This window comes from Janthinobacterium sp. SUN120, assembly GCF_030397735.1.
Classification (GTDB): Bacteria; Pseudomonadota; Gammaproteobacteria; order Burkholderiales; family Burkholderiaceae_D; genus Janthinobacterium; species Janthinobacterium kumbetense.
In genome coordinates, this window is record NZ_JAPUBW010000005.1 from 112,567 (window position 1) to 221,702 (window position 109,136).

Sequence of the window (109,136 nt, forward strand, 5' to 3'; positions counted from 1 at the left end):
CTGCCGTTCGCGGAAAAACTCTTCATACGTCATCATCGGCTCGCCGGGATGGGTCACTTCCCGGTGCGCCACGTAGGTGTCGTACTCGGGCAAGCCGCACATCAGCCGCATGCTTTGCCCCAGATACCGTCCAGCCTTGATGATTTCGTCGATCATCATTGCACCGTGGGCATGGCCTGGAACGGCGTTTCCTTGGTGCTTGGGCGGCTGTCGGCGCGCGCCTTCAGAATCGTGCGGATGCCGAAGAACAGCACGCTGACGACGACGATGACGAAGAAGGCGGCCAGGCCGGCGTCCAGGTAATCGTTGAAGATGATCTGTTGCATCTGCGCCACCGACTTGGCCGGCGCCAGCAGGGTGCCTTCATCCAGGGCCGCCGAGTATTTCCTGGCGTGCGCGAGGAAGCCGACGCGCGGGTTGGCGTCGAAGATCTTTTGCCAGCCCGCCGTCAGGGTGCACAGCAGCAGCCAGATGGTCGGCGTGATCGTCACCCACGCATACTGGCCACGTTTCATCTTGAACAGTACGCAGGTGCCGAGGATCAGCGCGATGGCCGCCAGCATCTGGTTGGCGATGCCGAACAGCGGCCACAGGGTGTTGATGCCGCCCAATGGATCGACCACGCCCTGGTACAGGAAGTAGCCCCAGGCCGCCACGCACAGGCCCGTGGCCAGCAGGTTGGCGATGACGTTTTCCGTCTTTTTCAAGCTTGGGACGAAGCTGCCCAGCAAGTCTTGCAGCATGAAGCGGCCGGCACGCGTGCCCGCATCGACGGCCGTCAGGATGAACAGCGCTTCGAACAGGATGGCGAAGTGGTACCAGAAGGCCATCATGGCCTTGCCGCCGATGGCGCCGGAGAGGATCTGCGCCATGCCGACGGCCAGGGTCGGTGCGCCGCCGGCGCGCGAGATGATGCTGTGCTCGCCAACGTCCTTGGCCGTCTGCGTCAGCATGTCCGGCGTGACATAGAAGCCCCACTGCGAGATCGCCTGTGCGGCGGACTCTGCCGTGGTGCCGATCAGGGCGGCCGGGCTGTTCATGGCGAAATAGATGCCTGGCTCGATGGTCGAGGCGGCCACCAGGGCCATGATGGCGACGAACGATTCCATCAGCATGGCGCCATAGCCGATGAAGCGGGCGTGGCTTTCGTTTTCAATCATCTTCGGCGTGGTGCCCGAGGAAATCAGGGCGTGGAAGCCGGACACGGCGCCGCAGGCGATGGTGATGAACAGGAAGGGGAACAGATTGCCCGACCAGACGGGGCCGGAGCCGTCGATGAACTTGGTCATGGCCGGCATTTTCAGGTAAGGCGCGACGACGATGATGCCGATGGCCAGGCCCAGGATGGTGCCGATTTTCAGGAAAGTCGACAGGTAGTCGCGCGGCGCCAGCAGCAGCCACACGGGCAGCACGGAAGCGATGAAGCCGTAGCCGATCAGCATCCACGTCAGTTCCGTGCCCGTGAACGTGAACATCGGACCCAGCACCGCGTGTTCCTGCACGTACTGGCCGCCGATGATGGCCAGCATCAGCAGCACGAAGCCGATGATGGAGATTTCTCCGATGCGGCCCACGCGGATGAAGCGCGAATACACGCCCATGAACAGGGCGATGGGAATCGTCGCCATCACGGTGAAGCTGCCCCATGGGGAGCCCGTCAGCGCCTTGACGACGATCAAGGCCAGCACGGCCAGGATGATGACCATGATCATGAAGCAGCCCAGCAAGGCGATCATGCCGGGGATTTCACCCAGTTCAGCCTTGATCAGGTCGCCCAGGGAGCGGCCGTCGCGGCGCATGGAAATGAACAGCACGATGAAATCCTGCACGGCGCCCGCAAACACCACGCCCGCCAAGATCCACAGCATGCCGGGCAGATAGCCCATCTGCGCGGCCAGCACGGGGCCGACCAGAGGGCCGGCGCCGGCGATCGCCGCGAAATGGTGGCCGAACAGCACATATTTATTCGTCGGCACGTGGTCCAGGCCATCGTTGTGCTTGAAGGCGGGCGTCATGCGGCGGGCATCGAGGCCCAGCACCTTGTCGGCGATGAACAAGCTGTAGAAACGGTAGGCGATCAGGTAGACGCAGACGGCGGCGATGACGATCCAGATTGCGCTGATCGGTTCGCCGCGTTGCAGGGCGACGACGCCCAGGGACCCGGCGCCTGCCAGCGCAAGCGCTGCCCAGCCGAGCTGTTTGAAAATGCGGTTCATGCTTCCTCCAGAGATTGACGGGCGCTGTGCCGTGCGATGATGTGTGCTGCCGAGCCTGGTCGTTGCCAGTTTGGTATGAATTGGTGTATCTGCAGCTTATGGCGAGTATTCAGGAATCGTATAATTGCCGCAAGCGCACGACTACGCAGTAACGCTCAGTATTACTACGCAGACCGATCGCGTCGCCGCGACGTAAAATCACGCATTCCCACCAGCATCGACGCCGCCGGAGCGCCAGGCCATGAAACTCAGACAGAAAGTCATCTTCCTGGCCCTCACGCCGCTGATCCTCGCCCTGTGCGCCATCGCATTTGCCGTGCGGCACCAGGCCATCACCCTGGCCGAGCAGCAGCGCGCCACCATCCAGCAGGCGTACCTGGCCAGCAAGGAAGCCGAACTCAAGCATTACGTGACCCTGGCCAGCCATTCCATCGCTTCCCTGTACCAGTCGGGGCGCAAGGATGCCGCCACGCAAGAGGAAGCCAAGCGCATCCTGTCCGCCCTCAGCTATGGCGACGATGGCTATTTCTTCATCTATGATTTGCAGGGCAAGTCGCTGATGCATCCGCGCCAGCCCGAACTGGTGGGGCAGAATCTGTGGCAGTTGCGCGACGCCGAGGGTAATCTGACCATCCAGCGCCTGATGCAGCGGGCGAAGGGCGGCGGCGGTTTCGAGCGCTACAACTGGATCAAGCCGTCGAGCAACAAGTCCGCGCCCAAGCTCGGCTATGTGATCCTGATGCCGGAATGGGGCTGGATGATGGGCACGGGCATCTATATGGATGACGTGGACCAGGCGCTGGCCAAGGTCGACGCCCAGCAGTCGCGCAATATCCGCTCGACCATGGAATTGATCGCCGCCATCGCCATCCTCGGTTCCCTGCTGGTGGCCGCCTGCGGCCTGGTGCTGAACTTGCGCGAATTGCGCGTGGCCGACGCCAAGCTGAAAGTGCTGGCGCAGCGCGTGGTCGAGTCGCAGGAAGAGGAGCGGGCGCGGTTGTCGCGCGACTTGCATGACGGCATCAGCCAGTGGCTGGTGTCCATCAAACTGCAGATCGAGGCGGGCATCGCGCGCCTGGCAGGCAATGCCGAACAGAAAGACAAGGCGCCCGCCACCTTCGAGCGGGCTGCCGAGCAGCTGAACAAGGTGCTGGGCGAGGTGCGGCGCATTTCGCACAACCTGCGCCCGGCCATTCTCGACGACCTGGGCCTGGCCGCCGCGCTCGACCACCTGGTGCATGAATTTAACGACAGCAGCAGCGCGCAAGCCAGTTTCACGGCCAGCCCGGCGGCGGCGGGCGAGGGCTTGCCCGACATGGTCAATACCGTGTTGTTCCGCATCGCCCAGGAAGCGCTGACCAATTGCGAGCGCCATGCGCACGCCAGCGGCGTGGAAGTGAGCCTGCACGAGGCGGGCAAGGCGGTGGAACTGCGCATCCAGGATAATGGCGGCGGCTTCGATTTCGACGGCATCGCCCTGCATCCGCAGCGCGGTATCGGCCTGCGCAACATGACGGAACGCATGGAAGCCATCGGCGGCAGCCTGCACATCACCTCGTCTCCGGCCGGCACCCTGGTGCTGGCGCGGCTCGGCCTTCCATCCACACACTAAATAGATACGCAACCATGACCGAGAAGATCAACATCCTGCTGGTGGACGACCACCCCCTCGTGCGCGACGGCTTGCGCGCGCGCCTGGAAGCGGTGGCGCATTTCGACGTGGTGGCCGAGGCGGGCGGCGCAGACGAGGCGTTGAGCCAGGCGCGCGCACACCAGGTGGATCTCGTGTTGATGGATATTAATATGCGCGGCACGAATGGCATCGAAGCGACGGCGCTGTTCAAGCAGGCGTTTCCGCAGATTGCCGTGCTGATCCTGTCCATGCACGACAAGCTCGAATATGTGTCGCAAGCGATCGCCGCCGGCGCGCGCGGCTATGTGCTCAAAGATGCCCCTGGGAAAGATATCGTCTTCGCCATCGAGACGGTGATGTCCGGCGGCATTTATTACAGCGCGGCCCTGGCGCGGCAACTGTCTCGCCCGCAAGTGCACGATTCCTTCCTCACCACGCGCGAGCAGCAAGTGCTGCAGCATATCGCGGCGGGCCAGTCGAACAAGCAGATCGCCCGCGACCTCGACCTGAGCGTGCGCACGGTGGAGACGCACCGGCTGAACATCAAGCGCAAGCTCGGTATCGAAGGGCAGGCCGAATTGATCAAATATGCGGTCGAGCACGCGCATGGCGGCAGCGCCTGAGCAGGCGTGCGCGGCGCCGTGGTTTTGTCAAACCCGCATGACAGGCGGGTCTCCCGGTGGAATGTTTTTTTTGAATATTTATTGCCAAAATTAAACTGTTTCGTGGGTGAGATTCGGATAGAATGATTCTCGCTGTCGAAATGGCATCCCTGTCGGGCCAGGGTTGCCAATGCTGGTCAGTTTATTTACTATGGCGCCCTACCCACACTGAGATACCGATGTCAGCGTCTGAATCAAACCTGTTTCCGTTGGTGGGATTACAAGCAGTTGCCAATGCTCATAACGAGTGGGTCGCTGTCACCTTGCATGTACCGCAGGCCTCGACGGCGCCGCTGCTGGCAGCGCTGGCCGCCGCCGATGCGTATGCCTTCCTGGCGCCGCTCGATTGCATCATTCCCCTGGCCGACCCGCATGACGTGGACGAGGCCGTGCTGGCGCAACTGGCGCCGCAACGCACCATCTTCCGTTTGCCGGCCCATCTTGCCGGCGACAAGCACATCCAGAAAAAATGCCAGCAATGGCGCGACGCCGGCTATCGCCTCATTCTCGATGGCGCCGAAGCCGGTCCCGTGACGGCGGCGCAAGTCGACGCGCGCGCGCTGAGCTTTGACGCGTCCGGCGCCCGTCCGGCCCTGCACCAGTTGCTGCCCCTGGCGGGACCGCACCTGGCCTACAACATCGCCGACGCGGGGCAGTTTGCCGCCTTGCAAGAACTCGGCGTCAGCTGGTTTGCCGGCGATTACGCCCTGCACCATGCGCGCCAGCAAAGCGAGCCGGAAGACGCCACGTCGCGGCGCCGTTTGCTGGCGCTGCTGGGCTTGCTGGCCCGCGATGCCGATGCGCACGAGCTGGAAGTGCCGCTCAAGCAAGATCCATCGCTCAGCTATCATTTATTAAAACTGGTCAATTCAGCCGCCTTCGGTTTCACGGCGCCGATTACCAGCTTCAGCCAGGCCATCACGTTGCTGGGCCGGCGCCAGCTGCAGCGCTGGCTGCAACTGCTGCTGTATGCGCGGCAACAGGACGATGGCAAGATCCACGCGCTGCTGCCGCTGGCGGCCGTGCGCGCGGCGCAGATGGAAGCGCTGTGCCAGCTGCGCGGCGGCGACCGCGACGCTCAAGACCTGGCCTTCATGGCTGGCGTGTTCTCGCTGCTCGACGTCCTGCTGGGCATGCCGATGGAAGAAATCATCGCCACCCTGAACCTGGCGCCGGAAGTGAGCGTCGCCTTGCTCGAACGCAATGGCGAGCTGGGCACCTTGCTGGCGCTGGTCGAAAGCGCCACGCCGCCGCCCGAGGGCTTGCGCCGCGCCGGCATCGATGGAGAAACCTATTGGCGCAGCCTGCTGCAGGCCTACCAATGGGCCATCCAGGTCAGCCGGAACCTCTAGCATGACCCTGTTTCCGGTGTCGGATTTCCTCGGTGACAGCGCCGCCCTGTGCGACGCCGTCGTGCGTTTGCGCGGCCCCGCGCTGGTTGCTGAGCTGGGCCGCATCGCCAGCGCCGTGATGGCCAGCCCGCACGGCCAGTTCCTGCCCGCGGCCAGCCTTGACGCCGCTGCGCCGCCCGCGCCGTTTCCCCGCGATACGCCCGCCTTGCTGCAGGAAATCAGTTTTGATGGCCACTGTTTCGGCCATTACAGCGTGGCCGGACGCAGCCTGTACAGCGAGGCCGACCGCCGCCACCTGGCCAGCCTGGCATCCTTGACGGCGGGCGTCTTGCAAGTGCATTCGCTGGCGCAACGTTCCACGCACGCCTACGCGCAAGTCGAAGCCTTGCTGGCGCAGCAGACGCAAATCCTCGACCAGTTGCACGAATCCGTGCTGACGATGGACTTGACGGGCTACATCACCAGCTGGAACAAGGGCGCCGAGCGCCTGTTCGGCTACACCTCGGTGGAAGCCGTGGGGCGCAACATCCTGTTCCTGTACGACGATGAAGACACGGGTTTCCACGACGCCTTCCTGGAGCAGGGAGGACGCCTGATGGAGGTGCGCCGCCGAAAGAAGTCAGGCGAGATCTTCTGGGCCAGCCTGTCCTTGTCGCCGCTGCAAGACCTGGACGACAAGCCCATCGGACTCATCGCCTACCTGACGGACATCACGGAGCGCAAGCTGGCCGAAGAGCGCTTGCACCACCTGGCGTATTATGACCCGTTGACCAGCCTGCCTAACCGCACCTTGCTGGCCAAGCTGGTCGACCAGGCCCTTTCCGTGGCGCAGCGCAGCAAGATGCTCGGCTGCGTGCTGTTCATCGACCTGAACCGTTTTAAACTGATCAACGACACCCTGGGCCGGCGCATCGGCGACGAACTGCTGCGGCAAGTCTCGCTGCGTTTCCGCCATGCCTTGCGCGACCAGGACCTGGTGGCGCGCCTGGGCGGCGACGAGTTTGCCGTCGGCCTGTTCGACATCGGCCAGCATTTCGAGGCCAGCATGGTGGCGCAAAAGCTGCTGGGCTCGCTGGTGGAACCGTTCCTGATCGAAGGCCACGACCTGCGCGTGGGCGCCAGCATCGGCATCAGCGTGTATCCGCAGGACGGGCAGGACGCGGAAACCCTGCTGCGCCTGGCCGATATCGCCATGTACCGCGCCAAGCAGGACAGCGGCGGAGAAGGGGAAAGCGTGGCTTTCTACAGCCAGGACATGAACCTGGGCATGCAGGCGCGCATGCGCCTGGAAACAGGCTTGCGCCAGGCTTTGTCCGAGCAGCAACTGTTGCTGCACTACCAGCCGAAATACGCGCTGGGCAGCGGCCGCATCATCGGCGCCGAAGCCCTGGTGCGCTGGCACCACCCGCAGCACGGCATGATCCCGCCGGCCGAATTCATCCCCCTGGCCGAATCGACGGGCCTGGTCGTGCAAGTGGGCGAATGGGTGCTGGAAGCGGCCTGCGCCCAGGCGCAGGCGTGGAAACTGGCCGGCTTGCCGCCGATCCGCCTGGCCGTGAACGTCTCCGCCCGCGAATTCACGGCAGCCTTGCCCGCCAGGGTGGCGGCGACCCTGGCCCGCTACGGCCTGGAAGCGGCTTGGCTGGAACTGGAAATCACGGAAAGCACCCTGATGCACAACATCGAGCGCGTGATCGGCATCATGGACCGCATCACGGCCCTGGGCGTGGCCCTGTCGCTGGACGACTTCGGCACCGGCTACTCAAGCTTGTCCTATTTAAAACGTTTCCCCATCGACACCCTGAAGATCGACCGGTCTTTTACCACCGGCATCCCCACCGACGCCAGCGACTGCGCCATCGCCAGCACCATCATCAGCATCGCCCAGCAGCTGCACCACAAGGTGATCGCGGAAGGCGTGGAAACGACGGAACAGCTGGCCTTCCTGAAGAGTTCGGGCTGCGACGAGGTGCAGGGCTACCTGTTCTCGCGCCCGTTGCCGGCGGGGGAGTTCGAGAAGGCGCTGCGGGAAAACTGGGGCGTGTAGGCTTTCCGTTGGCATGCCGGCGCAGCCCACTGGCCCCCGAGGCCGCTTTGGGGCTTAAATGCGCGCCACCGACTACTCGCCATTGGTAAGCCACGGACCTTTATGTATAATGCTGCCATCTGGAAGCGTGGCCGAGTGGTTGAAGGCACCAGTCTTGAAAACTGGCGACGGGTTAAACTGTTCGTGAGTTCGAATCTCACCGCTTCCGCCAAGTACATAAAAAATTCGTGAGTATACTCAACCTATATTCCACCGAATTTCATTGAAAATCAACGACTTAGCTTGATTTTCGGCCTTTTGAATCGCAGATTCGGAGGTATCCAAAAACCCTCTCGCAGAATGACGCGTAGGCGCAATTGTAGGTATGATGCGGTTTTTCTCAAAACCGTACCTACAGGATATCGCATGGCCATCAATACGCTTACCGACGCAGACTGCCGCCGTGCCACGCCAAACGATGGCAAGCTGCGCAAGCTCTTCGATGGCCACGGCCTGATGCTGGCAGTCCTGCCAAGCGGAAACAAGGTTTGGCGCATGGCCTATCGCAACGACCAGGGCAAGCAGCAAACTGCCGTGATTGGCCCGTATCCGCTTATCGGCCTCAAGGAAGCCCGTGACCGTCGCGACGCTTTGCGTTTGAAGCTGATCGACGGGGAAGACCTCAAGCCCAAGCGCAAGACGAGCCCATCCATTGCCCTTGATGTCGCCATCGATACCTACTGGGCCGGGCGCACGGACATCAGTGCCGGCTACAAGGCAAATGCATTACGCGCGCTGGCCATGTACGTCTCACCAACGCTGGGCACGAAAACTGTGCGTGAAATTACTAAGGAAGACTTGATGGACGCGCTGCGCCCGATGGATGCCGCCGGCCTGTCCGTGTACGTCCGGCGCGTGCGCATGTGGGTGGGCCAGGTGCTCGACTGGTCCATTCAGCACGGCCACTGCGAAGAGAATCCCGCATCGAACATCAATTCGAAGGTCGCCTTTTCCCGCAAGCCGCGCGAAGGGTTTGCCGCCCTGGCATTGGCTGAGGTGCATCCGTTCATGGAGCGCCTGGACCTGGAGGATGAAATTCAGTCTGTGCTGGCCTGCAAGCTGCTGGCGTTGACGTGGACGCGCACGGACGAGCTGCGTCGCATGACCTGGGCGGAAGTGGAGGGCGATGTCTGGCGGATACCGGGCAAGCGCATGAAGAAGGGCCGCGAACATCTGGTGCCGCTGTCATCCCAGGCGCTCGACCTGCTGGCTGAAATGAAGCTGCGTTCGCGGGGCAGCAACTACGTTTTCCCGAACGACCGGGGCGGCAGCCGCCCCATGAGTGAAAACTCTATCCTCTACCTCATTCACCGTATCGGCTTCAAGGGCAAGATGACGGGGCACGGCTGGCGCAAGGTCGGTTCCACCTGGGCCAACGAGCACGAATACAACTCCGACCACGTTGAAGTGCAGCTCGCGCACAAGGACGGCGGCGTGCGCGGAGTGTACAACTCGGCCGAATACCTGAAGCAGCGCCGGGTGATGCTTCAGGCCTTCGCCGACTGGCTGTTAAAGAAGCCTGATCCCAGCGGATTGGAGCGTTGAAAGGCGCCATCCCAGCGTGCGCTGGGTTATGGCAACGTCCGCTGGTGGCAGCTTGTTCTCCTTCACCCATCTGCGCAGCGTCTCCGAAGTGACGCCCAGCATTTTGTATAAGTCCTGGCGGTAAATAATTCGGTCTTCGTTCATTATTTGATTCCTTTCGTGGTGGGGTTTTTCTTACGCTGGGCTGGTTCTGTATGGCCGGCTTTGCTTTGCGCCGCCAAGGCGAATGCTTCGGCCTCGGTGTGGTGTGGTACTTCGACGCCAGGCTTGCGGTAGTCGCGCAGCCGGCAAAATTCTTTGTATTTCTCCATTTTTGTCATGTTTATTCTCTACTTTCTTTTTTAGTCCATGCATCCACATTGAATTGCTTCGTCATCTTCGTGACCAAACACATCAATCTGGCTCTTTGCGAATTCAGCCATGCGTCCATAGCTGGGCCGATCATTTCTAAAGCGGCTACCGCTACCGTTCGTGACGGCTTCGGCCTGCGTCTCGCATGATGCCCACCAGACCGCCCTTGACGGCCGGGCAGAAATGAGGCTCAGCACGCGGCGCGCTTTCTTAAGAAAACACAGATCGCAATTACCTTCCGGCGTTTCTCCGTTGACGCTTATCAGGCCCAGGTCAAACTCGCTGGCGCGCCAGAAGTCGCCCACGATTGCTCGTGTGACGCCTGCGGCGGCGCTGGGCATACAAACCACTTCGTCAGGCGTCTCTGGTGAAGGGCGTTGTCTAAACTTTGCAATGCGGGCCGGCTCGTCTGCACGGATACCAATGAAGGTATCCCACTCGGTCCAGCCCAGGGAACGCAAGTAGCGATGCATGGTGCGCGTCTTCATTTCTGAGCTGCAGTACCTGGCCACCCGGTTCGGCAAAACACCGTCACGGTCCGCGATAACGGCCGTGAATGGTTCACCATTACGGCTGGCCGTTTCATAATTGACCACAGCGAATGTTTGACCAGGGCGGTATTCCAGCCAAATGACGGTAACGCCCCAGTGCAGGCCGATTTCGCGCACAAACCGAAGTGTCAATTCCTCTTCCTTGCCGGTATTGCAGAACAGAATCACGGCGCACGCTGGAATTCCGCCGTTCTCCTTGAGTATCATTTTCAGCATATGGGCCGATGTTCGGCCCCCGCTCAAGTTGATGCACGTGGGCCCTTCGATCAGGTATGGGCTTTTCATTTTGCTTCGTCCAGATTATTGACGGCCGATGCTATTGAGCCCAGCGGCACCGCGCGGAACATCTCCGGCCACTGTTGGTCCAGCTCCACCCAGGCGTGCAGCTCGCCATTGCCCACGTCGCGGCGTAGGTCGTTGACGGTGCCGGCCTGGTAGCCTTCGTCGGTATCGAAGGTCACGCGGTCGCCCCGGGCGATTTGCCGCGGTGAATCGGTCAGGGTGTTCAGCATTGCGGTACTCCTTTCAGTTTGGCAGAAACGCCGCACACGCCGTAGCGGTCGATGGCGTCCAGGATCACGTCGCCGCAGCAAGCGGCAATCGCGGCATAGTCAAAGCGTTCGGTTTGCGTGCGAACGATCACGGCATAGGTGCTCATGTGCCATTTCCTTCTTTGGGTGGGGTGTCGGGGACGATCAGTCGGGGCCACGGGCAGGCGTTGACGGCCGCCCAAGCGGCAATCAGCGCTGTTTTTGCCTCGTCGGGCAGGTTCGGAACGCGTGCCGCTGGCGGCGTGGCCGGGGCAGGGCGGTCGGGGTGCGTACAGTTATTTACACGAGTCCGAGGAACAGCAACCCCAACAGCCACCCCGCGCCCGCCTGTGGCCTGTACCGGCGTCCACGTATGGCGCACGGACTTGAAGACCACGCCGATTAGGTCGCTGCAGCGCACGCCGTAGGGTGTGGTGCGCAGCGTTTCGCCATAGCGGCCGATGACGGTTTTTTCGTCCTTGGCCAGGGTGACGACCAATTCCTTGCGCGGCACCAAAGCGCCGCCCTGGGCGCGCAGGTATTCGGCCCAGCAGGCGCGCTTTTCGCCGTCGATCTTTTGCACGGCGTCCCAGGCGCGGCGCATGGCGGCCGGGGCTTCGTTGAGCATGCTTTCCTCGATGCGGCGCAGTTCGCGCCAGACGGTGACGGGCGCACCGCCCCATTGCTGGAATTGACGGATGCCCCAGCACGCGGCCCAGGACTCGACGCGCGCCGATGGCGTCAGCTCGACATCGCCTTCGGTGTCGGCCGTGACGACATAACCTTCTTTCGTCCTGTGCTCGGCCACGCCGTCGATGTTCTTGGCCACGTACTTGGCGATGTAGCCGGCCGCGCTGCCCTTGGCCCAGTCGATGCGTTTCACGTCCAGGCGGCGCGCGAAGGCGCCTGGTTCGCCACGGTCCACGCGCCAGGCGTAGCGCTTCATGATGCGGATGGCACGGCCGGCCACGTCCTGCAGGTGGGCCGTCTTGTATTTCGCCGTGGGGCGCACGAACAGCAGCAGATGCCAGTGCGGACAGCCATCGTGATGCGGCTCGGCGATGCGGAAGCCGTACAGGCCGATGCCACGGCGCGCCAGCGCGGAGCGGCACAGCGAGGTCATCTTGCCCAGGTAGGCATTGGCCTCGCGCGGCGTGGAGCCGTCGAACTTGTCGTTGGGCTTGCCGCTGTGCTGCATGGCGTGGAAGCGCGATGGGCACGTCCAGGTGATGAAAATGCCCTGGTCGCCGCACTCGCGGGCGATCTGCTCAAAGCCGTTGATGCGCAACATCAGCTCGCCGCGCCGGATGGCTTTATTCGCAGTCGTTTTCTCGGCCAGCTCGGCGATGCTGAATTGCTGGCCGTGCTCGTTCTGCACCAGGGTGGCGGCCAGCGCCGCCGCATTGCGGCGGTTCTGCGCCAGGCGCGATAGCACGGCGTCGTTGCTGGCGTAGGGTTCGCCGCGATAGTTCACGTAGCCCAGGCGGATATTGCCGGCTTCAAAGGCGCGCTTGACGCGCTTGCGCAGTTGGCGGCGCCACCAGCGGGCATCCACCAGGCGGGCGATGGTGTCGGTCATCGTGTCGAACTCGGGCAGCTCGATGCCGTACGAGGCGCATTCGTCTTCCATGATCTGCAGGGCGTGCGTGTCCGACACGGCCATCCACAGCATTTTGGTGACGCCGGCCGCCGCGCGCTCTGCGGTGGCCACGATGTCGGCGTCGCTTTGCGACAGATCGACGCCGGCCGGCACGTACTGTTCGGCGAACTCGCGCACAAAACTGGTGGCGACGGACTCATAGACTTTGTACCAGGACGACCAGGCCATTTTTGCCATGGCGGCCGTGATGACGCGGTTGCGCCATTTGTAGGGAATGCGGGCCAGCTCGGGCGCGAACTGGGCGGATCGCAAAAAGGCTTCGTGACGCTGCGGGGCCGGCAGCAGGATTTGTTTAGATTGCATTCAACAGTCTTTCGTACACACGGATAGCGGCAGAGGTGGCGGCGCGCAGCTCGATGCGCTCTTCCTCGGTAAATGAATGGATGGGCGATTCCCAGCGGTCGGCGTCCAGGCCGGCGGCGATCAGCACGGAACGGCGCGCGCCACGCGGCGACAGTCCCCATGCCTGGGCCATGAAGGGAGCCAGGTTGCGCGGCTTGATGCTGCGCAGCTGGGCCTTGGCTTCGGCGATGGCGGCCAGCGCATGCCCGGCGCCCGGGGGCGTAGGCATGTCCTTGTCGCGCGCGGCCAGAATTTCGGCGGCAGGCTGGAAGGACAGGTGATTGTCGATAAGGGACGCCGGCATGGTTCAGTCCTTGATGGCGCCGATGGCCCGCAGCACGTCGGGGGCAATGACAATCAGGAGCGTCAGCAGCCAGATGCCGCAGGTTTTGGCCAGGCGCAGCATCAGCGTGCCCCTGGCTTGAGAAATTGCTCTGCCCAGTACGGGAGCGTGTGCGATGCGCCGCAGCAGTGCCGGGAACCCGCTTCATTGGCGAAAATGTAGTTCAACTCGATGGGCAGCTTGCCGACCAGGGCGCGTTGTTTGGCTGGCGCGAAAAAGCCGTCACGCTCCAGTGCCTGCACATCGCTGACGATGAAGGTCAGATTGGCCGCGCCGTAGGCGTGATAGGTCTTGGCAATCTCATGGATGTGGGCGGTCAGCGCCGCGATGCCGATGCCCGCGCTGGCTTGCAGCAGAAAACACGTCGGCGCCACGGGAACAATACAATTTTGCAAGGTCGGGCGGATCGTGCTTGATGCCATGGATTTGTCGGCATGACGGGTGGCGTGCAGCGTGTTTTCCATCGGTTTTCCTTATTTCAGGTTGAACGAATCCCGCACGCTCAAAAGGGAGCGCAGCAGGTCACAGCAAAAGAGGGGGAGTTACGGCGGCCGGGCTACGGCGGCGCGAGGATCGGGATAGCCATCAGCAGCCCGCAGTCAGGTCCAGGGCCAGCTGGCTGGTGGCCGCCGCGCGCGCATGCTGGGACATCGGGATGCGGATATCCGGCTTGGGTATGGCGGACAGCGAGAGGGTGCGCAGTACTTCCAGGCCTGCCACGAAGACGTGCCCACAGTCCGGGTTCTGACACATATAGGTGATTTCCTTGAACATGGCGGACATCATGCGGCTTTTGACGGCGCGAACGGTGTAGGTGCAATGCGGGCAGGGCAGGCCGATGACTCTCATTTCAGCTTTCTTTCCACTTGGTACAGGGCGCGACCGCGACCCGTCATGTTTTTCGACTGTATGCGTAAGCGCGACTTGACGAGCCATTCGGCCGCCTGATCGATACTTGCCAGCCCCTGGCGTTGGCGCACGAGTTCTAGTACCGCGCGCTCTTCGTCATTGAGGTTAATTTGATGGTCTGGCATTTTCTGTAACTTTAGAGTTGCTCAAAAGTGACTCGGTTTAAACGCTGCGACGCTGTACGCTGTCGATAGTGGCGTCATCCAAGGCGATCACGGCCAGGGCTTCACGCATCACGATCTGGCGCACCAGCACCGCAAGCTCTTCGCCTTGGTAGTTGGCGATCGAGGAAACGAGCTGGTGCTCATAGTCATCGAGGCGCAGCATGACGCGGTGGCTGCGGATACGTTTTGCATCGGGGTACATGACGTTGTCCTTAGTGGGTGGGTTTGGGGGCGAGTTCGCGCTTGTAGTCGGCGAGGCCGCGCAGGATCAGGAGGCGCAAGAACCATGCACGGGATCGTTGTTGGTCGGCGGCAAGAGTCTCAATTTCTTTTACCTCGTCAGGAGCCAGACGAACGCCAAGCGGCTGGGAGGTGACGCCTTTTGTAATGCGTCCGACTTTTGACAAGTTTTTCATAATGTTATGATGTGTAATCGCTACAGGATGGCGTAACTATAGCTCTCAAATGGGAGCATTGTAAAGATAAATTTGAGCACAAATGAGACCAATTGGTGAAATACTAAAAGAAGAACGCCAACGGCTAGGCATGAATCAGGATGATTTTGCTGCGGTGGGCGGACTAAAGCGGCGTGCCCAGACGCTCTATGAACAGAATGAGCGGGCGCCAGATGCTCTTTACTTGCGGGCACTGGCAGCAATAGGAGTTGATGTAAATTACATACTGACAGGCGAAAAGACGCTTTCTGCTCTGACCATGGAAGAGAAGGAATTGCTCACGGGCTTTCGTGGCCTGGATAGTCGCGGGAAAGCGGGAGTATTGGGGATGATTGGCGGAATGGCCTCAACCCAGAGCGGGGCGCCGCTGAGTCGGAGCATTTCGAGCGAGCCGTCGAAGTACGCAATTAATCCTGTGTTCCACGGTGATGTTGGTCAGACGATTTACGGAGATGTGACATCTCCGAATACAGTCAATATGCCAAAGAAAGACAAAAAGAAGTAGTTTATGAGAATGTGGTTTCAATGCTTTTTTGCCTTGGCGCTGCTCAGCCCTGCATCAATCGTTCTTGCTGATGTTGACACCTGCAACAGATCGAAATGCGAAGGTGGAACAGCACTTGTCTATTCGCCGACTGATGAGCCGGCAATAGCATGTGATGATCTCAGCGTGTGCTCATACGTCAGCTTTTACTTGCTTGTCGATTCTATGGTCAAGGCTGGCGAGGCAAACGAGAACGACCCGCAGAATATGCTGGTGCTTGAGCGAAAAATGCGAAGAGCCGGACTTGCGAACTTTCAAGATGCCGCCAATAGCTATCGTTGGGCAACGCATCGGCAGCGAGTGAAAATCAATATCATGAATTTCAAGGAGGAATTGGCATATGTAGAGCCAGTTCAAGGTGGTAAAGGGTATTGGATAAGCTTTGACAGCTTGACGCCAATTGCGCGAACTGCCAACGAATATCCCTTTGCTGGAAAAATCACTCGGGCATCCGCAATTATGGCGTCACTGGTCAATGCGGGCACTGGAGTTTACGGAGCCAAGTCCATCGCACGCGAAATTGATGCTGTACTACCGCAAAGTTTCGACGAGCGTATATCGTTTTCGCTTGAAGGGTATGCATCAGGAGGCGGACAAATTTTTATTTGTTCCTCCAAGAAATTTTGCGACTCGATACACGGCTATTTTACTTTACTGACTTCTTTAGCAGGCCCGTACTTGTTTCGATCAAAGGATGGAAAGATCGTTGCTCAACTTAATAGCAGTTTGCCACCTGATGCGGCACTTCTTTTTGAGGCCGCATTGTTGCGAATTAAGTAATAAATGTAGATGGTGGAATAAAGGTGTAGTTTGAATGTCAAGTAAGAATGAATTTTCTGGTGATGTAGGCCAGGCTATTTTTGGTAATTTGAATGAATCGCCAAGGTTGAGCAACGTAGTCACCCTTCATGTGGGCGAGAAGGAAAAGCCTGTCAATCTGATTACGCCGTATCAACGCTCAAGCATCAAGTTACTTGTTGATGAGCTTGCCATGTTAAGCGGTGATGAAGACATGAAGATTTATCGGGGACTTATCACCGACTATGGACTTAATCGATTCAAGGAATTGCCGCGAAGTAAATACCAAGAGGTCAAGGCGATTTTAGAACAGCGGATCGCTCAAGCAAGCAAACCGCCCGCCGAACCAATTTACCCGATTGCAGCACCCGGAGCTGCACCGATGGCCGCCTCACATCCTCACGCTGCATTACCTTGCATGGCGTGCGCCGAAAAAACGATCAGTTTTACACGGCTGCAACGCACCGCACACCTTCAACTTGGTGCGCTGATTGCTTGCCTGGTCACTTGTGGCTGGCTGCTTTACAAAATACAGGCCCCCGCCGATCATGATTCCAGCGTGGGAAAAGACGAAAAATGCTACATCGCCGGAAAGGCATACTCTATCGGCCACGTCGAACGCTCACGCGGTAGAGCCATGGAATGTGTCGGACCAATGGGCGATATGCCGGCAATGTGGCTGGATGCGAATCGTGGACGCTAGGTAAAAAATATGAGATTCTTAATCAAGAAATTATCTTTTTTTGCATACTTCTTGGTGTGCGTTTCGGCGGTCGCTGGCAATACGCCGTGCTCTGGCAGCAAGGGTGGTATTTCGAACTGCGATGGCGCGACATTCGTCTGCAATGATGGCTCAATCAGCGCATCGAAAAAAATCTGCTCTACCACTGGCAAGTCAGCAAAGGCGCCGTTGGCCGACGCTTCAGGCTGTACCTGCCGCAGCGGCAACTACTGCACCGGGCCGCGCGGCGGGGAATACTGCTTGAGCGACAGCGGTGCCAAGAGTTACCGGCGCCGCTGATACCCACTCACACACCTCTAGAACTTTCCCTTACTCCGGCTTATCGCCAGAATTGGCATCGTCTTGCTCTGGCTTCCATGGCTCGTCGCTGTTTTCCCTGATGATGTCGCGCACTTCCTTGATGTGGTTCCATGCAGTTTTTGCCGCTCGCTTGGCAGCGCTCTTGCTCTTGTAAAGGTGCTCCAGGGTTTTGAGCTTGCTTTTTGAGCCTGCTTGCTCTTGGCCCGCTTTTTTCTTCTTCGCCGCCACGTCCTTCCACTTGGCCACCACGCCTGTGATGCCTTCGTCCGGGTCTTTCTCGTCCTCTCTCTCGGCCTCGACCGCTTCCGTCTTCGTTTCAAATTCCACCCGCGTGGTAAAACCGTTGCCGCCCAGGTTGTGCGTGACCTTGACCGATAGCCACTCGGTGGCGTCGATCTCGGGCTTGAAGCCTTGCACGGTCACAGGCGATTGCGGGAACACGGCCGGGTTGCCCAGGGCCAGGCTCATTTCAAAGGTGGCCAGGCCGCGCAGGATGCGCTGCCATTCGGCGACGGCCGCCGCGCGCGCGTCCGTTTCATTGGCGAAAGTGGTGCGAAGGCGCTTGCTGTTGCCGGGCACGCCCGCCACCACGCTGCGGCGGCGCGCGTAGCGCTCGTCGTGCCAGAAGGCGCGCACGCCCGTGTAGGCGTCGCTTTCGGCGCTGTGATAGCGGTGGCCGTCGCCCAGGGCGCGCGTGATGGGGATGACGGGCAGCGCCTTGCCGCTGGCGGTGCGGCTCTGGTTGATGGGGATGAAGAGCAAGGTGTCGTTCTTGACGGTGGCCACCGCGTCGTATTTCCTGCCCAGCCGGCGCAGGAAGGCCGCATCGCTTTCGTGGGTCTGGTCGATGTGCTCGATGGCGGTGTCGCGCAGGCGCGCCGACACTCCCGACGAAAGCTCGTTGCGGAAAGCGATGACCTCAATGATGGCGCCCAGGGTGGTCTTGTGAAAGCTGTGCTCCTGCTGCTGTTTAAACGTGTCGATCAGGTTGGCCGACCTGGCGCGCAGGGTGATGGTGTCGGGCGCGCCGCTGTGCTCCACCTCGTCCACCGTGAACTTGCCCATATCCACCAGGCCGGTGGCTTGCCAGCCCAGCGCCAGGGCGATCTGCGCGCCGCGCGGCGGCAGGGCCAGCTTGCCGTCGCTGTCGTCCAGGGAAATGTCGAGCTGGTCGCTCTCGTCGCCACGGCACAGGGTCAACGTCAGATTAATCAGCCGCGGCGAGACGATGGCCGTCAAATCTTTGTCTTCGATGCTGATCTTGAAGGCGGGGATATGCTCGCTCATTTGAACTTGTCCGCCGCGCTGCCGATGGCGCCGCTGATGCTGCCGCCGATCTTGTCTTTCATTTCGCTGACGACGCCGCCGTATTTCGACGTGATGCCACCGACCACATTGCCCACCACGCTGCCCACGGCATTCTTGGCCGCGCCGGCAATGCTGCTGGTCATGCCGTCGATGCTGAGCATGTTTTTCAGGTCGCCGATGTCGCCCAGGCCGACCATGGCCAGCACGCCGTCATCGTCGCGCTTGAGCGCAATCGAGAACTCGACGCGCCGCGCGCCGCCGCTGCCGTCGAGGATGGTGCGCCCCTCCGTCATGCTGGTGATGCGGTAGGAGCCGAGAATGCGGCCCGTGCCCTGGATCAGTATCCACGACTTGCCCGTGTCGGCCATCATGCGCAGCGCATCGAGCGAATACAGGGAGCCGGTCAGTTCCGGCGCCACCCAGCCCGACAGGGTGATGGTGTCGTCACCTGGCCCCACGTACTGGTGCGCGTCGCGCAGGCCCACGCGCGCCGTGCTGGCGTGCTTCCATTCGGTTTGCCGCTGCAGCTCGTGATACGCCAGAGTCGGCAGGCTGAACACGAACATTCCTAAAATCATCATCATGGTGCTGTCTTTTCTTAATCGTGGTCGCGCAGGGACGAGCGGATGCGTGCGGCCTTTTCGCGGTCGCGCTGTTCCATGGCCGCATACACGGCGCGGGCGATGGCCTGGGGATCGGAACCGGCTTGCGCCTGGATGGTGATTTCGATCCTGTCGCCCTGAATGGTCATGCCGGCGCCGAACCCGCCTTGTGCCAGCGGCGCGCGCGTGTCGAAGGCGCTGGCGGGTAATGCCGTGGCCGTGCCGATGGCGATGCCGGCGCCCAATTTCGTCAGGCGCTGCGCCAGGCCGGAAACCTTGGCAATCGGCGCGCCCTCGCTGCGGTCCAGGCCCACGGCCAGGCCCTGCATGGTGTAGTCGCCGAGCTGGGCAAACACGCGGCTCGGGCTGTGGATACCCAGCTTTTCCTTGAACCAGGCAATGGTGCTGGAACCGGCATTGCTGATGGCGTCCTTGACGGCGCCCATGGAGCCGGTGATGCCGTTGACCAGGCCACGCAGGATGTTGGCGCCGAACTCGGTGAACTGGGCCGGCAGCTTGATGCCGAACCAGCTCATGACGCCCGCGAAGGCCTGGTAAAACACGCCGACCGGTGACCAGTTGATAATCAGGGCCGTGATGCTGCCCATGCCGCCGGCGCAGACCGTGCGCAGGCGTGCCCAGATATCGGCAATGAAGCCAGCGATAGGCGCCCAGGATGCGGTAATGCGCTGCAGGATGCTGGCGCCGAAGTCGGTGAACTTGGCCGGCAGCGCAATGCCGAACCAGCCCAGCACGCCCGCAAAGGCGCGATAGAACAGACCCAGCGGCGACCAGTTGACGATCAGGGCGCTGACGCCGCCAATGCCGCCAGCAAAGGCGGTCTTGATATGCGACCAGATGCCGCTAAAGAAACCCTTGATCGGCTCCCAATATTTATAGATCAGGTAGGCGGCGCCGGCGATGGCCGTCACGGCCAAGCCAATCGGGTTGAGCATGAAGGCACGCCCCAGCCATAGCACGGCACGGCCCGCCCACATGAAGGCACCGCCCAGGCCGCGCAGGATGGGCGTGAGCACGCCGCCCGTCACGCCCATCTTGGCGAACATGACGTGCAGCATGGCATACGGGCCGATCAGGGCGGCAATGCCCAGCATCAGCGGGCCGAGCACCAGCAGCAGGCCGGCCAGCACGGCAAAGGCGGTAATCATGATCTTGGCCAAGGTCGGGTTGCGTTCCATGAAGCCGTTCAGGCGCGTGATGGCGCTGATGGCCATTTCCAGACCTTGGGCATAAAGCGGCAGGATTTTTTCGCCCATGGTCAGTTTCAGGTTGGCCAGCTTGGCCGTCGCTTCCAGTTCGGCGCCGCCGGCCTGCTGCTTGCCCAGGTCATAAATCTGCTCGATGTCATACGCGCCTGCGTTCAGCTTGGCGTTCTTGTGCATCTGGATGCGTTGCTTGAACATATCCAGAAACTGATTGCCGGCCGTGCGCGTCGAAAACAGGCTGCCGATGGTGTCCTCAATTTTCTTGGGATCCGTGATGCCTTTCTTTTCCAGTTGTGGCAACAGCACTTGCTCCAGCCACTCAAATTGGCTGCGCCGGAAAATGTCACTGCCAAGCAGGGCGCCAGGGCCAAGCGTAGAGACTTGACCGACTTTATCGTGCTTCACTTTACTGTGGTCACCGATCAGTCCCAGGTTTTCCAGATTGGTCACGGCGCGCTTGGTGGTGCGCCCCTGATACAGGTTCGAATAGCCGGACATCAGGGCCGTGCCGGCACGGTGGCCGCCGACTTCCTGCACCAGCGGTTCCATCTGGTAATAGAACTGCTTGTCGTCCATGATCTTGGCGGCAATGCCGCCCGTCTTGATGAAGTTCAGCCATTCCGTCGGCCCCACGCGTCCACCCGTGGCCGTGATGACCTTTTGCATCATGTTGGCCTGGTCGTGGAATTTCTCCGAACTGGCCGTGCCGCCGCGTTGCTCGATGACTTTGAGCAAGTCCATGAAGATGCGCTCGTTCTCTTCGCCAGACTCGGCGCCGAAGAATGCCTTGTTGGCAAACTTCATCTTGGCCAGGGTGGGCGCGACCATTTCCGCATGGTGCAAGTCGCCAAAGATCGACATCGCGTCGCGCACCAGTTCCAGGTTCTCGTTCTGGCTGGTGCCGTAGGTCTTCATGTTCTTGGCGAAGGTGATCGCCTGCTGGCTGGTTTCCGGCCCCAGGCCCAGGGCATTCACGCGGGCCTTTTCCAGCTGGTAGTGCTTCGCCTCGTGCAGCCCCTTGGCGATGGGCATAGCCATGACCGCGCCGGCCGCTGTCGCGCCCGCGCCGGCCATGGCAATACTGCCCGCCTTGCTGCGCAGCTTGTCCGCATGCTGGGTGGCGTTGGTGACGCGCTGCTGCTTGGTGGCTGACGCGGCCAGGCGCTTTTGTTGCGACGCCAGCTCAACGTTGGTCAACTGAATACTGTTCTTAAGCCACTCCTGGGCCTTGCCCAGTTGGCGCGTGTCGATGCCGGCCTCCTTGAGGCTGGTGCGCAGGACGCGGAATTGCTGGCTCTGTTCGCGGCCTTTCAGCGTCAAGGCCTGCGTGACCTTCGTCGCCGCCTTCAAATCACGCGTCATGGCGCGTGTAGGAGACTCGGTCTGTTTTATGCTTGCGGCCAGCTCTTTTACTTTTTTTTGAGCTTCTTTCAGCTCAACCCCCGTTGTTCGAATACCGCTATGCAGTTCGCGGAATTTCCCCAGGTTTCTCTGCTGGGTGTTCAGTTCGCGCAAACGGTCGCTGGTCGCTTTCAGCGCCTTGGCCGTGTCGCTGGAACCGCCCATGATTTTTTTCAGCGGGCCGGTGATCTTGTCCAGCGCTGCAAACACTACCTGTAACCTCAAATCCCGACCAGCCATTTATTCCGCTCCGCTTCGCTGCCGGGCGCGTTCGCGCCAGGCCATCAGTTCATCAATCGTAAAGCCGTCCATCGCTGCCGGCGTCCAGTGGAAGACGCCGGCAATGTCGGCCATGGCGTCTTCTACTTCGCCGGGGATACCGAAAGGCGATCTGCTTTGCTCACCAAAAAAGCGCCCACCTCCGCGCCTACGCTCAGCAGGTCGGCCGGGTCCATGTTGGCGATGTCGTGCGCGGTCAGGGTTGGCTCGGTGATACGCGGCAGCACCACCTGCAGTGCGGTGACGCTCAGGTTGGCCAGATCGATCAGGGACACGCCGCGCAGGGCGCCCGCTTTGGGCTTGCGCACAGTCAGCGAGGTGATGAAGGTATCGCCGCGCTTGATCGGCTCGTCCAGTTCGATGACGGCCTGGTTTTGGGTGTCGTTGTTCATGCTGTGTTCCTTGTGGTGTGGTGGTAAATAAAAGGGGGGATTACAGGCCGATGGCCTTGCGGATGGCGGCGTTGGTGTCGCCGCCGCCAAAGTTCTCGGTGCCGCTCATGAAGTCCAGTTCGATGATGGTGGCGCCGTCGATCAGCAGCTTGTAATAGCTGCTGGCCATGGTGTATTTGTGCGTGGTGTCGTCACCCATCTTGGCGCCGCCCATATCGATTTCCTTGTAACGGCCGCGCACGACGACCTCGACGGCGGCCACCGTGCCGTCATCGTCTTCCTGATAGGCGCCGGCAAAGCGCAGTTGCACGGCGCCGTGCGTGTGCGCGCCGTACTGTTTCAGGGCTTCGGCGATCAGGCCGCCGGCGCTCCATTCCAGCGACAGCGCCTCATTGCCGAAGTCGACGGACACGGGGCCGCTCATGCCGCCGGCGCGGTACTCTTCCATTTTGCGGCTAAGTTTCGGCAAGGTGACTTCCGGCACCATGCCCATGAAGGACACGCCGTTCTGGAACAGGTTGAAGTTTTTCAGTTTGCGGGGCAGGCCCATAATTTCTCCAGTATTTCAATGCGCCCGCGCTGGCGCGGGCAGGGTGGTGATGGCGATTACGCGGCGATGCGCGAGGCGAAGTCGGCCAGATAGCGGTCGGTGATGCGCTGCTGGAATTTCAGGTTCTCCAGCGGCGGCACGGGCGTGTAGTCGTAATCGATGGCCAGCTTGCCGTCTTTCAGCGCTTCCTTGCCGTTGTATTGCTCGTCATACCAGGCGTGGCCGTCGATGATGTAGCCCTGCAGTTTCAAGTCGCGGAACTTGGCGTTGATGCTTTCCAGCAGGTCGCGCACCAGGGACGGATGCAGGGGCAGGTCGACAAAGGCGAAATGCGCTTCGGCGATGGTGTCGGCCAGCACCTGGGCCGTGCGCGTGTAGCTCTCGAAATAGAAGAAGCCCCCCGGCGCCTCGCAGGTGCGGGAACCCCAGAAGCGGTAGCCGTCCATGTTAATCAGGGTGGTTACTTCCTTGGCGTTGAGCACGCCGGCATCGGTGGCCGGGTCTTGCAAGTCGAAAAACACGTCCTTGTTGATGCCGGTCGGGCCGTTGACGACCACGTTGGACAGCGTCTTGTGCCAGCCCGTTCCTTCGTCGATCTTGGCGCGCAGGCCCATGGCGTAGGCGACGGCGGAAATACTCGCTTCCTCGTCGGTGGCGGTATTCCAGTGGACAAAATCCGGCCAAATCATCATGACCTCGCGCTGGCCGAACTGGCCGCGATAGGCGGTGGCCGCGGTAACGGTGGCGCAGCCATAAGCCGACGCATACACGAAGCCGCGCAGGCGCTGCGCCACGCTGGCCAGGGCATTGGTAACGGCCTGGGTATCCAGCCCCGGCGCGCCCAGGATGCGGGGTTTTACGCCCAGCTTGCTTTGCGCGGCCAGCAGCGCCTGGGCGCCCAAGTATTTGCCATCGGGCGACACGCCGCCCACGGCGTTGCTGGTGGTTTCCGCTTCCGTTTCGCCTTCGGCCACGCGTACAACGATGGTCAGGGGTTTGGTCTGCGCGGCGATGGCCTGCAGGCTGCGGTACAAGGTGCCCGTCTTGCCGGCCTTGCCCATGGCGGCCAGGACATTGGTGACGAGCACGGGCGTGTCGAGCGGGAAGGATACGGGGTCGGCATCGTCGGCCGTGGCGATCAGGCCCAGCACAGCGGTGGACACGGTGCGGATGGGGCGCGAACCCTCGTTGATTTCAATGACGCGCACGCCATGGTGGTAGTCGGTGGCCATGTTGCTCTCCTGGTAGGTGGTAAATGTCGGGGGTGTTACTGGGGGCTGCCTGCATCATCGAAGGCGCGCCGGGCCTCTTGCGGCAAGGCGTCGGCGATGCGCTGGAATTCGGCGCTGACGGCCGCTTGCAGGGCGTCCATATCCTGTGCTGCGGCGACCGTCGGGCAGATGGTGATGTCGAGCAGGCAGGTGCGCGCCGTGGTGATGGCTTGCGCGGTTTCCGCGTCGCCGCTGGCCATGGCGGCAAAGCCGATACCGGCCAGGCGGTTGAGGATGCCGTCACGGCGCGCGCGAACGGTGTTGAGGTAGACGGCGCATACCTGGCCATAGGGAATGGGGGCCGGTGGTGTGATGCGCAGCGTCCCTTTGACAAATTTGAACGATCCGCCGGATGCGCGGGCGGTATGGGCGGCCAAGTGGTCCGCCTCGGATACCTCAAACACATCGGATGGGATGTCCTGGTACTCGATGCAGGTAGGGTAAAAGAATCCGGTGCTCGGTGAATATCTGACGGCCATGATTATTTTCCAATCGCAAAATAGGATGGGGTGATGCCGCCCGAAAGCGCATTTCCGTTGTAGGTGTACAGGCGGCAGCCTGTTTTTGTCTTCATACCGGCGTTGACGTTGCTGGGCGCGACGGATCCGCTTCCGCCTTGCCCTTCATATCCAGTGAAGACGTGAAAACACTCGTTCGGAAACGGAATCGGGAAGATCACGTCGACATAGCCAGATTCCGGTGTCTGCGCTCCGCCGCCGACCTGCTGAATCATGCCGCTGGGTAATCTCTGGTAGCCGCTCGAAGACACCATTGCCGCAAAGTCGGCATTGCGCCACAGCTCGGCGGTCGAGTCGATGACCTGCCATACAACATCGGACGCTGCAGTGAGCGTGAGGTATTGCCCCGTTTTCAATTCGATGAAAGGGACGCCTCCTACAATGAAGCTGATATTGGCACCCGCTCCTGGGACGATTTTTGCCGTATTGCCACCAAAGCCAAAGAAGTGAATGCACTTGCCTGAATTTGTTGATAAACCAAGATCGCGAGGCTTAGGCAATGTGAAAATCACGTTTGGCGCCGAAAAGTACAGCGCTTTGCCGATATCATCAGGGGTCAGGCTGCGGTCCATTCCCACCGCATCATGCCCAATAATATTGCCTTGCGATTGCTGCACAAACTCGGCATTGGCCAGTTTTTTAGACGCGTCAAACTTCGGCAGTGTCGCCACTTCCTTCATGCTGTATTGCGGATGCGGATCGGCCGCCGCTGCGTGCTTGGCCAGCTGCTGTTCACCGTAGGCAACGATACTGCTGTCCTGTTGATCCACATGGCTACGCTGGGCCAGCTGCGGATGGGGGTCGTCAGCGCTCAGGTGCTTTCCCAGCTGCTGATCGCCATAGGCGCGTGCGCTGGTGTCCTGTTGATCGACATAGGCGACCTTGGCCAGCAGCGGGTGCGGATCGGCGGCAGCCTGGTGCTTGGCCAGTTGCTGGTCGCCATAGGCGCGTGCACTGGTGTCTTGCTGATCGACATAAGCGACCTTGGCCAGCAGCGGGTGCGGGTCAGCAGCGGCCAGGTGCTTGGCCAGTTGCGCATCGCTGTAGGCGCGCACGGTAATGATCTGTTCATCGACATACTGGCGCGTGGCCAGGATGATGGACGGGTCGATTTTCAGTTCGATGGCGGCCGTGCTGGCGACGATCAGCACAATGCGCACCACTTGCGTGCGGCCGCTGCCCTCGGTCATCAGCGGCTTGTAGCTGGGCGGGCAGTTGGCCACCGCGCACAGGTCGCCGGCTTCGTCGTAGATGCCAAGTTCTCGCATCCACCATCCGCCCACGTTCTCGGGCAATACTTGTTCGGCAATGATCTGGCTGGTGTTGTCCGGGTCTTTGTCCAACTTGTTCAGGTCGGCGCGGTGCACCTCGCGCACCAGCGCCTTTTGTCCTCGGTCGGGAGTCGGCAGGGTGCCGTTGCCGTCGCCCACGGCCATTTTTTTCAGTTTCAGGGTTTGCCCCAGGGCGATGGCGTTGGCCAGCTTGGCCTCGCCCACTTGCGTCAGGATAGCGAAATATGTGCTCATGGATAGATGGTCAGGGTGTCGATGGTATGGGATGCGCCGGCCTGCAACAGTGTGCCGCGCACTTCGATGGTTTCCGCAATCCAGGGATAGACGGTCATAACGTCGCCGTGGTACGCGGCAATGCCGGTGTAAACCGTGCCGCGACTTTCCAGATAAAGCGCCAAGCCCGTCATGTGACGGCTGACGGGCTTGGCGTCGGCAATCAGGCGTTCCATTTCCTGAAACATGGCGTCCGTGATACCCGTGTCCAGCACGCCGACGTCGAGGCGGAAGGTGCCCGGCACGCCCGGTGGCGTGGTTTGCCACCATTCGGTGATGCGGATCAGATAGCCCAGCGATTCCACCACGCGGCGCACGGCGGCAATCGTGCCCTTGTGCTTGTGGATGAAATAGGCCGCCTTGATGGCGCCGCGCTTGGTCGATTCGGGCCAGGCGTCGTCCCAGCGGTCGACGGAACAGGCCCAGGCCAGAAACGGCAGCAGGGCGACGGGGCAGCGGTCGGCGCTCCACAGCTCGCGCAGCGGCACGGGCACGTTGACCAGCTCGGCGCAGGCCACGGCAATGGCGCGCTCCAGCGCCGTGGTGTTGGGCGGCAGGGTGGCCACGTGCTTATTCATCGAGCACCACCACATTCAACTTGATGGCGGTGCAGCGGGCGGCCTGGGTGGCGTTCAGCTCGATGTCGGCGGCCGGGCTGTTCAAGACGACCTTGCGCACGCCTTCGACGTGGACGGCGGCGCTGCAGGCGGACCGGTAGATGCTGTGGCCCAGCGGGCGGCGCGGCTGCGACACGCGCACGGCGTTGGCGCGCGCGGCATCGAGCAGGATCGGCACCTCCGGGCCGACGCCGATAAACAAGGTGGCCTCGATCTGGTAATCGATGACCTGGGCGGCCTGTACCGTCAGGCGGTCGCCCAGGGGGCGCACTTCCTCGGCGTTGAGCGCGCGCGCCACGGTAGCCAGCAGCGCGGCGTCGGCGATGCCGGTGTCGTTGTTGGCCAGCACGGTGACGATGACATGCGCCGGGGCGGGGCTGGTGGCGCTCGCGTCCTTGACCTGGCCGTCGGCGCTGCGGGCGTGGAATTCGTAGGACGCTTTCGGGCCGGCCACGGACAGGCCGTCCGGCGCTTCCTGGATGCGCAGGCGGTAGGCGTCGTTGTCTTCCATGACAGCGGCCACGGGCGGCAGGGCGTTCGGATTGGCCGGCGTGATGACCAGGCGCGCCACGTTGACGTTGGCGCCCAGCTGGTCCAGGTCGCCGTCCAGCGCAAACGCCAGCATGACGGCCTTGCCCGCCTCGTTGACGCGGTTGCGCAAGATGGTTTCCTGATACGCGTTTTCTTCCAGCAGCTTGGTGGCCGGTTCCGATTCCAGCTCCAGCAGGGCCGTGACGGCCGCGCGCTCGGCTTCCGGCAGCAGGCTGACCAGATGCGTTTTGCGGCTGGCGAGGATGGCTTCGAAGTCCAGCACCTCGACGACGCTGGGCGCGGGCAATTGGGTCAGGTCGATAGGCGTGCTCATACGCTGCCGCCTTGCTTGACGGGCACGGACAGGGTGATGCCCTGGCCATTGGCCGTGCCATCGAGCAGCAGCGCGATGGCGCCGTCCGTGTCGCGCGTGAGCTGCACGCTGGCGAGCTGCAGACGAGGCTCCCAGCGGCGCAGGGCAAAGGCGGTGGCGGCATAGATGCGCAACTGCGTGGCGCTGTTCAGGGGCTGGTCGATCAGCTCGGGCACTTCGGAACCATAGCGGCGGCGCTGGATGCGCGAGCCGATGGGCGTGGTGAGAATGTCGGCGACCGACTGGCGCAAGTGGCCCAGGCCCGTCAGGCTGCGCCCGGTGGTGGCGTGCATGCCCATCATGGCAGTGGCCCGTCTGACTGGTCGCCGCCTTGCTTGACGCCACCGTGCGGATGTTTGAGCAGGCTGATGGCACCGGCCAGCACGTCGTCGGTCGCCTGGATTGTCCCTTGCACGGCCATGGTCACGCCGCCGGCGGCGCCGGCCTTGGCGTTCACGCCGCCATTCAGCGCGGTGGCGCCGTTGACGGTTGCCGATTGCTCGACAAGCAGATTGCCCATGACGGTCAGGTCGCCTGTGCAAATGGTGCTGGGCGCGTTCGATGTCACCTTGTCGGCGGTGATGGTGGCCGTGCCGCCTGGCAGGGTGGCCGTCAGGGCATGGGCCGCGTGGTCGTACTGCACCACGGCGCCGTCAGGGTAGTGCGTGGTGTGGATGCTGTCGCTGGTTTCGGGCGCGTCAAACGCCTGTGAGTACAGAGCGGGCAGGATGATGCCGCGCCTCAGGTCGCCGCCAGGAGAAAAGACGATCACCTGTTCGCCGATGGTGGGCGCCGACCAGGTGCGCGTGCTGCCGGCGCGCCGTGTTGCCCAGTTCAGCCATTCGGTGGTGAGTGTCGGCCCGAGCCGGACGCGTGCCTTGGCCCCTTTGACCTCGGCGATGGTGCCCAGGCGGATCAGGTTTTGCAGCAAGCGGAGGAGGTCGGACAGGTCGGCGTTCATGCAGTACATGTTGCCGAAGTCCGCGCGCGGATGCACGCGGGGGCGGGTTGATATTCCGCTTATTAACTATGGGGGGGGCTGAGTATGCGGGTTTCGGAAAGATAGAAAACCATTGTTTTTATTTAATTTTAAGTTTTCAGAAAATGATAAAATTATTTTTTCAGCCAATGGTCAAGGCCAAGAGGCATTACTTCTTCTTTCATTATTTTATCGCTAAGTAATTGTATTTTCTTTAAAACAACTTCCCTCATGCTTTCAACCACTTCCTTGAAGTCTATGCCGCCTTCTTTTGTAATAAATAGATCTGGTTGATATAATTCTCTATATAGTTGAGGATAAGTTTCCCCTTTTTTTACCCTAGGTAAGACGACCGCAATTCCTACACTTTCAAGATTTTTTGCCCCACTATGGGCAGCAAAATTATTTCGATAATTTAATAAGTCATCGTGTTTTAATCGGTATTTTTCTTCAACTTGCTTCCTTTCTAATTTAACTGGTCTACCTTCGCACCTAGTGAAACATTTACCATAAAATGTTAATGCGGCGACAAATAGTCCTTTGATAACATTATACATTTTTCTATCTTTTGCTAAGATATGGCCCTTAATCTCTATTTCGTTCGCACGCAAAGAATCGATCTCGGCTAACCAAACTCCAACGCTGCGAAGGTCTTTCTCAATCAATGCATATCCTGCAAGTTGTCGACTCAGCCTTGTATCAATCGGAACACGTTTGCAAGGTTTTCGATTATATGTATAAAAACGGTGTACTTTTCCAGATTCTGGCTCTACAACTTCTTGTACTTGAATGGTATTTTTCACTACTTTTCCCTTGGAAACCCTGAAATAGGTAGTATCGTTTTATGTTAAATAATAGTCAATGATGTACTTTGAAAGTAAGTGATTTCTATTTTCATAATTCTGACATGTGGAGCAACAATGATTCTCTTATTAGTGTTTTGTCAAGAATATTCATGCCTAACAACTGTCGTGCAGGATATGTATAACTCGTACCCCTCTTCGTGACTTTATCCGTCAGGCCATCTTGATGCACCCGCGCCACGCGCGCCACCCAGCCAAAGAAACCGACCTCAATCTGGTTGCCTGTCGCCTTTGCTTTCAGGTGCTTGGCGCTACGAATCTTGGCGAACATGGCCGCCTTTTGCCGCTTGATCCGCCCATTCTTCCCCTTGAATTCTTTGCGCCGCTTGCGCGCCGGGTAGGCCGTGCCATCCGGTCCCTGCTGCGCCTTGATCCGCTGCGCCTGGCTGCGGCGCAGGTCGATGGCCACCTTGTGATTGATGGCGCGGCGCTGGGCTGGCTGCAGCTTGGCCAGTAGGGCGCCGGCCCATGTTTCCAGCGCGTGCAGGTCGTCGCTCATGGCGTGGCCTCGGGCGTGCGCCATTCGGCCAGCAGGGTCTCGCCGGCATACAGCTTCCAGAACTCGTCCGCGTAGGCCGGCATGTGCTGTATCTCGGCCAGGTGCTTGATGTCGAGGCGCCCGGCCTCGCCGGTCTTGACGGCCACGCGCTCGGTCAAGTCGAGCTTGATCGAAATATCCACCGTTTCATGGTTATTGAAGTCCACCTCGAAGGCAATGCCGTGCTTGCGTGTTTCCTCGTTGGCCATCAGGTCGAGCTGGTGGACTTTGAGCCAGGCGATCAGGGCCACCATGATGGCATCCGCGTCGCCCGCGTAGTCGGTGACGATCAGGTTGAGCTTGAAGCGGTATTCGAAGGAGAGGGAGGAGGTGGCCGATGCCACCACGTTGCCCTCGTCGGCGAAGACCAGCAGGCGGTCGGGGTCGCGCTGCAGGTCGGGGATGGCGGCGGCCAGGTGCTGGCGCAGGCTATTCGGTTTGTACATGGTAGGTGTCTCGTACTAGGTTGTAGGCGTCGATGCAGGCGTTCAGTTGGCGGGCGGTGTCGTCGCCGTCGCCGGCAATGGCGTCAAGAGCTGCCGCAGTCGCTGGGTCAAGTTCGGCGCGCGCTTCAATCCGATGGCCTGCGGCAGCGGTGGTATCTGCAGTTGCGGCGCACTGGCCGCTGGCGACGGGGATTGACAGGCGCACAGCGCCGCTGCGCACGTCAGCGTTAAAACGGTCACGCTCGGTTTTCGCATGGGTTTGCTCCTGGGTGAGGTGGTCGGCGCGCTGTACCAGGGCGGCGCCGGCGGCGCGCTCCAGCGTCAGCACGCGGGCAGTGGCCTGGGCCAGTGCGCTGGCGGCGGTGCTTTTGTTGGTGGCGGCCGCGCGCTGTAATTCGGCGATGTTGGCGTCCTTGCGCCATCCCTGCGCTGTCCAGCCCGCGATGGCGCCGCATAGCAGGCAGGCGGCCAGCGGGCGCCAGGTGGTCGTGCTCACATGGCCACCCGATCCTTGATCCAGCCGAACAGAAAACGGCGCTGGGTCTTGTTGGCCTCGGTGATGTCCAGGTAGCGTGCCGCCTGCAAGCCGTTCAAGGCGCGCAGCAGCACGGTGGCGCCATCCTGGCCGCGCCATGTCAGGAAGGATGCAAGCGCTCCCAGCGACTGCGCGCCCAGGCGACCGTCGACAAACAGGGCGGGGTAGCGGGCGCCCGTGTCGTTGAAACCGTTCAGCCAGCGCTGCAGGAACTCGGCCGCGCGGTGCGGCCCCATGTTCACGCCCGTGTCGATCACTTCGGCGCCGATGCCGGCATGCAGGGCCAGCACCTGGTCGAACTTGGGTTCCGTGATGTAGCGCGCCGTGTAGATAGCGCGCGCCATCGTAACGGGCAAATCTCGCATTGGCCCCGTGTAGTCGTTGGCGCGCGCCACGGCCACCGTGATGCCGTAATTGGTTTCGCCGCCCTTGTCTTGCGGGTCGTTCACGTAGCCGCCTTCGGCGTGCAGGATGGCGTCGATGACGCGCGCAATCAGGGGATTTTCCATGGTGGCCATCAATGCTCCTTCGCGTCTTTGACCAGCTCGGCGATGTCCTTGTCGCTGCGGCGCTGGAACCACAGGGCCACTGCGCGCGATACCCACCAGCCGGGCGCGCCGACGATCAGGTCGATGGCGCTGGCGTTGACCATGGCGCCGATGGCGGGGAGCTGGGCGCACAGCAGCTGGTATGCGGTGCCGCCCAGCAGGCACGAGAACACGCCTGCGCAGGCCAGGCGGGCGACAAACTCGCCCTTGTTGAAGGTGCCGTCGCTGTTCAGCGGCGGCAGTACGATGTACAACATGGCGGCGCCGACCATGCCCAGCGCCGCCTTGAAGCCGTACAGTTTGACCAGGGTGGCGAAACCACCAAACGATTCTGCGGACATTGCTTGATTCTCCGGTGAGAGGGGTGATAGATTTTTCATGATGGATAAAAGGGGTAGTGCGACGGTTAATCCCATAGCTGCACAAGATCGACTGCGGGCACCTGGCCCGTGCCGGGCGCCGGCTCGGGCAGGGTGACGACCAGGCCGGCAGGTAGCACAGCGCCGTGGCGTGCCAGCGCGGGATTCATTTCCAGGGTTTGCTCGACGTATCCCGCGCCGTCGCCCAGGTAGCGCCACACCAGGGCGTCTACGGTGTCATGTTGCTGCGTGCGTACCTGCATCAGATCAATTCCACGGTCAGGTGCGTGCGGCCGACGATATCGGCGATGGCCCACTGCGCATTGCGCCGCTGCGCGCCGGGTGCCTCGTCCAGCCATTCCATGCTTTTCTTGTCGCTGACGGACGTGGCCGTGCTGTCGTAATCGCGGTAACGCTCGATCAGGTCCGCTTTCGCCGTGCTGTAGACAGCGCGCCGGTACTGCGCCAGCAAACGGGACTCGCGGTTGATGCGCGCGGCCGGCACGTCCACCAGGGCGGCAATACCGGCTTGGGCATGCGTGGCCTGCCAGTCGGCCAGCTCGCGGTTGACGTGCAGGATGGCGTCCACCACGGCTTGCACCAGGCGCGCGTCGGTGACGGTGCCGTCCAGGCGCATGGCGTCGCGCATATCGGCCAGCGCAATATCGGGAAACCAGCCGTCGTTCTCGATGATGCCGATGGCCGGCGCTAGCGGCGCCGGGGAGGCGCCGTGCGGGATGGACGGGGGCAGGGCCATGAAGGACATACGGGACGCTTTCAAAAGGGGGCGGTGGACGGGGTTCATCAGGTCAATATCGTTGACGATGCGTGGCCAGAATCCCCCCGTGCCGCCGTGCTGCGGGGGATGCTCTTACGCGGAACCGGCCGCGCGCTTGAGGCGCCGTTCCAGCCGTTCCATATCTTTCTTGACGCCGCACGACTCGGACAGGGCGCGCGCGCGTTTCAGCTGGGTCATGGCCGTTTCCGCCTGCGCCACCAGCGCCGGGGCGATGTCCGTGTCGTCGGCCTGATCGAGCACGGCGATCATGGCGAGGCCAATGGCCTTGTGCAGCTTGGCGCGCGCCTGGTCGGGCGCATCGCTGGCGGCCGTCATGGCTTCGACGGCGCTCAGCACGGCCACGGCATGCTGGGGATCGTCTCCCAGCTTGCCCTGTAGGTAGGCTGCGGCGAATTCGTCCAGCATCATGGTCGGAATGTCGCGGCTGTAGGTTTCCGGCAGGGTGAAGCGATGTTCCATGCAGTAGGCGGCCATGACCAGGGCGCGGTCATATTCGCCCGTGTCGATGTGCCATACCAGCAAGGTGGCAAAGACGTCATCCTGGGCGCCCTTGCCGCCGGCCAACACGCCGTCGATCCACTGCGCATAGGTCGCCAGCATGGTGGCCTTGACCTCGATCTTGCGTTGGACCGACTGGATGGATTTCAGCTGGCGTCGATCATCGGACAGCTTATAGAGCATCAGCTCATAGGCACTGCCGGTGGTCACGCCCTGCGGCGCAGCGGCGCCGGCCGTGCGCTCGGCCAGCATGCGCGCGCGGTGGCGCAGGGCGGGGGATTGGTTGGCCATCACTTGTCTTTCAGCTCGATGTTTTCCACCAGCGCGGCCAGGCCCAGGTCTTCGATCACGTAGGCATCGTTCGACGATTCGTAATTTTCGATGCGGTCGCGCTTGGGCACGTCTTCGACGCGGCGGCGGCGCGCGCCTTCCTGGAAGTAGATCGACAGATTGTCGAAACGCGTAATCAGGATGGCGTTGTCCGGGAAGTAGGGCACGCGCGCCGCCGGCAAGCCGCCGATGCGCTTCTGGCTGATGATGATGTCGGCCGCCAGGGTTTCCGTCGGTGCCTGCTTGGTGTTGACCAATGGAAAATACTTGTCGTTCAGCAGCTTGCGCCCGACGATGGCCACCAGATTGGTATCTTCCTGATACCAGGGATCGAGCAGGTTGACGGCATCCGTCACGGCCGCGTCGAGGTTGGCATACTCGGCGCCGTCCACGTCGCCGATGACGACCTTGCCCGGCATGCCGTTGGCCACCAGGCCCAGCACGCGCTCGGGTGCCAGTTCGCGCAGGTGCTGCAGCCAGCCCTTGTTCACATCCTGCAACAGCGGGTTGGCGTCCAGATCGGTGTCGGCCATGGCTTTCACGCCATTGAAGCCGATGACGATGCGGTCGAGCGCCTGGCGGGTCAAGATGGCATTAGCCACGCGCGACTGGAAGTCGGCGAACTTGGCCCAGGCGTCCAGCTTGGCATAGTTCAAATGCGTGTCGAAGTTCGTTTGCTCGCAGCGGTATTTGGTGCCGTCCAGGGTGGACAGGTCGCGCGTCTTGCGTTCCTTGTCCTTGGTGTTGGTGCGGCCGGCAATCGGGCCGGACACGCCCAGGCCCAGCTTTTCGCCTTCCTGCTCGGTCACGCCGATGATGTTCACTTTCGACAGGAATTCGCTCGATTCCTGCATTTTCGTTTCCAGCTTTTGCTGCACGCTGGGGGTGACGCTGAACGTCTTGGCCACGTTGTCCGTGTCGTTCAGTTGGCCCAGGCGGGTTTCATACTGGCCAAAGACGTGGCGCGTTTGCTTTTTCATGAATCAGTGCTCCGTTGTTGAATGGGGTGTTGGTGGATGGCGCGCGCTTAAAACTCGGTCTGCACGGCGCCGTCGTTGCCGGTGGCGGCCGGACGGCGCGGGCCGTTGCCGGGCGCTTCGTCCATTTGCGCCTTGAAGGCGGCCAGCTCGTCCTGCGTCGCTTTCTGCGCCTTTTCCGCGGCATCGAGGCGCTTGAGGGCATCGGCATAGTTGTCGTTGGCGGTGACGACGTGGCCGGCCAGTTCCTGCACGGCTTCGCTGATGTCGGCGAACTGCGCGGCGTCGGCGCCGGATTTGTTCGAAAAGCGCGACAGCAGGTTTTTCACGGCGTCGGCCAGCTTGATGCCCTGCGGCTCGTCAAATTCCAGCGTGACCTCGACGGCCGACGTAAACAGGTTGGTGCTTTGCTGCTTGCGGCTGGCTGAGAATTGCAGCGCCTCGGTGCCCAGGCTGGCCGGGCTGTCGGTGACGCCCAGGCCGACCAGGTAGGGCTGCGACGAGTCGGCAAAGTCGGGCTGGATTTCCAGGCTGGTGTACAGCTTTTGCTTTGCCTTGTTGATGGCGATCAGCTCCGGCGTGGGTTCGATTTGCGCGAACAGGGCCAGTTTCTTGCCGCTGTCGGTGTCCACCTCTTCGGCTTTCACGGCGATCACGTCGCCGTAGGCTTTAAACGGGCCGTCGGGCAGGATGCCCCGGATGTGTTCCAGCCAGATGCGCGCGCCGTAGGTCTTCGGGTTGTAGGTGGCGGCGATTTGCTCGATGGTGGCGCGGTCGATATTGCGGCCGTCCGTGGTGGCGCCTTCGGTCGCGACGCGGAAAAACTTAGATGGCTTTGTCGATGGTTTGGACATGGTGGATGTTCTCGGTTGATCGGATAACGCCATGGTCAACGTCTTGGCGCCGCGATTCAATGCGGTGCGGGTTGCTATGGGTCATAGCGACTTTTGCCTTTCCCCGCTCCGCGCGCGCGCGGCCTACGCTGGCGGCATGCTGACAATTGAGAAAACAAGCGAACAAACCCCCGACGAGAAAATCGCCGAATTGGCCGTGCCCGAATCCGAGCCGCGCCGAGCCGCGCGCGCCCTGTACTGGAAGGGCTGGCGCATTTCGTCCATCGCCCGCCACCTCGGAATTAAGCGCAGCACCATCAATAGCTGGAAAGAGCGCGACGAGTGGGACAAGGCGCAGGCCATCGAGCACGTGGAAGCGTCGGCCGAGCTGCGCCTGGTGAAACTGATCGAAAAAGAGGTCAAGAGCGGCAGCGACTACAAGGAAATTGACTTGCTGGCGCGCACCATCGTGCAGATGGCGCGCGTGCGCCGCTATGAGCAGCCGGGCGGCAACGAGGTCGATCTCAACCCCAAGCTGGCGAACCGCAATGCGGGTCCGAAGAAGAAACCGACGCGCAACGATTTCAGCGAAGAACAGAAAATCCAGCTGCTCGACGCCTTCCAGGATTCGCTGTTCGACTATCAAAAAGTCTGGTATCGCAACGGCGACCAGCGCACGCGCGCCATTTTGAAGTCGCGCCAGATCGGCGCCACCTGGTACTTCGCGCGCGAGGCGCTGGCCGACGCGATGGAAACCGGGCGGAACCAGATTTTCCTGTCCGCATCGAAGTCGCAGGCGCACGTCTTCAAGCAATACATCGTGCAATTCGCGCGCGAAGCGGCCGGCATCGAGCTGACGGGGGATCCCATCGTGCTGCCGAACGGCGCGCACCTGTACTTCCTGGGCACGAACGCGCGCACGGCGCAGGGCTACCACGGTAATTTCTACTTCGATGAATTTTTCTGGACGCAGAATTTCCAGGAGTTGAACAAGGTGGCCTCGGGCATGGCCATCCACAAGAAATGGCGCAAGACCTACTTTTCAACGCCATCCTCGACCACGCACCAGGCTTACCCGTTCTGGACGGGCGAGCTGTTCAACAAGCGCCGCGCCAAGGCCGACCAGGTGAACATTGATGTGAGCCATGGCCGCCTGTCGTCGGGATTCACGGGCGAGGACAAAATCTGGCGCCAGATCGTCACCATCCTTGACGCCGAGCGCGGCGGCTGCAACCTGTTCGACATCGACGAACTGCGCAACTTCGAATACAGCCCCGACCAGTTCGACAACCTGCTGATGTGCAATTTTATTGACGACTCGGCCAGTGTCTTCCCGCTGGCCGAGCTGCAGCGCTGCATGGTCGATTCCTGGGTCGAATGGGATGACTACAAGCCCTTGCTGGGCCTGCGCCCGTTCGGTAACCGGCCCGTGTGGATTGGCTACGACCCGGCCTTGAACGGCGACAGCGCCGGCTGCGTCGTGCTGGCGCCGCCCATGACGGCCGGCGGCAAGTTCCGCATCCTGGAGCGCCACCAGTGGCGCGGGCAGAGCTTTGAAGACCACGCCGATGCCATCCGCCAGATGACCCAGCGCTACAACGTCGAATACATCGGCATCGACACGACCGGCATGGGTATCGGCGTGCTGCCCATCGTGCGTGGCTTCTTCCCGGCCGTCACGCCGCTGAACTACTCGCCCGAAGTCAAGACCCGCATGGTCTTGAAGGCCAAAAACATCATCAGCAAGGGCCGGCTGGAGTTTGACGCCGGCTGGACGGACATCGCGCAGTCCTTCATGGCCATCCACAAGACCCTGACCCCCAGCGGGCGGCACGTGACCTATGTCGCCGGCCGCAGCGACGAAACCGGCCACGCCGATCTGGCGTGGGCCTGCATGCACGCCCTCGATCACGAGCCGTTCGAAGGCACCACCGACAACCATCACTCTTTCATGGAGATTTATTCTTGAGAAAAGCACGACACTTGCGCGCGCGCGGCCAGCAGGCCCAGGGCGCCCCATCAACAGCGGCCACGGCGCCGGCCGCCGCCGGCATCGAGGCGTTTTCCTTCGGCGACCCCACGCCCGTGCTCGAGCACGCCGATATCCTCGATTGCTTCGAATGCTGGAAGAACGGCCACTGGTATGAGCCGCCCGTCAACCTGGCGGGCCTGGCCAAGTCCTTCAATGCCGGCGTGCACCACAGCAGCGCGATCCACTTCAAGGCCAACGTGCTGGCGTCCACCCTGATTCCCAGCAAGTACCTGTCGCGCGACGCTTTTAAACGCATGGCCCTGGACTTCCTGACGTTTGGCAACGCCTACCTGGAAGACCGGCCCAGCCGCAGCGGCAAGGCGCTGGCGTACCAGCACGCGCTGGCCAAGTACATGCGGCGCGGCGTCGATCTGGACACGTATTTCTTCGTCAACGGCTACCAAGCCGTGCACCAGTTCGACAAGGGCCGCGTCTTTCACCTGATGGAGCCGGACGTGAACCAGGAGTTGTATGGCGTGCCGCAGTACCTGAGCGCGCTGCAGTCGGCCTGGCTCAACGAGGCGGCCACCCTGTTCCGTCGCAAGTATTACAAGAACGGCTCACACGCCGGCTTCGTGTTCTACATGACGGACGCGGCCGCCAACACCCAGGACGTGGACAACCTGCGCCAGGCCATGCGCGACAGCAAGGGGCCGGGTAACTTCCGCAACCTGTTCATGTACGCGCCGAACGGCAAGAAGGACGGCATCCAGATTCTGCCGGTGTCGGACGTGGCCGCCAAGGACGAGTTTTTCAACATCAAGAGCGTCACGCGCGACGACCAGCTGGCTGCGCACCGCGTGCCGCCCCAGCTGATGGGCATCCTGCCGAACAATGCCGGCGGCTTCGGCGCCGTCGAACCGGCCGCGCGTGTCTTCGCGCGTAACGAGCTGGTGCCGCTGCAGGCGCAGTTCATGGCGATCAACGAGTGGGCCGGCGTGGAAGTGGTGAAGTTCGCCCCGTATGACCTGGCCACGGGCGGGGAGGGCGCGGCATGAGCGATCACATCGACAACACGGACAAGATCATCTTCGCCGAGGTGGCGCGCGGCCTGGCCGCCGTGCGCCGCCGGCCTGGCTTGGCGCCGCATGGCTGCTGCCACTACTGCGACGAGGCGCTGGCGCCCGCGCTGCTGTTCTGCGATGTGGACTGCCGCGACGACTACGACAAGGAACAGGCGGCGATGATCCGCGCCGGCCGCCCAGGATGACCGCCACGCCGCGATAGCCGGCAGGGTGGAGCCGCGACAGCCCAGCCGCGCCGGAACGCCCCAGCGACCGCACAAGCCGCCCACGAGGCGGCTTTTTCACGTCTTGATGATTGATGTTGCTCCAGATGCAAGAAAAAGTCCCATTTCGGCCCGGCGCGCGCAGTTGTCCCCCCTCCACACCTGCCCGCTAGTTAGGGGTCTTTTGACTCAAATTTGCGCCATGGCCGAAGGCGCATGAGGACTGGCGCGGCGGGGCGAAGAGGGATCATGCGATTTGACGCATTTTGACGCAGTTTTTCGCCAATTTGAGTTTGTGCGCGGAATGTTCTCCCGTTTGTGGCCAGATTGCCCTGCAACCCAATTTTTACAAAAAATGTGGACTGTTCGACATCCATTCGAGATTGTGAGGTGGTAGTGTTGTTTTTAACTTTTTTACATCTTATTTGTTACGATGTGTGAGTATTTGGAGCGCTATTTGGCGCACAATCTTTTCCACATGTAAATGGGAGTTGTTCCATGGCCGATTCAAATAGCTTGCCGGCGCGGATGATGGGCTCGGGCTTCAAGCGCTTTTCCTTGTTACCGGTGGCGATCACATTTGTTGTCGTGGTTTGTATGTCACTTCTTGCAATTCAGGTCTGGATGGCATGGCGTGCAAGAGACGTGCAGCTAAGCGAAGCCGCCCGGGAAAGTGCTAATCTGGCGCAGTCGGTAGCCCAGCATGCCTATGACACGATCAAAGAAACTGATACCGCATTGATTGGGTTGGTAGAGCGTATAGAGAAGGATGGAACCTCTGACCTTGAACTGACCCGTATTCATGATCTACTGGTTATGCGCGTGGCGGAGTTACCCCAGTTGCATGGAGTGTTCGTTTATGCCAAAGATGGTAGCTGGCTGGTCAATTCTCAGAAAGTGTTGCTAAAGAATTTGAATAATGCTGATCGAGAGTATTTTAAGTACCATAGAAATAATACCGAACGTGGCCCGTATATCGGTCCGCCTGTACGCAGCAAGTCGACTGGCGATTGGATTATTACTGTATCGCGTCGCATTAATCTTCCTGATGGAAGTTTCGGCGGTGTTGCCCTTGCTACAATTGATATGAAATATTTCAAAGTATTTTATGATAAATTTTCGATAGGTAAGCGAGGAGCAATTTTTATCGCAAGTGGAAAAGGCATACTTTTATTGAGAAGGCCATTTGATGAAAAAATGCTTGGACAAGATATATCGCAGTTCCCATTGTTTAAGGATTATCTTTCAAAAGGGCCGATAGGCACGGCATCCATAAAATCGAGATTGGACGGGGTTACACGAATCAATAGCTATAGAAGGGTTGAGGAATACCCTTTGGCCGTCTCCGCTGCATTGTCGCAAGATGAAGTGTTGGCGAATTGGCGCAGTGATGTTTATCTTCAGTTTTTGGTTGGCGGGATTTTGGTATTGCTCATTTCCTACCTTGGTTATCGTATGGCGAAGCAAATAAATCTGCGTTCAAAAACTGAGCAAAAGTTAATGTTGGCTGGAATTGAGTTGGAATTGATTAATGAAACTTTGTCTCGGCTTGCTAATCAGGATGGGTTGACGGGACTAGCAAATCGGCGTCATTTTGACGAGTCGTTAATGGGAGAGTTTAATCGTGCGCAGCGTGGGGAAAGTTCGCTTGGATTAATTATGATCGATGTTGATTTCTTTAAAAGATACAACGATATTTATGGTCATGTGGCCGGCGATGAGTGTTTAAGAAAAATTGGCAAGGTGCTGGCTTATAGTATGCGCCGACCAGGTGATCTTGCCGCCCGCTATGGTGGTGAGGAGATGGTCGTGTTGCTACCCGGAAGCGACCTCGCCGGAACATTGGCAGTTGCCGAGAGTATTCGTGGCGCTGTTCAATCGATGGAAATTGCACATACTGGAAATCCGCTTGGGATTGTGACCGTGAGTATCGGTGTGGAGGCTTTTTCTCCGATTTATTTAGAAAACCAGCCTATTGAGTTGGTCGAGGCCGCCGACAAGGCATTGTATAAAGCGAAAGAATCGGGGAGAAATCAGGTTCGTTGTGCGCCTTCTCGCCGGGGGCACGCAACGGGAGAAAATCTCTCGGCTTTTAGTTGATAGCTTTGCTTTTCAAATTTGATAGGAGTGTGGGAGTGCTCGCGGATAATAATGGACGACAGCAATTCTTGCATCTTAATTTGGTTGCTCAGTAGGACTGGTTTTGGGCTGTGTCTTCCATCTGTGCATCCAGAAGTGGCCCAAGCGCGTCGCTCTGCATCAGCTCCTGAACATAGGCTAGAGCCTCGATTTTTATCGCTTGGATTGATTTTAGCGCCCCTGGCGTCTCGATACACAATGCTGGGTCAAGTACAGCTCCGTTGTCACCTCGCTGTGAAATCCAAATCAGTCCCCGATAGCGCCCATCAACCGAGAGGGCGGTGGAGATGACGAAAGTATAACCATTAAGTTGATGCTTATTGTTGAGGTGCATAGCATGGACTCCCACCTTCCGATTGAGGTTCCATTCTACAAGTTGATCTTGGTTGATGATTGACGAAGGTTTGATTTACATCAGCAAAATGTAGTCTTTTAAGTGGCAACGTGGAATGTTGTTGAGCTGTGTCCTTTTGCTCTATGCTTATCGCCCCCCCTCTGATTCCATGTGTTATATGGCTGCGAGAGTTAGTTGCCTACATACTTGAGCATCCGACTATGTGCTGATCCAGCTCCAGCAGCGTGATATTTTTCGCTAAGTATTTTTTTTGCCGATATTCGTTCGTAGGTATTTCTGTAGGTACAGTTTTTGAGTGTTGACTGAAGAGTCTTATGATTCCTAGCTATTCGCATTACACCGCTTCCGCCAGGAAATAAAGAAACCGCCTTCGGGCGGTTTTTTATTGTCTAGCGGAAACGAGCAGGGCGGCGTCCTGCGTATGAGATTCAAAGGGCTGGGCCTACCTGCCCAGCCCGCCCCGAATCCTCCCCCTGTTTTTATGACCCTAATGCACGCTCTTCATCAACACCAGCACGAGGAACACGCAAAACACGATGTTGGCCACTACCAGCAGCATGCAAGTGCGCCACAGCGCGCCCCATTTGCCCAGGTTGTAGGTGCCGCGTAGCTGCAGAAACATGTGCAGGGGCGGCGCCAGGCACACCAGCAATCCGATCAGCCAGCCCTGGTTGAGTATCGATAGCGGTATCAGCACGGTCAACAGCAAGGACATGAAGCACAGCGAGTACAGCACGAACACCACATGCTCGTACATGGTCACGCCAGGCTTCCAGAAAAACATCAGCCACATGAAGGGCAGCGAGATCGGGATCAGCAGGAATGAGAACTTGTAGATCGTGTTTTTGAGCTTGTAAAACGCCAACTCGGGATTCTCTGCGGCGTGATGAAAGCTTTTTTCCAGCTCAGGAAAGGTGGCGTCGGGATTGGGCGGGCTGGACGCGATCCTGGAGATAGTCTTGTCGAACCAACCGGGCTCTCTCAGCTCAATCGCCTCCTCACTGTTCACTTTTTCGGGCGATGCGACGTACAGCAGGCGTTGCTCGGCTTCGTGTTGCAGCTTGCGCGAAACGGCCAGCGCCTTCTCGACACCGGCGACCCCGGTATTGGCCTTGCGGGCTTCCTCCAGCGCCTGCTCATTGCGCTCGACGCGGAGCTTGTCAGACGCGGCGTGGTTGGTCAGCGAGGCGATATTGGCGTCGCGGCTGAGAAGCTGGCCGCTGCCGAACGAGGTGACGAAGAAGGTCAGGAAGACCATGAACAGGAACAGCGCCAGCGGCGAAACATAGTTCTTGTGCTGGCCGTCGATGTAGCGGCGCGTCAGGCGGCCCGGAAAGGCCACCAGCAGCGGGAGCGTCTTCCAAGCCTTGGCGTCGAAGTGCAGGATGCCGTGCACGACTTCTTCGGTCAGGTGCAGCAGCGAATGGTGGATGTGGGCCGGCTGACCGCAGGCCTGGCAAAACGCGCCGGCCAGCGGCGCCTGGCGGTTGGCGCAGTTCGCCGAGGGCGCGGCACTGGCCGGCTGCGGCGTTTGATCGCCCGCGATCTCGCTGGCCGTCACATCTGCCATCGTCAGGGCGCCGGCCGCTTTCTGGTCACTCATCGTGCATCTCCCACCAGGAAAATGGCTGATTGTGCAACAAGGCGACTGTATGTTCAAGTAAATACTGGCAAAAACGGCAATCCGTTCGACCAGCCCGGTGCGTGCTAAAAAAACGACGTTTTTCTTCCGCTTGTCCGCCGAAAATGCAGTTCGTCGCAAGCCGCTGGTTCTTTGCCGTCATCCTCTTTATCTTCCTTACTGAGCTGGCGCGAACGGTCGCGCTGCCGAGCCACTTTCAACGGGATATCCATATGTCGAAACTTTACTCGCGTCGCCTCGCCTCACCGCTGCTGCTGACACTGCTTTTGGTGCTGCAAGCTCCCGCCAGCCATGCTGACTCCGCCGCCACCGCCGCTCCTGCAAGCGTCACTGGGGCCAGCGAAGAACTGGCGCTGGCCGCACGTATCGACAGCGAGATCGCGCCCCTGTTCAAGGCAAACGAGCCTGGCGCCACTGTCATCGTCACGCAGGCCGGCCTTACCGTGTTTCGCAAGGCGTATGGCATGGCCGATGTGGCCAAGGGCCTGCCCATGACCCCGGACACCGTGATGCGCATCGCTTCAATCAGCAAACAGTTCACCGCCACCGGCATCCTGATGCTGGCGGATGAAGGCAAGCTGGCTTTGGACGACGACATCCAGAAGTTCCTTCCCGACTACCCCAGCGGTGGCAAGCGCATTACGATCGAGCATCTGCTGACGCATACCTCGGGCATCGCAAACTTTACCAACAAGCCGACCTTTGAGGCGGGAATGAATACGGATCAGACGGTGACTCAGATGATAGACAGCTTCAAGAACGATGCGCTCCAGTTCGAGCCAGGCACGCGCTATGCGTACAGTAATTCAGGTTACTTCTTGCTGGGTGCAATTATCGAAAAGGTATCAGGCCTGTCGTATGCCAAATTCGTCGAGCAGCGCATCTTCGTGCCGCTCGGTATGCGCGACAGCGCGTACGAAGGCCATGAGCGTGGCAGTGCGATGCGCGCCAAGGGCTATACGCGCAGCAGTGCCGGCTCCGGCTTCGAACCAGGCAAGGCGGTCAGCATGACGCTGCCGTATGCGGCCGGAGCGCTCGTGTCCACGGTGGACGACCTGGCGCGCTGGGATGCCGCCGTCAGCGCCGGCACACTGCTTAAGCCTCCCAGCCAGCAGAAAGCGTTTACCGCCCATGTCCTGGCCGACGGCAAAAGTGTTCCCTATGGCTACGGATGGAGCGTGCGCAAGATGCGCGGCATGCCAATGCAGTCACATGGCGGCGGCATTCCCGGCTTTTCCACCTACGCATTGCGTCTGCCCGAGAAACAGCTGTATGTGGCGGTGCTGACCAATGCTGACAGGGGCCTCCCGGGGGCCGAAATGATTGCGATGAAGGCGGCGACTATTGCAGTTGGCAATGGTTTTCCTGAGTAATTCGAGGGGGACGCACACGTGCCGCCAACCGGCGCTGCGGAGGCGGGCGGTCACCCGGTGTCAGCGATCCTTCCGCCACCGCCGCCTGCAACGCCTCCGCAACCCGCAAAAAACGTGGCCCATTATTCCCGGCCAGGCGCGGCAAGCAGATGGTCAGGTTTCAATCTTGTATGGTTTGCAACTGGGACATTTTGTCTCAATGTATGGATATTGTTTTAAAGTAGTATGTGTCAGAACCTGCAGCAACACCATCCTTGCATGGCCGTCGCTGACGTTTTCACCTCGCTCATCCGCATTCGGCAAATCACGGCGCTCGGTGCTCTTGATATTTCATAGCTGGCTATAATGAAAGAGTCACGCAGGATGCCCTGGGGGATGGTTTGAACAGAAGTTGCGGAAGCAGCGTTTTGGGGAAGTGCTCCTCACGATAGACAGTATCAAGTAATAAAACCTGGAAATACTCAAAATGATGGATTGGACCCCTATAGTCTTCGTTACGTTCAAGGCTCTCGTGCTTTGCACGGGCATGTTCTTCGCCATCAAGTGGCATTACGATCAAGGGAAGAAGGGGAAAGAGCAGGAGGCGCGCGCGGTGCTGCGCGCGGGCGGCAAGGTGGCCGCACTCTTCGTGCTCACGCTCCTGGGCCTGGGGCTCGTCACCTTCTTCGTCGTCAAGATGGTCGGTCTGGAGATGATCTGGCCCTGATGGCCAAGAATAGTCTGCCGATATCCGGTGATGCGGCAGCAATTCCCCGCTGCGCGGCAGCCTTGCGCGCGCGGTACTTTCTGAATCATGTGCGCCTTGTCTTTTTGGAAATACTGTGTAAAAATACAGTGTCAACTTTCAAAAAGGACTCCTCATGATCAAAGGCAGTTGCTGCTGTGGCTCGGTAAAGTTTGAATTGGCATCCCCCCCGGGCATGATGGGCATGTGTCACTGTTCCCGTTGCCGGAAGGCCGGAGCGAGCGCCCTGGCCTTCGTTGATAAAAATTCATTTACCTTGCTGGCGGGACGGGAATTCATTCAACGTTATGAGCCGGAGCCTCCGTTTACATATGCAAGAACTTTTTGCAAAAAATGCGGAACTTCTTTAGGGGAAATTGGCTCAGAGAATGATTCATTTCCAATCTCAGTCAATTGCCTGGATGATGACCCTGAAGCAAGAATACAATTCCATGTGCATGTTGGCTCCAAGCCTGCATGGTATGAGATTTGTGATAGTGCAAAACAGTTTCAGGAAAGTCCGACATAATAAGAAAAGCCAGTCATTTGACTGGCTTTTTTATCGCATGTTGTCAGGTCAGGTGCGGGAGGATTGCTTTTATTTGTCCATGGCCCAATTGCCTTGATATCTATTTCGTGGCTTGCTTTTCAATTGAGCCGGCATCGACGACGTCCAACGCCTTTGTCCATGCGCCAATGGCAGAACTGGCCCTCGCGCCCATTCGACCTTGGCTTCCCAAGCGATCATTTATGCGCGATGCCCCCTTTAACGGCTAACTGGCACGAACACTTCCCATTTATGCTGTATCGCGGGATTGACGGTCTTGGCGCAACTCACGGCAACATTGAATCCAGACAGGCCGTGGCTTTTCGGAACCCATGCGGCACGCAAAGGCGCTGCGCATTTGGTAACCAGAATCTTCCGGTTCGGCTGCATGACTTGCCATCTTGTTCCATTTTTGAGATTTTCTGCTGCAATAAACTTGACGGCAGCATCCCTTATCTCAAACAAGCCATGTATGTCGCCTCGTGTCCGATCCTCGTCTATTGTGGTCGCGAGTGCCGGTGAAATACCGGCAACAAGAAAAAAAGAAACGACAAGGGGGGCGTACATGCGTTCATTCAATTGTGAGGGTAGCAATATATTTACATCCTGCCAGGTCTATTCGATATTGGATAGGAAGGGGCATCGCCAGGCATGTGCGCATTGGCGAATTTTCAGCGTGACGCAGTCAGGCTTCTTCGCCCCGTCGATAGGTGAATTGTTGACGGCTAACCCCCTGGGTGACAAAGTCAGCATCCGGCGGTATCGTTTCCCAGAAAAATTCCCGCTGAAAGATCGGGATCTTGTTGAATTTTCGCGAACGGAATATCCATCTGTTTTTCGTGAAATCGCTGTAGCGGTCGCCTTTGAACTGCTTGTGTACAGCTGTGAAAGGAAGCAAATTTTCCGCGATATCCGGGAAAGCCAGGCTCGGGTTGTCGTCCTTGAATTTCTCAAAAATGCCAAACTGATCTCTGCAGATGACTTGAATGGCAGTCTCTGGAAAACGATGGCGTGGAGACCATAGGACGTTCCAGCCTGATTCTATTTCATTGATGAAATTTGCCAGGTGCGGCGACATAATATAGGCGTCCGACTCGATGTGGATGATTTTATCGACGCCTAATTCATTTGCCACATTGATGGAGTGGAGAAAGCTCCGCCACCAGCCAGGATAATCAATCCCGCTTTGTCGCCCCAGATTGTTATCGAAGCGAATGATGAGATTTTTCTCGTCATTTGAAATCAGCGTATCTTTATGGGAAACCGTCTTGATGATTTCGGCAGGTGGAAGAAATGGCGAACCATCGTCAATCATTATTTTTTTTATTGCATTGATTGGTATGTTTTCGTAGTAGTCGAGCCACCGTTGATACCGGCTTTCCCAGGATGGCGCATCTTTTATGAAACTGGTGCAGAATATAATGGCTTTCATTGGCTAAGCACATTCCTTGTATCTGAAAAATCCGGGTTATTTACGGGTTTATTTATTGAAATTTGCATATATTTTAACAGGTCGGAGGCGCTTGAATCAACGTACGGCATGCCGGCGAGGGAGTTGGCGGCCACCCGGTGGCATCATGGCTTCTGGCGCGCTCCGGCGCCGTCACGCCATGAACCGGCAGATCCCGCTGCCTCCGCCCGCTTGGGGCGTATCGTCAACAGGCCTGGATGACCGCTGGTTATACTATTGCATACAAGAGGTTTCTTCCCGTGCCCGCAATGGCAATATTTTGAATGCAAACGCGCCATGCGCGAACTCTTTACACCCGTGAACCAATGAAAAACATCACCGTCGAATATCGCCATAACTTCCCCCTCGATCCGCTCGATGTCGTCCGTGTCTTCGATCAATCCGGCATCAAGCGTCCGACCGCCAATCTCCCGAGAATCGCGCGCATGTTCGCCGCGCCTTGCCTCTCGCTGTCGGCCTGGGTGGATAATGAGCTGGTGGGGCTGGCTCGGTCGCTGACCGATTATGCGTATTGCTGCTATCTGTCGGACCTGGCCGTCGACCAGCGGTACCAGGGCCTGGGTATCGGCAAGGAACTTGTCAAGCGCACCCAGGCGATCATCGGCGACGACGTGTCCTTGATACTGCTCTCCGCCCCGGACGCCATGTCCTACTATCCGGCGCTTGGTTTCGAGCCTGCCGGCAACGCTTACGTCATCCGGCGCAAACATTGAGCGACCGTTTTAACAATTCCCGCACCTGATGAAACCCGTCTATACCCTCGCCGAAGCCCTGGCAAAAGATCCCGGCCGCGTCGCCAAAACCCAGGCCCTCACCCTCGACAGTGCCAGGCCCCACATGGGCCTGAAAGGCAGGCATGGCCTGTTCGCTTCCGAAGTCTGGTGGGAAAGCATCGAGGCCCAGCGCCTCCCGACGCAAACCTTGACGGGCATCATCGAACGCACGTATTTCGCGGGCCAGGACAGCCGCCGTGGCGATCAGGTCAACAGCTTCACCTTGCGCCTGGCGGATGGCTCGGCAGTGGACGAAAGCATCTACATAAACCACAAGCAAGACATCAGCCTGTTCGTGCCTGGCGCCATGGTGACGATGGTCTACGCGCAAGATGAGCTGAAGGCACAGCCGGCCGCCGACGGCGGTGTCAATGTGGCGCGTATCGTGCTGGAAGTGGCCGTTTCTACGCGATAAGGCGATTATATGCAGTTGATACGGCTACCCCAAGCCTCCTGTTTCCTGTCAAAGCTATCTCTTTAATTTTGCATTAAATTAAGGATACTTTATGGCGGAGGCGAGATGGATGACGAACTCAGCGGTGAAAAATGGGGACGAAAATTTCCAAGCAGTACTAACACGAGGGATTTATCAGGAAATTTTCGTCTGGCCGTAGAAGACTTTCTGCATGCAATGAAAGAGGCGGGGATCAGGGTTGCAATCAATGCCACTTATAGACCACCGCAACGCTCTTACCTGATGCATTATGCCTGGAGACTCGCAAGAAAACAGCTGGATCCCCAACACATCCCCAAAATGGTGGGGGTGAATATCGAGTGGGATCATGGTGAAATGGACGCATCTGTCAAGGCTGCCAAGGCGATGTTGATTGTCTTGCAGATTAATCATTTGCCCATCAAGCCTGCACTACGCTCGCAACACAATTCTGGCCTTGCGATTGATATGGATGTGATGTGGAGCGGAACGGTGGAGGTGAAAGATGCGAGCGGTAATCTGGTGAAGATTGCCACTTTGCCGAGAACCGGCATGAACAGGCAACTTATCGCGGTCGCTGCGACATATGGGGTCAAGAAATACAACGGGCCTGGAAGCGACCGGCCACACTGGTCTAATAACGGCTATTAAAGGAAAATTATGCGCGATTTTTTCCTGATAGTGCCAGTTTATTTTGTTCTCTCTTTCGCTTTTTCAGCCGAGCCACTCCCCAAGGATGTCAGCAGTTTTATCTATAACGCAGAAGCATGCGCGCACCTGGCGGGAGAGTTTGATGGGGAGCTACCCAAGCGGCAGCAGGATGACATTCTCAAGAGCATGCACCAATACTGCAAGGCGGCGAAAAATCAGCTGAGAATTCTCAAGATGAAATATCGGGGCAATGCCAGGATGATGAAGGTCATCGAGAGTAATGCGAATGATGCGGTGACCAGTTATGAAAGGGAATGATGGTTATCTTTGGATGGCATAGTCTGGTCTTTGGGTGAACGTCAGGCGCAAGCTACCGCCACAGCAATCTTCGCAAATTTGACTTGAGCAAATTTCTAGCTGAAATTGGTTTGACCTCCCCCCGCGCCAGGTCTAGAGTCGACAAGGAACCCTCAACGGAACACGATCGCCTCCCATGGCCAAGCCCTTTCCCTTAAACCCGAAGAACCCCGAACGCATCTGCTGGGGGTGTGACAAGTATTGTCCGCCGGATGCCATGCGCTGCGGCAATGGTTCCGAACGCACGCAGCATCCGATCGAGCTGTTTGGCGAAGGCTGGAATGACTGGGGGCTGGCGGCGACGGACAAGGACGACAAGGACGACAAGGACGAGAACCAGCCCTGACGGCAAGCGCAGCACGCGGCGCGCCGCTACAATCTTTTCATCGCGTCCGCGCTGAGGAGTCTCCATGCAAGAAACCCTGTCCCGCTGGCTGGCAAGCAGCGCCGGCGATGTCCGGTTCGTCGAGCACCCGGCCGTGCACACCATCGATGAAGCACTGATTCACGTGCCAGCCATGCCTGGCCTGATGGTAAAGAATCTGTTCGTGCGCGATGCAAAGGGCCGCCGGCATTTCCTCGTCATCGTGCCTTTCGACAAGCGTATCGACTTGGCGGCGCTGGGGCGCTTGTTGCCAGTCAGTAAGCTGAGCATGGCTACGCCCGAACGCCTGCTGCAGCACCTGGGCATCACGCCTGGCTCCGTCAGCCTGTTTGCCTTGCTGCATGACAGTGCGCAGGCGGTGGAACTGGTGCTGGACCAGGCCGTGTGGGAAGCGGACTCTGTGCAAGCCCATCCGCTGCGCAACACGGCCACGGTGGCGCTGTCGCATGCCACGCTGGTCAGTTTCCTCGCGCATACGGGACACGTGCCGCGCATCATGAGTGTCCCTGCGGCTCCCTGATGCTCAATGCCCGGCCACGGGCGCGCCGCCGCTGCGCCGTCCCGGCCGGAAACCATGCGCGCGGGCCGACCAGACGATTGCAAAGGCCAGCACCAGCAAGCTGACCATGGCCCACGGGAAGGCGCCCGCGCCCCAGGTTTCCAGCAGGGCGCCGCCTGCCACGCCCGCGGCCGCAATCGCGCCATTCCACGCCACCACGTTCATCGACAAGGCCACGTCGGCGCCATTGCCTGCCGTGTCGGCCAGCGCCGTCTGCAACAGCGTTGCCGCGCCGCCAAAGGACAAGCCCCAGACGGCCATGCCCAGGTAAATGACAATGGGAAACTGTGACGCGATGCCCAGCACGAGGGCCGTGGCGCCGAACACGGCCAGACTGGCCAGCACGGCGGCGCGCAGGTGGCGCTCGACCAGCTTGCCCGTGATCCAGATGCCGGCCATGGCGGCGACGCCGAAGACGAGCAGGACCAGGTCGACCCGCTCCGTCAATCCGGCCGGCGCCACGAATGGGGCGATGTAGGTGTAGAGGATATTGTGCGCCAGCATCCAGGCGATGACGACGGCCAGCACGGGGCGCACGCCCGGCGTCGTGAAGACGCGGCGCAGGGGCAGGCGTTCATGGACGGACTGGCCCGGATAGTCCGGCACCTTCGCCAGCACCCAGGCGATCAGGATCAATGTCAGGGCGGAAATGATCCAGAATGCGGCGCGCCAGCCCACCAGCGAACCGAGCAAGGTGCCCAGCGGCACGCCCAGGGACAGGGCGACGGGCGCGCCCACCATGGCCAGTGCCAGGGCGCGGCCTTGCTGATGCGGCGCCACCATGCGCCGCGCGTAGCCGGCCAGCAAGCTCCACGCCAGTCCGGCCGCCATGCCGGCAAAGAAACGGGCCGCCAGGGTCAGCCAGTAGTGGGACGACAGCGCCGTGACGGTATTGAACACGAGAAAGCCGATGATGGTCAGCAACAGCACGTTGCGGCGGCGCCAGCCGCGCGTGGCGATGGTGAGCGGAATGGCTGCCAGCAGGGAGCCGAGGGCATAGGCCGTGACCATTTGCCCGGCCAGCGCGGCGCTGATGCCGAGTCCCGTACTGATCTGCGGCAACAAGCCGGCGGGCAAGGTTTCCGTGACGATGCAGATAAAACCCGTCATGGCCAGGGCCAGCAAGCCGGCGACGGGGAGGCGGTCGGCCGGCGCAGGGCTGGCTCCGGTAGTGATAGTGGCGTGATTCACGGCAAACATCCTTGTCAAGTGATCAGGCGCAGGAGTGCCCCTGACCGTCGTTGCGGTACATATGTATCGATCGGTACAAATATAGGTGATGGCGTGCCGCGTTGTCAACGACTTTTGTATCGAGTAGTATGTAAGTAGCATACGGGTAGATGAAAAGGAACGATGGATGGCGCAAATGGGACGGCCGCGCACGTTCGACCGGCAAGCGGCGGTCGAGCAGGCCATGTTTTTATTCTGGCAGCAGGGATATGAATCGACGTCCTTGAGCCAGCTCAAGGCGAGCCTGGGCGGCGGCATTTCCGCGCCCAGCTTTTATGCGGCGTTCGGCTCGAAGGAAGCGCTGTTCCGCGAAGCGGCGCAATGCTATCTGGACACGTTTGCACGCGTGACGGAATGCCTGTGGGACGATGGCCTGGCGCCGCGCGCAGCCATCGAGCTGGCCTTGCGCCAGTCGGCCAGCATGCAGTCCGATGCGGGCCACCCGCCCGGCTGCATGGTGGCGCTCGGCTGCATGAGCGCGCCGACGGCCGAGCATGCGGCCGTGGCCGCGCCCCTCACGCAATCGCGCGCCCGCACGCGTGCCGGCTTCGTGCGCTGCGTCGAGCGGGGCATGGCCAGCGGCGAATTGCCTGGTGATATGGATGCCGTGGCGCTGGCGTCCGTCTTCGACAGCTTTCTGTCGGGCGTGGCTATCCAGACCCGCGATGGCGTGGGCTACGCCGTGCTGGACGGTGCCATTACGCAGATCCTGCGCGTGTGGGATGCCAGCCGCGTGCCGGGCTAGACGCTAGGCCGTAAAGCGAAACTCCAGCACCTCGTCGCCGTATTTGTCCGTCTCGCCCGTCGAGGTCCAGCCCAGGTAGCGGTAAAAGCCGTAGGAACGCGAAGCGGGGTCGTCGGAGCAGCCGAGGAACAGCCGTTGATGACCGTGCGCGCGCAGTTCCGTCATCACCAATTCCAGCAAGGTCTTGCCGATACCGAGCCCCTCGAATTCCGGCAGCAGCGCCAGGACGATGATTTCGCCCGTGTCGCGCTCGCCAAAGCAGTAGCCGACCAGCTGGCCGTCATGATGGCAGACGTGGCCAGGCAGGCTGCCCGAACGCATCATTTCCGCCCAGGTGCCGGCCGTGATGCCCACTTCCGCCAGGCGTTCCGCGGACACGGCGTTTTGCCGCGTCCTGCCCCGCAAGTCGATAAAGGCCGGAGTGTCTTCCGCCTTGGCGGGATGGAAGGTAATGGAAGCTGGATGTGTCGTCATGTAATTACTCGCTGGTGTCGTGTCTGTGGCGGCAATGAGGTTGGATAAACCTCATTCCCAGGATTTGCGCATGGTTTGCGCATGGCGTTGCCAGTCAAAGATTTTGCTATTCTCGATTGCCTGCTGGCCAGGATTGCCGCTATCAATGATTTCATCCTTGACGATAATCAAATGGTTTTTGTCATTCAAGCGGTATTCCCGGTAACGCTCGCAATCCTGTTCGCGCCGGGCGATGGTAATTAATTTGCTGGCTTGCCACGCATAGCTGTCTTCATAAAAGCATTGCGCCGCGCAGCCGCAATTGGGTATGCCCCCTTCGATTCTTTGCTCGGCCATGTTGATGTTCAGATTCGGAATGGCTGACAAGGGTTGATTGAAACGGTATTGCTGCGCTGGCGCATCCCATAACCATACATCGGAACAGCGGATGCGTCCCTGGCTATCCGTGTATCCGGTGACCCACAGGTCGGCATGGCCGTCGAAATTCATGTCCAGCAGCAGCGCGTGCAAATTGCCCGTGCCGCTGCTGCTGCAACTGCCATGCATCCACTGCTTTCCGATTTTCAGCCGATACGTCTGTTTTTCATCGTGATTCGCATAGCGGATATCGGCCGCTTGCCGCACTTTGCCTGTCGCGGCTTTATCCAGATGCAAGGTACCAGCATAGACCGAGGTGGAAATCAGGGATAAAAGCAGAGCGATCAGTTTCATGGCGATATTCTTGGGCTGGCACGAGTGCACAATGCGCGGATTACATCAGGCGGAGAATCATCATACTGCATGAATCCGGCAATGCGCCACACGGTTTCCTATCGTGCATTCTGCGCGGAACAGTGCTGTGTACAATGCCAAAAAAATCCCCGAATAAGGAATCTTTATGAGCTCCTCTCCTGAATCTTTGAATGAAGCGGGCATCCTCGCCTATAACGACGGTCATTATGCCGAGGCCTTCAAGCAATTCGATGCGGCGGCGCGCACGGGCGATCCGGCCGGCCAGCATTTATTGGCTAGCCTGTATTACCAGGGCCATGGCGTGACGCAGGATTTGCCGAAAGCGGTGGAATTGTTCACGGCGGCCGCGCAGGCGGGGTTCCCGCCGTCGCTGGCGAATCTGGCCCTGATGTATGCGGGCGGCGATGGCGTCGCGCAAGACATGGCGCAATCGCTCGCGTATGGCCGCCAGGCGGCCGAGGCGGGCGATGGCCAGTCGCAATTCAACTTGGCGCAGGCTTACCGCAAGGGGATTGATGTACCGCAAGACTATGCCGAGGCGGCGTTCTGGTACAAGCAGGCGGCCGAAGCCGGTTCCCTGTCGGCGCAGAATGAATACGGCTTGCTGTACGCGCAGGGGCAGGGCGTGGAACTCGATTACGTGCAGGCGTATGCGTGGATCGCCATGCCGGCCGAGGCGGGCAGCGCACAATCGATCAAGAACCGCGACCAGTTGCTGGAAATTCTCACGCCGTCACAGCAGCAGGCGGCGCGCGCTCTGGCGGCCGAGTATGCGGCGCAGTATGGCGTCAATCCCCATTGAGCGACGATTTCGCGGGCAGCTTGGTCAGCACGCCGGCCGCATCGAGTTCATAGCTGTCGAAATCGCGCGCGAGGAACAGTTCACCCGAGTAATGCAGCCGCGCTTCCGCTTCCAGCTCGGCCATGCCTTCCGCATGGTGATAGCGGGCGCTGAAGTGGGTGAGGATCAGGTTCGGCAAGCGGACCGCTTCGGCGAACTGCGCCACGCGCTGCACGGAACTGTGCGTGGGGCCGGGCCCCACCTTTTGCAGCATGGCTTCCGTGTAGGTGGCTTCATGCACGAGCAATTGCGCATCCGCGCAAGCGTCGGCCAGCAAGGCCGGTGTGTCGTTGTCGCCGCCGACCACCACCGTGGCGCGCTGCGTTTCCGTCTGGCGGAAAGCGGCGGCGCGCAAGACCGTGCCATCGTCGAGCAGCGCATCCTGGCCAGCCTGCAAGAGTCCCCAGGTGGGACCGGGCGGCACGCCGGCCGCCTGCAGGGCCGCCTTGTCCAGCTTCCACCTGCTCGTTTCCAGCGCGAAACGATAACCGACGCTCGGTGCGCGGTGTGACAGCGCGTGGCGCGAGACGGTCAAGCCCGCTTCCTCGTAGACCACTGGCGCGCTGTCCACGTCGATGTGGATCAGCGGATACGTCAGGAACAGTTCCGTGTGCAGCAAGGTGGCGTCGATCCAGGCCTTGATGGCGGCCGGGGCGATCAGCAGCAGGGGCTTCTTGCGCCCCGTCATCGAGGCGCTGGCCAGCAAGCCCGGCAGCCCATAGCTGTGGTCGCCATGCACGTGGGTGATGCAGATGCCCACCAGGTCGTGCACGGACAGGGGCAGGCGCTGCAGCCGGTGCTGCGTGGCTTCGCCGCAATCGATCATCCACCAGTCGCGGTTGTGCGTGGTTTGCAGGGCCAGCGACGTGACGTTGCGGTAGCGCGTGGGCACGCCGGAAGACGTGCCGAGAAAAGTCAGTTTGAACATGGGCGCATTATGCGGCAAGCCAACGCCGTTGCCAACGCGCCCGCCTTCAGCTTGCCAATGGCGCGCGCAATTTGTCCTTGTAGATGCGCCCGTTCTTCATGATCAGCAGCAGGTTTTCTTCCGGCTGGGCGAGGAAATCGAGGTTTTTCGCAGGGTCGCCATCGGCCACCAGCAAGTCGGCCAGCGCGCCCGCGGCCAGCTTGCCCAAGGTGCCAGGGTAGGGCGAGCGCTGGCCGGACAGGGCCAGCAGTTCGCCATTTTGCCCCGTCGCCTGCGCCAGCAAGGTCAATGGATCGTAAAAGCGCGTGAGTTTCGCCAGCTGGCGGCCTTGCGTGGGCGTGTTTTTCGCGTTGAACAGGATGTCCGTGCCCCAGCCCGTCTTGATGCCGTACTTTTGCGCCAGCGCATACGCCCTCACCGTGCCTTCGGATACGATCCTCTGGCTGGCCTTGCGCGCCGCATCGGGATACACATTCGCATCCGCGTCTTGCAGGAACGGTTGCAGGCTCCACCATGTGCCCGTGTCGCGCATCAGGCGCGCGGAGTCGTCGTCCGCCAGCTGGCCGTGCTCGATGCTGCGCACGCCTGCGCGGATGGCCCGCTGTATGCCTTTCGGCGTGTAGACGTGGGTCATCACATACGTGCCCCAGTCGGCGGCCGCTTCCACGCCGGCGCGCAGTTCGCGCTCCGAATACTGCGTGCTGTCGAGCGGGTCGTACATGGAGGCGACGCCGCCGCCCGCCATCATCTTGATTTGCGTCGCGCCCAGCATCAGCTGCTCGCGCACGCGGCGCAGCACTTCCGCCTCGCCATCGGCGATCATGGCCATGCCCGCCGTCTCCGCCATGCCCAGCGGCGCATTCGCCGCACGGGGGATGTCGGAGCGCAAACGGAAGTCGCCATGGCCCGACGTTTGCGAAATCATGGCGCCGGACGGAAAGATGCGGGGGCCGTCGACGATGCCTTCATCGATGGCGCGCTGTAATGCAAACGCGGGGCCGCCCGGATCGCGCACGGACGTAAAGCCCCGCAGCAGGGTGCGCTGCGCTTCCTGTGCCGCCACCAGGTACAGATAGCCGATATCGGACGTCATGGCCGTCACCTGGTTGATGGCGGCCAGCATGGTGTGCCAGTGGGCGTCGATCAGGCCCGGCATCACCAGCTTGCCCTGGCAATCGATCACTTGCGCGCCGTCCACCTTTTCGCCGGCCGGCAACAGGGCGGTAATGGTCGGGCCCGTCACCAGCACGTGGATGCCGGAACGGGGCGCCTTGCCCGTGCCGTCGAACAGGCGCAGATTGGTCAGCAGCAGGGGGCGCTGGGGCGTTTGCGGCTGCTGGGCGATGGCGTTGCTGGTGGACAAGCCGACGAAGGGCGCCAGCATGGCGGCCGCGCCGCCCAGGAATTGCCGGCGCCGCATGTCCGCCATCACGCGCTGGTGCAGGATGGTGAAGACGGTGCCGCCGCAGTCGCAGGCGCGCGGCTTCAAGCCGCCCGTTTGCCATGTATCCATCAGATGCTGCTCCTGTGCCAGGGCCATCGCGCCATCCTTTCATCGCTGCCGCGCCGTGCTCTGGCACGGGGGCAATGTTAATAAGTGGAAACAATGGACATTGAAAGCCTGCCGTGGCGCCAAGTCAAGCGTGCACTTGCTTTACGGCAAAGAATGTAGCATCGGCCGTTCAGGGTGCATGCTGGCCCTTGTTTTCCCCATCTTCCGCCGTGTATTCGACAAAGCCGTCGCGGCGGCAAAAGCTGGCCAGCTGCATGCCGGCCTGGCGCGCGATGCGGATGGCCAGCGAGGTGGGTGCCGAGATGGTGGCGACGAGCCCGATATGCATGCGCGCCGACTTGCGCACCAGTTCATAGCTGGCGCGGCTGGACAGGAAGACGAAGCCGTCGTGCATGGCGATGCGGTGCAGGGCCAGGTAGCCGATCAGCTTGTCGAGGCCGTTATGCCGGCCCACGTCCTCGAACACTTTCACGATGGCGCCCTCGGCCGTGCACCAGGCGGCCGCATGCACGCCGCCCGTCTTGTGCATCAGTTCCTGGTAGGGCAGCAGTTCGCGCGCGGCGCGGCCGAGGATGGCGCTGCTGGCCACCAGCGGCGGCAGGGGACGCGTGATCTTTTCCGGCACCAGGTCCAGCAGGGCCAGACTTTCGATGCCGCACACGCCGCAGCCCGTGCGCCCGGTCAGCGCGCGGCGGCGGGCCTTGAGCTTGATCAAATCCGGCTGCGCGATGGTCAGCCGCACTTCCGCGCTATCCTCGCCGCAGCACACGTCAAGGTCGTAGATGTCGCGCACGCTGCCGACGATGCCTTCGGTCAAGGTAAAGCCGACGGCGAATTCCTCGAGGTCGCGCGGCGTGGCCATCATCACGGCGTGGGCGATGCCGTTGTAGACGAGGGCCACGGGATACTCCTCGGCCACCATGTCGCGGCCCGCCGTGGCCACGCCCCCCTGGTGGCGCACCATGGGAACGTCCAGGTAGCCGTCGCGTTCGATGGTGGTGATGTCGCATTCCATGATAGGTATCCTCCAGTTAATCGATCTGATAGCGCGGGCAGGGCCGTATCGACGGCGGCAGCGGGTCGCCATGTAATTCCAGCAGCGAGCGTTCCGTTTCCCGCGTCATGGCGTTCAGGGCCAGGCAGTTGGGCGCCAGGCCGAACGGTTCGGCGATCTGCTGCGCGATGGCTTCCAGCGCGAACAGGGTGTAGGCGACGAAGACGGAAATGAGGGGCGTGGCCACGCCGATGGCGTCCACCAGGCCCAGCGGCAACAGGAAGCAATACATGTAGACGGTGCGGTGCACCAGCACGCCGTACGGATACGGGATCGGCGTGTTCTTGATGCGCTCGCAGCCGGCCACGGTGGCGGCCAGGTCGTTGAGCTGGGTGTCGAGCATCCACAGCAGCTGCGTCTGGCCCCCCTGGCGCTGCACGGCGTCGTGCAGCATGGCGCGCACCGCATGCAGTATGGCGACGGGCTTGAAGTTGGCGCCCTGCAAGCGCTGCACGTCTTCGGCCGGCAGGTAGCGCGCCAGGTCTTCCTGCGGGTCCGTCTGGCGCAACTGGTGCTTGAGCGCGTAGACGAAGGCGACCAGGCGGCGCAGCAGCAACTGGTGGTCCAGGCCGCTCGTTTCCTGCGGCAGATACGTGAACGCCTGTGAAGCGAGGGCCCGCGCGGCGATCAGCAATTGCCCCCAGATATGCCGCGCCTCAACGAAGCGCGCATAGCTGGCGTTATTGCGAAAGCCGAGAAAGATCGCCAGGCTGATGCCGACCATGGGAAACGGCGCCGTATCGAGCGGAATCTTGACGCCGAAGATACGGCCATCCGTCAGCAAGGCCAGCGAACTGACGACCAGCATCAGCAGCAATTGCGGGATGATGGCTTGCAGCACCGAGCCATCCCAGACAAACAGCATGCGGAACCAGTTGGTGGTGGGGCGAATGATCATGATGGAAGACGCATGCTGTGATGTGAATCAATGTTTCCGGGGCACGACTTTGCCCTCGAAGACGTAATATTGGAACAGGTTGTAGCCGATCATGATCGGCAGCATCGTGCCCATGCCGATCAGCATGAAGATCAGGGTCGGTTCATCGGACGCGGCCGCCGCGATGCTCAGCTTGCCCGGCACCAGGTCCGGGAAGAAGCTGATGGCCAGGCCCGCGAACGACGCCAGGAACAGCACGATGGCGCCGCGGAAGGGGCCGCGCACGCCGTTCACATGCACGGCCCACAGGATGTAGATGAAGGCGCTGGCGGCGATGGCGGCCAGGGCCAGCAGCACGCCGAACACGCCCGGCTGCGCCCAGCGGTCGTGGCCGATGGCGCTGAAGACCATGGTGCCGGCCGACAGCACGATGGCGGCCGCGACCGTCGCCAGCACGCTGGTGGTCGCGTAGCGGCGCGCCGCCGCTTCCAGCAGGCCGCCCGTCTTCTTGATCAGATACGTGCTGCCCAGCAGGCAATAACCGGCCACCACGCCCAGCGCCGTGCAGGCCGTGAAGACCGCACTCAGCGGGCCCGGCTGCAAGCCCGTGATGACCTCGCCCAGCACCACGCCTTGCGCCACGGCGGCCAGCAGGCTGCCCACGCCGAAGACCACGTCCCACAGGCGCTTGTTGCCGGCCGCATGGCGGAACTCGATCGAGGCGCCGCGCATGATCAGGCTGGCGATCAGCAGCATGATGGGAATGTACAGCTGTTCCAGCAAGGTGGCGTAAGCGCTGGGAAAGGCGCCGAACAGGGCGCCGCCCACCACCACCAGCCAGGTTTCGTTGGCGTCCCACACGTGGGCGATCGATTGGAAGATCAGGTTGCGTTCCTGCTCGCGGCGGGTGAACAGGCTGAGGATGCCCACGCCCAGGTCGAAGCCGTCCGTGACGACGTAAAAGATCAGCATCAGGCCGATCAAGCCGAACCAGGCATTGCCCAGCATGGCATGCGAATTCATATCCATTACATACTCCTAGTCAGATGGCGGCGCATGTCAATACCCCACGGCATGGGCGGCGTCCGGCAGCGGCAGCGCCACGTCCGGGCCTTGTTGCAGCCATTTCTTGGCAAACACAAAGAAGGTGAGGAACAGCACGACGTAAAACACGGCAAACATCAGCATGCTGCCGGCCACGGCGTGGGCCGCCACGTCGGAGACGGCGTCGCGCGTGCGCAGCAAGCCGTACACGACCCACGGCTGGCGTCCCACTTCGCGCACGATCCAGCCGCACTCGACGGCGATGTAGGGCAGCGGAATCGTCAGCACCCAGGCCAGCAGCAGCTTGCGGTTGCGCACGAACTCCTGCACCCGTCCACCCACCTTGCGCCAAGCCACGAAGGTCCAGAACGACAGCAGCACGAACCACATGCCGATGCCGGCCATGGCGCGGAAGGCGTAGTACAGCAGCGGCAGCATGGGCGGCTGGTCTGCGCGGGCGATGTCGGCCAGGCCCGTGATCTTGCCCGTGGCGCTATGCGTGGCGATCACGCTGAGCATGCCGGGCACTTCGACGGACCAGTCATTCTTTTGCTCCGCCTGGTTGGGCCAGGCCAGCAAGGACCAGGCGGCCCCTTCGCCATCGGGGTTCGTGTGCCAGTGGCCTTCGATGGCCGCGCCCTTGGCGGGCTGGGTCTTGAAGACATCGACGCCGCTGGAATCGCCGAGCCACACTTGCAACGGTGCGATGACCAACAGCAACATCAGCGCCAGCTTGAACGAGCGGGCGAAGAAGGCCGGTTCGCGGCGCTTGAACATATACCAGGCGGAAATGCCGGCGATGACGAACAAGCCCGTTTCCACGGCGGCCACCCACATGTGGCCCACGGCCCAGGCCATGTCGGGATTGAAGATGGCGGCCACGTAATCGGTGACGATGATCTTGCCGTCGACTACGCGCACGCCGGCCGGCGTCTGCATCCAGGAATTGGCGACCATGATCCAGAACGAGGAAATGCTGGACCCCAGCGCCACCATGCCGGTGGCAAACAGATGCACGCCCTTCGGTACGCGGCCCCAGCCGAACATCATGACGCCGATGAAGCCCGCTTCCAGCATGAAGGCCATGGCGCCTTCGAAGCCGAGGATGTTGCCGATGAACTGGCCGGAATGGTGCGAAAACGGCGCCCAGTTGGTGCCGAACTGGAATTCCAGGGGAATCCCGCTGACGACGCCGACGGCGAAGTTGAGCACCAGCAACTTGCTCCAGAAGCGCGCGTGGCGGTAGTAGACGGGGTCGCTGGTGCGCAGCCACAGCGCCTCGACGACGAACAGGAACAGCGACAGGCTGATCGTCAAGATGGGCCACAGGATGTGGAAGATGGCCGTCATCGCAAATTGCGCGCGCGACAGGTCCAGGGTATCGAAACCGAACATGGCGTTCTCCTGCTCAGCTGACTGCGGCCGAAGGCGACAGCAGCACGGGGATGGATTTGAAGGTCGGCGTGCGCGAACCGTAACCGACGCTGTCGAGCGGCACCAGCGGATTGGTTTCCGGGTAGTAGGCGCCGATGCAGCCGCGCGGGATGTCGTACTCGACCAGCAGGAAACGGTCGGCGCGGCGCTCGATACCGTCGTGCCACACGCCGATCAGGTCGACCCAGTCGCCGGCCGCAAAGCCCAGCATGGCCAGATCGTCCTTGTTGATGAAGACGACGCGGCGCTGCCCGAAGACGCCGCGGTAGCGGTCGTCCATGGCGTAGATGGTGGTGTTGTACTGGTCGTGCGAACGTGTTGTCATCAGCACCATCAGGCGCTCGCCGTATTGCTGGCGGGCGCGGTGGATCGGCGTGTCCAGTTCCACGGCGTTGACGAGGAATTGCGCCTTGCCGCTTTCCGTCTTCCATACCCGTTCGCGCGAGGCGATTTCCAGATGGAAACCACCCGGTTTGGCCACGCGCAAGTTGTAGTCGAAAAAGTCGTCAAAGACTTGCTCGATGGAATCGCGCAGCAAGGCATAGTTGCCGGAATAGCGCAGCCAGTCGATCTTCTCGCTGCCCAGGGTCGCTTGCGCCATGCCGGCCACGATGGCGATTTCCGAGCGCAGATTGGGCGAGGCGGGCTGGTTCATGCCGAACGAGATATGCACCATGCTCATCGAGTCTTCCACCGTCACGCCTTGCGCCACGCCCGACTGCACGTCGATTTCCGTGCGTCCCAGGGTGGGCAGGATCAGCGCATCCTTGCCGTGCACGAGGTGGCTGCGGTTGAGCTTGGTGGCGATGTGCACGGTCAGGTCGCACGAACGCAGCGCGTCCCAGGTGCGCGGCGTGTCCGGCGTGGCCATGGAGAAATTGCCGCCCAGGGCAACGAACACTTTCACCTTCTTCTCCAGCATGGCTTCGATGGTGCCGACGGCGTCATAGCCGTGGTGGCGCGGCGGCTCGAAGTTGAAGACGAGACCCAGGCGGTCGAGGAATTCCTTGGTCGGCTGTTCCTCGATGCCCATGGTGCGGTCGCCCTGCACGTTCGAGTGGCCGCGCACGGGGCACAGTCCCGCGCCCCGCTTGCCGATATTGCCGCGCATCATCATCAAGTTCGACAGGATTTGCACGGTGGCCAGCGAATTCTTGTGCTGCGTCACGCCCATGCCCCAGGTGGCGATGACGGCCTTGCCCTTCACATAGATCTGCGTCAATTCTTCGATCTTGTCACGCGCCACACCCGATTCGGCCAGCAGCAAGTCCCAGCTTTCCGCGCGCAGGTCGGCGGTGAAGGCGTCGAAGCCGCTCGTGTGTTCGGCGATGAAATCGCAGTCGAGCACGCGCTCCTGGCCATGAGCGATGGCTTCATCATCGAGTTCGACGACGCGCTTGGCCATGGCCTTGATCAGCGCGAAGTCGCCGCCCAGGGTGGGGCAGATGAACAGCGAGCAGATGTTCGTGCTGCCGCCCGTCAGCATTTCCAGCGGATGCTGGGGGCTGGTGAAGCGCTCCAGGCCCCGTTCGTGCAGCGGATTGATGGAAACGATGGTGGCGCCGCGGCGCGACGCTTCGCGCAGTTCGCCCAGCATGCGCGGGTGGTTGGTGGCGGGATTCTGGCCGAACAGCAGCAGGGTGTCCGCATGCTCGAAGTCGTCCAGCAGCACCGTGCCCTTGCCGATGCCCACCGTTTCCGGCAAGCCGCGGCTCGTCGCTTCGTGGCACAGGTTGGAACAGTCGGGGAAGTTATTCGTGCCGTAGGCGCGCACGAACAGTTGATACAGGAAAGCCGCTTCGTTGCTGGCGCGGCCCGACGTGTAGAAGGCGGCCTGGTTCGGGTCGTCCAGCGCGTGCAGGTGGTGCGCCACGAGGGCGAAGGCGTCGTCCCAGGAAATGGCCTGGTATTTGTCGCTGGCCGCGTCGTACACCATGGGGTCCGTCAAGCGGCCATGTTGTTCCAGATCATAGTCCGACTGCTCCATCAATGCGGTGACCGTGTGCTCCTCGAAAAATTCCGGGCGCACGCGCTTGCTCGTCGATTCGGCGGCTACGGCCTTGACGCCGTTTTCGCAGAATTCGAAGGTCGACGCGTGTTCGCGGTCGGGCCAGGCGCAGCCGGGACAGTCGAAGCCGTCGGGCTGGTTTTGCTCGAACAGCGAACGGTAATTGCCCGCGCTGACTTTTTCCTTGAACAGGTTGATGGCCACGTACTTGAGGGCACCCCAACCGGCCGCGGCATGGGTGTAGGGCGCGATGCGCGCGTCGGACTTTGGCTTGCTCATGATGACTCTCCTGGTGATATGCGATGGGACAATCACATGGTAGGGGCGGCGGCTTGCCCCGTAGGCGCACAGTTCCGGACAAAAAAACAGAGTACAGATGGCAAGATGACGATGCCGGTCGCGCCGGCGCCGGCCGTGATCTATGATGTGGACAAGGAGAAAAAACATGCACAAGGAAGACAAGGAAGACGGCATCGACGCGGCACTGATTGCGCTGCTGGCGCTGCTGTGGGAAGCGCGGCAGGAGGCGCCGGAGAAACCGTGGTCGCTGGCCAAGCTGGCCAAGCGGGCGGGAGTACAGATGAGCACTTTGTTGCGCCAGCTCAATGCGCTGTCCAGCGCGGGACTGGTGAACGTGACGACGGCGGAGAGCGGCGGCGGCAGCGCGCTGCTCAGCGCGGCGGGCGCCGAACTGTGCGTCACGGTGTTTGCCGCACCGCCAGCGCAGTAGGAGCACAGTCCCGCGCGTCTGTACTCTATCGGCCGGAGCCGGACTGTACCTCTTTGCCTGCCCCCATTCGTCCTATGCTACTTCCAGACGAATGCCTATCGAGGGGAAGCACCATGAACACCATCCTGTATCCGCAGCCGGCGCTCCGGCAGCCAAGCCATATCGAACCGTGCGTGGACATGCTGGGCCGCCCCCTGACGGACTTGCGCATTTCCGTCATCGACCAGTGCAACTTCCGCTGCACCTATTGCATGCCGGCCGAGCTGTACCCCAGCGACTACCCGTTTCTTCCATCGAGCGAGCGCCTGTCCTTCGCGCAGATCGAAACGATGGCGCGCGCCTTTGTGCGCCTCGGCGTCGACAAGATCCGCATCACGGGCGGCGAGCCGCTGCTGCGCAAGAACCTGGAACAGCTGATCGAGGCGCTGGCGAAACTGACCACGCCGGATGGGCGCGCCGTGAGCATCGCGCTGACGACGAATGGCAGCTTGCTGGCGGCCAAGGCGCAGTCGCTCAAGGATGCGGGCCTGGAGCGGGTCACCGTCAGCCTCGACAGCCTCGATAACGGTATTTTCCAGCGCATGAATGGCGTCGACTTTCCCGTCGAAAAAGTGCTGCACGGCATTGAGGTAGCGCAAGCCGTGGGCTTGACTCCCGTGAAGGTCAACATGGTGGTGCAGAAAGGCGTCAACGACAGCCAGATCGTGCCGCTGGCGCGCCATTTCCGCCACACGGGCGTGGTGCTGCGCCTGATCGAATTCATGGACGTGGGCGGCATCGGCGCCTGGTCGCGCACGCACGTCGTCACGTCCGAGGCGGCGCGCGCGCTGATCGCCGCCGAATTCCCCCTCGTGTCGCTGGGCGAAGGCAAGCCTGTCTCGCACGAAACGGCCAGCCGCTACCGTTATCTGGATGGCGGCGGCGAAGTGGGCTTCATTTCCAGCGTGTCGCAGCCGTTCTGCGGCGATTGCAGCCGCGTGCGCGTGTCGTCGGACGGCAAGCTGTTTACGTGCTTGTTCGCCCAGGACGGCCTCGACCTGCGGCCCCGGCTTGATTCCGCGCAAGGTCTGGAAAGCCTGCTGCGCCAGCATTGGCAGCGCCGTGGCGACCGCTATTCGGAAGTGCGCGGCGCACTGGCCCAGCTGGGCGGGCGCAAGCAATATCCCACCGTGCGCATGTCGCTGGTGGGCGGATAACTGGTTTGCAACGCCTAGCAAAACCGTAGCGAGCGGAAGTAAGTTGTGGCTAAGAAGCGCAACTGTACGAAGGTACAGTGAGCATCGCAGGCCGCAAATTACGACGCGCAGTAGGTTTTGATAGGTGTTATTAGAGGAATTCGGTGATGAGCTTACCGAGCAGGATGATGGCTTGCTCGACGCCCACGCTCCACGGATAGCTGTAGTTGAGGCGGATGCAATGCTTGTAAGCCTGGCTGACGGAAAACATGCGTCCCGGACCCACCGTGATCTTGCATTCCAGCGCGCGCCGGTACAGCTGCATGGAGTCTATGTCGCCAGGCAATTCCACCCACAGCACGTAGCCGCCCTGCGGGTGCGAGATTTTCGTGCCAGCAGGAAAGAAACGCTGCACGGCGGCCGCCATGATGCGCGCCTGCTGGGCATACGCCTTGCGGGTGCGGCGCAGATGCTGTTCGTAGCCATCGTTTTGCAGGTATTCGGCGATGGCCAGCTGGGGAAACGAGGACGTGGCCAGGGTGTTGAGGAATTTGAGTTCCTCCACCTTGCCCCGGTAGCGTCCGGCCAGCGCCCAGCCCACGCGCTGCGCGGAACTGAGGCTCTTGGAAAACGAGGAGCAATGCAGCACCAGGCCCTTGCGGTCGTAGGACTTGAGCGAGGTTGGGTGGGCGTCGCCGTAATACAGCTCGTTGTAGACGCCGTTTTCGATGGCGGGCACGTCGTGCTGCTCCAGCAGCTGGACCAGGGCCCGCTTGCGCTGGTCGGACATCTGGAATCCCAGCGGATTCTGGAAGTTCGGCATCACCATGACGGCGGCGATCGGCTGCCGGGCCATGATGTCGGCCAGCGCCTCGATGCTGATGCCTTCATACGGGTCGGTGGACACTTCCACCACCTTCATGCCCAGCCGTTCGACGGCCATCAGCATGGCGTAGAAGGTGGGCGACTCGACGGCGATGGTGTCGCCCGGCTTGGCCACGGCTTGCAGGCACAGGTTGATCGCTTCCGTGGCGCCCACGGTGACGATGATTTCGTCGGGATCGACGGCCAGGCCGTTTTCCATGTAGCGGCGGGCGATTTCGCGGATCAGTTGCGGGTTGCCCGGCGGCAGGTCGTCCGTCACGTTCCACGCGCGGTTGCGGCGCGCCACCGCGCCCGCATACTGGTTGATGCGTTCCCAGGGAAACAGCGACGGGTCGGGGTAGGGTGAGCCCAGCGGGATGGCGTCGTGCAAGCCGATCGAGCGCAGGGTCGACAGCACCAGGCGGCTCACGTGCACTTCCGCCGGCACGGGGCTGGGGTGCGACGCCTGCATGCAGATGGACGGCGCGGCTGTGTCGCCGGCCCGCTGGCGCACGAAGTAGCCGGACTGGGGCCGGCTTTCGATCACGCCCATGCCTTCCAGCTTGACGTAGGCGCGCAGCACCGTGGTGATGCTCAGCTTGTGCTGCTGGCTGGTCTGGCGCACGGAGGGAATGCGTTCGCCGGGCAAGAGCACGCCCTTGGCCACCAGTTGCTCGATGTCGCTGACGAGCTTTTCATACAATTTCATGCAATGGTATCCATTCTTATTCTTGCTCTACATCATTGCATTATCGTCCAATTCATGACTACCTATAGTTACAGTTATCGCATGTTGCCAAAATGAAACTGCCATCCGGCACTTCTGGTTTAAGATCCACATAGAAACGAAAAAGAGGAACAACTGTCATGGCAATTCCACAAAGCATGCTGTCTGTCGTCGCGCGCGACGAAGTGCATTTGCAGTTCAAGGTGAAGGCCGGCGTCGACATGCGGCAGCTGTTCCAGCGGCTGGGCAAGCTGTGGGAATCCGAAGTCACGGGCATTTTGGACCCCACCCTGAACCGCCACCATCAGTTGACGGGCGGCACGGCCAATGTGGTGCTGGGATTCAAGCCCGAACTGTGGCGCGCCGCGTGCCCCGGCTGCGTGCCGGACAATATGGCATCGTTCGCGCACGACCTGGTGGGCGCCAACGGCAAGACGGCGCCAGCCACCCAGCACGATTTCTGGGTCTGGATCACGCAGTCGAACGCGGCCACCCTGTACGACAGCATGCGCACGACGCTCACCTTGCTCAGTCCCTTCGCCGAGCTGGCCAGCGAACAGGTGTGTTTTCCGTATCACAATAATGTGACGTTTGACGGCTTTGCCGACGGCGTCGCCAACCCGAATCCGTTCCGTGCCAACGGCGTGGCCATCATTCCGGACGGCGAAGCGGGCGCGGGCGGTTCCACCGTGCTGCTGCAGAAATGGCGCATGGACGTGGAACGCCTGCGCGCCTTGCCCGTGCACGCGGCGGAGCAGGTGTGGGGCCGCACCAAGGCCGGCAGCCATGAATTGTCGCCGCTGCCCGTCGATTCCCACGTGGGCCGCAACCAGTTCATCCGCGATGGCGAGGAAGTCGATATCGTGCGCCGCAACGCCAATTACGCCAATGCCACCGAGGCGGGCGTCATGTTTGTCGGTTTTTGCAAGGACATCACCGTGACCATGGGCATGCTGCGGCAAATGTACGGCGTAGGCTATGATGGCGTCACCAAGACGGACCGGCTGCTGGATTTTTCCACGGCGCTGTCGTCGGCGATCTATTTTGTGCCCAGCATCGATGCCTTGCTGGCCGTGGGCATTTCGCCGGCGGACCCCGGCTGAGGGTCGCCCCGGCGGTCCCTATTTTTACTTTAAAGGAGTTTTCCATGCGTATACGTCCCGCCACACTGCTGTCCGCCCTGATCTTCGGCAGCGTCGTCTTCAGCGCTTCCGCTTCCGCCGTCGGCCTGGGTTTCCTGGCCGATACGCCGATGGCCTACCTGAACAAGAACGACAAGCCCGTCTTCGTCAAGGCCGTCACCGACGTGCTCAATGACAAGAAAGATGGCGAAACCGTGCAATGGAGCAATGAAGGCTTGCGCAATTCCGTGCGCATCGCCGCCGACATCACAGCCAGCGACACGCAAAAGACGGATGAGCAAACTTGCCGCAAGGTGCAGGTGGGCTTGAGCGCCAAGGGCCAGGAACAGACCCTCAAGCTGACGGTCTGCAAGGCCGGCACGGCCGCCTGGAAAGTGAAAAAACAATAAGCACCGGCCGCCGCCCTTCCTTGCCGGGAGGGCGGCGTCGCGATGACTGCCCGCAGCGTGCGCTGCGGCTGCCTAGTCGTGGTTGATGGCTGCCACCTGGTGCAAGCATGCCTCGTCGGTGAGCAAGGTGACCACCGCATTGGTTCTGGCATGGACGCGCACGCCCTTGAGCCAGTCCGGCAGGGCAAGGACGGCGCCCGCCACGATGGGCAGGATGACCTGGATCACGGGCTCGCTGCCCCTGGGCGGCGTCGCCTCGAAGTCCAGGTCCTGGATGCCGTCCTGCGGCGGCTTGAGGTAGACGCGCGGTGCGAGTGGGACCGCCTGCCAGCCGCCGGAGCTGACTTCGCCGATCGCGCTCACATGCAAATGCGGGGGAAGGCTCTTGTCGATGGCGAGGTGCACGGCCTTTACTTTGTAGATGGGAACGCTCATGGTATCTCCAGGAAGGATGGGGTGCGCCGCCAGGCCCGCGGCGTGTAGGGCCAGTCCCGATGTCTCGGCATCGTTAAGCTAGCTCAGCAAGTGTAGGTCGTATTTTCACCATCACCATCTCCAATTGTCACCATGGCCAGGCGCGCAAGCCATGCTGCTCTACTTTCTTGGGGGAAAGCCACCCGCAACGGTTAGAATCACGTTTTACCTTCTTTTTCCCATCTGCATGCAGCAAAGTCGCCTCCTGTTCTTCCGCCTGGCCGGCCAGTTTCGCCGCTATGGCGCCATCGTCGCCGCCACCTTGCTGGCCGTGGGCGTGGCGTCCGCCACCGATGTATTGTTAATCAGGCAATTGCAAAACGTCGTCGACGCCATGCGCGCGACGGCCAGCACGCAGGCCGCGCCCGCGTCCGGCGTGATGGGCATGCTGCAGGGCTGGGTCGACCGTTTCTTGCCGGCACAGGCGGGGCAGGTGGACTTGTGGGTGATTCCCGCCACCATCCTGGGCCTGGCCGTGTTGCGCATGGTGTCGAGCTTTGCCGGCGATTACGGTTCCGTCTGGCTATCGAGCCGGGTGCAGGCGGATTTGCGCGAAAAGATGTTCGCCACCATCATGCGCCTGCCCAGCCGCTTTTTCGACACCACCACCACCAGCCTGACGCAGTCGCGCGTGGCCTTCGACGCCAGCCAGGTGTCGCAGGCGGGCTTGAACGTGCTCAACGTGATGGTGCGCGATTCCGTCGCCACCGTCGGCTACCTGATTTTATTGTTCAGCATTGACGTGAAACTGGCCCTGTTCTGCATGGCGTCGATGCCCATCGTGGCCATCGTCGTGACCCTGGCGGGCCGCCGCATGCGCCACCTGAGCAAGAGTTCGCAGCAAGCCGTGGGCGAGCTGACGTCCGTGCTGGACGAAAGCATCGGCGGCCAGCGCGTGGTGAAAATCTTTGGCGGCCAGGATTATGAACAGGCGCGCTTCGTCAACGTCGTCAAGCGCAACCGCCAGCTGGCCGTCAAGCATGCCGCCACCTCGGCCATGAATTCCGGCTTCATCATGATGCTCGTCGGCATTACCCTGTCGTCCGTGATCTATTTCGCCATGCTGCGCGCGCAAAGCGGCGCCATCACGCCGGGCGCCTTCGTCGCCTTCATGGGCGCGCTGATGGCGATGCAGTCGCCGATCAAGAATTTGACCAAGATCAATGAGCCGCTGCAGCGGGGCTTGGCGGCGGCCGAGTCCGTCTTCGGCTTGATCGACACGCCGCTGGAACCGGACCCGGGCACCATCGCGCCGGTCACGGTGCAGGGCAATCTGTCCTTGCAGAACGTCAACTTCCGCTACAACAGCGACGATCCCGATGCGCCCACGGCCTTGAGCGATATCACGCTCGACATCCGCGCCGGTGAAACGGTGGCCCTGGTGGGCGGCTCCGGCGGCGGCAAGACGACCTTGCTGGGCTTGCTGCCGCGCTTCTACGACGTCAGCGGCGGCCAGATCCTGCTCGATGGCGTCGACCTGCGCGATTACGCCTTGCTGGCCTTGCGGCGCCAGTTCGCCCTCGTCAGCCAGGATGTGATCCTGTTCAACGACACGATGGCGGCGAACATCGCGTATGGCGACCCGGCCCCGGACCAGGTCCGCATCGAAGCGTCGGCGCGCGCCGCGTATGCGCACGATTTCATCATGCAGTTGCCGCAAGGCTACGAAACCCAGGCGGGGCAGAACGGTTCGCGCCTGTCGGGCGGACAACGCCAGCGCCTGGCCATCGCGCGCGCCCTGTACAAGGACGCGCCCATCCTGCTGCTCGATGAAGCGACCAGCGCGCTGGATACGGAGTCGGAACGTTCCGTGCAGGCGGCGCTGGAAGTGCTGATGCGCAACCGCACCACCATCGTCATCGCCCACCGCCTGTCGACCATCGAAAGCGCCGACCGCATCGTCGTCATGCAGGGCGGGCGCCTGGTGGAATCGGGCAGCCACGCCACCTTGCTGCAGCAGGGCGGCGCGTATGCGCGCCTGCATGCGAGCCAGTTGTCGCCCGTCAAGGATGGCGCGGCCTAGAACCTTAGAACACGTGAATTTCCTGTAATACCAGCATGGCGCCAGCCGCCGTGCCTTCCACGCGGAAGGTGGCGGTCAGGTCCGACCAGGCGCCGTTCAGTGGCAGGGCGTGGCGTGCTTCGGCGATCGCCACGCCGCCGTCCTCGCTTGCCGGGCGCTCGACGCAGCGTTCGTGCGGCGCGCCGCTGGCTTGCGCCGCCGGCGTGACGCGATACACGCTGCCATCCGCATACGGCTGCGGCGAACCATAACCCTCGATCACGGCGCGCAGCAGCGCCGGCGTCCAGCCGTAATACGCGTCGTGCGCCGTGCGCGCATGGGCGCACGCGTAATCGCCGCGCGCCAGGTCGGCGATCCAGGCGTCGATGATGTCCAGTATCTGTGTGTCGCTGGGGGCGGAGGGCAAGTGCATGGATTTCTTTCGTGACGGGGAAAAACGTTGCTTTCCATTATGATGGCCGCCGCACGATAACATTGCAACGGAACACAATGCACACACGACAGAAGACACGCGTGGCCCTGGCCGCGTTGCTGGGCATGGTCCTGGCCTCGCCGCTGGCGGCACAGGCACAGCCCGCAGGGCAAACGCCGACGCCAACCTTGCAGGAGGAAGACCGGACCATGTATTTGGATGAAAATTTCATGCCCAGCAATCAGCGCAGCGCCGTGTATGCGCTGCGCACGCCGCCCGTGCGCGACGAGGCGCTGGGCGCCTGGCATGTGCGGCTCGAATTTCCCGACACGCCGGGCGTGCCGGCCTTTGAAACCTATGCCACGGACCTGGACTTGAGCCAGGTCAAGTTCGTGAAGTTTCGCAAGTATTACCATGAAAATGGCCAGCTGCTGCGCGAAACCTACTTCGATGCCCAGGGCGAGGAATTGCTCGGCGGCAGCGTGTACTTCGAGAATGGCCAGGTCCAGCAGCGGGTGACCGCCTTGCCGAACGGGCGCGACAGCATCTCGGAAACGTATCACCAGAATGGCCAGCTGATGAGTCGCACGCTGTATCACGGCGACGAGATGGCCGATGGCGAGCAAGTGTCGTATGGCGCGAACGGGGCCGTCAGCAACCGCTCGTATCGACGCCATGGCCAGATGGATGGCGTGGAGGAATCGTTTTATGCGGATGGCAAGCTGTTCCGGAAGGGGCAGTATGTCGATGGCCAGCGCGAGGGCGAGTTCGTCATGTACGCGCAGGATGGCAAGGTGCTGGCCCGGACCGTCTGGGTGCACGGCCAGCCCGACGGCTGGTCGTTTGAAAGCCATGGCAATGGCGTCGTGTCGAACAAGACACTGTACCAGAAGGGTGCCGTGCTCAGCTTGCAAACGTGGGCCCCGAATGGCCGGCCCGTGTTTGCCTGGCAGAAAGACGCGCAGGGGCGCGACCACGGCGACACGACGGATTGGCATGCCAACGGCGCGCGCGCCAGCGTGACCCCGTTTGTCGAAGGCCAGCGCCACGGCTTGCTGCAGACCTGGTACAGCGACGGCAGCCTGCGGCAGATCGTGCCGTATGAGCACGGCAAGAAGCACGGCATCGAGCGCCACTGGGACCAGGCCGGCAAGCTGGTGCTGGAGCAGGCGTGGCAAGCCGGAGAGCCAGTTTCCATGCGCTAGGAGTCGTCCGCCTTTGCAGGTATCATGCAGGGATTCCGGCCCGCCAGCAGGCGCGAAGCCGGCAGGATAACTGGAGGCAATGGTGGTGGAAGCGGAAGTTTCGGCGATGGCCAGGGCGCAAGGCATGGCCTTGCAAAACATGCGCGTCGTCATGCGCGCGGCGCAGCGCCACTCGGCGCAAATCGAAAAGCAATGCGGCGTGTCGGGCGCGCAATTGTGGGTGATGCAGGAATTGCTGGAACGGCCAGGCTTGCGCATGGGCGAGCTGGCCAGCAAGATGTCGATCCACCAGACGACGGCCAGCAACCTGGTCGAGGCGCTGGTCAAAAAAACCTATGTGCGCAAGGCGCGCGACCAGCCCGACCAGCGCGTCGTCACCCTGACCCTGACGGAGGAAGGGCAAGCCGTCATCGCCGGCGCGCCGCAGCCGGCGCGCGGCTTGCTGCCCAGTGCGCTGGCCCAGCTGGACCCCGACAGCCTGGCGCACCTGAACCAGGGCTTGAACGCCTTGCTGGCCGTCGTCGCCCCCGACGACCGGCAGGCGGGCATGCAGCCGTTTCCGTTCACCATGTAGTCACGCGCAAGCGTGTGGCGCGCCGCCCCGCTTGCCCGTATCATCGGCGCCGTCGCACCGTTGATGAAAGCATGCATTGAAGATACTCACCTCTGTTTTGCTGGCCTCTGTCCTGGCCGGTTCCCCGTCCGTTTCCATGGCCAGCGCCCCGGCCACCCCGGCCTTGGCTGCCGAACAGTCGCCGGCGTCCCTGTATTTTGACGGGGATTACCAGCCCGTGGCGCCCGCCGCGGCCGTGTACGAGCAGCGCGCGCCGCTGCGCCACGATGCGGCCCGCCAGGCATGGCATTGGCAGCTGCATTTCGCGCAGCCGCCGGGCAAGCTGCACATGGATGCCTGGCTGCTGGGCACCGACGTGGCGTCGCCGCGCTACGCTGGCCGGCGCAGCGTGTATTTTGCCGATGGCCAGCTGGGCCTGCTGGAAGAGCGCAACGGGGAGGGCGATTTCAATGGCGTGAACGTGGAATACTATGCGGACGGGACGGTGAAGAGCCGCAAGGCGTACCGCGACGGCGAGTACGACGGCTTGCACAGCCACTTTCATGCGAATGGCCAGCTGAGGCATGCCTTGCTGTACCAGGCGGGCCAGCCCGCCGATGGCGAATTCCTGAGCTTTGACGAGCATGGCCAGGTCAGCAACCGCGCGCATTTCGTCGATGGCGTGCTGACCGGTGAAGTGACGGCGTTTCATGCGGATGGCCGGCTGGCCGAGCGGGGACCGTATCTGGACGGCCAGCGCAACGGCTTGCACCAGGCCTGGTGGCCGGACGGCCGAGAAATGTCGCGCCTCAATTTCCTGCATGGCAAGCCGCAGGGCTGGTCGCTGCTGTATTTCGCGAATGGCCAGCTGGACCAGAAAAACCTGTTCGAGGATGGCGTCATGCTGAGCACGCAAAGCTGGCGCGACGATGGCACGCCGCTGCGCCAGCGCCAGCAGGATGAACAGGGCCGCGCGCAGGGCGAGGATAGGCAATGGCATGCGAACGGTACGCTGGCCCGGCTCGCTTCCTACCGCGATGGCGAGCCGCATGGCGCGTGGCGCGAATGGCATGCGGACGGCTCGCCCCGCCACGCCGTGGACTATGCGCGCGGGCGCAAGCAGGGCCTGGAGCGGGCCTGGGCCGGCGACGGCACGCGCACCGTCTGCGAGTGGCAGGATGGCCGTTTGCTGCGCGCCTGCCGCAATTTCTAGTGCGGTGGCGCGGGCAGCCGTTGCAGCTGCAGCTGCGCCAGCGCCCCGTACAGCGGTTCGCTGAGCACGCGCGACACGGTGCTGGCCACGACGGCGCAAGCCATCAGGCTGAGCACCATGCCGTGGCCGTCGACCATTTCCATGACAATAATGAAAGCCGTCAACGGCGCCTGCGTGGCGGCGGCCAGGAAACCCACCATGCCCAGCGCGATTAGGGCGGGCGCGTGCGGGTAGTGCAGCAATTGCGCAATGTCATGCCCGATGCCGGCGCCGATGGCCAGGGAGGGCGCAAAGATGCCCGCCGGCACGCCCGACCAGACGGTCAGCCACGTCGCCACATATTTGAAGGCAACGAAGGCGGGCGCCACGTCGGACGAGCCTTCCAGCATGGCGCGCGTGGCCACGGTGCCGCTGCCGAACGTGGCGCCATGGCTGGCGATGCCGATGGCCGCCACTAGCACACCGCAGACGGCGGCGAACAGCACGGGCCGGCCTTTTCTCCATGCGGACAGTTTCCCCAGCGGATTGCCTCGGGCGGACGCCAGCAGCAGGCGCGCAAACAGGCCGCCGGCCACGCCCGCGACCAGGGTCACCAGCAAACCCGGCAAGGCCAGCGCCAGGCCGATGGGGCCAGGGTGGATGATGCCGAAGTGGGTAGCGTTGCCGTGGATGGACACGGCCATCATGCCGGCCAGCACGATGCCCGCCACGATGAGGCCGCTGTTGCGCTGCTCGGGCGAGCGCGACAGTTCCTCGATGGCAAACATGACGCCCGCCAGCGGCGTATTGAAGGCGGCCGCGATGCCGGCCGCGCCGCCCGCCACCAGCAGGGAATGGGCGCTCACCTGCGAGTGGCGGGGCAGCCAGCGGCGCGCGGCCAGCATCACGCCGGCGGCGATCTGCACGGACGGTCCTTCGCGTCCCAGCGAGAGTCCTCCCAGCAAGCCGCCCGCCGTCAGGCCGATCTTCGCGGCGCTGAGTTTCAAGGAGACAAACAAGGAGCGCTGTTCGGGCGCCACGGCCGGGTCCAGTGTCGCCATCACTTGGGGGATGCCGGAGCCGGCCGCGCCGATCGCGTAGCGGCGCGTCAGCCAGACGAGCAGGGCGGCGCAGGCGGGCGTCCACAGCAGGGCGAACCACCAGGCCTTGCCGTTAAAAAACAGGAACAGGTCCAGCGCTTCCTCGGCCAGCCACGTAAAGCCCACGACGACGAGACCGGCGATGGCGGCCATGCCGACGACGACGGCGCGCGACCACCACAGGCGCGGGTTGGCAAATTCATGCTTGAAGGCAGAGGGAATATCGTGCAAGTGCTTCATTGCGGCAAGTCCAGGAAGGGGCGCGCAGGGCGTCGGGAAGACTTGCCATTATAAAGATATATTTGTCCGAATGTTTTTCCTCTGCCTTATTTGTGGGCAATTGACGACAACAGCTGCGCCTCGGCCAGGAAATCGACGAGCGCCCGCACTTTCGGCGCCAGGTGCGGCCCGGACGGCCACAACAGCCAGCAACCGTGGGCCGGATGGCCGCTGATGGCGTAATCCTTCAGCACCTCGATGAGGCTGCCGTCAGCGAGTGCCGGGCGCACATGAAAGTCGGGCAGCCAGGCGATGCCCAGGCCTTGCCGGGCAAAGTGCAGCCGCGCTTCCACATTGTTGCAGATCATGGACAAAGGCAAGTCCGGCGCAGCCTCGCCATCGTCCTGGCGCAAGCGCCACTGCTCGACCTTGCCGCTGTGGCGGAAGCGGTAGTGCAGGCAAGCATGTTGTTGCAGCTCAAGGGGATGCTGCGGCGTGCCGTGGCGCGCCAGATAGGCGGGGGAGGCCACGAGGCAAGAGCGGAACTGGCCCAGCTTGCGCGCGGCCAGGCGCGAATCGCGCGGTGCGCCGATGCGGATGACGGCGTCGAAGCCATCGCCGACGACGTCGGCCAGCGCGTCGGAAAAGTCCAGCTCCAGCGCGATGGCGGGGTGCTGCGCGGCAAAATCGGCCAGCGCGGGCAGGAACACGCCGCCCAGTTCCGGCAAGCCCAGGCGCAGGCGTCCCCGCGGCGCGCGCGCTCCCGCCAGTTCTTCCTGCGCCGCCTGCATTTCCGCCAGGATGCGTTCGCTGCGCGTCAAAAACAGCTGCCCCTCGGCTGTCAGGCTCAGCTGGCGCGTGCTGCGCTGGAACAGGCGCGCGCTCAGCCGCTGCTCGAGCCGGGCCAGGCTCTTGCTGACGGCCGACGGTGAAATGCCGGCCTGGCGCGCGGCGGCGACAAAGCTGCCCGCCTGGGCCAGTTGCACGAACAGGGCCACGCCGGAGAGATTATCTGTTTCCTGGTTTTGCATGATTCATGACAGTTTGGTCAGCAGTGAAACGCATTGAAGCATATTTTTCTTTGTTGCGTGGCTGCTTACCATGGGCTTTTATCTGCGGGGGGTGGCAATGAAGACGATCGGTTTCAACAAGGGCAGCGGCGTGGGCGACGAGCATGGCTTGTTCGACGTGGAGGGGCCGATGCCCGTGCCCGGCCCGCGCGACGTGCTGGTGCGGGTGCGGGCAATGGGCGTCAACCCGCTCGACACCAAGGTGCGCGCCGGGCTGGTAGAAGTGCCTGAGCGTGTCGTGACCCTGGGCTGGGATGCGGCCGGTACCGTGCATGCGGTGGGCAGCGAAGTCACCCTGTTTGCGCCGGGTCAAGCCGTGTATTACGCGGGTTCGTTCGACCGCGCGGGCGCCAATGCCGAATATCACCTGGTCGATGAGCGCATCGCGGGGGCCATGCCGGCATCGCTGGACTTTGCGCAGGCGGCCAGCGTGCCATTGGCGGCGCTGACGGCGTGGCAATTGTTGTTCGAGCGCTTTGCCATCGCGCCCGGCGATATGCAGCCGCGGGGCAGCCTGCTGGTGCTGGGCGGCGCGGGCGGCGTCGGTTCCATGCTGATCCAGTTGGCGCGCCAGCTGACGGGTTTTATCGTGATCGCCACGGCGTCGCGCGGCGACAGCATGGCGTGGTGCCGCGCCATGGGTGCCCATCACGTGATCGACCACACGCTGCCGCTGGCGGCGCAGGTAGCGGCCTTGCACGTGGCGCCCGTGCGCCACGTCGCCGCCCTGTCGCACACGGCCCAGCATGCCGCGGCGCTGGTGGAGCTGATCGCGCCGCACGGCAAGCTGGCCGTCATCGATGACCACGATGTTTTCGACGCGGCGCCGCTGAAGGGCAAGAGCATCTCGCTGCACTGGGAAATGGTGTTTACGCGGCCGTTGTTTGCTACCGACGATATGCTGGAGCAGCACCGCATTTTGCAGCGCGTGGCGCGGCTGCTGGATGACGGCGTGCTGCGCCACACGGTGCGGCAGCGCCTGTCGCCCATGGATGCGGCCACCTTGCGGCGCGCCCACGCGCTGCTGGAGCGGGGCGGGCAGCCGGGCAAGATCGTCGTCGGCGACTGAACCGGCTTGCAAGGCAGGCTTACACGAACAGCTCGCGCCGCGCGCTCTGGCTGATGGCGATGGTGGCCGGGTGGCTCAGGCGCCGTTCCGTGGTGATCGCATACACTTGCTCGACGAGGCTGTCGACCCGGCCCAGCGCCACCACGGCGTATTGTTCGCAGACCTGGGGCGCGATGACGGTGGGCGCGAAGAACAGGCCGGCGCCGGACTGGCCGAAGGCTTTCATCATGGCGCTGTCGTCGAATTCGCCGACGATGCGCGGGTGCAGCTTGTTGTCGCCCAGCCACTGCAGCAAGCGCCCGTAGATGGCGAAGTCTTCGCCGGGCAGCAGCAGCGGCGCCCCATCGAGGCATTGCGGAAAGCCGCCCGCCAGGGTGGCGGCCAGCGCCGGCGTGCCGAACAGGGTCATGCCGCTTTCGCCCAGCAAGTGGTTAAAGCCGCGCACGCTCAAGTGGGCCGGCATGGGGCGGTCCGCCATGATCAGGTCCAGCCGGTGCACGGCCAGGTCCGCCAGCAGGCTGGCCAGCCTGCCTTCGCGGCAAATGATGCGCAGCGGCTCGGCCAGTCCCAGCGCCGGCGCGACGAGGCGGCAAGCGATCAGTTTCGACACGGAATCGGCGCAGCCCACGCGGAAGGTCGTCGTCGTGGTGCGCGACTGGTCGCGCACGATTTCCAGCAATTCATCGCCCGTGCTGAAAATGCTTTCGGCATGGCTGAGGATGCGCCGGCCCGTATCCGTCAATTCCAGCTGGCGCCCGCTGCGGCGGAACAGTTCCACGCCCAGGGTGTCGGCAAACTCGCTGAGCTGGCCGGAAATCGACTGCGGCGTCAGGTGCAGCTGCTCGGCCGCGCGCGCGATGCTGCCCGTCTTGGCCACCATCCAGAAATAGCGCAAGTGCTTGAAGTTGAGTGTGGACATGGTGTTTCCCGGAAAATAAATACATCGAATTTTTCGATGTATTCTTAAATTATATTCGATTTGTTCGATGTTTATAAGAAGGCTATGATGGCTGCTCAATTCATGCAAGGAGAGTGCCATGGACTTCAGAATACAAACAGAGCATTGCGGAGGCCGCCGATGAACGGCCTGGAAAGTATTGCAACGGCACCCATGTGGGCCGGTTTCATCGCCTTTGTCCTCGTGATGCTGGCGCTGGACTTGTTCGTCTTCGGCGGCAACAAGGCGCACAAGGTGGGCGTCAAGGAAGCGGCGACGTGGTCGCTCGTGTGGGTCGGCCTGGCCCTGCTGTTCAACGGCGGACTGTGGTGGTATCTGAACGGCACGGCCGGTCCCGAGATCGCCAACCAGAAGGCGCTGGAATTTTTCTCCGGCTACCTGATCGAAAAAGCCTTGTCGGTCGATAACGTGTTCGTCTTCCTGCTGATCTTCAGCGCCTTCCAGGTGCCGATCCAGTACCAGCGCCGCGTGCTGATCTATGGCGTGCTGGGCGCGATCGTCATGCGCGCCGTGATGATCATGGCCGGTGCGTGGGTGGTGAGCGAGTTCAGCTGGGTGCTGTACCTGTTCGGCGCCTTCCTGCTGGTGACGGGCATGCGCATGCTGGTGGCGGCCGATGCGGAGCCGGACGTGGCGAACAACCCGGTGCTGCGCTTTGCCCGCCGCCACTTGCGGGTGGCCGATGGCGACCACGGCGAACGTTTCTTCGTGGCAAAGGGTGGTTTGCGCTATGTCACGCCGCTGTTCCTCGTGCTGATCCTGATCGAGGTGACGGACCTGGTGTTCGCGGTCGATTCGATCCCGGCGATCTTCGCCATCACGACGGACCCGTTCATCGTCTTCACGTCGAACCTGTTCGCCATCATGGGCTTGCGGGCACTGTATTTCCTGCTGGTGGATGTGGCGGACCGCTTCCACATGCTCAAGTATGGCCTGGCGATGGTGCTGGTGTTCATCGGCGCCAAGATGCTGATCATGCCGTGGTACCACGTGCCGGTGGAAGCGTCCTTGCTGGTGGTGGCGGTACTGATCGTGTCGAGTTGCGTGGCCAGCGTGTTCATCACCCGCAGCGACAAGAAGTAAATGTTGTACGGCGCGCCCCGCCTGGCGGTGGCGTGCCTTTTAATTGACTAATAGAAAGAGTAGAAAATCATGCGTACCTATGAAGCAAACAGTCCCCAGGCAGCGGGACGTATCCTGGCCCTGATGATGGTGGTCGACGGCAACCTGGCCAGCGCCGAGTTGCAAGCCATGCATCGCAGCAAGATCCTCGAGCATATCGACCTGGAACCGGCCGCCTTCCAGCAACTGCTGCAAGACTTGTGCGACGACATGCTGACGTCGACCGTGCATGGCGCCGTGCAGCTGGCCCATGGCGTGATCGACAGCTTGCTCGATGAAATCACGGACCCGGACTTGCGTCGCAAGCTGCTGCAAGCCATGTGGAAGATCGCCGATGCGGATGACTGGCTGGCCGATGGCGAAGCCGTCTTGCTGGCCCGCGCCAGCGCGGCATGGTCGGCGGAAACAAACTTCCGCGCGCATGCCGCTTGAGGAAAATCAAGCCGCCTTGTGTCCCATGGCAATGACGGCGGCGCCGGCCAGGGCCAGGCCCACGCCGGCGATGTCCGTCCAGGCGGGCGTGACGCCGTCCACCAGCCACAGCCATCCCAGCGCCGTGGCGATATAGATGGCGCCATACGTGGCATACACCCGGCCGCTGGCGGCCGGATGCAGGGTCAGCAGCCAGACGAAGATCAGCAGGCTGACGGCGGCCGGCAACAGCAGCCAGGCGCTGCCCTTGTTGCTCAGCCATAGCATGGGCAGGTAGCAGCCCAGCAGTTCGGCCACGGCCGTGACGGTAAACAGCCCGAAAGTGCGGGCAAGGCTGGTCCATTCGAAGGCGTCGTTCATGCTATTCCTGTTGTGCGGTCAGCCGCCATTGTAGACGGGCCTGCGTCAATTCAGTTGCAGGGCGACATACAGCAGCAGGCGGTCATCCGTGTCGTCCAGGTCCAGCCCCGTCAGTTCGGCGATCTTTTGCAGCCGGTAATCGAGCGTGTTGCGGTGGATGTGCAGTGCCCTGGCCGTGGCCATCGGGTGGCTGTGGTGGCGGAACCAGGCGGCCAGCGTGCGCATCAGGGGGCCGGACTTGCGGTCGTGCGCCTGCAGGCGGGCCAGGGTCTGGCGCAATTGCTCCGCCTGCCAACCGGCTTGCAAGCCGGACAGCAGCACGGGCAGGCTCAGTTCCAGGTAGGAAAAAGTGGCTTGCCCGCCATCGCGGGTGCGCCCCACGCGCGCCGTCTGCTTCGCCGATTCATACGACGCCGTCGCGCCATCGAGGCCCGGCAAAGCCACTCCCATGGACAGGGTGGCGGGCGGCGTGAGCGCCTGCTGCGCCACCTGGTGCAGTTCGAGCAGGCGCTGCCTTGCCTGCGCCGCGCGCGCCTGCTGCGGGCCGCTGGCGGGAAAGGCGTCGAGCAGCACCAGTTCGCCCGGCGAGACGACGGCCATCAGCAGGGCGGGCCAGCGCGCCGACAGGTCGGACTGCACCTGCTGCAGCTGCGTCAGCACCTGGTCCAGCCGCTCGCCCGGACCTTCTCCCGCATCGGGTATTTCCAGCACGAACATGGCGCGCGGCACGCGCAAGTCCAGCGCCAGGCGTGCCGCCCACGCTTGCATGCTGGCATCGGAAATGCCCGTGCGGTACACGAGCTGGAACACGAATTCCTCGCGGTAGCGCTTTTCGTGCTGCAACTCGCTGACCAGCCGCGCCTGCTCCAGCATCATTTCCGCCATGGCCCGCACCAGTTCGCCGAACTGGCGCACGGCGTCCGGTTCGCCCGTCAGGCCCAGCACGCCGCAAATCTCGCCGCGCACCGTCAGGGGCAGGTTGATGCCGGCCCGCGTGCCCGGCAGCCTGGCCATGTCGGCCGCGCCGATTTCCACGCTGGCGTGCCGGGCCAGCGCCAGTTGCGCGCCCGGATGCAGGTCGCCCACGCGCTGCGGGTCGCCGCTGGCCAGGATCACGCCGCGCGCATCGATCACGTTGACGCTGAAGGGAATGATGTGCATGGTGCGCCGGACGATGTCCTGCGCCAATGGGGGATCGATGCTCGGCATGGTATTCACCTTCTGGTTTTGTGCATTTGCATGGAATAATCGGATTCAAGACGGGTTTTCTTCATGCATCCGCACGATGACTGTTTCTGTGGGCGATTGTACGATGGGCTGGTCGCATCCCATAAAAAAATAGTCAGGAGACACCCATGACCACCCATCCAGGCGCCAGCCTGTCCGCCGGCGCGTCCGCGCAGGACCGCGTGCGCGAAGGCGCCTACCGCAAGGTCACCTTGCATCTGATCCCCTTCATCTTCATCTGCTACCTGTTCAATTACCTGGACCGTGTCAATGTCGGCTTTGCCAAGCTGCAAATGCTCGATGCGCTGCAATGGAGCGAAAGCGTGTACGGCCTGGGCGCCGGCATTTTCTTCATCGGCTACGTGGCCAGCGGCGTGCCCAGCAATCTGCTGCTGCACCGCCTGGGCGCGCGCAAGGTCATCGGCACCCTGATGATCGCCTGGGGCATCGCCTCGGCCTGCCTGATGTTCGTCACCACGCCGGCCGCGTTCTACTCGCTGCGCTTCATCACGGGCGTGTTCGAGGCCGGTTTCTTCCCCGGCATCGTGCTGTACTTTACGAACTGGTATCCCGCTTCGCGCCGGGGCCGCATCATGGGCCTGTTCATGTCGGCCATTCCCATTTCCGGCTTGCTGGGCAGCCCCCTGTCGGGCTGGATGATGCAATCGTTCGCGGGCCACGGCGGCTTGGCCGGCTGGCAATGGATGTTCTTGCTGCAAGGCATTCCCACCGTGCTGCTGGGCTTTCTCGTGTATGTGCTGCTGAACGACGGCATCGCCCAGGCGAAGTGGCTCAATACTGAAGAAAAGCAGCTGCTGCGCGCCGACCTCGACGAGGACGAACGCCAGCGCCGCAACAGCGCGAGTACGGCCGACACCTTCGCCAGCGTGCTGCGCAACAAGCACGTGTGGATGCTGGGCCTCGTGTATTTCTGCATCCAGATGGGCGTGTACGCGATCAATTTCTGGCTGCCCACCATCGTCAAGTCGCTGGGTTTCGCCAGCCCCGTGGCCGTGGGCTGGATCAGCGCCATTCCCTACCTGTGCGCCAGCATCTTCATGATCTGGGTGGGCCGTTCGGCCGACAAGCACAAGGAACGCCGCTGGCATTTGAGCGGCCCTCTGCTGATGGCGCTGTGCGGCTTGCTGCTGGCCACCCAGGCACACGGCAACGTGGTCGTCGCCCTCATCGGCCTGTCGCTGGCGACCATGGGCGCGCTGTCCGGCCTGCCCATGTTCTGGCCCTTGCCGACGGCGTTTCTCGGCAGCGCGGCGGCGGCCGGCGGCCTGGCGCTGATCAATTCGCTGGGCCAGGTGGCGGGCTTCGTCAGCCCCTTCCTCGTCGGCTGGATCAAGGATGCGACGGGGGGCACCGACGTGGCCCTGTATATTCTTTCCGCAGTCATGCTGCTGGGCGCCATACTGGTGCTGCGCGTTCCCGCGCGCATCGTGAACCGTTGAACGAAGCTGCCATCGAACCGGAGGAATTGACCATGACGACCACCCCGGCGCCGCGCGCCTTGCTGCAAGCCATGTTCCAGGCCGCTATCGAAGCGGCCCAGCCATCGCACTGCATACCGCCCCATCTGCCGCCAGCGCCCAAGGGCCGCCTGATCGTCATCGGCGCCGGCAAGGCGTCGGCCGCCATGGCGCAAGCCGTGGAACGGCACTGGCCGGGACCGCTGTCCGGGCTGGTCGTCACGCGCTACGGCTATGCCGTGCCCTGCGAACGCATCGAGATCGTGGAAGCGTCGCACCCCGTGCCGGACCAGGCCGGCATGGACGCGGCGCGCCGCATGCTGGAACTGGTCGGCAACCTGCAGGCCGACGATACGGTGCTTTGCCTGATTTCGGGCGGCGGCTCGTCCCTGCTGGCCTTGCCGCTCGATGGCATCACTTTGGCCGACAAGCAAGCCTTGAACCGCGCGCTGCTGGCGTCCGGCGCCACCATCGGCGAAATGAATTGCGTGCGCCGCCATTTGTCCGCCATCAAGGGCGGGCGCCTGGCGGCCGCCTGCCATCCGGCGCAAGTCATCACTTTGGCGATTTCCGACGTGCCCGGCGACAAGCTGGGCGACATCGCGTCCGGCCCCACGGTGGGCGACGCGACGACATGCGAGGATGCGCTGGCCATCGTGCGCCGCTATGGCATGGACTTGCCGGACAGCATACGCGCCACCTTGGAAAGCGGGCGCGGCGAATCCGTGAAACCCGATGATCCCCGCCTGGCGCGCACGCGCACGACCCTGATCGCCACGCCGCAGATGGCGCTGGAAGCGGCGGCGCAGGTGGCGCGCGCGGCAGGCGTCACGCCGTATATATTGGGCGACAGCCTGGAAGGCGAGGCGAGGGACGTGGGCAAGGTGATGGCCGGCATCGCGCTGCAAACGGCGCAGCGGGGCCAGCCGTTTCCCGCCCCGTGCGTGCTGCTGTCGGGCGGCGAAACGACCGTCACCGTGCGCGGCAACGGGCGCGGCGGGCGCAACGTGGAATTCCTGCTGGCGCTGGGCATCGCGCTCGATGGACGCGAGGGTATCGACGCGCTGGCCGGCGACACGGATGGCGTCGACGGCCAGGAAGACATAGCCGGCGCGGTTCTTGCGCCGGACACCCTGCAACGGGCCTGGGCGCTGGGCATCAAGCCCCGCGACAGCCTGGACAACAACGATGGCCACGGCTTCTTCCAGACGCTGGGAGACAGCGTGGTCACGGGCCCGACATTGACGAATGTCAATGATTTCCGGGCCATCCTGATTACCTGAATTTAGAACCCTTCCAGCACGATCTTCCCTTTTGCCGTATTGCTTTCCAACAGGGCATGCGCGCGTTTCAGGTTTTGCGCGTTGATCGTGCCGAAGCGCTCTGCCAGGGTCGTCCTGATGACGCCGGCGTCCACCAGCTGCGCCAGCTCTTCCAGTAGTTCATGCTGTTTGACCATGTCCGGCGTCTGGAACAGCGAACGGGTAAACATCAGTTCCCAGTGCAGCGACACGCTCTTGCCCTTGAACTTGCGCACGTCGATGTACTCGGGGTCGTCGATCAGGGCAAACTTGCCTTGCGGCGCGATCAATTCCACGATCTGCTCGAAATGCCGGTCTGTCTGGTTCAGGCTGATCACATAGTCGACGGGCGGCAAACCCAGGCGCGTGATTTCCCCCGCCAGCGGCAGGCTGTGATCGATCACGTGGTGGGCGCCCAATCCCTTCACCCAGTCCGCCGTTTCCGCGCGCGAGGCCGTGCCGATGATGGTGACACCCGTCAATTGCCGCGCCAGTTGCACCAGCACGGAGCCGACGCCGCCGGCCGCGCCGATCACCAGCAGGGACTTGCCCGTCAAACTCTTGTCGCGGCTGAGCTGCAGGCGGTCGAACAGCAATTCCCAGGCCGTAATGGCCGTCAGCGGCAGGGCGGCGGCCGGAGCGAAATCGAGGCTGGCCGGCATGTGGCCGACGATGCGCTCGTCGACCAGCTGGAATTCGCTATTGCTGCCGGGGCGGTTGATGGCGCCCGCGTACCAGACCCTGTCGCCCACCTGGAACAGGGTGGCGTCGGGGCCGACGGCCGTGACGACGCCGGCCGCATCCCAGCCCAGCACTTCCGGCTGGCCCTCTTTCGGTGCGCGGTTCTTGCGCACCTTGGTGTCGACGGGATTGACGGAAATGGCCTTGACGGCGACGAGCAGGTCGCGCCCCGTGGCGACGGGCACGGGCAGCTCGATGTCGAGCAGGGCGTCGGCATCCGTGATGGGCAGGCTGTGGTGGTAGGCGATGGCTTTCATGTGCTTCCTCGTTGAGTGGATACCGTATGATGGTGGCAATGCCGCCCTGGAAACAGGGGGCGCGTACCGAAACACTTTCAAAGGAATGTTGAAAATTGCTGCGACTCGATGACTTGCAGGTATTTGTGCGCACGGCCGACCGGGGCAGTTTGTCGGCGGCTGCGCGCGAGATCGGCATCTCGCCCGCGCTGGCCAGCGCCGCCGTCAAGCGCCTGGAAGGCGTGTTGGGCTTGCGCCTGCTGGCCCGCACGACGCGCTCGCTGAGCCTGACGCCGGAAGGCACGCAATACCTGGAACATGCGCGGGAAGCCTTGCGCCTGCTGCGCGCAGGCCACGATGCCCTGCTGGCCGGCAAGGACAGTTTCGGCGGAACCTTGAAAATTGCCATGCCCTCCGACCTGGGCCGCAATCTGATGCTGGGCTGGCTGGACGAGTTCCAGCTGCGCCATCCGACACTGCATTACCAGCTCAGCGTCAGCGACCGGGTGGCCGACATGGTGCGCCAGCAAGTCGACGTGGCCATCCGCTATGGCCAGCAAGACGATTCGAGCCTGATCGCCATGCCGATCGCGCCCGCCAACGACCGGATGCTGGTGGCGTCGCCCGCCTACCTGCGCGAATACGGCCCTTTGCTGGCGCTGGAAGAGTTGTCGCAGCGCAATTGCCTGCGCTTCGCGCTGGAAGACGGCTTGCACGACCGCTGGACTTTTTACCGCCTGCCCCAGCGCGAGCAAGTGACGGTGTCCGTGAGCGGCAACCGCAGCGCCGACGACGCCGACCTGGTGCGCCGCTGGGCCGTGGCGGGACTGGGCATCGCCTATAAGTCGCGGCTCGACGTGGCGGGCGACTTGGACGCCGGCCGTCTGCAAGCGCTGTTGCCCGACGTGGCAGGCGAGGCCACGCCCTTGCACCTAGTCTGCACGCACCGGGCGCAGGTGACGCCGCTGGTGCTGCAGTTGCGCGATTTCCTGCGCGACAAATGTGCGCAGTTATTAAAACGGCAGAATTGACCGGAGAGCGTTGCTTATCTGATATCAGCGATTTTTTAAAATCACATCGCTCATGTATTGATTCAAATCGCGAAAGTCTTTTACCCGCCAGGCATATGGCGCAATCTTGACGCCATTCTCTTTCAAGGTCTTGGGAATCAGATCGCCATTCGGACGCAGGATGACCGACGATACGATCACGCCAGGATAATCCTTCAGGCGTTTTTTGAAGGCGGCGGTGGTCAGATCGGGCGTGGGCGGATTGCTTTTATTCGCCAACGGCCCCGTTCCCTTGATCTCTGCGCCATGGCACACGGCACAGCGCTGTACATACAGGGTTTTCCCATTCAGATTCTCCGCCAAGGCTGACGGCGCTTGAATCAGCGATAACGTTCCTAATGCAGCGATAAATAATATTTTCATTTCTTTTTAATGTGGATGTATTGTATGGATAATGTCTGGTTCGAGAGAAAAGACGGAATGCCATTGCAATACGCCATTCTCCCGATAACATTTTATCCGAGATGATTCATCATAATGTGCCCATGCCGGCGAGAGATTGGCTGGCAAACCATCGTGCCTGATTACAACTCGTTGCAAATGGCAATCATGCGCAGGTCAACCTGGGCGTACCCTCAAGCATTCTGCATGAAACCGCTTGAAGGACCGCCATGACCCCGCACCGACTATTGCCGACGACCTTGATTTCCCTGCTCTTGCTGGCCGGCTGCGCCGCGACCGGACCAGGACCGGCCGCCCAGGCCGATCATCGCGCGCAGAGCAGTCCCGCACAGGACATCGCCATGCTGGAACGAATCAGCTGGGGCGTGAACGGGGGCAGCGTGCGCCAGGTGCAGGACAAAGGCTGGAACGCCTGGCTGCGGACGCAGTTGCATCCAGGAAAAGCGGCCTTGCCGCCAGCCATCGCCGCGCAAATCGACGCCATGACCATTAGCCAGGTGCCGCTGGAGCAATTGGTGATTTCTATGGAGCAAAAGCGCAAGGAGTCGGCCGGCGTCATGGACGACATGGCGAAGCAGCAGGCGCAAAAGGATTACCAGCAAGAACTTAACCGCCTGGCGCGCGAAGCGGCCACGCGCTCGCTGTTGCTGGACGTGTATTCGCCGAACCAGTTGCAGCAGCAGCTGAGCTGGTTTTGGCTCAACCATTTCAGCGTGCACCAGGGCAAGCACAACTTGCGCGCCATGGTGGGCGATTACGAGGCCAACGCCATCGCGCCACATGCTCTGGGGAAATTCCGTGACTTGCTGGGCGCCACCGTCCACCATCCAGCCATGCTGCGCTACCTGGACAATGAAGCCAACGCCGCCAAGCGCATCAATGAAAACTATGCGCGCGAGCTGATGGAACTGCATACGCTGGGCGTGAACGGCGGCTATAGCCAGATGGACGTACAGGAACTGGCGCGCATCCTGACGGGCGTGGGCGTGAACCTGGGAGCGGACACGCCGAAGGTGAAACCGGCGCTGCAGTCGCAATACGTGCGCCGGGGCTTGTTCGAGTTCAATCCCAACCGCCACGATTACGGCGACAAGCAATTCCTCGGGCAAACGGTGAAGGGCAGGGGGCTGGCCGAGCTCGATGAAGCGCTGGACCGCCTGAGCCGCAGTCCCGCCACGGCGCACTTTATCAGCGGCAAGCTGGCCCAGTATTTCGTCGGCGATAACCCGCCCGCACCGCTGGTGGCGCGCATGGCGGCCACCTTCCAGCGCAGCGACGGCTTGATTGCCGACGTGCTGCAAACCATGTTCGACAGCCCCGAATTCAGGCAATCGCTGGGCAAGAAATTCAAGGACCCCATGCATTATGTCGTGTCGGCCGTGCGCCTCAGCTATGACGACAAGCCCATCCTGAATGCGGGACCCATGCTGAACTGGCTGTCGCGCATGGGCCAGCCCCTGTACGGACGCCAGACGCCCGATGGCTATCCGTTGACGGACGCTTCCTGGGCCAGTCCGGGGCAAATGACGACGCGCTTCGACATCGCCCGCACCATCGGTTCGGGCAGCGCCGGCCTGTTCAAGACGGATGGCCCGCAGCCGCAGGAAAAAGTGGCGTTCCCGCAACTGGCCAGCGCCCTGTATTACCAGTCGCTGCAGCCAGGCTTGAGTCCGGCCACGCGCCAGGCACTGGATCAGGCCGCTTCGCCGCAGGAGTGGAATACTTTTCTTCTTTCCTCGCCGGAAATGATGCACCGCTAAGTTGAAATCGGAGGATTGCCATGAATCGTCGTGACCTGTTGAAAGCCCTGGCCGCCGCACCCTTGTTCACTCGCGCGGGCAGCCTGCTGGCCGCACCCGCCACGGATGCGAAGCTGCTGTTCGTCTTCCTGCGCGGCGGCTATGATGCGAATAACTTGCTGGTGCCGGTCGGCAGCGATTTTTACTACACAGCGCGGCCGAATATCGCCATCGCGAAACCGGGCGAGGAAAACGGCGCGCTGGCCTTGAACGCCGACTGGGCCTTGCATCCGGCCTTGCGCGAGAGCATTTATCCCATGTTCACGGGCGGCGAGGCGGCCTTCATCCCGTTCGCGGGCACGACGGATTTGACGCGCAGCCATTTCGAGACGCAGGATACCATCGAGCTGGGACAAGAGATCAACACGCGGCGCGACTTCCGTTCGGGTTTCCTGAACCGCCTTGTGCAGACCTTGAATGGCAGCAAGGCCGGCCCCGCCATCGCTTTCACCGACCAGCTGCCGCTGATCTTCCAGGGCGGCGTGCAAGTGCCGAACATGGCGCTGCGCTCCGTGGGCAAGTCCGGCATTGATGCGCGTCAAAGCCAGATCATCGCCGCCATGTACCGGGGCACGCCCCTGCAGCAACCCGTCAGCGCGGGCTTTGTCGTGCGCGACGACGTGACGAAGGAATTGATGGGGGAAATGCAGGCGGCCAACCGCAACGCCATCAGTACCAAGGGTTTTGAACTGGAAGCGCAGCGCATCGCCCGCTTGATGAAGGACAAGTACAACCTCGGCTTCGTCGACGTGGGCGGCTGGGATACGCACGTGGGGCAGGGCGGCGCCAGCGGCTACCTGGCGGGGCGCTTCGATGAACTGGGACGGGGACTGGCCGCGTTTTCGCAGGAAATGGGCAGCGCCTGGCGCAATACCGTCGTCGTCGTCGTCAGCGAATTTGGCCGCACCTTCCGCGAAAACGGCAACCGCGGCACGGACCACGGCCACGGCAGCGTGTTCTGGGTGCTGGGCGGCGGGATCAAGGGCAAGCAGGTGGCGGGCGAGCAAGTGGCGATTGCGCAGGCAAACCTGTTCCAGAACCGCGACATGCCCGTGCTGAATGAATACCGGGCCGTGCTGGGCGGATTGCTGCGCCGCACTTTCGGCTTGACGCCGGCGCAACTCGACCACGTGTTTGCCGGCGTGAAACCGGCGGAACTGGGCCTCGTGTAAATCGGCGAATCTCCGTGTTACGCTACGCCTGCGCATGTGGCGCATAGCGAATACTGGCGGCCGATGGTGCCGGGCACGAATGGAGCAGCATGAACGATACCCAGCGCGACATTGTCAGCGCAGGCTTTTCCCTGGCCCTGATCGCCGTGACGGCCTTCGTCATGCAGCGTTTCTTTTTGCCGCTCGTGTGGGCCGGCATCCTGTGCGTGGCCACCTGGCCTTTGTATGTGCGCGTGCGCGCGGCGCTGGGCCAGCGCACCATCGTCGCGGCAGCCGTGCTGACCCTGGCGTTTGCCTGCATCTTCATCATTCCCGTGCTGTTCGGCGTGGCGCAGGCGGCGCGCGAAGTGCCCGTGCTGGCCAATTTCGTCGTGCATGCGAATGCCGACGGCTTGCCCGTGCCGGACTGGGTGGCGCATGTCCCGCTGGCCGGCAGCGCCATCGGCGACTGGTGGCAAGCCACCCTGAGCCAGCCCCATGGCCTGGGCCACTTCTTTGCGGGCAGCGCCGTGGGCGGCTTTCATTCCGCGCGCGACATGCTCAAGGTGCTGGGCGCGGACGTGTTCCACCGCCTGGTCGATTTCGGCCTGGCGTTTTTATGCCTGTTTTTCTTTTACAAGGATGGCGAAGCGCTGACGCGCCAGATCACGGCCGTCGGCAGCCATTTTTTGCGTCCCGAACGGTGGGGGCGCTATGCGCAAAAGATCCCCACGGCCATCCGCGCCACCGTCAACGGCCTGGTGCTGGTGGGCCTGGCAGAAGGCGTGCTGATCGGCATCGCCTACGCCATCGCCGGCTTGCCGTCACCGGCCCTGTGGGCGTTTGCCACGGGCATCCTGGCCATCATCCCGTTTGGCGCGCCGCTCGCATATGGATGCGCGGCCGCCTTGCTGGTCTTCCAGGGCAATGTGGGCGCCGCCATCGGCGTGGCCGCCTGGGGCACCGTGGTGCTGTTCGTTGCCGACCACTTCGTGCGCCCCGGCATGATCGGCAACGCCACCCGCTTGCCCTTCCTTGCCGTGCTGTTCGGCATCCTGGGGGGCGTGGAAACCCTGGGCCTCGTGGGCTTGTTCATCGGCCCTGTCGTGATGGTGCTGTTTGTTACCTTGTGGTACGAAGCGAATGCGACTGACCGCGTACCGCCGGCCAACATGCCTTCCAGCACAGCTGCCGATGCAGGTGCCGACGCACTTGCCGGTACAGCTGCCGAAACACCTGCCAGCCCGGCCGCGCTGGAACGCACACAGTAGTGAGGGGTCGGTCAGCGTGCCGCTGGCCGGTACTGAGGCGTTCCCGGCGTGGCCGGACGGAGCTGACTTGATAACAGGGTGCGAACACCTTGTTTTAAAGTCATTCTTAATGTGCCTTGGATAGAATAAGCAACCAACGGCGCATCAGCAGCACTTCAACATAGCCCGGCTCGATGCCCGTACCGCACTCGATCAAGGGATTGACGGTGTAGTAGCGCTTGCGGAAGTCGCGGCAGACGAGGATTTCGCGCTTGCCCATGCGGACGAGGAAAGAGCTTGGGGCGTATTCCAGGCCGAACCGTGAGCCAAAACCGCTATTCAATGTTGCCATGACAATTCCTTTGAGGGAGATGTGTTGAACGAGTCATCAGAATAGCATAACTACTGTATGAATACACAGCTACTGTATGAATAAACAGTATTTTTTTATTGGTGTGGTTTTTTTGATCAGTACCGGGAACATGAAAGAGAGATGAGTTTGCAAGAGAAAAATGACATGGGCATGACCACGGGCTGGACCACGAAACTGCGCCGCTTCGTCGAGGCTCGCCTGTCGCCCGAAGGCGAACTGGGCCTGCATATGACGGTGGGCGTGGCCCTGATGCTCGTCGCCATCGTGGTCTTCCATGAGATCGCCGAAGCCGTCATGGGCATGCAGCAAATTACCGTGATCGACTTGCAGGTGGCGCAGTGGTTCAACCAGCATGCCGTGCCGTGGATCACCAGTTGCCTGCTGGTCATCACGCATATGCATGGCGTGATCGGCGCCATCATCCTGGCCGTCTTGCTGGGCTGGTATCTGCACCGCAAGGGCGCCAGCTACTGGCTGTTTACCCTGGTCATTACCATGCCGGGCGTCATGTTTTTGAACCTGCTGCTAAAGTACATTTTTGTGCGCGCGCGGCCCAGCTTTGACGAGCCCATCCTGCAGACGGCCCTGAGCACGTACAGCTTTCCCAGCGGTCATACGGCCACCTCGACGGCCCTGTACGGCTTGCTGGCCGCCTACCTGATTTGCCAGACGGCGCCGGGCGCGTGGGGCAAGCGCATCGCCATCGCGCTGGGCGCCTTCCTGATGGCGTCACTCGTGGGTTTCAGCCGCATTTACCTGGGCGCGCATTACCTGAGCGATGTGCTGGCGGCCATGGCGGAAAGCTATGGCTGGCTGGCCATCTGCATCGCCGGCGTGTCGACCCTGCGCCGCCGCCGGCATATCCGGCAAACCAGATAAGGGGAAACCATCCTGAGCAAGATTGCAGTCATCATCAATGCGGGCGCCGGTTGCGGCTATGCGCCCGACTGGGCGCAGCAGCTCGAAGCGAAATTCGCCGCCGTGGGGCTCGACGCCGCCATCACCCTGGCCGCCAGCGGCGCCGACATGATCGCCACGGCCGGGCAGGCGCTGCGCGATGGCGCGCCCATCGTCGTGGCCGGTGGCGGCGACGGCACCATCAATGCCGTCGCGTCCGTCGTTGTCGGCAGCGGCACGCCGTTTGGCGTCTTGCCGCTGGGTACCCTGAACCATTTCGCCAAGGATTTGAACATTCCGCTCGAGCTCGATGCGGCGATCGCCAACGTGGCGCAGGGCGTGCCGCACCAGGTCGACGTGGGTGAAGTCAATGGCCGCATCTTCCTGAACAATTCCAGCCTGGGCCTGTATCCCGACATCGTGCGCGACCGCGAAAAGCAGCAGCGCCGGCTGGGACGGGGCAAGTGGCTGGCGTTCAGCTGGGCGCTGGTGGCCGCGTTGCGCCGCTATCCCTTCCTCAGCGTGCAATTGAAACTGAAGGACGCCGTGCATGCGCGGCGCACGCCGTTTGTCTTTATCGGTAACAATGAATACCTGATGGAAGGCTTGAATATCGGCGAGCGCGAACGGCTCGATGGCGGCCAGCTGAGCCTGTACGTGGCGCAGCGTCCGGGCCGCCTGGGATTGCTGAAGCTGGCCTTGCATGCGCTGTTCGGCAGGTTGTCGCAGGCCAAGGACTTCGACGTGCTGACGGCGACCGACCTGGAAATCGCCACGAAGCACCGGCGCCTGCGCGTGGCCACGGATGGCGAAGTGACCGTCATGAATACGCCGCTGCAGTACCGCATCCGCCCCGCCGCGCTGACGGTGCTGGTGCCTGCGCCGGCACCTTCCGGGGAGTAAGGCCATGCGTACCATCGTGCATTTGTCCGACTTGCATTTTGGCAAGGTCGACGCGGACTTGCTGGCGCCCTTGCGCGCGCTCGTCGAACGGCTGGAACCTGACGTGGTGGTGGTGTCGGGCGATTTGACGCAACGGGCCCGCAGCGCCCAGTTCCAGCAAGCACGGCAGTTTCTCGACAGCTTGCCGGGGCCGCAGATCGTGGTGCCGGGCAACCATGACGTGCCTCTTTATAACGTCTTTTCCCGCTTCCTGACGCCGCTGGTGAAATACCGGCGCCATGTGACGGACGATTTGTCGCCCGAATATGTGGACGAGGAAATCGCCGTGCTGGGCATCAATACGGCCCGCTCGCTGACCTTCAAGGATGGCCGCATCAGCCACGAGCAGATCGATTTCCTGCGCGAACGCCTGGGCCGTTTGCCGCCCGATTTGACGCGCATCATCGTTACGCATCATCCATTTGACTTGCCCGAGCACTTCGACGACGATGATCTGGTCGACCGTGCGCCGCTGGCGCTGCAAATGTTCTCCGAATGCGGCGTGGATCTATTGCTGGCCGGGCACTTGCATGCGAGCGTGGCGGGCAACACGGCCGAGCGCTACAAGATCGCCGGCTACGCTGCCCTGATGGTGCAGGCGGGCACGGCCACGTCCACGCGGGGCAGGGGCGAATCGAATTCCTTCAACGTGCTGCGCGTGGAAAACAGTTGCATTCGCGTCGAGCGCTACAGCTGGAATGAAGACAGCGCCGACTTTGAAAAAGTCAGCACGGAAGCGTTCGCGCGCCAGGGCGGCGTGTGGGCCAGCTTGCGGCCGCTGTAGCCAGAATTAATGGGGTAGGCGGCAACCGGCATCAGGAGTGGCCGGCAAAATGGCCAGGGCTAGGCGCGTTGCCGAAGACAGTACGAATAGTACGGCGAGGCAATGCAACAACGCCCTGGACTTTTTGATGGCTACTCCGCTACAGCCAGTAATTCATGAAGCGGGCCGCCCACTCCTTCATACGGTCGGCAATCGGCCGGGTTTCCCATTTCGCCCTGGTGATCTCTTCCGAGTCGCGCAAGTCTTCCTGGAAGGCGTTTTCCATTTCGCGGCCGAAGCTGTCGCCCAGCACGATCACGTTCAGTTCGCTGTTATGCAGGAAGCTGCGCATGTCGATGTTGGTCGAGCCCACCGTCGACCAGGCGCCGTCGATGACGGCCGTCTTGGCGTGCAGCACGGCCAGTTTCAAGTGGAAGATGCGGATGCCGCCGGCCAGCAGCTGGTCGTACAGCGCGTGTCCCGCATGGAACACGAGGCCGCTGTCGGACACGCCGGGCAGCACCACGGTGACGTCCACGCCCCGTTTCGCGGCGGCCACCAGCGCGTCGACCGTCTGCTGGTCGGGCACGAAATAGGCGGACGTGATGTGGATGGATTTTTTTGCTTCCTGGATGGCCAGGATATACGCCTTGTAGATTTCGAAGCCACCGTCCGGCTCGCTGGCCACGACGCGCACCAGCTTGTCGCCCACTTCCGACAGGGTGGGGAAGTAATTCGCATCCGGCAAGTCGGCCTGGTCTTGCTGGGCCCAGGTGCGGATAAATAGCCACTGGAAGGCGGCCACGGCCGGGCCTTCCACTTTCACGTGGGTATCGCGCCAGCCCACGTCGCTCTTGTCGGCGGACTTGTTCTTGGAGCGGAACAGCGAGCTTTTCGCATAGGTGTCGCTGATGTTGACGCCGCCCGTAAACGCCGTCTTGCCGTCGACGATCAGCACCTTGCGGTGGTCGCGGTTGTTGATCTTCCAGTCGTCGCCCTTGAGCTTGGCGGGATTGACGGGGTTGAAGGCCACCAGGTGCACGCCGGCCGCGCGCATGCGCTCGAAGAACGCCTGCGGCACGCCGAGGGTGCCCACGCTGTCGTAGATGACGTTGACCGTCACGCCCGCCTGCTGCTTTTCGATGAGCATGTCGGCAAACTTCAGGCCCAGCGGGTCCTGGTCGAAGATATACGTTTCCAGGTTGATGCTGTTCTTCGCTTCGCTGATGGCCTGGAACATGGCTTCCATCGTTTGCGGGCCGTCAAACAGCAGGGTCACCTTGTTGCCCTTGATCAAGGGCACACCCGTGGCCGCCTCTTCCAGCGCGGCCTGGGCTTTCAAGTCCATGCCGGACTTCGCCCAGCGCTTGTTGAGCAGGGCGGCGCGGCTGTTGACGTTCAGCACGGAGCCTTTGCCCGTGATCACCTTGGGCTTGGCCACCGGTTCCAGCGTGGTGTTGAGATTCTTGACGTTGGGCAGCGAGGCGCATGCAGCCAGGGTCCAGCACAGCAGTAGGGCGGTGAGGCAGGGTTGCATGCGCCTGGCGGTCATTTTTGAGCCTTGGTCGTGGGTGACAGGTTTGCCGAATCATCGGCCAATGCCAAAGGTGGCGGGTTTTTCGAGCCGAAGAAGAAGACGATGGGCGAGCGCAGGAAGCGCTTGCCCAGGATCTTCAGCAATTGCATGCCGTGCTTGAAGCGCACCTGGCGCGAACGCAGGGCCACCCACAGGGCCAGGCCGAAGCTCACCAGCAGGTTGGCCGTGCCGATGGCGAAGATGCCCGACAGCGACTTGACGGCCAGTTGCCAGCTCATGTTGTGGTCCAGGCCCACCAGGGCCGTGGCGAAGTTGGCGGCCGAGAAGGTGATGTGGCGGATATCGATCGGCAAGCCGATCAGGAAACCCAGGGTGCCGATGGAACCGAGCAGGATACCGAAATAGAAGTTACCCATCAGGCCGCCCAGGTTGTTTTCCAGATACAAACCCAGCCGCTGCAGGCGTTCCTGGCCGATGACGCGGCCCAGGCCGCGCAATTGTGCGATGCGCTGCGCCCAGCGCGTGTACAGGGCCTGGTTGTCGTAGTAGCCGGAAATCAGGCCGGCGACGAACAGGCACACGCCGGCGATCATGGCGTAGAAGATGGCGGGGCTGCCGATGGGGTCGATATCGTGCAGCAAATGCATGGCCTTCTCGGGCGTCACCAGGTTGTGTCCCGTGATCGCCTTGTAGCCGAGCGCGATCAGCCACGCCGTGGGGATGGCCGTGGCCAGGTTGCCCAGCACGGCCATGTTTTGCGTGCGGAACACCTTGTTGATCAATTCCGCCATGCTGTCGAGGTCGATATTCCGCCCATCCTTGCTGTGCAGGCCGGCGGCGATGCGCGACGCCGTCATGGCCGGCTGCTTGGTGGCCACCGTGAAATGCAGCAAGTGGATGAACATGAAGCCGATCGAGTAATTCATGCTGAACATGAACGCTTCGACCAGCGGCGCCGAGCGCAGGTAGGACATCAATATCTTGAACAGGGCCATGAAGCCGATGATCACGCCCGCGCCCGCGGACGAGAGGAACATGGCGCCCATCTCGCGGCGGTTTTCCGCGATGTAATGCTCGCCCGTGCGGCTGGCGTTTTCCGTCACATTGCGCGCCAGCAAGTTGATATTGTCGGAAAACAGGTCGCTGACCTTGTATTTGTTGTTGTGCGCCTGGATCAGTTCCAGCGCCAGCCCGACGGCGCCCGCGCGGCGGCGGCTGACGGGTTGCGGGTGCAGCAAGTCTTGCGTGGCGTCCACCGTGATGGCGGCGATGTCCACGTTGTTCGAGGCCGGCAATTCGCCGCTCGTGTCGACGAGGAACAGCAGCTTGCGCAGGCGCTCGATACTTTGCGCCAGCGCCACCAATAAATACGTAAGGGGGATGCTGGTGCCCTGGTACAGCGCCTTCTTGCGGATCTTGGCGATGACGGCGTCGCACTGGTCCAGCATCACCAGCAAATGGCGCGCATCTTCGATGTGCTCGAGATCGCCGTGCAGCAGATTCGTGTAGGCGTCCAGGTAGGCGTTCACTTCCGTGTTCTGCACCATGAACGGCGACTGGAACACTTCAATTTCGCTATGGAAACGCGTCAATTCCGGTTCCAGGCCCATGGCGCAGACGCGGTAGGACAGGGTGCGGATGGCGTCGAGCATGCCTGGCAGCATGATATTGCCGTCGCCGACGGCCAGTTCGATGTCGTCGCTGGTGAGCACGTCGAACAGTTCCAGCCAGTCCGTGGCGGGCACGTTGCTGATCCACAAATAATCGGTCTTCAGGTACAGCACCTGGTCGAGCGCGTCGTTCAGGTATTCGTCGCCGAGGGCGGGCGGCAGCATGCGGTAGGCGATGCGGCGTTTCAATTCCGTGAAAAAGCCGCTGTTCGACAGCACGCCGATATCGGTGTACAGGCTGGCGTGGCGGCGCGCGGCCAGCACGCGCAGCACGTATTCGTGCAGGGCGCGCGCTTGCGCGGGGTTACCTTTGAGAAGCTGGCGCAGGGTGCGCACGTTGGCAATCGCGGTAGCGCTGTCGTGGGGGCGCTTGGGACGCAGTGAGTTGAATAGTTCCACCAGCAAGTCGATATTGCTGGAGTTGGGGTCAATGCGTTCGAGGATAGCTAGCATGCAGAAAAAACGGGCGAGCCGCTGTCGGTAAAACCAGTAGTGTACCGCCTGCGTCAATTCTCGCAACGTTCGCCACCGAACATTGCTTTACGGCAGGGCCTGCATTTAACGCCATTTTGCCGCAAATTGCCTGAATCATGCTCACTCTTGCGTGTTGTCAGTACGCGACGCGGTTTCATGGCCTAAGCTGAAGTTTCTGTTGTACAACGCACGGATGGCTGGACAAAAAGCGAGGATAAGGTAACACTAAGATCAGACACACAGCGCATGTCCTGATCAATACCGGGAAGTTTCAATTCACGTTACCGAGATATTTATCATGCAGACCTCGTATTTTGCGCTTGCTGTGATAGGGATGGGGCCGTGGATGCTTTTTGCACCGGCCCAGGCTGCCGATGGCGCAGGCAGTGCCGCATCCACTAACGTTGCCGTGTACGGCGTGCTCGACGCAGGCATCGTGGCCGAGCGGGGCTGCGCCGCCAATTGCGCCAACACCAAGGTGTCCGGCGGCGTGGCGTCCGGTTCGCGCCTGGGCGTGCAGGGCCGCGAAGCGCTGGGCAATGACGTGTCCGCCGTATTTACCCTGGAAGCGGGCGTGCAGAACGACACGGGCCAGTCGGAAGAGGGCCGTTTGTTCGGCCGCCAGGCCTACGTGGGCCTCGACAGCCGCCTGGGCGCGCTGACCCTGGGGCGCCAGTACAATCCGCACTACCTGGCCCTGACCGACGTGGCCGACCCGTTCAAGGGCGGCATGGCCGGCAGCGCGAGCAATTTGGCCGGCTACAGCGTGAAACGCTACGACAATACCGTCAAGTACGTGACGCCCGCCTTGCGCGGCGTGACTGCCAGCGCCATCTACAGCTTTGGCGAGTCGCCGTACAGCAACGCCAGCAACCGCGCGTATGGCGCCACGCTCGGCTATTCGGCCGGCGCCGTGAATGTCAGCGTGTCGCACCAGCGCAAGAATAACCTCATCCTCGCTTCCGGCACCTTGCCCGCCATCGACATGTCGGCCCGCAACACCCTGATCGCGGCGAATGTCGACCTGAAAGTGGCCACCGTCTTTGCCGCCGTGGGCGTGAACAAGGGCTATGGCAGCTCGCCGTGGGACCCGAACAACGCCTACAGCGCGCTGGCCCTGTCGATGTCGTCGTCGGACAGCCGCGACACCTTGCTGGGCGTGTCCGTGCCCGTGGGCGGCTTCAAGCTGCTGGCGTCCTGGGTGCGCAAGGATGACCGCGACCTGGCCAACCGCGACGCCAGCCAGATGGCCGTCGGCCTCACGTATTCCCTGTCAAAGCGCAGCGATTTCTACGCGTCCTACGCGAAGATCCACAACAAGAACGGCGCCCGCTACACGGTGGGCAATGCCAGCGACAGCGGCCGCGGCGATGCTGCCTTCAACCTGGGCTTCCGTCACGGTTTCTGAATTGATGCCGCGGCAGGGGCCGGGGCAGGGCAGCTGGCGCCCAGCCACTTGCCGCTGCTCGTCACGTTCACCTGTTCCGGTGCGCCGCGCGCGCTGGTCGTCACGGCCAGCTGCATGTTGAAAGCCTGGTCGCCCGTAAACATGACCTTGCCTTCGCCGCTCGATTTCGGGTTGGCGCAAGTGAACGATACCTGCATGCCGCCCGCGATGTCCGTGTTTTTCGACTTGCAATCGCCGGGCTGGCCCGTGGGAATCTGCTTGCGCGCCGCCATGTCCGGCGTCACGCACGCCGTCACGCGCACGGCGCCGTCGGCGCCCACGGTGGGCATGGCCATGCCGCGGCTGGCCGCCATGCTTTCCAGCTGCTTGCGTTGATCGGGAGGAAGGTTGCCCAGTTGTTGCAGCACCATGGACATGGCGTTGTCGGTGGCGGCGTCCGGCGACGCCATCTTGCTGTCGACTTGCCACAGGCCCGGCTTGATGGTGGGCGATGGCGCGGCGGCGTGGGCGCCGGCGTGGCTGCCTAAGGCGGCGCAAGCCAGCAGGGTCAGGCGTAGCAGGGATTTTTTCATCGTGGGGTCTCCGGTATGGGCAGACCCCAGCATACGGCATGGCAAGCGGGGCACGCTTGCCATTGTGTTACAAACTGTGATCGGGCTCGATGCGCCGCACGTCCACGCAGGCGATGCGGCGCTCGTCGGCCTCGACGATTTCATAACGCAAATCATCGAGTTCCAGCACTTCGCCCACGGCCGGCATGTTTTCGAAATGCGCCAGCAGGAAGCCGGCCAGCGAGTTGTATTCGCCGTCTTCGCTGACCAGGGTTTCCGTCTCGAACACTTGCTCCAGGTAATGCAGGTCCGTCGCGCCATCGATGCGCCAGTGGCCGGGGCCCAGCACTTCCACGTCCGGCTGCTCGTCCTCGTCGGGGAATTCGCCGGCGATGGCTTCCAGGATGTCGATGGGCGTGAGCACACCCTGCACGGTGCCGAACTCGTCGACCACCAGCACCAGCTGGCCGCGCGAGCGCTTTAACGTTTCCATGGCTTTCAGCACACCGGCCGCTTCCGGCACGACGACGGCTTCGCGCATGCTGTCCGGGTCGATCTTGCCGCGCGACACCAAGTCCTCGATCAGGTCCTTGCTGCGCGCGATGCCGACCACGTTATCCAGGTCGTCATTGCAGACAGGAATCATGCTGTGCGGCGTTTCGCGCAGCAATTGCAGCATCTTCTCGCTGCTGTCGTTCAGGTTGACCCACGATACGTCGCCGCGCGGCGTCATGACGGAGCGGATCGAGCGTTCGGCCAGGGTCAGTACGCCGCTGACCATGTTGCGCTCTTCCACGCCGAAGGCGGAAACGTCGGGCAGTTCCTTGACTTCGTGCTCTTCCACGGCTTCGCGGCCCTTGCGTCCGCCCAGCAGGCTCAACACGGCTTGCGCCGTGCGGTCGCGCAGCGGGGCGTTCGACTGCAGCTTGAGGAAGTTGCGGCGCGCCAGCTGATTGAAGAACTCGATGACAATCGAGAAACCGATAGCGGCGTACAAATATCCTTTCGGAATGTGGAAGCCCAGGCCTTCGGCCACCAGCGACAGGCCGATCATCAGCAGGAAGCTCAGGCACAGCACGACGACGGTGGGGTGGGCGTTGACGAAGCGCGTCAGCACTTTCGACGCCAGCATCATGACGACGATGGAAATGACGACGGCCGCCATCATCACGTACAGGTTTTCCACCATGCCGACGGCCGTGATGACGGCGTCGAGCGAAAAGACGGCGTCGAGCACGACGATCTGCGCCACCACGAGGCCGAAGCCGGCGTAGACTTTCGGGCCCGTCTGGGCGTGCGTGACCCCTTCGAGGCGCTCGTGCAGCTCGCTGGTGGCCTTGAACAGCAGGAACAGGCCGCCGACGAGCAGGATCAGGTCGCGTCCCGAAAACGAGAATGTCAGTATGGAAAACAATGGCGTGGTCAGGGTGACCAGCCAGGAAATCAGCGAGAGCAGGCCCAGGCGCATGACGAGGGCCAGGGTCAGGCCCAGCACCCTGGCCTTGTCGCGCTGGTGCGGCGGCAATTTCTCGGCCAGGATGGCGATGAAAATCAGGTTGTCGATCCCCAGTACGATTTCCAGTACGACCAGCGTCAGCAGGCCGACCCAGATTGTCGGGTCAAATAACCATTCCATGTGTATAACCTTGTAAAGTCGATCAGTGTAAAGCGTGCCTGGTGGCTAGAGCCCCGGGCGCGTGGGTGCTGCATGCATGTCTTCAGGGGCGGACGCGCGGCGGCCGGGTGGCCAGCCGCACGTCCGCTTCGGCAAGTGCGCCCGGTCCCGCTTGCCAAATGATGGCGCAAAACGGCGCCCCCTGGCGCGAGCTCGGGTACAGCGTGATGGGGTCGTTGTCGCATTCTTCAGTATCGCAGCTGTCGCCAGGCAGGTCCGCGTGGAGGCTGGCGTCAGCACAATCGATGCCGAAGGCGGGCGTGGCGGCAGCGCCGGCCGCGATTGCATGCTGGAATGGGGAAGGACTGGCGTAGGCCATGCTGGCGAACGCCTGGGGTAACGCGATGAAAACAAAAAGGCAGAGCAGGACGAGAGCTCGTCTCATATACAGGCAGATAGTTCTGGAACCAGGGAGTATAACACGGGCACATAACAGCTCGATGACAGGACTTGCGTAAGTGATAAGTATGCCGTAAATTGCGAGAGCAATGATTTCCCTGGGCGGCGAAGACGCAGCGCGGGTCCATGGCAATTCTTGCGTTTGTATTCCATGGCGCCGCTTTTGCGCTTGTCTAAAACGTAGTGTTACCAGGACTCTGCCTTGAAACCCATTACCGCCCTCCTGCTTGCCGCCGGCATCCTCTCGCCTTCGTTCATCCTTGCCGCCACTCCGGTGGAAGCGGCGCCGACCCAGAAAGCCGGCAAGGCTGCGCCCAGCCGCGCCGCCGTCAAAGTCACGTCCGTCGAAGGCATCACGGAATACCGCCTGTCCAACGGCTTGCGCGTGCTGCTGTTCCCCGACGCCAGCAAGCCCACTTTGACCACCAACATCGTCTACCTGGTCGGTTCGCGCCATGAAAACTATGGCGAAACGGGCATGGCCCACTTGCTCGAGCACTTGCTCTTTAAGCCCAGCGCCAATTTCGGCGTCAAGAAGGGGACCAAGACCCCCGTCGAGATCCTGAACTCGACGGGCGCCCAGTTCAACGGCACCACCTGGTACGACCGCACCAATTACTACGCCACCTTCCCCGCCAACGACGACAACCTGCGCCAGATGCTGGCCATGGAAGCGGACCGCATGGTGAACGCCGCCATCGACCAGAACGACCTGTGGAATCCGAAGACGCAGAAGGGCGAAATGACCGTCGTGCGCAACGAGTTCGAAATGGGCGAGAGCGACCCGATCGGCGTGACGAGCGAACGCATCCAGGCCGTCGCCTACGACTGGCACAACTATGGCAAGTCGACCATCGGCGCCCGTTCCGACATCGAGCAGGTGAATATTCCCCGCCTGCGCGCGTTTTACCATAAATATTATCAGCCGGATAACGCCGTGCTGATGGTGGCGGGCCGCTTCGACGAAGCCAAGGTCTTGAAGCAAATCAATGAGCTGTTCGGCAAGATCCCGAAACCGACGCGCGTGATCGAGCCGACCTACACGGCCGAACCCGTGCAAGATGGCGAGCGCGCCGTGACGGTGCGCCGCAGCGGCGGCACGCAGTTCGTCGGCGCCGGCTACCACGTGGCGCCGTCCGGCAACCCGGACGCCGTCGCCATCGAGGTGCTGGGCCACGTGCTGACGGACGCGCCGGCCGGCCGCCTGCACAAGGCGCTGGTGGAAACCAAGCTGGCCAGCAAGATCGAATACAACTCCGTGAGCAACCTGGAGCCCGGCTACAACCTGTTTGGCGCGCTGGTGCCCGTCGATGGCAACCTTGATGCGGCGCAAGCGGCCATGCTGAAAGTGCTGGAAGACTTGAAATCGCAGCCGGTCACGGACGCGGAAGTGGCGCGCGTGAAACAGCAGCTGAACAAGCAGATCGAACTGGCCACCTCGAACACGGCGAGCCTGACGATCGCCCTGACGGAATCGCTGGCGGCCGGCGACTGGCGTTTGTTCTTCCTGCAGCGCGACCAGCTCGACAAGCTGACGACGGCGCAAGTGCAGGCGGCGGCCGAGAAATACCTGAAGAGCTCGAACCGCACCCTGGGCCGCTTCATCCCGACCGATGCGCCGGACCGCACCGTCGTGCCGGCCTACGCCGATGTGGCGCCGCAACTGGCCGGCTACACGGGCCGCGCCGTCGTGGCGCAGGGCGAAGCGTTCGACCCCAGCCCAGACAATATCGAAGCGCGCACCACGCGCTTCACCTTGCCGAACGGCTTGAAGGGCGCCTTGCTGCCGAAGAAAACCAAGGGCAGCACGGTCAGCGTCGTGTTGAAACTGCGGATCGGCAGCGAAGAGAGCTTGCGCGGCAAGGGGCAAGTGGGCAGCTACACGGCGAATCTGCTGTCGCGCGGCACGGATAAACTGTCGCGCCAGGAAGTGAAGGACAAGTTCGACCAGCTGGGCATGCAGGTCGCCATCACGGGCGGCGCCGAGGGCGTCACCGCCATGCTGACAGGCAAGCGCGAAAACTTGCCAGCCGCCATGGACTTGCTGGCGCAAGTGCTGCAAAAGCCGGCCTTGAACGAGACGGAATTCCTGGAATTGCAGCGCGAGCGCGTCGGCCGCGCGGAGCAGGAATTGCCTGAACCGCAGCCGCTGGCCGTGAACGCCTTCCGCCGCCTGCTCGACGCCACGCCGGAAGGCCATGTGCGCCACGTGGCCACCTTGCCGGCCGAGCTGGCGCAATGGAAAGCCATCCAGGTGGCCGACGTGAAAGCCTTCCATGGCGCCTACTATGGCGCGTCGAACGCGACTTTTGCGGCCGTGGGCGACTTCGACCCGGCCGCGCTGAAGGCGCAAGTGGCCAGCCTGTACGGCAGCTGGAAGGCGCAGCAGCCGTATGTGCGCATTCTTGACACCGTCAAGCCCGTCAGCGGCGAGAAAGTCACATTGGAAACGCCGGACAAGGCGAACAGCGTGCTGTTCGCCATCCAGCCTATCCCCCTCAAGGATGACGCCGCCAGCTATCCCGCCTTGCTGATCGCCAATCACATGCTCGGCGGCGGCGCCTTGCGCAGCCGCCTGGCCGACCGCATCCGCCAGAAGGAAGGCCTGTCGTACGGCGTCGGCTCGCAAGTGAGCATTCCGTCGCGCGAACCGGCCGGTTACTGGATGGCGTATGCCATCAGCGCGCCGCAAAACACGGTCAAGGTGGAAGCGGCCCTGCGCGAGGAAATCGCCAAGGTGCTGGCCGACGGTTTCACGCAAGACGAATTGACGGAAGCGAAAAAGGGCTGGCTGCAATCGGAAGAAGTGGAGCGCACGCAGGATGCGGGCCTGGCGCGCGAACTGGCCGGCTACCTGGCGCAAGACCGCACCATGGCTTACAACAAGGACCTGGAAGCCAAAGTGGCCGCCTTGACCCTGGCGCAAGTGAACCAGGGCTTGCGCGACTACCTGAAGCCTTCGGCCGTGTCGATCGTGACGGCGGGCGACTTCGCCAAGGTGGCGAAAGAGGGTGAAAGCGGCGCCAAGGCAACGACGTCGAAATAAGCTGCTTCAAAATAAGCTGCTTTAAATGGAAAAAACCCGTTGGCAAGTGACCTTGCCAGCGGGTTTTTTTACGATCTTGATATTGATGTCAACATCCCGACACCGAACAAAACCGTAGCGAGCGGAAGGGAGAGGTGGCCGAGAAGCGCAACCGTACTTTAGTACGGTGAGCATCGCAAGCCGCCTATACCGACGCGCAGTAGGTTTGGTTCGGTGTTACCCCCGCGGGGCTAGCTCTGCTACGTAGATTTCCACGCGGCGATTGCGTGCGCGTCCCGAGGCATCCGCATTCGAGGCGATCGGCTCGCGGGCGCCGCGGCCTTCCGTGACGACGCGGGTCGGCGAGACGCCGCGCATGGACAGGTAGTCGCGCGTGTGGGCCGCGCGTTCCACCGACAGCGGTTCATTGATGGAATCGCTGCCCGTGCTGTCCGTATGGCCGATGATGCTGACCGTCGTGTTCGGGTTTTCATTCAGGGTGGCGGCGAAGCGGTCGAGAATCGGGCGGAAGTTGCCCTTGATGTCGGCGCGGTTGGTGTCGAAGGAAATGTCGCTTGGAATTTCCATTTTCAGGCGGTTATCGGCCGTCTGCGACACTTGCACACCAGTACCCTGTGTCGCCTGTTCCATCGCGCGCTTCTGGTTTTCCATGCGGTTCGACCAGATATTGCCGACCACGGCGCCAGCCGCCGCACCCAGCAGGGCGCCGCCGGCCGTGCGGCCGCTGCTGCCGCCACCAGTGGTGCCGCCGATCAAGGCGCCCAGGCCCGCGCCGATGCCGGCGCCCGTGGCCGTGCCACGTTGCGTCGAGGACATGTCCGCGCAGCCGGTGGCGGCCAATGCGATCACCAGCATGCCGATCAGGGATTTGGCGCCAGGGCCTTTTTTGAATGTTTCTTTCATGGATTTTCTCCTTGTTTTGTTATGGGGACATACCCAGGACTACCCGTACACGTTACTGCAAAACGACGCCGCTTGCCAGTGCGCGCACACCGTGCGAAAAATACGGCAAAAGGCGGCACCCGTTTGCACGCGCGCCGCTCTTGTCATACCCGGCCAAGGGCCTGGGCTATAAGCCGCGCCCGCTGATCAGGCGCAGCAGCACCATGATCACGGCGACCACCAGCAGGATGTGGATGAAGCCGCCAATGGTATAGGAAGTTACCAGGCCCAGCAGCCAAAGAATGATGAGTACGACGGCGATTGTATACAGCATGATGTGTCCTCCGAGAGTAATGTGTGGATGACGGCGACTGCCGTGGCCTTGCAGGCGCTGGCGCGTGGCGCCGTCATCGGTTCTTGTCATTGCGCGGCGACCGGGTCGCTGAACGCTGATGCCATGACTAAGTGTCTACTTTGTTTCCCTTGCGTTCTGTACGCTGTCGTACACAAGGCTCAACTATCGGGGGCGGTCCGCGTGTTCATCGGCCATGCCCGGCACCCACGCCAGCATGCCGGCCATGCCGACTGCGCCCGCCAGGCAGCTGACCATGCCGCCCGTGAGCAGCAGCATGACGCCGAATACGGGGCTGCCCGCCGGCGGCGCCAGGTCCAGCGCACAGAAGCCCAGCGCGGTGGCCAGCAAGCCGCCGCCAATAAAGCCCAGCCAGATCCTGTTGCTGCCTGTCTTGTCGTCTTCCATGGCGTCTCCTTTGACATTCCGTTGAACTTTCCTGAATGCATCATCTCGCGGGACGGCAAGCTCATCTGTACGCCAGCGAACATTGCCAAAAAGAAAACGCCCGGACTAGCCGGGCGTGTGTCTAATTTGCAACTAATCGCGGCAGCGGCGCCGCCGCGGTTCGCTTAGCCCATGGCGCGCAAGCCGCCGTTGACGACGCGCACGCGGTCGCCCTGGCGCCAGTTCGGCGCGGCGCTCTGGTGCACGGTGCGCGTCTTGCCGTTATCGAGGCGCACGACGATGTTGTAGCTGCGCGTGGCGCGCACGCTGCCTTCGATCTGGTTGCCGGCCACGGCGCCGCCGACGGCGCCCAGCACGGTGGCCAATTGCCTGCCGTGGCCGCCGCCCACCTGGTTGCCCAGCAAGCCGCCGACGACGGCGCCGCCGGCCGCACCCACGCCGCTGCCTTCGGCGCGCGTATTGACTTCATGGATGGCTTCGATCACGCCGCAATTGGCGCACACCTGCGGCGCCGGGGCGGCCGCGTATTGCGGCTGCGGCTGGCGCACGGGTTGCTGCTGTGGTTGCTGCTGCTGCTGCTGCTGCTGCTGCGGTGGCAGGGCGGCCAGCGGCAAGGCGCCGGCAGGCTGCAGGTTCGCTGGCGGCTGGTTCGCCTGCAGGCTGGCCATTTGCTCGGCCGAGGTGCTGGCCGCCAGCGGCTGGGTATCGCCCTGGGAAGAAGGCAACCAGCCCATCAGGGCAGCCGTGCCCACGCCGCAAAACAGCAGGACGGCGACGGCGGCGGCAAGCACCAGCGGATGGAGGGATTTGGTGGTGGTAGTCATGGAAGGCTCCTTGGTTTTTTTAAAATAGTAAAAAGGGTAGTGCGTGTTCTGCGTGTTATGTGCGTCTGTTGCCAGTGTGCTGTGCCGCTTGCTCCGCTTCCGTGCGTCACCGTACATACAGGGCCGGTAGTGCACCGTAGGCTAGGTAAAAATTATGTCGAGTTGTAACGACGCCGAGGAAAAGCAATGCCACCAACGACTGCCAGCATGACCCTGCCCCGCGATGCAGGCCGATCCGGCCTGGGTTTGCCCGTGGGTGCGCCAGACGCCGGCAACCGCTTGCTGGCCAGCCTGCCCGAGCACGACTTGCGGCACCTGACGGCGCTGTTCGACACCGTCACGGTCGAGGTGGGCGAGGTGCTGTACGAACCGGGCCAGCCTATCGGCCACATCTATTTCCCCGGCGATTGCCTGATCTCGCTGCTGGCCGTGGCGGAAGGGCGGATGACCCTGGAAGTGGGCTCCGTCGGCCGCGAAGGCGTGCTGGGCGCGTCCGTCGCGCTCGGTCATGACCTGGCGCAAGTGCGTGCCGTGGTGCAACGTTCCGGTACGGCCAGCCGCATCGCGCGCGCGGAGTTCTGCGCCGAGTTCGCCCAGCTCGAATCCCTGCAGCGTTTGCTGTACCGCTACACGGACACCTTGCTGGCGCAAGCCATCCAGATTGCCGTGTGCAGCCGCTTCCACGTGCTCGAGGCGCGCCTGGCCCGTTCGCTGCTGATCACGCGCGACCGCCTGCAGTCGGAAAAATTTCACCTCACGCATGAATTTCTTGCCCACACCCTGGGCGTGCGGCGGGTCGGCGTGACCAAGGCGGCCAGCGCGCTGCAACAGCAAAAACTCATCACCTATAGCCGCGGCAATATCGAGATCCTCGATTCGGCGGGCCTGGAAGCCGTTTCCTGCCGCTGCTACGAGCTGGTCAAGGATAGCGGCGCCATCGGCATGGCCAACGTCTTCGTTTGATTTCCTCAAAATAACTTTTCAATTTCATCAACGGAAGCCGGACGCAAAAAAGCGGGGCGGGCGCCTGGGCACCCACCCCGCTTTTTCGATCAACGTTTACTTCGGCTTGACCTGGTTGCCGATCACGCCGCCGACGGCGGCGCCGCCGACTGCGCCGACAGCGCTGCCGCCCGTCAGCACGGAGCCGGCAACGGCGCCGATGCCGGCGCCGATGGCCGTGTTCTTATCCTGGCCGGACATGTTGGCGCAAGCCGTCAGGCTCAGCAGCAGGGCAGCAACGGAAGTGGTGGCAGCGATTTTTTTAATGATTTGCATGATAGTTCTCCTATGAATTCGGACCTCGTGGCGCCGGCATGGTATGGGCCGGTGGGACTTCGTATCGCCACGTCTTGGGTGTTTCAGGCACGATCACAGAATAGATTTGCGGCAAGGCAGGGTCTGTTCGGCAACGCACATAGGGGTGTAACAATTGTAAAAGCACACATGCCGCGCTTAACGTGCCTTGCGCACGGGCTTGCCCGGCTTGGGCGCCACCGGTTTCACGCGCGCCTGGGCCAGCAAGGCCGCGCATTCGCTATCCTCGACGGGACCGGTGTTGACCAGCGGCAGCAGCGCCGCCACGGGCGCCACCACGGCCAGCGCCAGCGCGCCGCCGGCGCGCAGGGCCAGCACGCCCTTGTCGACGCTCACGTCGGGCTTGCTGAAAGTGCCATGCACATACAGGGGCGAGCGCAGCGAAAAGATGCGCAAGCCCTTGCTGTCCGGCCGCAGGGTGAGGTCCAGCCGTTCATCGGCCAGGTTCACCGTGCCATCGATATGCAGGATGGCGTCATCCGTGTCGACGATGAACTGGCGCGTGCGCATCAGCCCCTTGGTGACGGCGAAGTCGGCCGCCATGCAGTTCAGCTTGACCTGCTTGTCGCCTGCCAGCTTGGCCAGCACGATACTGCCGATATTCAAGCCCATTTCTTCCAGTAACAGCTTGCTGATGCTGCCCCGGTTGATCAGCGCGCGCACTTCGCCGTTCGAGC

The 109,136-nt window shown here is 62.0% G+C and carries 121 protein-coding genes, 1 tRNA gene and 1 pseudogene (2 of these 123 only partly in view); 47 read left to right on the forward strand and 76 right to left on the reverse strand.

Annotation, left to right across the window (positions count from 1 at the left end):
- Both O0879_RS23115 and O0879_RS23120 read right to left on the reverse strand, forming a co-directional pair.
- Nucleotides 1-156 carry the 5' portion of a YbdD/YjiX family protein gene (locus O0879_RS23115; RefSeq protein ID WP_010396213.1) on the reverse strand. 45 nt of this gene lie to the left of the window's left edge, so 156 of the gene's 201 nt are visible here — the first part of the coding sequence; the start codon lies at nt 154-156; the stop codon falls past the left edge of the window.
- Nucleotides 156-2,216, reverse strand: a complete 2,061-nt coding sequence (locus O0879_RS23120; protein ID WP_251350882.1) for a carbon starvation CstA family protein — start codon at nt 2,214-2,216, stop codon at nt 156-158. The genes O0879_RS23115 and O0879_RS23120 overlap by 1 nt, the downstream gene beginning before the upstream one ends.
- Before the next feature lie 241 nt (nt 2,217-2,457).
- Here O0879_RS23120 and O0879_RS23125 point away from each other — a divergent pair, with 241 nt between their 5' ends.
- The 6 genes from O0879_RS23125 to O0879_RS23150 all read left to right on the forward strand — a co-directional run bounded on the left by O0879_RS23125 (nt 2,458) and on the right by O0879_RS23150 (nt 9,494).
- The gene (locus O0879_RS23125) at nt 2,458-3,828 is read left to right on the forward strand and encodes a cache domain-containing protein (RefSeq protein WP_099664953.1); all 1,371 of its coding nucleotides are present in this window, start codon (nt 2,458-2,460) and stop codon (nt 3,826-3,828) included.
- Between the two features lie 14 nt (nt 3,829-3,842).
- Nucleotides 3,843-4,472: a response regulator transcription factor gene (locus tag O0879_RS23130; RefSeq protein ID WP_099664952.1), complete on the forward strand. Its 630-nt coding sequence runs from the start codon at nt 3,843-3,845 to the stop codon at nt 4,470-4,472.
- Nucleotides 4,473-4,774: 302 nt separating this feature from the next.
- Nucleotides 4,775-5,863, forward strand: coding sequence for an HDOD domain-containing protein (locus O0879_RS23135; protein ID WP_354669684.1), 1,089 nt, complete (start codon nt 4,775-4,777; stop codon nt 5,861-5,863).
- 1 nt (nt 5,864) lies between these two features.
- Nucleotides 5,865-7,910: an EAL domain-containing protein gene (locus O0879_RS23140; protein ID WP_289918969.1), complete on the forward strand. Its 2,046-nt coding sequence runs from the start codon at nt 5,865-5,867 to the stop codon at nt 7,908-7,910.
- A gap of 121 nt (nt 7,911-8,031) precedes the next feature.
- A tRNA-Ser gene (locus O0879_RS23145) sits at nt 8,032-8,121 on the forward strand.
- A 194-nt stretch (nt 8,122-8,315) separates the two neighbouring features.
- A complete protein-coding gene (locus O0879_RS23150; RefSeq protein WP_289918971.1) occupies nt 8,316-9,494 on the forward strand; it encodes an integrase arm-type DNA-binding domain-containing protein in 1,179 nt (392 codons plus the stop codon).
- Here the strand turns inward: O0879_RS23150 and O0879_RS28595 are convergent.
- The 12 genes from O0879_RS28595 to O0879_RS23205 all read right to left on the reverse strand — a co-directional run bounded on the left by O0879_RS28595 (nt 9,459) and on the right by O0879_RS23205 (nt 14,760).
- Nucleotides 9,459-9,638: a MerR family transcriptional regulator gene (locus O0879_RS28595; protein WP_354670198.1), complete on the reverse strand. Its 180-nt coding sequence runs from the start codon at nt 9,636-9,638 to the stop codon at nt 9,459-9,461. The two genes, O0879_RS23150 and O0879_RS28595, sit on opposite strands and share 36 nt — an antisense overlap.
- Nucleotides 9,638-9,814: a hypothetical protein gene (locus tag O0879_RS23155; RefSeq protein ID WP_289918973.1), complete on the reverse strand. Its 177-nt coding sequence runs from the start codon at nt 9,812-9,814 to the stop codon at nt 9,638-9,640. The genes O0879_RS28595 and O0879_RS23155 overlap by 1 nt, the downstream gene beginning before the upstream one ends.
- Nucleotides 9,815-9,835: 21 nt before the next feature.
- On the reverse strand, nt 9,836-10,681 hold the full coding sequence (locus O0879_RS23160; protein WP_289918975.1) for a phosphoadenosine phosphosulfate reductase family protein: 846 nt from the start codon (nt 10,679-10,681) through the stop codon (nt 9,836-9,838).
- Nucleotides 10,678-10,908 carry a hypothetical protein gene (locus tag O0879_RS23165; protein ID WP_289918977.1) on the reverse strand — a complete coding sequence of 77 codons (231 nt, stop codon included), beginning with the start codon at nt 10,906-10,908 and terminating at the stop codon, nt 10,678-10,680. The genes O0879_RS23160 and O0879_RS23165 overlap by 4 nt, the downstream gene beginning before the upstream one ends.
- Nucleotides 10,902-11,054 carry a hypothetical protein gene (locus tag O0879_RS23170; protein ID WP_289918978.1) on the reverse strand — a complete coding sequence of 51 codons (153 nt, stop codon included), beginning with the start codon at nt 11,052-11,054 and terminating at the stop codon, nt 10,902-10,904. The genes O0879_RS23165 and O0879_RS23170 overlap by 7 nt, the downstream gene beginning before the upstream one ends.
- A complete protein-coding gene (locus O0879_RS23175; protein WP_289918980.1) occupies nt 11,051-12,889 on the reverse strand; it encodes a replication endonuclease in 1,839 nt (612 codons plus the stop codon). The genes O0879_RS23170 and O0879_RS23175 overlap by 4 nt, the downstream gene beginning before the upstream one ends.
- Nucleotides 12,879-13,232 carry a hypothetical protein gene (locus tag O0879_RS23180; protein WP_035820917.1) on the reverse strand — a complete coding sequence of 118 codons (354 nt, stop codon included), beginning with the start codon at nt 13,230-13,232 and terminating at the stop codon, nt 12,879-12,881. Before O0879_RS23180 ends, O0879_RS23175 begins: the two co-directional genes overlap by 11 nt.
- A gap of 101 nt (nt 13,233-13,333) precedes the next feature.
- Nucleotides 13,334-13,735: a hypothetical protein gene (locus O0879_RS23185; protein ID WP_289918981.1), complete on the reverse strand. Its 402-nt coding sequence runs from the start codon at nt 13,733-13,735 to the stop codon at nt 13,334-13,336.
- 121 nt (nt 13,736-13,856) lie between these two features.
- Nucleotides 13,857-14,120 carry an ogr/Delta-like zinc finger family protein gene (locus O0879_RS23190; RefSeq protein ID WP_289918983.1) on the reverse strand — a complete coding sequence of 88 codons (264 nt, stop codon included), beginning with the start codon at nt 14,118-14,120 and terminating at the stop codon, nt 13,857-13,859.
- Nucleotides 14,117-14,305, reverse strand: a complete 189-nt coding sequence (locus O0879_RS23195) for a hypothetical protein (RefSeq protein ID WP_046682347.1) — start codon at nt 14,303-14,305, stop codon at nt 14,117-14,119. Before O0879_RS23195 ends, O0879_RS23190 begins: the two co-directional genes overlap by 4 nt.
- A gap of 37 nt (nt 14,306-14,342) precedes the next feature.
- Nucleotides 14,343-14,546 carry a hypothetical protein gene (locus O0879_RS23200; protein ID WP_035820909.1) on the reverse strand — a complete coding sequence of 68 codons (204 nt, stop codon included), beginning with the start codon at nt 14,544-14,546 and terminating at the stop codon, nt 14,343-14,345.
- A 10-nt stretch (nt 14,547-14,556) separates the two neighbouring features.
- A complete protein-coding gene (locus O0879_RS23205) occupies nt 14,557-14,760 on the reverse strand; it encodes a CopG family transcriptional regulator (RefSeq protein ID WP_289918985.1) in 204 nt (67 codons plus the stop codon).
- An 82-nt stretch (nt 14,761-14,842) separates the two neighbouring features.
- On the opposite strand from O0879_RS23205, the gene O0879_RS23210 reads away from it, so the two are divergent.
- Genes O0879_RS23210 through O0879_RS23220 form a run of 3 tightly spaced genes read left to right on the forward strand, consistent with a single transcriptional unit; the run spans nt 14,843 to nt 16,844 of the window.
- Nucleotides 14,843-15,304: a helix-turn-helix transcriptional regulator gene (locus O0879_RS23210; RefSeq protein ID WP_289918987.1), complete on the forward strand. Its 462-nt coding sequence runs from the start codon at nt 14,843-14,845 to the stop codon at nt 15,302-15,304.
- A 3-nt stretch (nt 15,305-15,307) separates the two neighbouring features.
- Entirely contained in the window at nt 15,308-16,123 is an 816-nt protein-coding gene (locus O0879_RS23215; RefSeq protein WP_289918988.1) for a hypothetical protein, read from the forward strand.
- Nucleotides 16,124-16,157: 34 nt separating this feature from the next.
- The gene (locus O0879_RS23220; protein WP_289918990.1) at nt 16,158-16,844 is read left to right on the forward strand and encodes a hypothetical protein; all 687 of its coding nucleotides are present in this window, start codon (nt 16,158-16,160) and stop codon (nt 16,842-16,844) included.
- Here O0879_RS23220 and O0879_RS23225 read toward each other — a convergent pair.
- The 25 genes from O0879_RS23225 to O0879_RS23345 form a co-directional block, all read right to left on the reverse strand.
- Complete coding sequence (locus O0879_RS23225; protein ID WP_289918992.1) at nt 16,841-17,089, reverse strand: hypothetical protein; 249 nt, start codon at nt 17,087-17,089, stop codon at nt 16,841-16,843. The genes O0879_RS23220 and O0879_RS23225 overlap by 4 nt on opposite strands.
- Nucleotides 17,090-17,192: 103 nt before the next feature.
- Complete coding sequence (locus O0879_RS23230; RefSeq protein WP_289918994.1) at nt 17,193-18,470, reverse strand: phage late control D family protein; 1,278 nt, start codon at nt 18,468-18,470, stop codon at nt 17,193-17,195.
- Nucleotides 18,467-19,075, reverse strand: a complete 609-nt coding sequence (locus O0879_RS23235) for a phage tail protein (protein WP_046682352.1) — start codon at nt 19,073-19,075, stop codon at nt 18,467-18,469. The genes O0879_RS23230 and O0879_RS23235 overlap by 4 nt, the downstream gene beginning before the upstream one ends.
- 14 nt (nt 19,076-19,089) lie before the next feature.
- A complete protein-coding gene (locus tag O0879_RS23240; RefSeq protein ID WP_289918996.1) occupies nt 19,090-21,945 on the reverse strand; it encodes a phage tail protein in 2,856 nt (951 codons plus the stop codon).
- 15 nt (nt 21,946-21,960) lie between these two features.
- Nucleotides 21,961-22,074: a GpE family phage tail protein gene (locus O0879_RS23245; protein WP_071650284.1), complete on the reverse strand. Its 114-nt coding sequence runs from the start codon at nt 22,072-22,074 to the stop codon at nt 21,961-21,963.
- Nucleotides 22,075-22,082: 8 nt separating this feature from the next.
- Nucleotides 22,083-22,391 carry a phage tail assembly protein gene (locus tag O0879_RS23250; RefSeq protein WP_289918997.1) on the reverse strand — a complete coding sequence of 103 codons (309 nt, stop codon included), beginning with the start codon at nt 22,389-22,391 and terminating at the stop codon, nt 22,083-22,085.
- A gap of 40 nt (nt 22,392-22,431) precedes the next feature.
- Nucleotides 22,432-22,941, reverse strand: a complete 510-nt coding sequence (locus O0879_RS23255; protein ID WP_289918999.1) for a phage major tail tube protein — start codon at nt 22,939-22,941, stop codon at nt 22,432-22,434.
- A gap of 56 nt (nt 22,942-22,997) precedes the next feature.
- Nucleotides 22,998-24,173, reverse strand: coding sequence for a phage tail sheath protein (locus O0879_RS23260; RefSeq protein WP_289919001.1), 1,176 nt, complete (start codon nt 24,171-24,173; stop codon nt 22,998-23,000).
- Nucleotides 24,174-24,208: 35 nt separating this feature from the next.
- Complete coding sequence (locus O0879_RS23265; RefSeq protein ID WP_289919003.1) at nt 24,209-24,589, reverse strand: hypothetical protein; 381 nt, start codon at nt 24,587-24,589, stop codon at nt 24,209-24,211.
- 104 nt (nt 24,590-24,693) lie between these two features.
- On the reverse strand, nt 24,694-26,256 hold the full coding sequence (locus tag O0879_RS23270) for a phage tail protein (RefSeq protein WP_289919004.1): 1,563 nt from the start codon (nt 26,254-26,256) through the stop codon (nt 24,694-24,696).
- On the reverse strand, nt 26,253-26,873 hold the full coding sequence (locus O0879_RS23275) for a phage tail protein I (protein ID WP_289919006.1): 621 nt from the start codon (nt 26,871-26,873) through the stop codon (nt 26,253-26,255). Before O0879_RS23275 ends, O0879_RS23270 begins: the two co-directional genes overlap by 4 nt.
- Nucleotides 26,866-27,777 (reverse strand): baseplate J/gp47 family protein, encoded by a 912-nt coding sequence (locus O0879_RS23280; RefSeq protein WP_289919009.1) that lies wholly within the window; start codon nt 27,775-27,777, stop codon nt 26,866-26,868. Before O0879_RS23280 ends, O0879_RS23275 begins: the two co-directional genes overlap by 8 nt.
- Complete coding sequence (locus tag O0879_RS23285; RefSeq protein ID WP_289919011.1) at nt 27,774-28,118, reverse strand: GPW/gp25 family protein; 345 nt, start codon at nt 28,116-28,118, stop codon at nt 27,774-27,776. The genes O0879_RS23280 and O0879_RS23285 overlap by 4 nt, the downstream gene beginning before the upstream one ends.
- Nucleotides 28,115-28,813 (reverse strand): phage baseplate assembly protein V, encoded by a 699-nt coding sequence (locus O0879_RS23290; protein ID WP_289919012.1) that lies wholly within the window; start codon nt 28,811-28,813, stop codon nt 28,115-28,117. The genes O0879_RS23285 and O0879_RS23290 overlap by 4 nt, the downstream gene beginning before the upstream one ends.
- A gap of 116 nt (nt 28,814-28,929) precedes the next feature.
- A complete protein-coding gene (locus O0879_RS23295; RefSeq protein ID WP_289919014.1) occupies nt 28,930-29,598 on the reverse strand; it encodes a hypothetical protein in 669 nt (222 codons plus the stop codon).
- Nucleotides 29,599-29,689: 91 nt separating this feature from the next.
- Complete coding sequence (locus O0879_RS23300; RefSeq protein ID WP_289919016.1) at nt 29,690-30,157, reverse strand: phage virion morphogenesis protein; 468 nt, start codon at nt 30,155-30,157, stop codon at nt 29,690-29,692.
- Nucleotides 30,154-30,642, reverse strand: coding sequence for a phage tail protein (locus O0879_RS23305; RefSeq protein WP_289919017.1), 489 nt, complete (start codon nt 30,640-30,642; stop codon nt 30,154-30,156). The genes O0879_RS23300 and O0879_RS23305 overlap by 4 nt, the downstream gene beginning before the upstream one ends.
- The gene (locus O0879_RS23310; RefSeq protein WP_289919018.1) at nt 30,626-31,138 is read right to left on the reverse strand and encodes a lysis system i-spanin subunit Rz; all 513 of its coding nucleotides are present in this window, start codon (nt 31,136-31,138) and stop codon (nt 30,626-30,628) included. Before O0879_RS23310 ends, O0879_RS23305 begins: the two co-directional genes overlap by 17 nt.
- Entirely contained in the window at nt 31,135-31,695 is a 561-nt protein-coding gene (locus O0879_RS23315; protein ID WP_289919019.1) for a glycosyl hydrolase 108 family protein, read from the reverse strand. The genes O0879_RS23310 and O0879_RS23315 overlap by 4 nt, the downstream gene beginning before the upstream one ends.
- Nucleotides 31,695-32,066: a hypothetical protein gene (locus O0879_RS23320; RefSeq protein WP_099388137.1), complete on the reverse strand. Its 372-nt coding sequence runs from the start codon at nt 32,064-32,066 to the stop codon at nt 31,695-31,697. The genes O0879_RS23315 and O0879_RS23320 overlap by 1 nt, the downstream gene beginning before the upstream one ends.
- Before the next feature lie 65 nt (nt 32,067-32,131).
- Entirely contained in the window at nt 32,132-32,347 is a 216-nt protein-coding gene (locus O0879_RS23325; RefSeq protein WP_289919020.1) for a tail protein X, read from the reverse strand.
- Nucleotides 32,347-32,850, reverse strand: coding sequence for a head completion/stabilization protein (locus O0879_RS23330; RefSeq protein WP_289919021.1), 504 nt, complete (start codon nt 32,848-32,850; stop codon nt 32,347-32,349). Before O0879_RS23330 ends, O0879_RS23325 begins: the two co-directional genes overlap by 1 nt.
- Nucleotides 32,851-32,955: 105 nt before the next feature.
- On the reverse strand, nt 32,956-33,672 hold the full coding sequence (gpM, locus tag O0879_RS23335; RefSeq protein WP_289919023.1) for a phage terminase small subunit: 717 nt from the start codon (nt 33,670-33,672) through the stop codon (nt 32,956-32,958).
- A complete protein-coding gene (locus O0879_RS23340; RefSeq protein ID WP_289919025.1) occupies nt 33,672-34,691 on the reverse strand; it encodes a phage major capsid protein, P2 family in 1,020 nt (339 codons plus the stop codon). Before O0879_RS23340 ends, gpM begins: the two co-directional genes overlap by 1 nt.
- Before the next feature lie 47 nt (nt 34,692-34,738).
- Complete coding sequence (locus tag O0879_RS23345) at nt 34,739-35,542, reverse strand: GPO family capsid scaffolding protein (RefSeq protein WP_289919027.1); 804 nt, start codon at nt 35,540-35,542, stop codon at nt 34,739-34,741.
- A gap of 136 nt (nt 35,543-35,678) precedes the next feature.
- Here O0879_RS23345 and O0879_RS23350 point away from each other — a divergent pair, with 136 nt between their 5' ends.
- From O0879_RS23350 to O0879_RS23365, 4 genes are all read left to right on the forward strand, one after another.
- A complete protein-coding gene (locus tag O0879_RS23350; RefSeq protein ID WP_289919031.1) occupies nt 35,679-37,490 on the forward strand; it encodes a terminase ATPase subunit family protein in 1,812 nt (603 codons plus the stop codon).
- A complete protein-coding gene (locus O0879_RS23355) occupies nt 37,487-38,551 on the forward strand; it encodes a phage portal protein (RefSeq protein WP_289919033.1) in 1,065 nt (354 codons plus the stop codon). Before O0879_RS23350 ends, O0879_RS23355 begins: the two co-directional genes overlap by 4 nt.
- Nucleotides 38,548-38,763, forward strand: coding sequence for a hypothetical protein (locus O0879_RS23360; RefSeq protein WP_289919035.1), 216 nt, complete (start codon nt 38,548-38,550; stop codon nt 38,761-38,763). Before O0879_RS23355 ends, O0879_RS23360 begins: the two co-directional genes overlap by 4 nt.
- A 516-nt stretch (nt 38,764-39,279) precedes the next feature.
- Complete coding sequence (locus tag O0879_RS23365; protein ID WP_289919037.1) at nt 39,280-40,881, forward strand: sensor domain-containing diguanylate cyclase; 1,602 nt, start codon at nt 39,280-39,282, stop codon at nt 40,879-40,881.
- 88 nt (nt 40,882-40,969) lie between these two features.
- Here the strand turns inward: O0879_RS23365 and O0879_RS23370 are convergent, their stop codons facing one another.
- Together O0879_RS23370 and O0879_RS23375 are read right to left on the reverse strand one after the other, a co-directional pair.
- Complete coding sequence (locus O0879_RS23370) at nt 40,970-41,254, reverse strand: hypothetical protein (protein ID WP_289919038.1); 285 nt, start codon at nt 41,252-41,254, stop codon at nt 40,970-40,972.
- A gap of 508 nt (nt 41,255-41,762) precedes the next feature.
- The gene (locus O0879_RS23375; RefSeq protein ID WP_289919039.1) at nt 41,763-42,878 is read right to left on the reverse strand and encodes a DUF3667 domain-containing protein; all 1,116 of its coding nucleotides are present in this window, start codon (nt 42,876-42,878) and stop codon (nt 41,763-41,765) included.
- Nucleotides 42,879-43,021: 143 nt separating this feature from the next.
- On the opposite strand from O0879_RS23375, the gene O0879_RS23380 reads away from it, so the two are divergent.
- The gene (locus O0879_RS23380; RefSeq protein WP_289919040.1) at nt 43,022-44,290 is read left to right on the forward strand and encodes a serine hydrolase domain-containing protein; all 1,269 of its coding nucleotides are present in this window, start codon (nt 43,022-43,024) and stop codon (nt 44,288-44,290) included.
- A 16-nt stretch (nt 44,291-44,306) separates the two neighbouring features.
- Here the strand turns inward: O0879_RS23380 and O0879_RS23385 are convergent.
- Nucleotides 44,307-44,447, reverse strand: a pseudogene (locus O0879_RS23385) (PLP-dependent aminotransferase family protein); the annotation flags it as partial.
- 309 nt (nt 44,448-44,756) lie between these two features.
- Between O0879_RS23385 and O0879_RS23390 the strand changes: the two are divergent.
- Nucleotides 44,757-44,996 (forward strand): hypothetical protein, encoded by a 240-nt coding sequence (locus O0879_RS23390; RefSeq protein WP_077401383.1) that lies wholly within the window; start codon nt 44,757-44,759, stop codon nt 44,994-44,996.
- A gap of 154 nt (nt 44,997-45,150) precedes the next feature.
- Nucleotides 45,151-45,543, forward strand: a complete 393-nt coding sequence (locus O0879_RS23395) for a GFA family protein (protein WP_077401386.1) — start codon at nt 45,151-45,153, stop codon at nt 45,541-45,543.
- 237 nt (nt 45,544-45,780) lie between these two features.
- Here the strand turns inward: O0879_RS23395 and O0879_RS23400 are convergent, their stop codons facing one another.
- Both O0879_RS23400 and O0879_RS23405 read right to left on the reverse strand, forming a co-directional pair.
- Nucleotides 45,781-46,128: a hypothetical protein gene (locus tag O0879_RS23400; protein WP_289919043.1), complete on the reverse strand. Its 348-nt coding sequence runs from the start codon at nt 46,126-46,128 to the stop codon at nt 45,781-45,783.
- Nucleotides 46,129-46,246: 118 nt separating this feature from the next.
- The gene (locus tag O0879_RS23405; RefSeq protein ID WP_289919044.1) at nt 46,247-46,993 is read right to left on the reverse strand and encodes a hypothetical protein; all 747 of its coding nucleotides are present in this window, start codon (nt 46,991-46,993) and stop codon (nt 46,247-46,249) included.
- A gap of 344 nt (nt 46,994-47,337) precedes the next feature.
- Here O0879_RS23405 and O0879_RS23410 point away from each other — a divergent pair, with 344 nt between their 5' ends.
- The 6 genes from O0879_RS23410 to O0879_RS23435 all read left to right on the forward strand — a co-directional run bounded on the left by O0879_RS23410 (nt 47,338) and on the right by O0879_RS23435 (nt 50,151).
- On the forward strand, nt 47,338-47,745 hold the full coding sequence (locus tag O0879_RS23410) for a GNAT family N-acetyltransferase (protein ID WP_289919046.1): 408 nt from the start codon (nt 47,338-47,340) through the stop codon (nt 47,743-47,745).
- A gap of 28 nt (nt 47,746-47,773) precedes the next feature.
- Nucleotides 47,774-48,220: a hypothetical protein gene (locus tag O0879_RS23415; protein ID WP_289919048.1), complete on the forward strand. Its 447-nt coding sequence runs from the start codon at nt 47,774-47,776 to the stop codon at nt 48,218-48,220.
- 105 nt (nt 48,221-48,325) lie between these two features.
- Nucleotides 48,326-48,889: a hypothetical protein gene (locus tag O0879_RS23420; protein WP_289919050.1), complete on the forward strand. Its 564-nt coding sequence runs from the start codon at nt 48,326-48,328 to the stop codon at nt 48,887-48,889.
- 9 nt (nt 48,890-48,898) lie between these two features.
- The gene (locus O0879_RS23425; RefSeq protein WP_289919053.1) at nt 48,899-49,207 is read left to right on the forward strand and encodes a hypothetical protein; all 309 of its coding nucleotides are present in this window, start codon (nt 48,899-48,901) and stop codon (nt 49,205-49,207) included.
- Nucleotides 49,208-49,382: 175 nt separating this feature from the next.
- On the forward strand, nt 49,383-49,592 hold the full coding sequence (locus tag O0879_RS23430; RefSeq protein ID WP_289919055.1) for a DUF3079 domain-containing protein: 210 nt from the start codon (nt 49,383-49,385) through the stop codon (nt 49,590-49,592).
- A gap of 64 nt (nt 49,593-49,656) precedes the next feature.
- The gene (locus tag O0879_RS23435; protein WP_289919056.1) at nt 49,657-50,151 is read left to right on the forward strand and encodes a prolyl-tRNA synthetase associated domain-containing protein; all 495 of its coding nucleotides are present in this window, start codon (nt 49,657-49,659) and stop codon (nt 50,149-50,151) included.
- Nucleotides 50,152-50,154: 3 nt separating this feature from the next.
- On the opposite strand, the gene O0879_RS23440 is transcribed toward O0879_RS23435, so the two are convergent.
- Nucleotides 50,155-51,300 carry an MFS transporter gene (locus O0879_RS23440; protein ID WP_289919215.1) on the reverse strand — a complete coding sequence of 382 codons (1,146 nt, stop codon included), beginning with the start codon at nt 51,298-51,300 and terminating at the stop codon, nt 50,155-50,157.
- Nucleotides 51,301-51,547: 247 nt separating this feature from the next.
- On the opposite strand from O0879_RS23440, the gene O0879_RS23445 reads away from it, so the two are divergent.
- Nucleotides 51,548-52,165 carry a TetR/AcrR family transcriptional regulator gene (locus O0879_RS23445; protein ID WP_289919057.1) on the forward strand — a complete coding sequence of 206 codons (618 nt, stop codon included), beginning with the start codon at nt 51,548-51,550 and terminating at the stop codon, nt 52,163-52,165.
- 3 nt (nt 52,166-52,168) lie between these two features.
- Here O0879_RS23445 and O0879_RS23450 read toward each other — a convergent pair whose 3' ends face one another.
- Together O0879_RS23450 and O0879_RS23455 are read right to left on the reverse strand one after the other, a co-directional pair.
- Nucleotides 52,169-52,639 (reverse strand): GNAT family N-acetyltransferase, encoded by a 471-nt coding sequence (locus tag O0879_RS23450; protein WP_289919059.1) that lies wholly within the window; start codon nt 52,637-52,639, stop codon nt 52,169-52,171.
- A gap of 51 nt (nt 52,640-52,690) precedes the next feature.
- Nucleotides 52,691-53,350, reverse strand: a complete 660-nt coding sequence (locus O0879_RS23455) for a hypothetical protein (RefSeq protein WP_289919061.1) — start codon at nt 53,348-53,350, stop codon at nt 52,691-52,693.
- Between the two features lie 166 nt (nt 53,351-53,516).
- On the opposite strand from O0879_RS23455, the gene O0879_RS23460 reads away from it, so the two are divergent.
- Complete coding sequence (locus tag O0879_RS23460) at nt 53,517-54,173, forward strand: tetratricopeptide repeat protein (protein WP_099664930.1); 657 nt, start codon at nt 53,517-53,519, stop codon at nt 54,171-54,173.
- Here the strand turns inward: O0879_RS23460 and O0879_RS23465 are convergent.
- The 7 genes from O0879_RS23465 to O0879_RS23495 all read right to left on the reverse strand — a co-directional run bounded on the left by O0879_RS23465 (nt 54,160) and on the right by O0879_RS23495 (nt 63,349).
- Nucleotides 54,160-55,140 (reverse strand): ribonuclease Z, encoded by a 981-nt coding sequence (locus O0879_RS23465; protein ID WP_289919063.1) that lies wholly within the window; start codon nt 55,138-55,140, stop codon nt 54,160-54,162. The two genes, O0879_RS23460 and O0879_RS23465, sit on opposite strands and share 14 nt — an antisense overlap.
- A 46-nt stretch (nt 55,141-55,186) precedes the next feature.
- A complete protein-coding gene (locus O0879_RS23470) occupies nt 55,187-56,653 on the reverse strand; it encodes an amidohydrolase family protein (RefSeq protein ID WP_289919064.1) in 1,467 nt (488 codons plus the stop codon).
- A 169-nt stretch (nt 56,654-56,822) separates the two neighbouring features.
- The gene (gene fdhD / locus O0879_RS23475; RefSeq protein ID WP_289919067.1) at nt 56,823-57,668 is read right to left on the reverse strand and encodes a formate dehydrogenase accessory sulfurtransferase FdhD; all 846 of its coding nucleotides are present in this window, start codon (nt 57,666-57,668) and stop codon (nt 56,823-56,825) included.
- Between the two features lie 16 nt (nt 57,669-57,684).
- Complete coding sequence (locus O0879_RS23480; RefSeq protein WP_289919069.1) at nt 57,685-58,605, reverse strand: bestrophin family ion channel; 921 nt, start codon at nt 58,603-58,605, stop codon at nt 57,685-57,687.
- Nucleotides 58,606-58,632: 27 nt separating this feature from the next.
- Entirely contained in the window at nt 58,633-59,613 is a 981-nt protein-coding gene (locus O0879_RS23485; protein WP_289919071.1) for a cytochrome d ubiquinol oxidase subunit II, read from the reverse strand.
- Nucleotides 59,614-59,643: 30 nt separating this feature from the next.
- Entirely contained in the window at nt 59,644-61,023 is a 1,380-nt protein-coding gene (locus O0879_RS23490; RefSeq protein ID WP_289919072.1) for a cytochrome ubiquinol oxidase subunit I, read from the reverse strand.
- 13 nt (nt 61,024-61,036) lie between these two features.
- Entirely contained in the window at nt 61,037-63,349 is a 2,313-nt protein-coding gene (locus O0879_RS23495; RefSeq protein WP_289919074.1) for an FdhF/YdeP family oxidoreductase, read from the reverse strand.
- 166 nt (nt 63,350-63,515) lie between these two features.
- Here O0879_RS23495 and O0879_RS23500 point away from each other — a divergent pair, with 166 nt between their 5' ends.
- Together O0879_RS23500 and moaA are read left to right on the forward strand one after the other, a co-directional pair.
- Nucleotides 63,516-63,800, forward strand: a complete 285-nt coding sequence (locus tag O0879_RS23500) for a helix-turn-helix domain-containing protein (RefSeq protein WP_289919075.1) — start codon at nt 63,516-63,518, stop codon at nt 63,798-63,800.
- A 113-nt stretch (nt 63,801-63,913) separates the two neighbouring features.
- A complete protein-coding gene (moaA, locus tag O0879_RS23505) occupies nt 63,914-64,996 on the forward strand; it encodes a GTP 3',8-cyclase MoaA (RefSeq protein WP_289919077.1) in 1,083 nt (360 codons plus the stop codon).
- A gap of 130 nt (nt 64,997-65,126) precedes the next feature.
- Here the strand turns inward: moaA and O0879_RS23510 are convergent, their stop codons facing one another.
- Nucleotides 65,127-66,548 (reverse strand): PLP-dependent aminotransferase family protein, encoded by a 1,422-nt coding sequence (locus O0879_RS23510; protein ID WP_289919080.1) that lies wholly within the window; start codon nt 66,546-66,548, stop codon nt 65,127-65,129.
- Between the two features lie 158 nt (nt 66,549-66,706).
- On the opposite strand from O0879_RS23510, the gene O0879_RS23515 reads away from it, so the two are divergent.
- Both O0879_RS23515 and O0879_RS23520 read left to right on the forward strand, forming a co-directional pair.
- Nucleotides 66,707-67,669, forward strand: a complete 963-nt coding sequence (locus O0879_RS23515; RefSeq protein WP_289919083.1) for a Dyp-type peroxidase — start codon at nt 66,707-66,709, stop codon at nt 67,667-67,669.
- 44 nt (nt 67,670-67,713) lie between these two features.
- Nucleotides 67,714-68,097, forward strand: a complete 384-nt coding sequence (locus O0879_RS23520; RefSeq protein ID WP_251350810.1) for a hypothetical protein — start codon at nt 67,714-67,716, stop codon at nt 68,095-68,097.
- 72 nt (nt 68,098-68,169) lie between these two features.
- Here the strand turns inward: O0879_RS23520 and O0879_RS23525 are convergent, their stop codons facing one another.
- A complete protein-coding gene (locus tag O0879_RS23525; protein ID WP_099664918.1) occupies nt 68,170-68,532 on the reverse strand; it encodes a hypothetical protein in 363 nt (120 codons plus the stop codon).
- 226 nt (nt 68,533-68,758) lie between these two features.
- Here O0879_RS23525 and msbA point away from each other — a divergent pair, with 226 nt between their 5' ends.
- Complete coding sequence (gene msbA, locus O0879_RS23530; RefSeq protein WP_289899272.1) at nt 68,759-70,594, forward strand: lipid A export permease/ATP-binding protein MsbA; 1,836 nt, start codon at nt 68,759-68,761, stop codon at nt 70,592-70,594.
- A gap of 4 nt (nt 70,595-70,598) precedes the next feature.
- On the opposite strand, the gene O0879_RS23535 is transcribed toward msbA, so the two are convergent.
- Nucleotides 70,599-71,006, reverse strand: a complete 408-nt coding sequence (locus O0879_RS23535; RefSeq protein ID WP_289912040.1) for a hypothetical protein — start codon at nt 71,004-71,006, stop codon at nt 70,599-70,601.
- A gap of 77 nt (nt 71,007-71,083) precedes the next feature.
- Here O0879_RS23535 and O0879_RS23540 point away from each other — a divergent pair, with 77 nt between their 5' ends.
- The 3 genes from O0879_RS23540 to O0879_RS23550 all read left to right on the forward strand — a co-directional run bounded on the left by O0879_RS23540 (nt 71,084) and on the right by O0879_RS23550 (nt 73,977).
- Entirely contained in the window at nt 71,084-72,211 is a 1,128-nt protein-coding gene (locus O0879_RS23540) for a toxin-antitoxin system YwqK family antitoxin (protein WP_289919086.1), read from the forward strand.
- A gap of 79 nt (nt 72,212-72,290) precedes the next feature.
- Entirely contained in the window at nt 72,291-72,785 is a 495-nt protein-coding gene (locus O0879_RS23545; RefSeq protein ID WP_289919088.1) for a MarR family winged helix-turn-helix transcriptional regulator, read from the forward strand.
- Nucleotides 72,786-72,861: 76 nt separating this feature from the next.
- Nucleotides 72,862-73,977, forward strand: a complete 1,116-nt coding sequence (locus tag O0879_RS23550; RefSeq protein ID WP_289919089.1) for a toxin-antitoxin system YwqK family antitoxin — start codon at nt 72,862-72,864, stop codon at nt 73,975-73,977.
- Here O0879_RS23550 and O0879_RS23555 read toward each other — a convergent pair.
- Both O0879_RS23555 and O0879_RS23560 read right to left on the reverse strand, forming a co-directional pair.
- Nucleotides 73,974-75,296 (reverse strand): chloride channel protein, encoded by a 1,323-nt coding sequence (locus O0879_RS23555; RefSeq protein WP_289919091.1) that lies wholly within the window; start codon nt 75,294-75,296, stop codon nt 73,974-73,976. The two genes, O0879_RS23550 and O0879_RS23555, sit on opposite strands and share 4 nt — an antisense overlap.
- 86 nt (nt 75,297-75,382) lie before the next feature.
- On the reverse strand, nt 75,383-76,306 hold the full coding sequence (locus O0879_RS23560; RefSeq protein WP_289919093.1) for a LysR family transcriptional regulator: 924 nt from the start codon (nt 76,304-76,306) through the stop codon (nt 75,383-75,385).
- Between the two features lie 97 nt (nt 76,307-76,403).
- On the opposite strand from O0879_RS23560, the gene O0879_RS23565 reads away from it, so the two are divergent.
- Nucleotides 76,404-77,414: a zinc-binding alcohol dehydrogenase family protein gene (locus O0879_RS23565; RefSeq protein WP_289919096.1), complete on the forward strand. Its 1,011-nt coding sequence runs from the start codon at nt 76,404-76,406 to the stop codon at nt 77,412-77,414.
- Between the two features lie 19 nt (nt 77,415-77,433).
- On the opposite strand, the gene nhaR is transcribed toward O0879_RS23565, so the two are convergent.
- Nucleotides 77,434-78,333: a transcriptional activator NhaR gene (gene nhaR / locus O0879_RS23570; protein ID WP_251350801.1), complete on the reverse strand. Its 900-nt coding sequence runs from the start codon at nt 78,331-78,333 to the stop codon at nt 77,434-77,436.
- 159 nt (nt 78,334-78,492) lie between these two features.
- Here nhaR and O0879_RS23575 point away from each other — a divergent pair, with 159 nt between their 5' ends.
- Nucleotides 78,493-79,455 (forward strand): TerC family protein, encoded by a 963-nt coding sequence (locus O0879_RS23575; RefSeq protein WP_289919099.1) that lies wholly within the window; start codon nt 78,493-78,495, stop codon nt 79,453-79,455.
- A gap of 69 nt (nt 79,456-79,524) precedes the next feature.
- Nucleotides 79,525-79,926 carry a TerB family tellurite resistance protein gene (locus O0879_RS23580; protein WP_077401482.1) on the forward strand — a complete coding sequence of 134 codons (402 nt, stop codon included), beginning with the start codon at nt 79,525-79,527 and terminating at the stop codon, nt 79,924-79,926.
- A 6-nt stretch (nt 79,927-79,932) separates the two neighbouring features.
- Here O0879_RS23580 and O0879_RS23585 read toward each other — a convergent pair whose 3' ends face one another.
- Together O0879_RS23585 and O0879_RS23590 are read right to left on the reverse strand one after the other, a co-directional pair.
- Nucleotides 79,933-80,286, reverse strand: coding sequence for a YnfA family protein (locus tag O0879_RS23585; protein WP_099664910.1), 354 nt, complete (start codon nt 80,284-80,286; stop codon nt 79,933-79,935).
- A gap of 45 nt (nt 80,287-80,331) precedes the next feature.
- A complete protein-coding gene (locus tag O0879_RS23590) occupies nt 80,332-81,495 on the reverse strand; it encodes a sugar diacid recognition domain-containing protein (protein WP_289919100.1) in 1,164 nt (387 codons plus the stop codon).
- A gap of 146 nt (nt 81,496-81,641) precedes the next feature.
- Here O0879_RS23590 and O0879_RS23595 point away from each other — a divergent pair, with 146 nt between their 5' ends.
- Complete coding sequence (locus O0879_RS23595; RefSeq protein ID WP_289919102.1) at nt 81,642-82,973, forward strand: MFS transporter; 1,332 nt, start codon at nt 81,642-81,644, stop codon at nt 82,971-82,973.
- A gap of 32 nt (nt 82,974-83,005) precedes the next feature.
- Nucleotides 83,006-84,274, forward strand: coding sequence for a glycerate kinase (locus tag O0879_RS23600; protein WP_289919105.1), 1,269 nt, complete (start codon nt 83,006-83,008; stop codon nt 84,272-84,274).
- Between the two features lie 2 nt (nt 84,275-84,276).
- Here O0879_RS23600 and O0879_RS23605 read toward each other — a convergent pair whose 3' ends face one another.
- Nucleotides 84,277-85,290, reverse strand: a complete 1,014-nt coding sequence (locus O0879_RS23605) for a zinc-binding alcohol dehydrogenase family protein (protein ID WP_289919106.1) — start codon at nt 85,288-85,290, stop codon at nt 84,277-84,279.
- Nucleotides 85,291-85,385: 95 nt separating this feature from the next.
- Between O0879_RS23605 and O0879_RS23610 the strand changes: the two genes are divergently transcribed.
- On the forward strand, nt 85,386-86,300 hold the full coding sequence (locus O0879_RS23610; RefSeq protein WP_289919107.1) for a LysR family transcriptional regulator: 915 nt from the start codon (nt 85,386-85,388) through the stop codon (nt 86,298-86,300).
- Between the two features lie 24 nt (nt 86,301-86,324).
- On the opposite strand, the gene O0879_RS23615 is transcribed toward O0879_RS23610, so the two are convergent.
- On the reverse strand, nt 86,325-86,702 hold the full coding sequence (locus O0879_RS23615; protein WP_077401501.1) for a cytochrome c: 378 nt from the start codon (nt 86,700-86,702) through the stop codon (nt 86,325-86,327).
- Nucleotides 86,703-86,950: 248 nt separating this feature from the next.
- Here O0879_RS23615 and O0879_RS23620 point away from each other — a divergent pair, with 248 nt between their 5' ends.
- The 3 genes from O0879_RS23620 to O0879_RS23630 all read left to right on the forward strand — a co-directional run bounded on the left by O0879_RS23620 (nt 86,951) and on the right by O0879_RS23630 (nt 90,962).
- Entirely contained in the window at nt 86,951-88,501 is a 1,551-nt protein-coding gene (locus O0879_RS23620; RefSeq protein WP_289919109.1) for a DUF1800 domain-containing protein, read from the forward strand.
- Nucleotides 88,502-88,521: 20 nt separating this feature from the next.
- Nucleotides 88,522-89,712, forward strand: a complete 1,191-nt coding sequence (locus O0879_RS23625; protein ID WP_289919110.1) for a DUF1501 domain-containing protein — start codon at nt 88,522-88,524, stop codon at nt 89,710-89,712.
- Nucleotides 89,713-89,801: 89 nt separating this feature from the next.
- Nucleotides 89,802-90,962 carry an AI-2E family transporter gene (locus O0879_RS23630; protein WP_289919111.1) on the forward strand — a complete coding sequence of 387 codons (1,161 nt, stop codon included), beginning with the start codon at nt 89,802-89,804 and terminating at the stop codon, nt 90,960-90,962.
- Between the two features lie 106 nt (nt 90,963-91,068).
- Here the strand turns inward: O0879_RS23630 and O0879_RS23635 are convergent, their stop codons facing one another.
- Complete coding sequence (locus tag O0879_RS23635) at nt 91,069-91,293, reverse strand: hypothetical protein (protein WP_010396348.1); 225 nt, start codon at nt 91,291-91,293, stop codon at nt 91,069-91,071.
- A gap of 141 nt (nt 91,294-91,434) precedes the next feature.
- Between O0879_RS23635 and O0879_RS23640 the strand changes: the two genes are divergently transcribed.
- The 3 genes from O0879_RS23640 to O0879_RS23650 are packed head-to-tail and all read left to right on the forward strand — an operon-like array spanning nt 91,435 to nt 93,937.
- A complete protein-coding gene (locus tag O0879_RS23640) occupies nt 91,435-92,193 on the forward strand; it encodes a phosphatase PAP2 family protein (RefSeq protein WP_289919113.1) in 759 nt (252 codons plus the stop codon).
- Between the two features lie 12 nt (nt 92,194-92,205).
- Entirely contained in the window at nt 92,206-93,114 is a 909-nt protein-coding gene (locus tag O0879_RS23645) for a diacylglycerol kinase family protein (protein ID WP_289919216.1), read from the forward strand.
- Between the two features lie 4 nt (nt 93,115-93,118).
- A complete protein-coding gene (locus O0879_RS23650; protein ID WP_289919114.1) occupies nt 93,119-93,937 on the forward strand; it encodes a metallophosphoesterase in 819 nt (272 codons plus the stop codon).
- A gap of 139 nt (nt 93,938-94,076) precedes the next feature.
- On the opposite strand, the gene cls is transcribed toward O0879_RS23650, so the two are convergent.
- Together cls and O0879_RS23660 are read right to left on the reverse strand one after the other, a co-directional pair.
- Nucleotides 94,077-95,468, reverse strand: coding sequence for a cardiolipin synthase (gene cls, locus O0879_RS23655; RefSeq protein ID WP_289919117.1), 1,392 nt, complete (start codon nt 95,466-95,468; stop codon nt 94,077-94,079).
- Entirely contained in the window at nt 95,465-97,576 is a 2,112-nt protein-coding gene (locus tag O0879_RS23660; RefSeq protein WP_289919119.1) for a site-specific recombinase, read from the reverse strand. The genes cls and O0879_RS23660 overlap by 4 nt, the downstream gene beginning before the upstream one ends.
- Before the next feature lie 367 nt (nt 97,577-97,943).
- Between O0879_RS23660 and O0879_RS23665 the strand changes: the two genes are divergently transcribed.
- Entirely contained in the window at nt 97,944-99,005 is a 1,062-nt protein-coding gene (locus tag O0879_RS23665) for a porin (protein WP_289919120.1), read from the forward strand.
- On the opposite strand, the gene O0879_RS23670 is transcribed toward O0879_RS23665, so the two are convergent.
- From O0879_RS23670 to O0879_RS23680, 3 genes are all read right to left on the reverse strand, one after another.
- Nucleotides 98,993-99,577, reverse strand: a complete 585-nt coding sequence (locus O0879_RS23670) for a DUF3617 domain-containing protein (protein ID WP_289912008.1) — start codon at nt 99,575-99,577, stop codon at nt 98,993-98,995. The two genes, O0879_RS23665 and O0879_RS23670, sit on opposite strands and share 13 nt — an antisense overlap.
- A 67-nt stretch (nt 99,578-99,644) precedes the next feature.
- Nucleotides 99,645-101,192, reverse strand: a complete 1,548-nt coding sequence (locus tag O0879_RS23675; protein WP_289906470.1) for a TerC family protein — start codon at nt 101,190-101,192, stop codon at nt 99,645-99,647.
- Nucleotides 101,193-101,274: 82 nt separating this feature from the next.
- Nucleotides 101,275-101,550 (reverse strand): hypothetical protein, encoded by a 276-nt coding sequence (locus O0879_RS23680; RefSeq protein WP_289906471.1) that lies wholly within the window; start codon nt 101,548-101,550, stop codon nt 101,275-101,277.
- 282 nt (nt 101,551-101,832) lie between these two features.
- On the opposite strand from O0879_RS23680, the gene O0879_RS23685 reads away from it, so the two are divergent.
- Entirely contained in the window at nt 101,833-104,676 is a 2,844-nt protein-coding gene (locus O0879_RS23685; RefSeq protein ID WP_289919122.1) for a pitrilysin family protein, read from the forward strand.
- Between the two features lie 216 nt (nt 104,677-104,892).
- On the opposite strand, the gene O0879_RS23690 is transcribed toward O0879_RS23685, so the two are convergent.
- From O0879_RS23690 to O0879_RS23705, 4 genes are all read right to left on the reverse strand, one after another.
- Nucleotides 104,893-105,579 carry an OmpA family protein gene (locus tag O0879_RS23690; RefSeq protein ID WP_233516313.1) on the reverse strand — a complete coding sequence of 229 codons (687 nt, stop codon included), beginning with the start codon at nt 105,577-105,579 and terminating at the stop codon, nt 104,893-104,895.
- 166 nt (nt 105,580-105,745) lie between these two features.
- Nucleotides 105,746-105,892, reverse strand: coding sequence for a lmo0937 family membrane protein (locus O0879_RS23695; RefSeq protein WP_010396376.1), 147 nt, complete (start codon nt 105,890-105,892; stop codon nt 105,746-105,748).
- A 183-nt stretch (nt 105,893-106,075) separates the two neighbouring features.
- The gene (locus O0879_RS23700; protein WP_099664894.1) at nt 106,076-106,318 is read right to left on the reverse strand and encodes a hypothetical protein; all 243 of its coding nucleotides are present in this window, start codon (nt 106,316-106,318) and stop codon (nt 106,076-106,078) included.
- A gap of 164 nt (nt 106,319-106,482) precedes the next feature.
- Nucleotides 106,483-107,142 carry a glycine zipper 2TM domain-containing protein gene (locus tag O0879_RS23705; protein WP_289919125.1) on the reverse strand — a complete coding sequence of 220 codons (660 nt, stop codon included), beginning with the start codon at nt 107,140-107,142 and terminating at the stop codon, nt 106,483-106,485.
- 186 nt (nt 107,143-107,328) lie between these two features.
- Here O0879_RS23705 and O0879_RS23710 point away from each other — a divergent pair, with 186 nt between their 5' ends.
- Nucleotides 107,329-108,105, forward strand: coding sequence for a Crp/Fnr family transcriptional regulator (locus O0879_RS23710; protein WP_289919128.1), 777 nt, complete (start codon nt 107,329-107,331; stop codon nt 108,103-108,105).
- A 96-nt stretch (nt 108,106-108,201) separates the two neighbouring features.
- Here the strand turns inward: O0879_RS23710 and O0879_RS23715 are convergent, their stop codons facing one another.
- The gene (locus tag O0879_RS23715; protein ID WP_010396384.1) at nt 108,202-108,420 is read right to left on the reverse strand and encodes a glycine zipper 2TM domain-containing protein; all 219 of its coding nucleotides are present in this window, start codon (nt 108,418-108,420) and stop codon (nt 108,202-108,204) included.
- 177 nt (nt 108,421-108,597) lie between these two features.
- Nucleotides 108,598-109,136, reverse strand: the 3' end of a protein-coding gene (locus O0879_RS23720) for an AsmA family protein (RefSeq protein WP_289919130.1). 1,498 nt of this gene lie beyond the right edge of the window; the window shows 539 of its 2,037 coding nt (coding positions 1,499-2,037); its start codon lies beyond the right edge, outside the window — the gene reads right to left on this strand; its stop codon occupies nt 108,598-108,600.

Excerpts from the sequence above, each read along its gene's own strand:
- O0879_RS23470 (WP_289919064.1), bottom strand. The coding sequence starts at position 56,653 with ATGGATACATGGCAAACGGGCGGCTTGAAGCCGCGCGCCTGCGACTGC.
- O0879_RS23180 (WP_035820917.1), bottom strand. The coding sequence starts at position 13,232 with ATGCCGGCGTCCCTTATCGACAATCACCTGTCCTTCCAGCCTGCCGCC.
- O0879_RS23175 (WP_289918980.1), bottom strand. The coding sequence starts at position 12,889 with ATGCAATCTAAACAAATCCTGCTGCCGGCCCCGCAGCGTCACGAAGCC.
- O0879_RS23455 (WP_289919061.1), bottom strand. The coding sequence starts at position 53,350 with ATGAAACTGATCGCTCTGCTTTTATCCCTGATTTCCACCTCGGTCTAT.
- O0879_RS23690 (WP_233516313.1), bottom strand. The coding sequence starts at position 105,579 with ATGAAAGAAACATTCAAAAAAGGCCCTGGCGCCAAATCCCTGATCGGC.
- O0879_RS23440 (WP_289919215.1), bottom strand. The coding sequence starts at position 51,300 with ATGACGGGTTTTATCTGCATCGTCACGGAAACCTTGCCCGCCGGCTTG.
- O0879_RS23230 (WP_289918994.1), bottom strand. The coding sequence starts at position 18,470 with ATGAGCGAGCATATCCCCGCCTTCAAGATCAGCATCGAAGACAAAGAT.
- O0879_RS23660 (WP_289919119.1), bottom strand. The coding sequence starts at position 97,576 with ATGCTAGCTATCCTCGAACGCATTGACCCCAACTCCAGCAATATCGAC.
- O0879_RS23400 (WP_289919043.1), bottom strand. The coding sequence starts at position 46,128 with ATGTACGCCCCCCTTGTCGTTTCTTTTTTTCTTGTTGCCGGTATTTCA.
- O0879_RS23715 (WP_010396384.1), bottom strand. The coding sequence starts at position 108,420 with ATGCAAATCATTAAAAAAATCGCTGCCACCACTTCCGTTGCTGCCCTG.
- O0879_RS23560 (WP_289919093.1), bottom strand. The coding sequence starts at position 76,306 with ATGCAAAACCAGGAAACAGATAATCTCTCCGGCGTGGCCCTGTTCGTG.
- O0879_RS23245 (WP_071650284.1), bottom strand. The coding sequence starts at position 22,074 with ATGGCCGACATTGCCGGCGTCTTCCACTGGACGCCGGCAGCGATGGAC.
- O0879_RS23515 (WP_289919083.1), top strand. The coding sequence starts at position 66,707 with ATGGCAATTCCACAAAGCATGCTGTCTGTCGTCGCGCGCGACGAAGTG.
- O0879_RS23695 (WP_010396376.1), bottom strand. The coding sequence starts at position 105,892 with ATGCTGTATACAATCGCCGTCGTACTCATCATTCTTTGGCTGCTGGGC.
- O0879_RS23185 (WP_289918981.1), bottom strand. The coding sequence starts at position 13,735 with ATGGAAAACACGCTGCACGCCACCCGTCATGCCGACAAATCCATGGCA.
- fdhD (WP_289919067.1), bottom strand. The coding sequence starts at position 57,668 with ATGGAATGCGACATCACCACCATCGAACGCGACGGCTACCTGGACGTT.
- nhaR (WP_251350801.1), bottom strand. The coding sequence starts at position 78,333 with ATGTCCACACTCAACTTCAAGCACTTGCGCTATTTCTGGATGGTGGCC.
- O0879_RS23445 (WP_289919057.1), top strand. The coding sequence starts at position 51,548 with ATGGCGCAAATGGGACGGCCGCGCACGTTCGACCGGCAAGCGGCGGTC.
- O0879_RS23410 (WP_289919046.1), top strand. The coding sequence starts at position 47,338 with ATGAAAAACATCACCGTCGAATATCGCCATAACTTCCCCCTCGATCCG.
- O0879_RS23500 (WP_289919075.1), top strand. The coding sequence starts at position 63,516 with ATGCACAAGGAAGACAAGGAAGACGGCATCGACGCGGCACTGATTGCG.
- O0879_RS23255 (WP_289918999.1), bottom strand. The coding sequence starts at position 22,941 with ATGGGCCTGCCCCGCAAACTGAAAAACTTCAACCTGTTCCAGAACGGC.
- O0879_RS23535 (WP_289912040.1), bottom strand. The coding sequence starts at position 71,006 with ATGCACTTGCCCTCCGCCCCCAGCGACACACAGATACTGGACATCATC.
- O0879_RS23330 (WP_289919021.1), bottom strand. The coding sequence starts at position 32,850 with ATGTCCTTCATGGCCCTGCCCCCGTCCATCCCGCACGGCGCCTCCCCG.
- O0879_RS23420 (WP_289919050.1), top strand. The coding sequence starts at position 48,326 with ATGGATGACGAACTCAGCGGTGAAAAATGGGGACGAAAATTTCCAAGC.
- O0879_RS23450 (WP_289919059.1), bottom strand. The coding sequence starts at position 52,639 with ATGACGACACATCCAGCTTCCATTACCTTCCATCCCGCCAAGGCGGAA.
- O0879_RS23315 (WP_289919019.1), bottom strand. The coding sequence starts at position 31,695 with ATGGCCACCATGGAAAATCCCCTGATTGCGCGCGTCATCGACGCCATC.
- O0879_RS23680 (WP_289906471.1), bottom strand. The coding sequence starts at position 101,550 with ATGGCCTACGCCAGTCCTTCCCCATTCCAGCATGCAATCGCGGCCGGC.
- O0879_RS23170 (WP_289918978.1), bottom strand. The coding sequence starts at position 11,054 with ATGAGCACCTATGCCGTGATCGTTCGCACGCAAACCGAACGCTTTGAC.
- O0879_RS23195 (WP_046682347.1), bottom strand. The coding sequence starts at position 14,305 with ATGCCAGACCATCAAATTAACCTCAATGACGAAGAGCGCGCGGTACTA.
- O0879_RS23160 (WP_289918975.1), bottom strand. The coding sequence starts at position 10,681 with ATGAAAAGCCCATACCTGATCGAAGGGCCCACGTGCATCAACTTGAGC.
- O0879_RS23495 (WP_289919074.1), bottom strand. The coding sequence starts at position 63,349 with ATGAGCAAGCCAAAGTCCGACGCGCGCATCGCGCCCTACACCCATGCC.
- O0879_RS23210 (WP_289918987.1), top strand. The coding sequence starts at position 14,843 with ATGAGACCAATTGGTGAAATACTAAAAGAAGAACGCCAACGGCTAGGC.
- O0879_RS23585 (WP_099664910.1), bottom strand. The coding sequence starts at position 80,286 with ATGAACGACGCCTTCGAATGGACCAGCCTTGCCCGCACTTTCGGGCTG.
- O0879_RS23350 (WP_289919031.1), top strand. The coding sequence starts at position 35,679 with ATGCTGACAATTGAGAAAACAAGCGAACAAACCCCCGACGAGAAAATC.
- O0879_RS23260 (WP_289919001.1), bottom strand. The coding sequence starts at position 24,173 with ATGGCCACCGACTACCACCATGGCGTGCGCGTCATTGAAATCAACGAG.
- O0879_RS23120 (WP_251350882.1), bottom strand. The coding sequence starts at position 2,216 with ATGAACCGCATTTTCAAACAGCTCGGCTGGGCAGCGCTTGCGCTGGCA.
- O0879_RS23620 (WP_289919109.1), top strand. The coding sequence starts at position 86,951 with ATGACCCCGCACCGACTATTGCCGACGACCTTGATTTCCCTGCTCTTG.
- O0879_RS23615 (WP_077401501.1), bottom strand. The coding sequence starts at position 86,702 with ATGAAAATATTATTTATCGCTGCATTAGGAACGTTATCGCTGATTCAA.
- O0879_RS23345 (WP_289919027.1), bottom strand. The coding sequence starts at position 35,542 with ATGTCCAAACCATCGACAAAGCCATCTAAGTTTTTCCGCGTCGCGACC.
- O0879_RS23520 (WP_251350810.1), top strand. The coding sequence starts at position 67,714 with ATGCGTATACGTCCCGCCACACTGCTGTCCGCCCTGATCTTCGGCAGC.
- O0879_RS23165 (WP_289918977.1), bottom strand. The coding sequence starts at position 10,908 with ATGCTGAACACCCTGACCGATTCACCGCGGCAAATCGCCCGGGGCGAC.
- O0879_RS23340 (WP_289919025.1), bottom strand. The coding sequence starts at position 34,691 with ATGAAAAAGCAAACGCGCCACGTCTTTGGCCAGTATGAAACCCGCCTG.
- O0879_RS23540 (WP_289919086.1), top strand. The coding sequence starts at position 71,084 with ATGCACACACGACAGAAGACACGCGTGGCCCTGGCCGCGTTGCTGGGC.
- O0879_RS23130 (WP_099664952.1), top strand. The coding sequence starts at position 3,843 with ATGACCGAGAAGATCAACATCCTGCTGGTGGACGACCACCCCCTCGTG.
- O0879_RS23395 (WP_077401386.1), top strand. The coding sequence starts at position 45,151 with ATGATCAAAGGCAGTTGCTGCTGTGGCTCGGTAAAGTTTGAATTGGCA.
- O0879_RS23140 (WP_289918969.1), top strand. The coding sequence starts at position 5,865 with ATGACCCTGTTTCCGGTGTCGGATTTCCTCGGTGACAGCGCCGCCCTG.
- O0879_RS23555 (WP_289919091.1), bottom strand. The coding sequence starts at position 75,296 with ATGAAGCACTTGCACGATATTCCCTCTGCCTTCAAGCATGAATTTGCC.
- O0879_RS23190 (WP_289918983.1), bottom strand. The coding sequence starts at position 14,120 with ATGAGAGTCATCGGCCTGCCCTGCCCGCATTGCACCTACACCGTTCGC.
- O0879_RS23270 (WP_289919004.1), bottom strand. The coding sequence starts at position 26,256 with ATGAGCACATATTTCGCTATCCTGACGCAAGTGGGCGAGGCCAAGCTG.
- O0879_RS23665 (WP_289919120.1), top strand. The coding sequence starts at position 97,944 with ATGCTTTTTGCACCGGCCCAGGCTGCCGATGGCGCAGGCAGTGCCGCA.
- O0879_RS23415 (WP_289919048.1), top strand. The coding sequence starts at position 47,774 with ATGAAACCCGTCTATACCCTCGCCGAAGCCCTGGCAAAAGATCCCGGC.
- O0879_RS23375 (WP_289919039.1), bottom strand. The coding sequence starts at position 42,878 with ATGAGTGACCAGAAAGCGGCCGGCGCCCTGACGATGGCAGATGTGACG.
- gpM (WP_289919023.1), bottom strand. The coding sequence starts at position 33,672 with ATGGCCAACCAATCCCCCGCCCTGCGCCACCGCGCGCGCATGCTGGCC.
- O0879_RS23285 (WP_289919011.1), bottom strand. The coding sequence starts at position 28,118 with ATGATGGGCATGCACGCCACCACCGGGCGCAGCCTGACGGGCCTGGGC.
- O0879_RS23705 (WP_289919125.1), bottom strand. The coding sequence starts at position 107,142 with ATGACTACCACCACCAAATCCCTCCATCCGCTGGTGCTTGCCGCCGCC.
- O0879_RS23485 (WP_289919071.1), bottom strand. The coding sequence starts at position 59,613 with ATGGATATGAATTCGCATGCCATGCTGGGCAATGCCTGGTTCGGCTTG.
- O0879_RS28595 (WP_354670198.1), bottom strand. The coding sequence starts at position 9,638 with ATGAACGAAGACCGAATTATTTACCGCCAGGACTTATACAAAATGCTG.
- O0879_RS23250 (WP_289918997.1), bottom strand. The coding sequence starts at position 22,391 with ATGAACAACGACACCCAAAACCAGGCCGTCATCGAACTGGACGAGCCG.
- O0879_RS23565 (WP_289919096.1), top strand. The coding sequence starts at position 76,404 with ATGAAGACGATCGGTTTCAACAAGGGCAGCGGCGTGGGCGACGAGCAT.
- O0879_RS23625 (WP_289919110.1), top strand. The coding sequence starts at position 88,522 with ATGAATCGTCGTGACCTGTTGAAAGCCCTGGCCGCCGCACCCTTGTTC.
- O0879_RS23435 (WP_289919056.1), top strand. The coding sequence starts at position 49,657 with ATGCAAGAAACCCTGTCCCGCTGGCTGGCAAGCAGCGCCGGCGATGTC.
- O0879_RS23365 (WP_289919037.1), top strand. The coding sequence starts at position 39,280 with ATGGCCGATTCAAATAGCTTGCCGGCGCGGATGATGGGCTCGGGCTTC.
- O0879_RS23380 (WP_289919040.1), top strand. The coding sequence starts at position 43,022 with ATGCAGTTCGTCGCAAGCCGCTGGTTCTTTGCCGTCATCCTCTTTATC.
- O0879_RS23700 (WP_099664894.1), bottom strand. The coding sequence starts at position 106,318 with ATGGAAGACGACAAGACAGGCAGCAACAGGATCTGGCTGGGCTTTATT.
- O0879_RS23125 (WP_099664953.1), top strand. The coding sequence starts at position 2,458 with ATGAAACTCAGACAGAAAGTCATCTTCCTGGCCCTCACGCCGCTGATC.
- O0879_RS23590 (WP_289919100.1), bottom strand. The coding sequence starts at position 81,495 with ATGCCGAGCATCGATCCCCCATTGGCGCAGGACATCGTCCGGCGCACC.
- O0879_RS23275 (WP_289919006.1), bottom strand. The coding sequence starts at position 26,873 with ATGAATAAGCACGTGGCCACCCTGCCGCCCAACACCACGGCGCTGGAG.
- O0879_RS23215 (WP_289918988.1), top strand. The coding sequence starts at position 15,308 with ATGAGAATGTGGTTTCAATGCTTTTTTGCCTTGGCGCTGCTCAGCCCT.
- O0879_RS23595 (WP_289919102.1), top strand. The coding sequence starts at position 81,642 with ATGACCACCCATCCAGGCGCCAGCCTGTCCGCCGGCGCGTCCGCGCAG.
- O0879_RS23430 (WP_289919055.1), top strand. The coding sequence starts at position 49,383 with ATGGCCAAGCCCTTTCCCTTAAACCCGAAGAACCCCGAACGCATCTGC.
- O0879_RS23710 (WP_289919128.1), top strand. The coding sequence starts at position 107,329 with ATGCCACCAACGACTGCCAGCATGACCCTGCCCCGCGATGCAGGCCGA.
- O0879_RS23405 (WP_289919044.1), bottom strand. The coding sequence starts at position 46,993 with ATGAAAGCCATTATATTCTGCACCAGTTTCATAAAAGATGCGCCATCC.
- O0879_RS23545 (WP_289919088.1), top strand. The coding sequence starts at position 72,291 with ATGGTGGTGGAAGCGGAAGTTTCGGCGATGGCCAGGGCGCAAGGCATG.
- O0879_RS23575 (WP_289919099.1), top strand. The coding sequence starts at position 78,493 with ATGAACGGCCTGGAAAGTATTGCAACGGCACCCATGTGGGCCGGTTTC.
- O0879_RS23220 (WP_289918990.1), top strand. The coding sequence starts at position 16,158 with ATGTCAAGTAAGAATGAATTTTCTGGTGATGTAGGCCAGGCTATTTTT.
- O0879_RS23325 (WP_289919020.1), bottom strand. The coding sequence starts at position 32,347 with ATGCAGGTACGCACGCAGCAACATGACACCGTAGACGCCCTGGTGTGG.
- O0879_RS23580 (WP_077401482.1), top strand. The coding sequence starts at position 79,525 with ATGCGTACCTATGAAGCAAACAGTCCCCAGGCAGCGGGACGTATCCTG.
- O0879_RS23155 (WP_289918973.1), bottom strand. The coding sequence starts at position 9,814 with ATGACAAAAATGGAGAAATACAAAGAATTTTGCCGGCTGCGCGACTAC.
- O0879_RS23280 (WP_289919009.1), bottom strand. The coding sequence starts at position 27,777 with ATGAGCACGCCTATCGACCTGACCCAATTGCCCGCGCCCAGCGTCGTC.
- O0879_RS23425 (WP_289919053.1), top strand. The coding sequence starts at position 48,899 with ATGCGCGATTTTTTCCTGATAGTGCCAGTTTATTTTGTTCTCTCTTTC.
- O0879_RS23630 (WP_289919111.1), top strand. The coding sequence starts at position 89,802 with ATGAACGATACCCAGCGCGACATTGTCAGCGCAGGCTTTTCCCTGGCC.
- O0879_RS23480 (WP_289919069.1), bottom strand. The coding sequence starts at position 58,605 with ATGATCATTCGCCCCACCACCAACTGGTTCCGCATGCTGTTTGTCTGG.
- O0879_RS23150 (WP_289918971.1), top strand. The coding sequence starts at position 8,316 with ATGGCCATCAATACGCTTACCGACGCAGACTGCCGCCGTGCCACGCCA.
- O0879_RS23465 (WP_289919063.1), bottom strand. The coding sequence starts at position 55,140 with ATGTTCAAACTGACTTTTCTCGGCACGTCTTCCGGCGTGCCCACGCGC.
- O0879_RS23205 (WP_289918985.1), bottom strand. The coding sequence starts at position 14,760 with ATGAAAAACTTGTCAAAAGTCGGACGCATTACAAAAGGCGTCACCTCC.
- O0879_RS23600 (WP_289919105.1), top strand. The coding sequence starts at position 83,006 with ATGACGACCACCCCGGCGCCGCGCGCCTTGCTGCAAGCCATGTTCCAG.
- O0879_RS23235 (WP_046682352.1), bottom strand. The coding sequence starts at position 19,075 with ATGATGATGATTTTAGGAATGTTCGTGTTCAGCCTGCCGACTCTGGCG.
- O0879_RS23390 (WP_077401383.1), top strand. The coding sequence starts at position 44,757 with ATGATGGATTGGACCCCTATAGTCTTCGTTACGTTCAAGGCTCTCGTG.
- O0879_RS23675 (WP_289906470.1), bottom strand. The coding sequence starts at position 101,192 with ATGGAATGGTTATTTGACCCGACAATCTGGGTCGGCCTGCTGACGCTG.
- O0879_RS23605 (WP_289919106.1), bottom strand. The coding sequence starts at position 85,290 with ATGAAAGCCATCGCCTACCACCACAGCCTGCCCATCACGGATGCCGAC.
- moaA (WP_289919077.1), top strand. The coding sequence starts at position 63,914 with ATGAACACCATCCTGTATCCGCAGCCGGCGCTCCGGCAGCCAAGCCAT.
- cls (WP_289919117.1), bottom strand. The coding sequence starts at position 95,468 with ATGACCGCCAGGCGCATGCAACCCTGCCTCACCGCCCTACTGCTGTGC.
- O0879_RS23525 (WP_099664918.1), bottom strand. The coding sequence starts at position 68,532 with ATGAGCGTTCCCATCTACAAAGTAAAGGCCGTGCACCTCGCCATCGAC.
- O0879_RS23640 (WP_289919113.1), top strand. The coding sequence starts at position 91,435 with ATGAGTTTGCAAGAGAAAAATGACATGGGCATGACCACGGGCTGGACC.
- O0879_RS23650 (WP_289919114.1), top strand. The coding sequence starts at position 93,119 with ATGCGTACCATCGTGCATTTGTCCGACTTGCATTTTGGCAAGGTCGAC.
- O0879_RS23460 (WP_099664930.1), top strand. The coding sequence starts at position 53,517 with ATGAGCTCCTCTCCTGAATCTTTGAATGAAGCGGGCATCCTCGCCTAT.
- O0879_RS23300 (WP_289919016.1), bottom strand. The coding sequence starts at position 30,157 with ATGAGCGACGACCTGCACGCGCTGGAAACATGGGCCGGCGCCCTACTG.
- msbA (WP_289899272.1), top strand. The coding sequence starts at position 68,759 with ATGCAGCAAAGTCGCCTCCTGTTCTTCCGCCTGGCCGGCCAGTTTCGC.
- O0879_RS23200 (WP_035820909.1), bottom strand. The coding sequence starts at position 14,546 with ATGTACCCCGATGCAAAACGTATCCGCAGCCACCGCGTCATGCTGCGC.
- O0879_RS23510 (WP_289919080.1), bottom strand. The coding sequence starts at position 66,548 with ATGAAATTGTATGAAAAGCTCGTCAGCGACATCGAGCAACTGGTGGCC.
- O0879_RS23635 (WP_010396348.1), bottom strand. The coding sequence starts at position 91,293 with ATGGCAACATTGAATAGCGGTTTTGGCTCACGGTTCGGCCTGGAATAC.
- O0879_RS23490 (WP_289919072.1), bottom strand. The coding sequence starts at position 61,023 with ATGTTCGGTTTCGATACCCTGGACCTGTCGCGCGCGCAATTTGCGATG.
- O0879_RS23670 (WP_289912008.1), bottom strand. The coding sequence starts at position 99,577 with ATGAAAAAATCCCTGCTACGCCTGACCCTGCTGGCTTGCGCCGCCTTA.
- O0879_RS23305 (WP_289919017.1), bottom strand. The coding sequence starts at position 30,642 with ATGTACAAACCGAATAGCCTGCGCCAGCACCTGGCCGCCGCCATCCCC.
- O0879_RS23320 (WP_099388137.1), bottom strand. The coding sequence starts at position 32,066 with ATGTCCGCAGAATCGTTTGGTGGTTTCGCCACCCTGGTCAAACTGTAC.
- O0879_RS23360 (WP_289919035.1), top strand. The coding sequence starts at position 38,548 with ATGAGCGATCACATCGACAACACGGACAAGATCATCTTCGCCGAGGTG.
- O0879_RS23370 (WP_289919038.1), bottom strand. The coding sequence starts at position 41,254 with ATGCACCTCAACAATAAGCATCAACTTAATGGTTATACTTTCGTCATC.